A 115,343-nucleotide genomic window follows, 5' to 3' on the forward strand; every position below is an offset into this window, starting at 1 on the left:
GATGATTTAAATTTACACTTATCGACGTTTTATAATTTGGTAAATTTTGACTTAAAGAAACACTATACATCTCTTTACTACGCCCATAACGGGTTAATGTTGCACCGTTATATGCTAGAAAGTCACTCATACTCACAAAGTCACGTTCAGAAAAGCGATAGCCAGCAAACTGAATTTGACTATTCATTTCTTCAAATCGTTTTGCATAGTTAAGACGATATGAACGGCCTTGCAAGTTTTTTTGCTGCTCAAACTTTGCAAAGGATTGTGTGATATCAAATGAAACTGCCCCGAATGACAACAAGTCACGCCCAACACCAACAGACAAAGCATTATAGTCTTTACTATTTAAACTACCGCCGATCAGTGACCAACCATTTGTTACACCCCAAGAAAACTCACCTGTGAAAAACAAATCTCCTTCAACTTCATGATTATATGTTGTTGGTCGTCCCACCGTTGCTTTATATCGTATAGCGCCAGGACGTGTTAAAAATGGAATGGATGCTGTTTCAACATTAAATTCACGTACTGTTCCATCCTCTTCTTCCACACGTACATTTAAAGTACCACTCACAGAATCATTTAAATCTTGAATTCTAAAAGGACCCGCAGGTACTTGAGTTTGATAAAGTACACGACCTAATTGGCTAACTATAACCTTTGCATTGGTTTGCGCAACGCCCGTTACTTCTGGTGCATATCCCCGTAATCTCGGCGGTAACATGTTAATATCGGATCTTAAACTTGCCCCTGTAAAGCGAAAACTATCAAATAAATCAGAATTTAAATAGTTTTCACCAATCATTAATTGTGATTTTAATGAGGGTAAAGCACGATAGGCATAAAATCGATTCCATAAAAAATCGTGTTTATCTTTTTGACCTTGAATGCCAACATGCTGATAATTTGCTTGCCAATCTGCTCGAACACGCCATGCGCTTAAATTTAGACCTGTAACACCATTGGCACTGATAAACGTACTATTCGGTTGATTCGATTGATGCCCAAAACTTGTATTGGCAGCTAAATTATAATCAAAAATTGCCCCATTAATTCCTTCATCCCATAAAGAAGAAGGATCCCAGTTTTCACTTCGATATTCTAAATAGGCTTGTGGAATGTGAATATGAGCAGTCGCCTTTGGTAGATCACCTTTCACAGTCATGCCCGGAATACTATCTAAAACCAAACAATCAGTTTCATTATCCCATTGTAATCTTTTTTGAATTTCTTTAATTAAACCAAATTTTTCAACAAAATCTTCTGATAAACATGCTTCTGTTTTATTTTCATGGTATTTAGAAGGTAAAAATTTAATTTTCCTATCTGTTAAATATTGATTATTTAAATTAACTTTAAAAGCATAATCTCCAGGCATGATATAACCTGGTTTAGAAAATAAACCGAGTTCAATATTTTTTTTATCTGTAACATCTAATAAGTCAGTATTAAATTGAAAATCATCAGCATAAACAGATGCAGAGTAAGCTGACATACTCGATAATATCATTAAGCATAATTTACTTATTGGATGATTTACGTACATAACCTATCTCAACTACAGCATTAATGCTGTTATTTATAGCTAATATTAAAATGAACAATTGCGTGGAACGAACCTGGTTTTAAAGGTTGTCCATCTGCTAATAATTTAAAACGGTATTTTGCTAAAGCTTCTCTTGAAAAATCATGTTCAAAAGCAATTGTTTTACCAGGAAGAATTTTGTTCCCAGTACTCGATATCAGTTCTAAATAAATACCTTGCGCTTCGCCATCTAATAAAAAGTAATTATTTTCAGAAAGACCAGTAAAACTAATATCAATGCTTTGTAAGTTATTCTGTGTTTCTGTTCCCCAACGGCAATCTATAAGCTTAATCTCGAATTCTTTAGTATTATTTTCATTATTATTACGAATGGAACTCGCTGGAATATTTCCCATATCAATGGTCTGATCTAAGGAATTAACATCTATTGTGCAAGCACTTTCTAAAATCTCACCCTGCATATTTACTCGCCCCTTTTGAATATCAGACTGAGCATATAAAAAAGGCACATATAAAATTAACAATAGACCAAAAACAGTTTTTTGAGTTTTTTTCATTGATACCCCTCCATCAAGAACAATGAGAAGGGAATAAAATAATGTCAAAATGACATTATTTTATTCTAGAGATCATACACACTAAATATGTAAGCTCCTCCTCAACGGCTTTATAACTAACTTAGTTATATGCGATAGAGAAGTTAGCAAGACCATTAAAGTTACCTAATGGGATATCTTCAGCAGTTGCATCATCAGCACCACGTACATGTGCAGAGAATTGAAGCGCGTTATCACCTGTCACTAAACCATCATGAGTAATCGCTGTACCAAAAATAACTTTTTCACTTGCAGAATCAAGAATTTCAATTGCTACATTTTCAGATTTAGCAACATCATCACCAAAGCCTGTCACTGCTAAAAGATCATCAATTGCAGCATTCGTATTACCTGTAAATGTAATATTTGCAGTACGACCATCTTCAGCTGCAAAGTTACACTCAGATAAAGTAATGTTAAAGTTATGTGATGGTGATGTTCCGCCAGCAATAAGTGCAGTATTTGAAATTTGACCTAAGCTTACTGTTTGGTCCATGTTGTCTGACGTAATTGAACATGGTGCAGCAATAATTTCACCAGTAAAGTTAATACGACCAGAACCTTGGTTAGCCATAGCAGTTGCTGAAATACCACTTACTAATGCCATTGCAATAATTGACTTATACATAATTTTCTCTCTTATAAAAAATAAACAAAATATAAAAAAACAACATGAAACTATGTTCTGGAACATGCTTCGTATTTGGTAGGCGCAGAATATCAAATAAAAAACATTAATCAAGTCACATTTTTATTGTTAAAATAGTAAAATATCAATATTTATTAGTTTTAATTAATAATAAACACACTAAATTCACTAATTGAATTATTAATAACGTTTTTTTATAATATTATGAAAAATAACAGCATTGATATTTAAATTTTTTATGTCATCAGTCGAATAATTTTATTTATCGCTTAGAAAATTAATTAAATTCTTAATATCATCCATATATTAAATAACATTAAATTATTTTTATTTATTCTAAAAATCTACTTATAACTCTATATTTTATATTGATATATCGTTTATCTTTAAAGTTCAATTATTAAATTTTATCTACTCATGCTTGAAAGCATAAAGTTAATAACATCTAAATTAAAAGTTATTCTATAATTTCAACAGCCATAAAATGATTTCTAAACTAGATTGAAATAATTGAATTTTCCCAATTTTAATTGCAATTAAAACCTAACTATCAAAAGTTTAAAAATTTTATTACCAACACATAACTTATTTAAAGTCACACTTAATTAACTTAATGTAAAATTAATCACACTAATATGGTAAATTAAAAAATAATGCTATTATTTAATTATTATTGATAAATAATCCAATGTAAAGTTTTGTAATTTTATACTTTAACGTATAAAAAATATACCAACTCTATTTAAGTATAATTTTCATATTATATTTATATATAATTTTCATATTATGTTTAAATGAAATAGTTTAATAAACAACCAAAAAATAATAATCAAACTTTATTCCAATTAATTATTATTTCATGTTCGCTATCGCATTCTATAAATTTGTCATAAATAGAAAAGTTCAATACATAAATATTCAGTTCATGCAACTTCTTGCATTATTGATTATTCATAAACCTATGATATACTTTGATTTAGTTTATTTAATAAACATCTGTATTAAGTACAAAAAAATTATAAAACGAGGCCAAAATTTATTTCATAAGTGATCTTTTAATAAAATATTAAATCTAAGTTATTAATTATAAAAATAATTGAAGTTTTATAGAAATATATATTTCCAAAGTTCAATATAAAAAACCCACTTATCGTGGGTTTTCAAACTTTCAAAAAATTATGAATTTTTATGTCGCATATGTGGAAACAAAATTACATCACGAATACTTGGTGCATTGGCAAACAACATCACTAAACGATCAATACCAATTCCCTCACCTGCCGTAGGAGGCAGTCCATATTCCAAAGCTTCAACAAAGTCTGCATCAAAATGCATTGCTTCATCATCACCCGCATCTTTTTCTGCAACTTGTGCTTGGAAACGTTCAGCTTGATCAATTGGATCGTTCAACTCTGAGAAACCATTCGCGAGTTCTCGCCCACCAATAAAGAATTCGAATCGATCTGTGATATGTGGATTATCATCATTACGACGTGCAAGCGGGGAAGTTTCTGCTGGATATTCTGTAATAAAGGTAGGTTGACGTAGTTTAGTTTCTACAGTTTCTTCAAACACGATAGTCTGTAACTTTCCTAAACCAAACCCTGGTTTAACTTGCTCTTTTAAGTCTTCACGAATAAATTTCGCCAGAAAATCACGATCTGCTACATTTTCAGCAGTGAGCTGTGGATTGTGTTCAAGAATAGCATTAAACATTGAAATTTTCTTATATGGACCTTTGAAGCTATAAACTTCATCGCTATAAGGAACATTGGTAGAACCTAAAATATCAATTGCAAGTTTCTCAAGCATACTTTCTGTTAATGCCATAAGATCTTTATAATCAGCATAAGCTTGATAAAATTCAATCATGGTAAATTCTGGATTATGTCGTGTTGAAACCCCTTCATTACGGAAGTTACGGTTAATTTCAAAAACACGTTCGAATCCACCAACCACCAATCTTTTCAAATAAAGTTCTGGTGCAATACGTAAAAATAATGGCATATCTAATGCATTATGATGTGTTTCAAATGGTCGCGCAGATGCGCCACCAGGAATCACGTGCATCATTGGTGTTTCAACTTCCATGAAACGCTCATTACTTAAATAATTACGAATACCTGACACCACTTTTGCACGAATTTCAAAAGTTTTACGTGTTTCTTCATTAACAATTAAATCTAAATAACGTTTACGATATTTTACTTCAGTATCCGTAAGACCATGAAACTTATCTGGAAGCGGACGAAGCGATTTCGTTAAAAGCTCAAATTTTTCAATATGAACATAGAGATCACCTTTGCCTGAACGACCAATATAGCCTTCAACAGCAATAATATCGCCCAAATCTAAGCTTTTGATGGTTTCTAAAACTTCAGGACTCAATTCTTTACGTGCAACATATAACTGAATACGACCAGTCATATCTTGAATCACCATAAATGATCCACGGTTTAACATGACACGGCCAGCAACTTTTACATAAACATGTTCAGCTGCTTCTATGTCTTCTTTTGACTGATTTAAAAATTGTTCTTGTAAATCTTGTGCATAATGTTCACGTTTAAACGTGTTTGGCCATGGGCTCGTACCCGCAGCTTTAGCGTGATCTTCTATCTGTTTTAACTTGGCATGACGCTGTGCAATTAAATCGTTTTCGGAAATATGCTGTTCAGAAGTCGATTGAGCGTTATGTTGCGTCATCTCTGCCTCGATAGTAATAAACGGAAGTTGCATAGCATATCAGATTTAAAAGATAATGCGCAGGGAAAAGCATAAAACCTTCCCTGAAAATATTAAAAATTAAGTGGATTAATTTATAAATTGTACAAAAAGTACGACTAAAGTCTTTAATTCTTACATTTATTAGACCAATAGCTAACTTTTTCCATCAGCTTTACTCACTACAATACTCATTAATGTTCATAAATAAATCATGTCATTTAAAAGTTAGATACAATGAACTCTCAATTAAAGAAAATCTTATTTTTTCATGGTCTAGACTCTTCACGTGAATCTATAAAATTTCATGTCATAGACTCAAAAAATAAATTCTGCATCAATGTTGATTATCGGAATCTGTCCTTTCAAAGTGTGCAAGATTTTTATACCAATATTATTGAAAAATTTATGCCTGACATTCTAGTTGGACATTGTGTTGGAGGATATTGGGCATTAAAAATGTCGCATGCACATCATCTCCCTTGTGTGATTGCAAACCCTAATTTATCTCCGAGCTTCAGATTAGATTACCCGGCTATTACAGATGAAGATTTAAATCACGACATTCCACAATTTGCTTATTTAGAGCTAGGTGACGAGATTTTAAATATACACGAAATTAAAGAATATTTAGAAAACTATATGCCCATCACTATAATGAATGCAGGTCATCATCAACTTGAGCAACCTGAAAATATGAATCAATTGATTCAACAGATTGAACAAACATATTTTTAAAGTTTAAAAGCCATCAAAGACATGACGGCTTTTAATTCATCATCAAGCGACTTTTAATTTAGGTCGCGACTTTTCATCTAGAATAGACCAAATATTCGTATTTAAATTTGAATGATCACTAGATAGATTAAGTAAAATACTTGCACCAAGTACATGATGTTGAGCTTTCTCGGCAAGTTGTTTTACTGCATTTAATGTGTTGCCTGTTGCCAAAATGTCATCAATAATCATCACATTTTGCGCTTTAATCTGAGCAGATATTTCCAGTCGATCTTTACCATAATCAAGGCTAGAGCCAATGCCGATGACAGGTGGTGGCAACTTTCCTGCTTTACGGACAAGAATGAGACCTTTATCTAATCGTTGAGCAAGTAAGCTTGCAATCGCAAAACCACGCGTTTCGACTGCCATGAAACAATCTACGGCAGCTAATTGCTCTGCTGGAATACGTTCAATAAATGCATCAGTTAAAAATGAAATATTACTTGAAAACAATGGCGTTAAATCAAAAAAACATTGACCTGATTTTGGAAAATCTTGAACAACACGGATGTGAGACCACAATCTCGTAGACAGATTATGCATAGGAGAGTTTTAAATAAAGAGGAGAATCATAATTTTACTGCTAATTTTAAATATTAACCAGCAATACTGTCTTTATTCAAAAACCAGATTTTAGTCTAGTACATTAATTTTTAACAATTATTCATTTAATAAATAATAACTATAGATTCATATCACACCCAAAATAAGTCGATCAGCGGATTTTAAGTTTTTTAATTTACTCATCATTAATACGATCTTATGTTTACGATCACTCCTTGATACTCTCAACAGAACACTCCATATATTTGTATGTTTGCTCACTTTTAAGACATATAATGTATATTTAGCTCATTTTTCCAATTTCACCTTGACCTTAAGCACTTTAGCACATAGAATCCATTTCAAGATTCTCCCATAGCTCAGTCGGTAGAGCGACGGACTGTTAATCCGCAGGTCCCTGGTTCGAGCCCAGGTGGGAGAGCCAAATATTTAAAAATCCACTTTTATATAGTGGATTTTTTTATGCCTTGAATATTTAATTCAATCACAATCATTTATCTATAGATTAATTTAAATTTCTGATTTAGATATGCTCAATATAAAAACTCCTCATTAAAGAGGAGTAGATATCAATTCATTTAAATTATTTTTTTACTGGAATACCACTATGAAACCGATATACATCATCTGGTGCCGTAATTAATTCTTTTTCAACCTGACGTATATGTTCAATTCGCCCTTGAATATCTTCTTCAGGATTTTTTAGTTTCGCAGTTTTAGCAGCATCTAAAGCCAATGCTAAATAATCTTCGTAGTGACGTGACTCAGACTTCAGTAAATATCGATAATACCTCCCCAGTTCTTCATCAACCAAAGGAGCAAGCGCATAAAACCGTTCACATGATCGCGCTTCTACAAAAGCTCCAATCACTAAAACATCAATTAATGCTTCAGGTTCATAAGTACGAATTTCTTTACGCAATCCACCAGCATAACGCCCTGCGCTAAGTCCTTTCCATTCTTGCCCGCGCTTCTTCATCAGCTCTAACACTTGCTCATAATGCAACATTTCTTCACGGACAAGTTGTGCCAACTTCACTTGTAAGTCGGTAAAAAAGCTATATCGAAACATTAAATTCATTGCTGTTCCAGCAGCTTTTTTTTCACAATTGGCATGATCTTGCATTAAAATATCAAGATGGTTTAAAGCCTCATCAAGCCAAGCTTTTGGTGTTTCACAACCCAAGAAACCAATGACTGGTTTCATGAGTTCATCATAATCAATTGTGGACATAAATAAACTTTATATAAAATATTAAACGATTATCGTGCAATTTTAATTGCTTGCTTCATTTGCTTTACTGCTTCAGCAAGTCCAACAAACACAGCATCTGCAATTATAGAATGACCAATATTTAATTCATGAATTTGTGGAATTGCAGCAATTGCGGCAACATTTTCTAAATTCAGACCATGGCCAGCATTCACAACAAGCCCTTTTGATGATGCATATGCAGCACCTTTTATAATACGGTCTAATTCATCTTGCATTTCTTGTTCAGTTTCAGCATCTGCATATGCACCAGTATGTAGTTCAATGGTTGGTGCACCACATGCAAGTGCTGCATCAATTTGAGCAATATCTGCATCAATAAACAATGAAACATCACATCCAATAATGGAAAGTTCTTGGGTTGCTCGCTTAACATCATCAAAATGCCCAACGACATCCAAACCACCTTCAGTTGTCACTTCTTGTCGTTTCTCAGGTACAAGACAAATATGTTGTGGGCGGATTTCTTTTGCAAACTCAATCATTTCATTCGTAACCGCCATTTCTAAATTCATATGAGTTTTTAATAATGGACGCATACGTCGAACATCATCATCTTGAATATGACGACGGTCTTCTCTTAAGTGTAAAGTAATGCCCTCTGCACCTGCTTCCTCACATATTAATGCTGCTGTTACTGGATCTGGATATATCGTTCCACGAGCTTGGCGCAATGTTGCGACATGATCAATATTTACACCGAGTAAAGCAGCCATAATAATTCCTTCATGATGATTTAGAATGTGTATTTTGAATCCATAATTGACGACTTTTAAGAGGTCGATCTCCCAAAAGCGATGTAATCATTTGCCTATACAATTTAGACAATAATTGTAACTGTTCCGAAGTAAATTCCCTACCTTTTTCGTAGTCGCACATCGTTAAAATTTGCGAACCGAGTAAGGCAGACTTCGAGGCATGAATGATAGGTAAAAATCCATCATTTAACTGAAATTGATAATATTTATGTGATTCTATACATTCTTGATTTGAATCTAATGAAAAATCGAGTGGATAACCCAATTCTTCCAACAAGGCATGCTCAAATTCACGCAAAGTTTGCTTCAAAAATAAATTTTGATCTTGTTGTTGGGCAAGTTGTTGTAAATCTATCAATGTTTTTGCATATTGTTGAAATGTTTGGGGCATTTCAACCTCAAGCGGACATAATCGCAGTAAGATTTCATTGAGGTAAAATCCAGAAAAAAATGCATCACCAAAAAAGAAAATCGGTTGATTTACAATTTCTAGTTTACTCAAGTTTTTAAGTTCCGATTTTCCAGTCGCTTGAAGTGTAAGAGGTTGATATTGCGGCGGAGGCGTTTGTCTTAAAATTCCATCGACACGACCATATTCTTGTGTAAATAAATGCACAATATGGCTACGATCTCTATATTTTCGATGATGGATTAAATAGCCATGCAGTACTTCATTACGCATGATTTAAAGGTTTAATCCTTATGCTTTTTCTTAGATTTTTTTTCATTTTCCTCGTCATCATCATCTGGAAGAACAGCGCCAACAACTGCTGCAGTTCCTTTTACAGCACCTTTTGTAACATCATAAGCAATACCAACAGGAACCGTAACGAGCTTAGTAATACAACCTTGTAATAACAACATTGTCATGACTACAACTAAAACTTTATTCATTACCATCCCTATTGTTTAAAACTGCAATAATGATTTAGATATCACTATAACCTAAGCTTTTTAATGCGCGCTCATCATCAGACCAGCCACCCTTCACTTTGACCCAAAGTGTTAGCATGATTTTTTGTTCGAACATTTTTTCCATGTCGATACGTGCATCTATTCCAATTTTTTTCAGTTTTGCACCTTTTTCACCAATCACAATGGCTTTTTGTCCAGAACGATCTACGAAAATAGTTGCATCAATATACGTACATGCTGGCTTCATTCGTCCTGTTTTTTCATTCAATGCCGCATCTTCTGTTTTAAAAGACTCGATTTGAACGGTTAAATCGTACGGAAGCTCTTCACCCAATTGGCGCATAATCTTTTCACGGATAATTTCTGAAGCAAGAAAACGCTCTGAACGATCTGTTACTTGATCAAGAGAGTATAAAGGTGGCTGAAATGGTAAATATTTTTCAATGGTATTGCGCAAATGTTCTAAGTTTGCTCCACGCAATGCCGATACTGGAACAATTTCTGCAAAATTCATTAACTTTGCGCGCTCTCTAATTAATGGCAATGCTTCATTCTTATTTTCAAACGTATCTAACTTATTGATCACAAGAATTACAGGCATTTGTGCATCACGTAATTTCTCTAAAACCAACTCATCATTTTGCGTCCACTTCTGTGCATCAACCACAAATAGAACCAAATTGACATCACGCAATGCAGAATGAGCAGCGCGGTTCATCATCTTATTAATTGCACGCACTTCTTTTTTATGCATCCCAGGTGTATCGACATACACTGCTTGGGATTTTTCACGTGAATCAATACCAATAATTTTGTGTCGAGTCGTTTGTGGTTTACGCGACGTAATTGAAAGTTTTTGCCCAAGTAAATGATTCATTAATGTAGATTTACCTACGTTTGGACGTCCAACAATCGCTACAAAACCACTACGGTAATCGGATGGAATTTCAGTACCTTGCGCACTAAAAAATTGACTAATTAAGTCATTGCTGTCGCTTTGCGACTCGTGATCAGCATCAATGTGATCGGAATGAGTAGTCATATCGACTTTTTCTCCAATAATTTCAAAATATCTGCCGCTACTGCTTGTTCAGCAAAACGACGACTTAAACCCTCACCTTTCATTACAGACATCCCTTCAACTTTACATTCTACGGTAAAATGCTGGTTAGGTGCATCCCCTTGAATGTCAATAACATCGTAAACTGGAAGAGGTTTTTTACGTGCCTGAAGGTATTCTTGTAATCGAGATTTAGGGTCTTTTAACTGATCAGTTGGTTCTATATGACTAAAATAAGGTTCATACCATTTTAAGACCACTGAACTTAACTGATTTAAATCATGGCAATCGAGGTAAATTGCACCAATAATTGCTTCAACAGTATCTGCAAGTATAGACTCACGATGATGACCGCCAGATTTCAACTCACCTGTACTTAAAATTAAGTTTTGACTCAATTTTAAGTCATTGGCAATTTTTCCTAATGCTTCTTGACGAACCAAAGTTGCGCGCATGCGAGTAAGGCGACCTTCATTTTCATTTGGATATGCATGATAAAGGTAATTCGCAATAATCATACCCAATAATGAATCACCAAGAAATTCTAAACGTTCATAATTGTGTTTATGACTTACTGACCTATGTGTCAGTGCAAGTTGTAATAATTCGGGTTGCTTAAACAAATAACCAATACGACTTGCTAAACGTATTTCGTTTAGTTTTGAATGAACTTTAGTCAAAATACTTCTCAAAATTAAATACTAAATAAATAGAATAAGAAATCCACTTATTCTATATTCTGTATTTACTCTTATATAAGACAATGTCGAAGAAACGATACATTTCATTTCTTCGCATTTATTCAAATATTATGCATAAACAAATCAAAATTCGTTTATGCATAATATTTCAAATTATTGCTATATCTAAAATCTGTCAGCGATCAACCGATATTCTAAATAACAACTTATATTTTCATAAGAATAAATAAATCAGTGCTGTAATTTTACAACACTGATATTTTACATCATCATCAATTTATTTGTTGACTATATTTCAGATAAACAGTTAATCAATACTGCCATTACGGCTAAAAGATGGGATATTAAATCCTGGTTCTTTATGCATCCAAATATAGAAGGCTTTACCTGTTAAGTTTTCTTCAGGAACAAATCCCCAAAAACGACTATCGGCACTTTGATCACGGTTATCACCCATTGCAAAATATTGTCCTTTTGGAACCTTAACTTCCCAATATTGACCATTTTGATTTGCGTATTTACCACCTTCTACATAATTAAGAAAAGGGGCTTGACTGGCGATATTTACATTTTCCAATTCACGCATTGTAAATGTATGAGATCCTAGAGTTTCTTTAAAATATAAAGAATTTGGAGTATCTAGAATATCTTTTTCACGGCTAAATTTCACTGGTACTTTAGGTACTTTTTTGCCGTTAATAATCAATTGCCCATGATCATAAATAATATGATCCCCAGGTACACCAATCACACGTTTTATATAACTAATTGTCGGTTGTGGTGGATAACGAAATACAATGACATCTCCACGCTCTGGCTCACCTACATTAATAATTTTTTTATTAATGACAGGTAAGCGCACACCATAATCAAATTTATTGACCAAAATAAAATCGCCTGTTTCTAAAGTTGGCACCATAGAATCCGAAGGAATATTAAATGGTTCATAAAGAAAAGAGCGTAAAACCAGAACAACCGCTAAGATTGGCCAGAAATCATATGCCCATTTGACAATGACATTCTCATTTCCACGTCCTCTAAGTTTTCGTTGTTTGAGCACTAACTTATCTAAAAGCCACACTGCAAATAAAACCAACGTAACTGGAACGAGAATTAAATTAAAATCAAAATCCATGAGCTAAATAACCTCTTTTCTTATCTTTCTACTTTCAGGACAGCAAGGAACGCTTCTTGTGGAATTTCAACACTTCCCACTTGCTTCATTCGTTTCTTACCTTCTTTTTGTTTGGATAGGAGTTTCTTCTTACGTGAAACGTCACCACCATAACATTTAGCCAAAACGTTTTTACGCATTGCTTTCACAGTTGATCGAGCAATAATTTGCGCCCCAATTGCAGCTTGAATAGCAACATCAAACATTTGACGTGGAATAAGATCTTTCATCTTTTCAACCAGTGCAATTCCACGATGTCGTGCATCTTGACGATGACAAATCATGGCTAAAGCATCGACTTTATCCCCATTGATTAAGACATCAACTTTTACTAATGATGAACTTTCAAAACGAACAAAGTTATAATCTAAAGATGCAAAACCACGTGAACATGACTTCAACTTATCAAAGAAATCCATCACGACTTCAGCCATCGGAATTTCAAAGCTAATTGAAACTTGATTTCCTAAAAACTTCATATCCTTTTGAACACCACGACGCTCAATACATAATGTCATCACATTACCTAAGAACTCTTGTGGCACTAAAATATGGCATTCTGCAATCGGTTCACGCAAATCTTCAACAGTAGAACCCTCTGGCATTTTCGATGGACTATCGATATATTTTGTTTCACCACTTTTCATTACCGCTTCATAAATTACTGTCGGTGCTGATGAAATTAAATCTAAATCGTACTCACGTTCTAAACGCTCTTGTACAATTTCCATGTGTAGCATACCCAAAAAGCCACAACGGAAACCAAAACCAAGTGCATCCGAACTCTCTGGTTCAAAAAATAATGCAGAGTCATTAATTTGTAATTTATGTAATGCTTCACGAAACGGTTCAAAATCACTTGCATCAATTGGGAATAAACCCGCATATACTTGCGGTTTAACCTTTTTAAAACCAGGTAATGACTTCACTTCTGGCGTTGTCGATAAGGTAATGGTATCACCCACTGGCGCACCAAAAATATCTTTTATACCTGCAATAATAAAACCTACTTCGCCCGCTTCTAAAATGCCAGTTTCGGTATGCTTTGGATTAAAAATACCCACAGAGGTAATAATGTGCGTTTGACCTGTTGATTTCATCAACATTTTATCGCCTTTACGCACACGACCTTCTTTAATACGAACTAATGAGACAACACCTAAATAGTTATCAAACCAAGAATCAATAATTAATGCTTGTAAGGGTGCATCACGATCACCTTTCGGTGCAGGAATAACCTCAACTAATGTTTCTAAAACACTATCAACACCTAGACCTGTTTTAGCTGAACATGTTGGTGCATTGGTTGCTTCGATTCCAATAATTTCTTCAATTTCATGAATAACACGTTCAGGTTCTGCTTGAGGTAAATCAATTTTATTGAGAACAGGTAAAACCTCTAAATCTTGTTCAATTGCTGTATAACAATTTGCAACAGATTGCGCTTCTACACCTTGTGCCGCATCTACAACCAATAGCGCACCTTCACATGCTGCTAATGAACGAGAAACTTCATAAGAAAAATCTACGTGTCCTGGTGTATCAATAAAATTAAGTTGATATTCCTGCCCGTTTGGATGCGTATAATACAATGTGACAGAAGTCGCTTTAATTGTGATTCCACGCTCACGCTCTAATTCCATAGAGTCAAGAACTTGTGCTTGCATTTCACGGTCTTGCAAACCACCACACATTTGAATAAAGCGATCTGCTAGCGTTGATTTACCATGATCGATGTGCGCAATGATTGAAAAATTACGTATATTATTGATATCTACAGACTTTTTAGCTGTTGCCATGTGTAACCTTAAAAATATGTACACAATCATGTACTTGTTTGTGGAAGTACGTATGACGTGTAAAAAGAATGTTTCGAAACTTGGCATAGTATAAGCAGAAGATTTCTAAAAATATACAGTCCATTTATTAAATGCCTTAAACTTATTGATGTAATTTACCGACCTCAATCTATGTATCAACCTACTTTGGTTGATACAGCTTCAAATTAGCCTTAAATCTTGATTGAAAGATTAAGGTCTATTGACGTTTCATAATGGTAGCCAAATAAAAATACAAGCTATCTGTAATAAAAATCTCAACTCATCCTCTCAGCATGCAGTTGTCCCAATCCACCTACCCACTCTTAATGTGTCTGTTTCACTGTAAGACAAGCGATAAGAGAAAAAGTATTAAATATATAGGTACTTTCAGCAGATATGGGAATTTTCTAATACTGTATTCCACTGCAAAACATCACATTTGCCCAAGCGACAAATCAAATGCTGAAAAGTTCAATGCATAAGTATTACCGCATTATTCAAAATCGAACATAAATATGTGTTTATGCATGGGCTATGATTCAAAAAAGGTAATAAAGCAATTTACCAATATAAATGGTTGATATATAATTTAAAAACCTTACTTTAAAGTATAATTATTTGTAATAAAAACAGTATTTTTCTATAAGTTATTGAATTGATGAAAAATAAATATATGACAATTTTACACAGTAACAAATTACTTTGATATTACTTATCAGAATACATATAAAATATTGTTTTTAAATAGTTAATTTTAAAATATTACTTTATTGTCTCTAAAATCTACTACCCACAAAATTTTCAAACTTTGCTATGTTTTTGTATTTTGATTATTTTTTACACTTATTAAGACATTTTGATGGGAATAAAATGGGAGTTTTTAGGCCTGAAGCAGGTTATAATATACACTTGTTAAAAAATAAGTTATTAATAAATAACAATTATTTTTCATAAAGTGGTGCGCTCAGCGGGACTCGAACCCACGCCACAGGCTTCGGAGACCTGTACTCTATCCAGTTGAGCTATGAGCGCGCGTTGCACATCATAACAAAAAAAACTAGAAGGTAAAGCATCTATCCACATAAGTATTGAACTATTGCTTATGCTTTAAGCAATATTCTATATATGCAACGCAGATTCTCTTCTAAATGACTTGGTTTAATGAGAAAGATCACTCACAATAGCCTCTCAATATTTTAAGTGAGAATTTCATGACTGATGCATTATCGTTAAGAGATTTGTCTAAAACCTATCGAAATGGTTTCCAAGCTTTAAAAGGTATTAATCTTACTGTTCCCGAAGGTGAGTTTTATGCACTTCTAGGCCCAAATGGCGCAGGAAAATCGACAACGATTAGCATCATCAGCTCATTAACAAAAAAAACCTCAGGTACTGTCGAAATTTTTGGACATAATCTTGAGACTCACCCATCGCAAGCAAAACAATGTTTAGGCGTCGTACCGCAAGAGTTTAATTTTGGTCACTTTGAAAAAACCTTTGATATTTTAGTGACACAAGCAGGCTATTACGGCATTCCTCAAAAAGAAGCAGAAAAACGAGCAGAGGAATATTTAGAAAAATTAGGTTTATGGGAAAAACGTGGCGTACAAGCTCGTATGCTTTCTGGTGGAATGAAACGTCGACTCATGATCGCACGTGCCATGATGCATAAACCTCAACTCTTAATTCTCGATGAACCGACCGCAGGTGTAGATATTGAGCTACGTCGTTCTATGTGGGATTTTCTCATTGAAATGAATAATAATGGAACTTCAATAATTCTAACAACACACTATTTAGAAGAAGCAGAAATGCTCTGTCGCCGTATTGCAATTATTGACCGTGGCGTAATTAAAGAAGACACCTCTATGAAGTCTTTTTTAAATCAGCTCAACGAAGAATCTTTTATCTTTGATCTTGCTGAACCTATTCAGCCCATCAATATTGAAATTCTCGGTGTACGATTTAATTTAATTGATGCCGTAACACTTGAAGTAACCATGGATAAAGCGCATACACTGAATGATCTATTTCAACTTCTAGAAGCTCAAGGTATTCGAGTTAAAAGTATGCGTAATAAATCAAATCGACTTGAAGAACTATTTGTGAAAATGGTTGAAAAAAATCTTGAAGGAGAAGCGCAATGAATTCCAATCAGCTTTATATTGCGCTCTCAACAATCGTACGTAAAGAAATTCGTCGTTTCATGCGAATTTGGCCGCAAACCTTATTACCCCCAGCAATTACGATGAGTCTCTACTTTGTCATTTTTGGAAACCTAGTGGGTTCTAGAATTGGACAAATGGGTGGATTTAGCTATATGCAATTTATTGTACCTGGCTTAATTATGATGGCTGTGATCACCAATAGCTATTCCAATGTATCTTCAAGCTTTTTTAGTGCAAAGTTTCAAAAGAGTATTGAAGAACTGGTTATGAGCCCAGTTCCGTTGCATGCAATTTTATGGGGTTATGTTTTAGGGGGCGTTTGCCGTGGTGCACTGGTTGGTGTCATTGTTACTGCAATGAGCTTATTCTTTACCGATTTATATATCACCAATTGGTTTGTCACTATTTATACCGTTTTGATCACCTCATTTCTATTTGCTTTAGGCGGTCTGATTAATGCCGTATATGCAAAATCATTTGATGATATTTCTATCATTCCAACCTTTGTATTAACCCCACTTACCTATTTAGGCGGAGTGTTTTATGCTATTTCAGCACTAAGCCCATTCTGGCAAAATTTATCCCTAATTAACCCTATTGTTTATATGGTAAATGCATTTCGTTACGGTATTCTCGGTCATAGCGATGTTAATGTTACTATTTCTTTAATTGTGATTACTTTTTGCTGTGCTGTTTTTTATGGTATAGCTTACTACTTACTTTCCCGTGGCTCAGGAATGCGTGAATAATGAGTGTAGAACATTCTCTTTTAGGTAAAGATACTAACTATCCGACAGAATATCAGCCTGATATTCTGTTTCCGATATCTCGCGAACAATCTCGTGAAAAATATTCTCATGTAGAAGGAATACGTCTTGGAAAAGATTGGTGGCATGTCTTTGAAATTTCATGGCTAAATGCATATGGTATTCCTCAGGTTGCTATAGGTCGAATGACTTTACCTGCAACATCAGAAAACCTGATCGAATCCAAATCTTTAAAACTATATTTTAATAGTATGAACTTCACTCAATTCGAGTCTAAAGAAGCATTTATTAAAACAGTTGAACAAGACCTATCAACAGCAGCAAAAGCAGATGTTACTTTAACCTTATTCCAAGTAAATGATTTAGCAATATCCCAACCACAAGGTTTCTGTATCGATCATTTACATCCTGAACGTTTAGAAAATTATCCTAATGCAGGCTTACTTAAATTAGATGAAAATGCATTAAGTGTGGATATTGAAGATGAATCAGAAATTCAACTTTTTTCACACTTACTTCGCAGTAATTGTCCTGTAACAGGACAACCTGATTGGGGCACAGTCTTTATACGTTATCAAGGAAAAAAACCTTGTTACCAAAGTATTTTGGCTTATATTATTTCTTATCGGCAGCATAATGGTTTTCACGAACAATGTGTAGAACAAATCTATGCCGATATTTGGCAAATTCTTCAACCTAAAAAATTAATGGTTTATGCAACCTATACACGTCGTGGCGGATTAGATATTAACCCATGTCGTGTATCTCATCTTGAATGGATGCCAAACCCAATTCGATTGGCACGTCAATAAATAACATTGGGGTTATAAAATGTCATTTTTTGGATTTATTCCATCTGAAGAATTGTTATTAACAATTCAAACTGCTGCTAAAAAAGAGCATTCTAGTGAACCGCTTTATCCTTTTCGAGATAAAACAGCACTTCTCATTAATGATGAAATTATTGATGCAATTTTAACCGAACTCGTTCATCGCTTTCCACCAAGTGAAAAACGTGAAACAGCAGAAAAACTTGCAGGTTATATTAAATCTACAGTTGCCGTATTATTAAAACAGTTATTAAGTAAAGCACCCAATGAGGTTGTTAAACAATCAATCGAATTTTCTCGTAAAAGTTTATTTGAAGACCATACAGGACTACTTCGTGTTGGAGAGTCTTTAGATCCAAGTCTTGTCACAAATTTAAAGCTCTACTATGCTGAGATTAAATTTGGTAATGATATTAATAAAGCTGTCTTTTGCGAACTCTACAAACAATTTGCGGAAGCAACAGTCCGTCATTTTATGAATGATTTTAATCGTACTCTAGATTTAGGGATGATCAAACGCAAAGCGGCAGATTTAGGCTCATCAGCAGTTATCAAAGCAACCCATATTGCTATTGATCGTCTCATTCCACATTTAAGTAAACAAGAATTAGTCGTCTTAGCAGAGTATCACGATACTTTATTTCATGAATAAGTGTCGGCTCATTTTCAATTAGCATGCAAAAATCCTAAGTTACTTAGGATTTTTGTATTAATATTTTTTTATTTATCTATCCACATGATAGCATAGTGATTATTTGATTTTTTACATCTAAAATATTATGTCAACAGACATCCAAAGCAAATTTTTGCGCTACTCCCCAAGAGATGGTTTAAAAATCTCGAATGAATTCAGATTTTTTCAGCGCTTTCATATAGATCCCTGGCTTTTGCTCTATATTTCTGCTACTTCACTTTTAGGCTTTATTACCTTATATAGTGCATCTGGACAAGATTTACTCATGGTTTCAAAACAAATCATGAGTTTTGGCATTGGGCTCATTATTATGTTTATTTTGGCTCAAATTCCACCTAAATTTTACCAATCATTATCTCCTTCCTTTTACATTTTTGGGTTATTTTGTTTAGTCATTGTGTTCATCTTTGGTGAAACACGTTTAGGCGCTCAGCGTTGGATTAGCATTCCGGGTATTGGCAGTGTGCAACCCAGTGAATTTATGAAAATTGCCATGCCAATGATGGCTGCTTGGTATTTATCACTTTATTCACTACCACCAACATTATTTCGCATTATTAACACGCTCATATTAACAATTATTCCTTTTTTAATGATCGCCAAACAACCCGATTTAGGCACTTCAGCCTTAGTTCTGGCTAGTGGTGTATTTGTACTATTTCTCAGTGGTCTTCCTTGGTGGATTATTGGTGGTGCACTCTCTAGTGTGGCCATTGCTATTCCACTATTATGGGAATTTTTACTAAAAGATTATCAAAAACAACGCGTGCTTACCTTATTTGATCCGCAAGCAGATGCTTTAGGAGCTGGCTGGAATATCATTCAATCAAAAATTGCAATTGGTTCAGGTGGTACTTCAGGCAAAGGTTTTCTTTCAGGCACACAATCACATCTACACTTTTTACCTGAAGGTCATACCGACTTTATTATTGCGGCCTACTCCGAAGAGTTCGGCTTTATGGGTGTTGCAATATTAATGATTTTATACTTTGCCATTATTATCAGAACCTTGCAAATTAGCATGCAATGCTTTCATAATTATGGAAAATTACTTGCTGGTGGCGTTGGTTTAGCCTTTTTCGTTTATGTTTTTGTCAATGCGGGTATGGTAAGTGGCATCTTGCCAGTCACCGGTATTCCACTACCATTTATGAGTTATGGTGGAACTGCAATTATTACCCTAATGGCTTCTTTTGGTATCGTGATGTCCATTCACACCCACAAATAAATGCGTTTGGAAATTTATATTTATGTCTATTCAAAACCTCTATAACAAAGTTAAGCGTTTACCATTCATTTTAGCCACAATTTCATTGACTAGTTTTTGCCAAGCAAATGATTTTAAAGATCACCCTTCGTATAACCAATTTAAACAAAAAGCAATGCAAAGTTATGGTTTAACTGAATCGCAGATTGATTGGGCGATGGATGGTTCTAAAAATCTACCGAATATTATTAATATCATGAACCGCCCAGGCGAAAGTAAACCTTGGTTTCAATATAAAACTAATTTTTTAGCCAGCAGTACAATCCAACGAGGCATGCGTTTTCGTGACCAATATGCAGACACCCTAAATCGAGCAGAACAACAGTTTGGTGTCCCTCAATCCGTCATACTCGGCATATTAGGTGTAGAAACTGGATATGGCGCAAATAAAGGCTCTTTTGTGACGCGTGATGCTTTGGCAACACTTGGCTTTGGTTATGAACGTCGTGCTGAATATTTTCAGGACGAATTGGCTGCTTTAATTGCTTGGTCATATAAAGATGGTGTTCCAACAAATTCTATCGTTGGCTCTTACGCAGGCGCAATTGGATATCCTCAATTCATGCCCAGCAACATACCTAAATACGGGGTTGATTATGATGGTAATGGACACGTTGATTTAAGAAACTCTGCTGTAGATGCGATTGGATCAATTGCCAATTATCTTGCTCAGCATGGTTGGCAACGTGATCAGCCAATTGCATTTGCAGCTCGGTACACTGGAAACAATCCAGACGCCATTATTTCTCAAGATTTAACTCAACCCACTCCTTATGGTGTTTTAAAATCTCAAGGAATCAGCCCACTTAATCCACTGGTCAAAATTGATGATCTAGATATGGTAAATGTCATTCAACTTCAAGAAAGTACAGGACCTATTTATTATATTACTTATCCAAACTTTCAAGTGATTACAACCTATAATAGAAGTCGTATGTATGCAACAGCACTTTGGCTTTTAGGGACAGAAGTGACTGGAAATTAAAACAGCTCTCTTATAAAGATAAAAAATCAAGGTTTTTTTAGCTTAAAAAGATGAATAAGTAATCATATTGCAATATTTGTTACAAATTTGATTATTTTTTAATCAATCAAACCTTGGTTTTTATCTTTTTTGTGTTTATTTTAATATTAATACTAGACACCTTTATAGCTAGATGAATATTATCCTGACAGTTGTAAGATTTTAAATTTCGTTGCAAATGTGAACATATATAGGAACTTTCACTTAAATATCAATAATTTATTTTTGATATTTTGAAAAGCCTAGGAGTTAAATCAAGAATGCACCCCTCAATCAAAGCACTGCTGTCTGTCTCGACGTTACTGCTTACCTTAAGCCAGTCGCAAGCAGAAATGGTTCAGTCTTCAGCATTAACCAATGATGCTGATAGCTCAAGCCTAGCTGCACGTGTTTTAAATAAAGAAGCTCAGAACTTCAACTCCCACCTATCAAATTTAAATAGCCTTTCAATCACTGAACGTTCTGGCGATCAAATTCGTCGTCAAACCATTGCAGCTAAAATTGAGCTTCCAGTGGAAGAGCCTTCTGTGATTGAAAAGTTAAATACTGTTGCATCTAACACAGTACGTAAATTTAGCCAAACTGGTGTTGCTTCTTGGTATGGTCGACAGTTTCATGGTCGCCCAACTGCAAGCGGTGAAGCTTATGACATGAATGCTTTAACGGCTGCGCATCGTACGTTGCCTCTGAATTGTTATATTCGCGTGACGAATGATACAACAGGTAAAAGTGTTGTTGTTAAAGTTAACGACCGTGGACCTTTCCATGGTAATCGTGTAGTAGACCTATCATACGGTGCAGCAAAACAACTTGGCATTACCAATCAAGGCACCGCTAAAGTGAGTATTGAACGTGTTTCAGGTCCAAACTCATAAATCATTTTTCAACTGAATTTAATTACAACACGAAGAAGCCACATCAAAGTGGCTTTTTTAATGCGTATATTTTGCGTTTAAAGATAGTTTTAACCAAAAAACACCCTAACCTACATTAATTATTTTATAAGCCCATATACTCGAAATGAGTGCAAAATATGCAATATTCTTGGTCTTAATTTTTTAATGCTTATTTTGCATCTAGTTTAGTTTAAAAAATACATTAAGCCATAAAATGAGAATAGGCTAAGTACAATACTCAATAACAATTTTTGGGTGAGCTGCGCCACAACGATGGTTATTATCGCACTATATAAATAGACATTATGAATTAACTCTCTAAATTCATGATTTTGATAAAAAATAATAGGGACACATAATGAAACCATTAAACATGGTGCTGCATATTTCAACATTTTTTGAATAAAAATAGGTAATTGAAACTGAAACTTAGGTTCTAAAAATATATATCTATTGATAAATACAATCAGGCTTAGTCCAATAATTAACATCCAGGACATTATTCTTCCTCTTTATCTAAGATAGCAGCAACAGCCATACCAATAAGGCTTGCGAAAATTAAACCTGATTGAATTTCGAACCATGTAAAAATAAATGCAAATATCACTGATATGCAGACTGCAATAATGCCTTGCATGTTTTTGATCAGAAAGACCGCCATGACTAAAAAAATAGCCACAATGGAATAATCTAAATGTATAGATGAAAGGTCGCTAATTAAAAAGGTAAAAAAAATACCTAAAATACTAAAAATCACCCAAATCATATAAAAGCTAAAACCCGCACCAATTAAATAGCTATAGGATCGATGTGGATAAAGTTCAGAAATTGCATACAATTCATCTGTCAGTAAAAAACCTAAAGAAACTCTTTGTAAACCTGAATATTTTTGAAGATCATTTCGTAAACTTAAGCTATAAATATAATGTTGAGTGGTCATGAAAAAAATGGTAATTAAAATACTCATGCTTGATGCATCTGCCATTAGCATACTCAAACTCATAATTTGAGCTGCCCCTGCAAAAACAAGTGCAGACATTGCGATTGATTGTCCAATACTTAAGCCTGCTGTCATTGCAAGTGAGCCTGCCATAATTGCCCATGGAATCACTGCAAGTGATAATGGCAACATATCTCGCACACCAGATTTAAAACTTACCCATTTTGAATATGATTGTTTGAAAGAAGCATCATTCATTTGTTATGAACTGTATAAAATAAAAAATAATAGCTTTTTCAATAATTAAATGATTGAATAAAATTGCTTACTTCAATACATACGACTCATGAGATACTGTGATGGCGTACATCCTATTGTACGTTTAAAATGTCGATTAAAATGACTTTGATCTGAAAACCCACAAAGTTGTGCAGTCATAGAAATATCGACACCTTGCTTTAATAAGCATATCGCTTTTCTTAATCTCACTTGAATTAGCCATGCATGTGGCGGTAAGCCTGTTTGCTTTTTAAACTGTCTCAACAAGTGCCATGGGCTTAAATTTACTTCATTCGCCAAATCTTGTAATTGATGATCTTTCTCTGGCTCAAATGCCAATATTTCTTTAATGCGTAAAATTTTTTCATTTGCTTGAGATAAATGTCTCAATTCCTTGCGACCTTTTCCATGGCGTTGTAATAATAATGCCAAAGTTGATAAGAATAAGCTTTGCTTTAATAAATGATTATTTTGTACTGCGAATAAATCAAAAAGAATCAATAATTGAGCAGCTAATCCCTCATCATGAATCACCGCTTGAGGAAACCATGGCGTCACGCCTTTTTCACTAAAAAAATCAGCACTCACCTGTTGCAACATTTCTGGTGTTGGATACATTGCTCTGTAACGCCAACCTGTCTCAACCGCAGATTCGCCAGTATGTACCTCATCTGCATTCACCAGAATAATATCTCCTTTTGGGGCTATAAATTGACCACTTGTTCGTAGAAAAGATTGAGCACCTTCTTCTATTACACCAATACAATAACCTTCATGTGTATGTTTTGAAAATTGAGTACTTTGAAAAGAAGCACTTAAGAACTCGAGCCCTTGTAATTCTTCTAAATGACGATATTCAACGGACTCACTCACATACACCTCATCGTCTGATCATGGTTTAACAAAACTACTAGCTTAATTTGTATATTTAAAGAAGATAGAACAAAATTGCTATTTATATTGCTCTCCTTGATGCATTAACCACCCTTCGATATGTCGCCCACGTGGGTCGTGATGTGTCCAATGAATAACACCTCCCTTACTGGAATATTCATATACACCATAAAACTCAACCATATCTCCCTTTTGTAGAGACTTAATGCTTGGTGCCAAATCAATATTATGAGCGATCAGAATAGTTTGACCATTTGCCAATTCTAAAACAAATTTTTGATGACGACTTCCTTCATTGTCATCAGGTAAAACGGCAACTACACGACCCGTAGAATGAACCTGAATATTACTTAATTTATTTTTATATGCATGTGCAATAAGTTCTAAACCATGCTGCTGTTGTGTAGAATAATTTGAGTGCTGCTGGTCACCAATTAAATGATCTTGCCTTGGTAAATCATTACTTTTTTCAATTTCCCCTAATGTAAAATAAATTGCAATTAAAATAATCACTAAAATAGCTATTCCATAATTTATTTTATTAAACACCCCTGTCCCTCCTTTTTATCTTTTTTATTCTATAAAAAAAAGCCTCTAAGTTAGAGGCTTTTTTAGCAAAATAATAAACTAAATTATTTTGCAGCAGCTTGAGCAGCAGCTACTTCTTCAGCAAAAGAAAGCTCTGCTTTCTTCTCAATCCCTTCACCTACTTCAAAGCGAACAAATTGAGCAACTGTTGTACCTGTCGCTTTTAATACATCTGCAACTTTCTTATCATTGTCAATGACGTATTGTTGACGCTCAAGAACAACTTCATTCAAGTATTTTTCAACTGAACCAGTTACCATTTTTTCAACGATGTTTGCTGGTTTGCCAGATTCAATTGCTTTTGCTTCAGCAATTTCTTTCTCTTTTGCAATTAAATCTGCAGGAACGTGTTCAGCAGAAACAGCAACTGGGTTGAATGCAGCAATATGCATTGCCAAACCTTTACCTGTATCAGCATCACCTGTATAAGATACAACAACACCAATTTTCAAACCGTGTTTGTAAACTGCAAGGTTATCACCTTCAATAATTACAGCACGACGAACTTGGATGTTTTCACCAATTTTTTGAACAAGTGCAATACGTGCTTCTTCAACAGTTTGACCATCTTCAAGTTTTAATTCAGCAATTTGTGCAGCATCAGTTGCGCCAGCAGCAAGCGCAGCAGCAGCAACTTTAGCAGAGAAACCTGCAAAGTTTTCATCTTTAGCAACGAAGTCAGTTTGGCAATTTACTTCAACTAAAATTGCTTTGTTACCTTCTTGAGCAATTGTAATTGCACCATCAGCTGCAATGTTACCTGCTTTTTTAGCAGCTTTTGCTTGACCAGATTTACGAAGGTTATCAATCGCTAATTCGATATCACCGCCCGCTTCTGTCAATGCTTTTTTACATTCCATCATTGCAAGACCAGTACGGTCACGTAATTCTTTAACCATGCTTGCAGTAATAGCAGTCATGTGTATCTCCTAAATTCGGTAGAAAATGAATTCTTTTTAGAACAGAAACGGCCCAGAGGATACTCATGGGCCGCCTGCATACTTAACGCTTACTTTGCCACCATCACATGTCGCAAAAATGACAAGCTAGCGTCTAACGCATTAAGCCTCAGAAGCTGGAGCTTCTTCACCTTTCGCTTGTGCATTTGCTTGAGTTTGAGCATATTCTTTACCAGCAAGAATCGCATCAGCCATAGCAGAAGCATAAAGTGTAACTGCACGGATCGCATCATCGTTACCAGGAATAATGTAATCTACGTTATCTGGATTAGAGTTTGTATCAACGATACCAATTACAGGAATACCAAGGTTCTTAGCTTCTTTAATTGCAATCGCTTCGTGATCTACGTCAATTACAAATAAAGCGTCTGGTAAACCACCCATGTTTTTAACGCCACCAAGACCACGCTCAAGTTTTTCCATTTCACGAGTACGTTCTAAAGCTTCACGTTTAGTTAACTTAGCAAAAGTACCATCTTGAGATTGATTTTGAAGGTCTTTTAGACGGTTGATTGACTGGCGAAGTGTTTTCCAGTTTGTCAACATACCACCTAACCAACGGTGATCTACATATGGTTGACCAGCGCGTTGAGCTTGTTCACGGATGATGTTAGAAGCAGCACGTTTAGTACCAACAAACAAAACTTTGTTCTTCTTGCTTGCTAATTGGTTAGCAAAGTTCAAAGCATCATTTAACGCAGGAACAGTGTGCTCAAGGTTGATGATGTGAATTTTGTTGCGCGCACCAAAGATGTATTCGCGCATTTTTGGATTCCAAAAACGTGTTTGGTGACCGAAGTGTGCGCCTGCTTGAAGAAGGTCGCGCATGCTTACGTTGTAATCTGCCATTTTCTTTACCTTAAAGTTTGGGTTAGGCCTCCATATATCCGCATTCTCCACCCTATTGGGCACCCAGAGAAATGTGTCGATATATGTGCGGATTTTATTGCCCCATCGCACAAAGCACGTGAAAGTAAGATTCACGAAAAAGCATTTGATAAAATGGGCGGCTATTTATACCATAGTCACATACAAATTTCCAAAAGTTTTTAAAGATCATGAACAATACTTATGAAGCGCCACGTCGATTAATCAAATCTGCTGAAGATATCGAGAAAATGCGTATTGCAGGGCGACTTGCAGCTGAAGTCTTGGATATGATCAAACCGCATATTAAGCCAGGTGTTACAACACTTGAGCTTGATACGATTTGTCATGACTACATCGTCAATCAACAAGATGCCATTCCAGCATGCTTAGGTTACGGTGCAGCACCAGGGCGTCCAGCATTTCAGCACGTTATTTGCACATCTGTTAATCATGTCGTTTGTCATGGTGTTCCATCTGATGCCAAAAAGTTGAAAAAAGGCGATATCTTAAATATTGACGTCACCGTGATTAAAGATGGGTTCCACGGCGATACCAACATGATGTATATCGTAGGTGAAGACACCTCTATTCTTGCAAATCGATTATGTAAAGTTGCTCAAGAAGCAATGTATCGTGGAATGGAAGCTGTAAAACCTGGTGCAACCATTGGCGATATTGGTAATGCTATTCAGCAATATGTTGAGGCTGAACGCTTTGGTGTTGTCCGTGAGTACTGCGGACACGGAATTGGTACCGTTTTCCATGATGAACCACAAGTTTTACACTATGGTCAACCAAACAGCGGTATGATTTTAGAAGAAGGCATGACTTTTACGATTGAACCAATGGTTAATGCAGGTGATTGGAAAACGAAAACCTTGGGCGATAAATGGACGGTCGTTACAAAAGATCATAGTTTATCTGCACAATATGAACATACCATTTTAGTCACGAAGAATGGTTTGGAGGTTTTAACTGCACGCCCTGAAGAAGATTTAAGTCGTTTTCAAAAATAATATAATCTTGTTCTAATTCTAAAAAGGCTATGTCTGCATAGCCTTTTTTAATTTCATTTGAATTCTTGATCTCATTTAAAGTTTTAAAATTCACATAAGTAACTTTTGACATTCTCTAATATCGATAAGCCTAAATCAGGATGGACTGAACGAGCCAAAGTTAAGGCGCCTGAAAGTAAACTCAATTGAATCATCGCTTCTTTAGAAATTCGCTGATCATTATTGTTCACATCTAATTTTGATAATATTTCTAATAATGCCTCAACGCCTTGATGAAAAGACTCCTTCACAGGTTTATCTTGGCTTTCTCTTGCAACATCAATCGTCAAACAGGATAAAGGGCAACTTTTTCCAGGATTTTCTAAATTTTGTGCAGACAAATAACGATTAATAATGCCATCAAATGCAGCCTTATTATCTTCAGCCTCCTGAACAATACCTTCCCATTTCTCAATTGATCTTTGAAAGGTATTTTTGCATGCAATATCAATTAACTCATCTTTATTTTTAAAATGTTTATAAAATCCGCCATGTGTTAATCCAGCAGTCTTCATCAAATCTGCAACACTCACAGCAAAACCTTTGTCTCGGATCATCTGAGAGGTAATGCTTTCTATATTTTTTCTATTTTGAGCTGCTACTTGCTTTGACACACGAGGCATAATTTAAATTTCCTATTTTCATCATCTGAAAAATATCTAACAATAGATCATCATAAAAGTTATTTTTTAAAATAAAAATATTTTTTTTAATTTAGATTATGATTATAATCTATTTTGTATTTTTGATGTAGTCACCTACATAGAAAATATTCAACACAAAGATATAGCATATTTTCAAGTTCCACAAAAATGCGATTGATTATTGATGGATTATTTTCTCAATTGCAAAAGGATTAGGCATGCAAATAGATCAACAGCAGCATAAGTTTTCAAAAACATTAATTATTATGCTGATTGGTAGTGCGTTTATTTTGGCACTTTCATTAGGTATTCGTCATGGTTTTGGCTTGTACTTAGTTCCAATGAGTCATGAGTTTAACTGGAATCATCAAGTTTTTAGTTTAGCCATTGCTTTTCAAAATCTGCTGTGGGGGGCGGTTCAACCCTTCACTGGAATTTTGGCAGATAAATATGGTAGCAAGAAAGTTGTAGCTGTCGGCGGCGTGCTCTATGCCATTGGTCTAGCATTAATGGCAATCAGTTCGACCTCTGCATTATTAAACGTCAGTTTGGGTTTAATTATTGGACTCGCACTTTCTGCAACTTCTTTTTCAGTTCTACTTTCTGCTGTAGGTCGCGCTGCCCATCCTAGTCGTCGAAGCATGGCGATGGGGATTGCAAGTGCTGCTGGTTCTTTTGGTCAGTTTATTATGCTGCCAACCACTTTACTCTTATTACAACATATTGGTTGGTCTGCTGCACTCATCGTGAGCGCGATATTAGTTGCACTTATTGTTCCGCTTGCGTGGACATTAAAAGCACCTATGTATGTAGACCCGAATGCAACCACAACAACAAAACAACCCTTACTTTCCTTCAAAACCGTTTTTAAAATTGCACTAAAACATAAACCCTTTCTATGGCTTGCATTAGGCTTTTTAGTGTGTGGTTTTCAAGTGGTATTTTTAGGAATTCACTTGCCTGGATATTTGATTGATCATGGTTTTGATGCCTCAACGGGTACCATCTTTCTTGCCTTAGTTGGTTTATTTAATATTTTCGGAACTTATCTAGCTGGCTGGCTTGGTGATAAATATTCAAAACCTCACCTACTCATGGGTTTATATGGTCTAAGAGGAATCACCATTATCATCTTCCTATTACTCCCCTTAAGTGTTTGGACAATCTATGCCTTTGGGGTCATTATGGGAATTTTATGGCTATCTACTGTTCCGCTAACCAATGGAATTGTAGCCAATATGTTTGGTGTCAAATACCTCACAATGCTCAGCGGTCTAGTATTCTTCACACATCAAATTGGTTCTTTTTTTGGTGGATGGCTTGGCGGTTTAAATCATGATATAACTGGTAACTATAACATCATCTGGGGACTTTCAATTTTCCTCAGTTTGGTTGGGGTTTTAGTTCACTTCTTTGTTAATGAGAAGGCAGTCATTCATGATTAATACCATTTCTTTATTCAAAATTGGGCTTTCAATTGGGATCTTCAGCTTATTTGCAATTGCATTTATTTTATGGTTTCAAACACCTAATTTATTTGAATATTTCAATCAAGCGTTCTGCGCACATTAAATTCAGTAATATTTTAACTCAGATTTAATTTGCTTTATCACACAAAAAACCGAGTAAAACGACTCGGTTTTAATCAATATTGCTTATATATTTTTCATTAAATCTAAGCTTTTTAGAATATTTTTACTATTGGGTGCCGTGAAATACCCTAAATTTACAGTAGGATTTTTAGTCGAAAAATGAATATTTAAGTAAGGTGAATCTAATTTTTGAAAGATGTAATCGTGTTCTATAATTTCACCTAAATATCTCCCTTTTAAATCAATAAAAATATTCAATGCAGGTTCGAAATAACCGATACTCTCTCCTGTTGGAGAATATAATTGTTGATTAAAAAAATTGGCAACATGTTTGCCATAACTATTATATAAAGAAATCATAATTTCACCTTTATTTAGAATTTATTCATAGTGAGTTGAACATTATTACACAAAATACAGTTTTTTCATAAATTATTATTCGCCTAACCTTATCCGTATCAATAAATTTCCAAGAATAAATTCAGCAGAAAATCTGACATGCCTTACATGTACCTGCATTTATAAAATCAATATTTATAAAATGTGAAAATAAATAATCACTTATTGTTTAAATAATTTATTGATCTAAGAGGTTGCGATTTTCTATTGCTTTGCAATTTCTATATCGAAGCTTTTTTACAGTTATTAGCCACGTCCCTCTCATTAGAAAGCCATCATCCTCCGAGTAATCTTGCAAAATAAGCTAAAAAAATTGTTTAAATAAACAACATGTAAAAATATCGCGCTTCATTTAATTTAGAAACTAAAATCATTTAAGTCAGTTTATGTCGCGCTGTCATAGCACTGTCACATTTTTTTTGGCATGATAAGCTAACACAATGATTGAATAATGATAAATGAAGCAAATGAGATGGTTAGAACTTCTTTCAACAGTTCGTTTAGGAAGTAAAAAAAATAATACTGAACAAGCACGTAGCCCTTTTCATAAAGATTATGATCGAATTATTTTTTCCCAGAGTTTTAGACAGCTCAACCGAAAAACTCAAGTTCATCCCTTAACTCAACATGATGGAATTCATACACGACTCACACACTCTTTAGAAGTCTCCTGCATTGGCCGATCTTTAGGAATGCTTGCGGCTGAAAAAATCAAAGATGAACTTCCTGTCTGGATTTCACCTGCCGATGTAGGTGCCATTATTCAGGCAGCATGTTTAGCACACGATATTGGTAATCCACCATTTGGACATTCAGGTGAATATGCCATTCGTGAATGGTTTGATGATATTTCTCATACTGATTTTTTACGACACTTAAGTTTAGAACAACAAGCAGATCTACGCCAATTTGAAGGCAATGCGCAGGGTTTAAGATTATTAACCAAAATTGATTATCATCCACATGATGGTGGAATGCGTTTAACCTATGCAACTTTAGGTGCTTATTTAAAATATCCTTGGTTATCAAAAACCATTGAATCTCAAGGAAATACACCTGCGAGCCACCGTGCTAAGTTTGGTTGTTATCAGGCAGAAAAAGATATTTTACAACAAATTGCCGAGCAACTGGGTCTCATTCAACTGGGAGACTATCATTATTGCAGACATCCCTTGACTTACTTATTAGAAGCTGCAGATGATATGTGTTATGCCTTAATTGATTTAGAAGATGGCATTACACTGAACATGTTAAACTATGCAGAAGTTGAACCGATTTTCTTGGCACTCATCCAGGATTATGGTATTCCCGCAGAGCTTAATATGCCCAATACCACATGGCATCAAAAAATTGCGGCCTTGCGTGGTCGTGTTATGAAACGTTTAGTGGATGAAGTGACAACTGCATTTGCAAAACAGCATTGGCAAATTCTTTCTGGGCAATTACAAGGCAGCCTTTTAGACTACTGTTCACCAGATATTGCAATCGGCATTCATCGTGCTAAAGAACTTGCCCGTGAAAAAATTTTTGAACATCCACAAAAAGCAGGGTTAGAAATTATTGGTCATCAAAGTTTACAAACCATTTTAGATGCATTTATTCCCTTAACAACGCCACACAAAACCTTAAGCTTTAAAGAACAGCGCTTATTGGCTATTTTGAATCGCTCAGGGGTTTATTTTGAACAAGATCATTATGAAAATATTATGCAAGTACTTGATATTATTTCTAAGTTTTCAGATCATCAAGCCTATCAACTTTCTCAAGAATTAAGAGGAAATAAAATAGGCGCCATCTAGAATTTTAATACTAAACTCTAAAATGATGTTTTATTTAACGAAGTGGATGAAGTTTATTCTAAACTTTCAATATTTAGTTCGTACCATTTTGCGTTTAAAGCAAATGGTCTCTAATATTCTCCCATTAACATAGAAGTGAATAATATAAATGATTGGATGTTTAATTGGTGAAGTTCTTGCTTTGGAAGCACCGACTGTCGTGTTAAACGTAAATGGTCTTGGTTATGAAATTGACACCCCGCTTTCAACTTTTTGCCAATTACAAAAAGGGCAAAAAGTAACGCTTTGGACACACTTAACTGTTCGTGAAGATGCGCAACTTCTTTATGGCTTCTTAGATGCACGTGAAAAATCTATTTTTCGTACCCTATTAAAAGTAAATGGTGTTGGCCCTAAAATGGCTTTGGCGATTTTATCGACATTAAGTACAGAAATGCTCATTCATACCGTAGAAAATGAAGATATAAATACACTGATTAAAGTTCCAGGTGTAGGGAAAAAAACTGCTGAACGTTTAATGATCGAACTTCGTGATCGTTTTAAAGCAATGGCAACAACATCGCAGCCCCATAATTCAACTATTGACCAAATTCAATTTACTGGAAATTCTGCTATTGCTGAGGCTGAAGCTGCTTTACAATCTTTAGGTTATAAACCTTTAGAAGCACAAAAACTCGTGAATGCAGTCAAAGGTGATTTGACAGAAGCAGGTGAAATTATTCGTGCTGCTTTAAAATCTATGAATCGGTAATTTAGAATAATAATCTATTCGTATCTTATATAAACGTTACAGTGACAGAGACTAATCACATCATTATGCAAGACCGTTTAATTAGTGGTTCAGAAAAACCCGAAGATCATTTTGATCGTGCAATTCGTCCAACCTCGCTCGATGATTATATTGGGCAACCTGTTGTACGTGAACAAATGGAAATCTTCATTGGTGCTGCACGTGGACGTGGTGAAGCATTAGACCATACTTTAATTTTTGGGCCTCCAGGTTTAGGAAAAACAACACTTGCCAATATTATTGCACGAGAGATGGGGGGAAATTTAAAATCAACCTCTGGTCCAGTGTTAGAGCGTGCTGGTGATTTGGCTGCAATGCTCACCAATTTAGAAGAAGGTGATGTTTTATTTATTGATGAAATTCACCGTCTTTCTCCAGTCATTGAAGAAATTCTTTATCCAGCCATGGAAGATTATCAACTTGATATTATGATTGGAGAAGGTCCAGCAGCACGCTCGATCAAATTAGATTTACCGCCTTTCACCTTAGTTGCAGCAACCACTCGTGCAGGCTTACTCACCTCTCCACTACGTGACCGTTTTGGTATTGTGCAACGTTTAGAGTTTTATTCGGTTGATGATCTGACTCACATTGTGACACGTTCTGCCAATTTAATGAATGTACCAATTACTGAAGCAGGTTCACGTGAAGTTGCACGCCGTTCACGTGGCACTCCACGTATTGCAAATCGTCTATTAAGACGTGTTCGTGATTACGCACAAGTCAAAGGAACAGGTGATGTTACTCAGGATATGGCACAACGTGCCTTAGATATGCTCAATGTAGATAAAGATGGTTTGGACACTTTAGACCGTCGTTATTTATCGATGCTCCTTGAGCGTTTTGATGGAGGACCAGGCGGTGTTGAAGCTTTAGCAGCAGCGATGGCGGAAGACTCAGGTACCCTAGAAGATGTTATTGAGCCTTACCTAATTCAACAAGGCTATGTGATGCGTACTGCACGTGGACGCATTGCAACCAATATGGCCTATTTACAATTTGGTCTAACACCGCCAGAACCAAAAGAAAAATAATCTCACCTTGGGGCTTAACATTATTCTACAATTCAAATAATGCTAAGCTCCATCTCAATCAAAATTATTACTGAGTTTCCGTAAACTCTTTAAAATCAGCTTTTCGAATCATTGAATGAATCCCTTTAGTTTTATCAACGACTTGAGAGACCTGAAAGTCCGTTGCAGCGCTTAAATATGCATAAGCAATTTCTTCAGAAATTCCATATTCATTCACTAAAAAGCGAATAGCTTCTCGGGTTGATTTTTTCATTGCTTCATTTAAATCTTCATCTAATCCAGGTGTAATCCAAAATTCTGCATTTTCTGCTAATGGTTGAGTCAATGTTCCCCCAGGAATTTTGTCTTTCCCAGACTTTAAAACGGTAATTTTAAATGTTGCACGTGCAGAGCCTTCTAAAGCAGTTAAGGCCACTTCACCATCACCTTGAACAAAATGACTATCCCCTGTATAAAATAATGCACCAGGAACTTGCACTGGATAGTATGCCGTTGCACCAGCACTTAACTCATTGATATCTATATTCCCACCATAAAAAGATGGTGGTACAGAATGAATCGCATCACCAGTATTTGGAGCAACCCCCATTGTTCCCATAAATGGATTTAATGGGAAACGAATGGATTTACCACTTTCAGTTTTTAAAACACCTTCCCATTCACCACGCTTATTTTTTTCAATTGGGGTAAAAATTGAAACATTGCCATACTTTTCAGGCTCGGCAGCAGATGCATCTGGATATTTTGGTCGTTTTGGAAACTCTCCGACTAATGTCCCTTTACCATGTCGATTTGAAATCACCCCATACGGTACGCGTGGCTCTACCTTTAAGATTTCCACCTTTAAAATATCGCCAGGCATTGCATCTTCAATATAGATAGGCCCTGTAATAATATGTGGGCCATCATGATCAAAGTCATGTTTTAAGTGCGATGTGGTAATGATTTTGGCTTCATCTAGAATATGCTCAGATTTAACACCTTTCGAAGTAAAATATTTTTCGGCATTTCGTCCCTGATCTTCCAATAAACCTTCATGCGATACGGTATCAAATGTAATTGTACTACCCGACGGAATTGTTAGTACTGGCTTTGCATCTTTGTTTGGAAGATATCCCCAAGTGATCGTATTTAGTGTACTTGGCACATAATAGTTCCCTTTATAAGGACCACTTTTGAGCAAAGTTGGCTGATTTTCCAATTGCTTTAAAATGATAAAATCTGTTGCAAATGCCTGATCTGTCAAGATTGGAAAACTGGTTGCAATAGCAAAAGAGAATGCGAATGGCTTAAACATATTTTCATATCCCAAAAGTAATCTAATGTACTTTTGCTATGCAACTTAAATGCCAAACTACTAATTATCATATCTATTTTATTTTTTTGAGCATTATACATTCAAAATATTTGAAACCTTGTGCCATTGGACGAAAAAATCAAAATGATAAACTGCGAAGCACTTGTAGTAAGTGCTTTACACTCAAATTTAATTTTTAAAAATGAAGATGTACGCGTAAAGCCTTTAACTTTAAAATAGATAACGGAAAAACAACATGGCGAATAAATTTGAATTCAACATTCGTATCTACATGGAAGATACAGATGCGGGTGGTATTGTTTACCATGCCAACCATATTCGTTTCATGGAGCGCACACGTACGGAATGGCTTCGTGCATCAGGTATAGATCATTATTGGCATCAAAAAGATTATCATTTTGTTGTACATAAAATTAGTCTAAAATATATGCGTCCAATTTTAATGGATGATTTAATCACGGTTACCGCTAGCGTAGTTTCTTGTAAAGCATCGTCTTTTGTGTTGCAACAAAATATTTATCGTGGTGAAATCATGCTAGCATCTGGTGAGGTAGAATTGGCTTGTATTAGCAATGAAATGAAACCTCTCAGATTACCTACAGAAATTCACGGCTTAATTCTAAAAGAATTAGGACAAGATTAAAGAAATTAATCGGCTCAATGTAACTATGGCAACTCAATTAGAATCAACACTGCACGTATCTGACCTTATTCTTCAAGCAAGTCCTGTTGTCCAACTGGTAATGCTTTTGCTACTTTTAGCTTCTTTATACAGTTGGTTTTTAATTGCCAAGTTACATATGAGTTATAAAAAAGCACAAGCCAATGATCACCACTTTCAAAAAATATTTTGGTCTGGTGCAGAACTCAGCACACTTTATAATAATGCACAGCTCAACTCTAAGCGTGTTGGTTTAGAAGATATTTTTTATCAAGGATTAAGTGAATTTTTTAAGCTTAAAAAGCGCCATGCTTCATCCCCGCAAACCATTGATGGCACGGAACGTATTTTACGTGTTGGACTCAGCCGTGACCAAGGCGATTTGGAACAAGGCTTAGGTGCACTTGCAAGTATTGGCTCTGTTGCACCTTATGTGGGTCTGTTTGGAACGGTATGGGGGATTATGAATGCTTTTATTGGATTGGCTGATGTAGATCAAGTCACTTTAGCTACCGTTGCACCTGGTATTGCAGAGGCACTCATTGCGACAGCAATTGGCCTATTTGCTGCAATTCCTGCTGTATTGGCATTTAACCACTATACGGCAAAAGGTGAGTCAATTTATTCTGATCGTGCACTATTTGCAGAAGAGATGATTGCACTTTTACAGCGTCAATCTTTAGGATCAACTCAGGATCAAGAATAATGGCGATACAACGTTCTGGACGCTTTGAGCGTATCAAAAAACCCTTAAAAAGTGATATGAACGTCGTACCTTATATTGACGTTATGCTAGTACTTTTAGTGATTTTTATGGTGACAGCCCCCATGATCACTACAGGAATCAAAGTTGACTTACCCGAGGCGAATAGTTCTCCAATTGAATCAAAAGATGCCCCTGCTATTATTAGCTTAGATAAAGATGGACAGTATTATTTAAAATATAAAGACTTAGGTTCAAATCAAGCTTTAAGCATTGAGCAATTAACGTCTATTTTAAGCGATGCACAAATGACCGCTAAAACTGAAAATAAAGAATTAAATGTCATTATTGAAGGTGAAAAGTCTCGTTCATATGGAGAGGTGATGTCTTTAATGAACAGCCTTCAACAAGCTGGATTAACTCAAGTAGGTCTATTGACTGAGCCGTTAAAATAAATGAAAGACTTTCGCAATCCTCCTTTTAAACAAAATGCAATTGCGCTTGGATTTACAGTAAGTATCCATATTGTGGCAATTGTAGGCTTGCTTTATTTAGGTATGAGCCGACCACCAGAACCACCTAAACCGCTCAAAACAGTTTTAATCACACCTGAAGACTTACAACACATTACTCGTGAAACTACAGCGTTTGAAGAAACAACACATACCAACGTTGCTGAAAATATTACTCAGACTGCTGAACCTATAGAATCTGCACCTATTATACCGACAGCCGCCCCAACTCCAGCAATACAAAACAATGAACAAAAGATGATAGATGATTCTATCAAAGCAAAAGCTGATGCAGCAAACAAAGCAAAAGCCGATGCAGATGCCAAAGCGAAAGCTGATGCAGCAAACAAAGCAAAAGCCGATGCAGACGCCAAAGCGAAAGCTGACGCAGCAGCGAAAGCGAAAGCCGATGCAGACGCCAAAGCGAAAGCTGACGCAGCAGCGAAAGCGAAAGCCGATGCAGCAAACAAAGCAAAAGCCGATGCAGACGCCAAAGCGAAAGCCAATGCTGCGGCTAAAGCAAAAGCCGACGCAGATGCCAAAGCGAAAGCTGATGCAGCAAACAAAGCAAAAGCCGATGCTGCGGCTAAAGCAAAAGCCGATGCTGCGGCTAAAGCGAAAGCCGACGCAGATGCCAAAGCGAAAGCTGATGCAGCAAACAAAGCAAAAGCCGATGCTGCGGCTAAAGCAAAAGCCGACGCAGATGCAAAAGCGAAAGCTGATGCAGCAAACAAAGCAAAAGCCGATGCTGCGGCTAAAGCAAAAGCCGACGCAGATGCCAAAGCAAAAACTGACGCAGCAAACAAAGCAAAAGCCGACGCAGATGCCAAAGCAAAAACTGACGCAGCAAACAAAGCAAAAGCCGACGCAGATGCCAAAGCGGATGCAGATGCCAAAGCTTCCGCGGCTGTACAAGCAAAAGAAGAAGCTGCCACTAAAAAAGCTGAAGCTAAACGTATCGCTTCTTCTGCTAAAAAAGATTTTGAAAATAAAATTTATAGAGCTTGGGAAACACCTGCGGGTTCTTCTGGTAAAAGAGCCACAGCCCGTATTACATTAAGTGATAGCGGTAGCGTGCAATCAGTTATTGTAAATTCTACTGACCCAGATATGAAAGCCAGTATTGAGGCCGCTGTGCGTGCAGCAGCACCTTACCCGATGCCTTCAGATCCAGAGGCTAGACGTGAAGCAAGATCGATTTCATCAACCTTTACATCAAAATAACGAAGCAAACCTCTCCTCTTTTAAATGATTTATGATTGAATAAGAGGAGAGGTTTACGATTAACTAAAAAAGATAAAATATTACAAAGTATATTGTTTATGTTATAAATTAACGAATCATAAAAATGATCTTAACGAATTTATTTCATATTTTTTTTACAGAACTATATAATGATCTACTTTAAATAAAATAAAATCATGCCATTATGTATGGCAATCACAATTCACAAAAATTTTTTAGATTTGAGTATAGAACGAATGATACACAATACGCGTAAACATTTACTCTCCCTTGCTATCTTTACGGCCCTAGGTGCCAGTTTATCTTTTCATGTTCAAGCTCAGCTTCAATTAGAGATTGAAAAAGCTCCTGAAGCAGCACCTAAAATTGCTATTGTCCCTTTTACAAATGACACCAATATTTACCCAATTATTGAACAAGACTTAAATCGTTCAGGTAAATTTACCAGCTCTTCTAAAAACTTACCCGCAACTGCAAGTTTAGATAATCCAAATGCTGCAGCATGGCAAACGGCTGGTGTTCCTTATGTTGTCAATGGAACAATCAAACAAAATGCGAATGGTGGATATGATATTCAATATCAACTTTATGATGTTGAAAAAAAGCAATATTTATTAAGTGAAATCCTAACAGTCCCTGCCAATCGTGTACGTGCAGCAGCACATTTAATTAGCGACACCATTTATGAAACATTAACGGGTATAAAAGGTGATTTCAGTGGTCGTATTGCCTATGTATTACGAAACCCTGCTACACCAGACGAACGTTACACGTTACAAATTGCAGATACAGATGGTGAACAGCCTCGAACGATTTTAACCTCTCGTGATCCAATTTTATCACCCGCATGGACACCTGATGCTAAAAAAATTGCGTATGTTTCTTTTGAAACAAAACGCCCTGCAATTTATATTCAAGACTTAGCTACGGGACAACGTGAAAAATTTGCAAGTTTCCGTGGCTTAAATGGTGCACCTAGTTTTTCCCCAGATGGAAAAAGTATGTTATTTACCGCATCAATGCATGGAAATCCTGAAATCTATCAAATGAATTTACAGTCTCGTGAAATCAAACGTTTAACAAATGATAGTGCCATTGATACTGAAGCACGTTACGCACCAGATGGAAAATCATTTATTTTCACCTCTGATCGTGGTGGTTCTGCACAAATTTATCGTTATGATTTAGATACGGGTGCAACCAAACGTTTGACATTTAGAGGCGCATTTAACGCACGTGGATCTTTAAGTGCAGATGGCAAAAAATTGGCTCTTGTACACCGCCCAAGTGGAAGTAACTATAAAGTTGCTGTACAAGATCTGAATTCAGGTGTCACTAATATTTTAACCCAAACAAGCCTAGATGAATCTCCAAGCTTCTCACCCAATGGACAAATGGTCGTGTATGCGACACGTGAAGGTTCACGAGGTTTACTGTCTATTATGTCACTTGATGGGCGCTTTAAAATGAATTTACCCAGCGAACAAGGTGAAGTAAGAGAACCTGCTTGGGCACCAAAGTAATTGTTTTAGTTTTAAACTTTTTATACATTAAATTTCATGGAGAAGAAAATGAAAGCACTTAAACTCTTCGTTTTACCACTACTAGCAACATCACTTGTAATGACAGGATGTGCGAGTCGTAAACCAGCAGCAACAATAGATTCAACGCAAGGTCTTTCTGGTACAAATAGTGGTGTCACTGTCAGTACACAAGGTCTCAGTGACGACGCTGCCCTCAACGCGCAAAATTTAGCTGGCGCGTCTGCTAAAGGTGTTACCGAAGCCAATAAACCGTATTTAGCAAAACGTGTCGTTTATTTTGATTATGATAGTAGCGACTTATCAAATGAAGATTATTTAACACTGCAAGCCCATGCTCAATTCTTAATGGCAAATGCAAACTCTCGTGTTGCTTTAACTGGACACACAGATGAACGTGGCACACGTGAATACAACTTAGCATTAGGTGAACGACGTGCAAAAGCGGTTGAAAGCTTTCTAGTTTCAAATGGTGTAAATTCAAACCAACTTGAACCAGTGAGCTATGGCAAAGAAATGCCTATTAATCCTGGACACAATGAAAGTGCATGGAAAGAAAACCGCCGAGTAGAAATCAATTACGAGGCGGTACCACCACTTCTAAAATAAGTAAATTAAAATAAAAAAGAGCACTCCAATGAGTGCTTTTTTTATTTTTCAACATCTGTTGTCGAAGTGTCCGTTTGTAAAGCTTCAATCATATCGTGTTTATTCACTTTTTTATATTCAGGTCTCACCTCATATTCTTTCCAAGCTTCTTGCACTTTTTCAGGCGAAATATCATCTAAACTAATCGCTTCATTCGGTGTTGGCGTTTTATCAAACTTCAATGTTGTCATGTTTACGCTCCTCTACTATTTCCTTTTATTTATATCAACATAGCATCTTTCTACAGACTTTCAAGGGTAAATGAATCTAAATAATATGGTTTTAATTTTTCTTTTTCAGCAATCTCATCTAAAATACAGCGCTATATGTCGGTAGCTGCATGATTTACAGCTATCCCCCATTTTTTGGAGCTTCACCCTCATGTCAAACCTTACCCTTTCACAATTCCTAAAAAAGCAAGATGGCAACTTAACACCCGAACTTACTCAAGTCATTGAAACTATTGCTGACACATGTAAGACAATTGATCAAGCGCTACAAAAAGGAGCTTTAGCAGGAATTTTAGGTAGTGCTGAACATGAGAATGTACAGGGTGAAACTCAAAAAAAATTAGATATTATTTCAAATGATTATTTAATCGATGCGTTAAAAGTGCATCCACATGTGGGTGGATTAGCCTCTGAAGAACTTGATGAATTTACACCAGCTCAAGAAAATGGCAAATATTTAGTTTTATTTGATCCACTTGATGGTTCAAGTAATATTGATATCAATATGTGTGTAGGAACTATTTTTTCAATTCTGCCTGCTAAAAATGCGATAACTCAAACAGAAGATTTTATGCAAGCTGGGTTACAACAAGTATCCGCTGGTTATGTATTATATGGTCCATCTACTATGTTAGTTTTGACCGTGGGTGCTGGTGTTGTATCATTTACACTAGATCCAGAATCACAAGAATTTTTACTTACTGCTGAAAATATTACGGTTGCTGCTGATACTCAAGAATATGCGATCAATGCATCAAATCAACGTCATTGGGAAACACCTGTTCAACGTTATATTGATGAATTATTGGCAGGTAAAATAGGACCGCGAGAAAAAGATTTCAATATGCGCTGGGTTGCATGTATGGTGGGTGATATTCATCGTATTTTATGCCGTGCAGGTATTTTCATGTATCCCTACGATACAAAAGATCCTAAAAAAGCAGGTCGTTTACGTTTAATGTACGAAGCAAATCCAATGAGTATGCTGATTGAACAAGCGGGTGGCGCATCTACAACAGGACGTACACGTATTTTAGAGATTCAACCAACTGAACTTCACCAACGCGTACCTGTCATTATTGGCTCTAAAAATGAAGTCAACTTAGTTACTCAATATCATCATTAATTATTTCTAAAGCATTGATTGGTTTTCACCAATCAATGCGGATTATTGCACTTATGTCCACTATTTTTCTTGAATCAAAAGACAATCCTAAAATTAAACACTTACGTGGCTTAATTGAACAAAATGCCTATCGAAAAAAACAAGGACAAACAGTTCTTGAAGGTACACATTTATGTCTGGCATGGTTAGAAGAAAACCGTAAAATCAACTCGATTTTCACCACAGAAAAATCGTTAACTCATCCTGAAATCTGTGATGTTTTAGACCTTTATCAAGGTTCAGTCTTTATTATTTCAGAATCGTTATATAAAGACCTCAGTACATTAGGAACAACATTACCCTGTTTAGCCATTATTGACTTACCTAGTTCAAGCAAAAGTTTGGACTATAAAACGGATACTTTAATTTTAGAAAACATTCAAGATCCTGGTAATGTTGGTACATTATTACGTTCGGCTGCTGCTGCGGGAATTCAACAAATTGTTTGTACAAAAGGTTCAGCCTCATTATGGTCACCACGTGTGCTACGTGCAGGAATGGGTGCACATTTTAGCTTATATACCTATGAGAATATTCAACTTGAAGATATTCTAGAAAATTTTCAAATTCCTGTATATGCAACCGACTCTCACCAATCCTCAAGTTTATATGACAAAAATTTAACTCAACAATGTGTTTGGATTTTAGGTAATGAAGGACAAGGAGTTTCTGAATTTGCACTGAAACATGCAGAAGCAGTCACAATTCCTCAACCTGGTGGACAAGAATCGTTAAATGTTGCAGTTGCTGGCTCTATTTGTTTCTTTGAAATGGTTCGTCAACGTCAATAAATGTTTAATTTGTTATCAATCAGTCTCTTCTATAAACAAAATAGATTACACTAGAAAAAATAATAATGTGTGATGTCAACCTAACCATTATTTTTAACGTTATATAGATATGAACTTAAAAATAATGGTGGGTGGCGAGTATCCAATAATAGGATCTTCCATCTCTATGGATGAAATGCCAAAACAGACTCGAGCAGTCAATACGAGTACTCTTAAGAGTACGGCTGAGATGCGTCTGAAGAATTTCATGCATGAGGTTACTGGTCGTGCACTGGTGATGATGGAAAGTGCAACGCAACATCAACATGGTATTGCCATGGATTTAGTACAAGAAGCTTTTATTGCTTTGCATAAATCCTATTCAGAAAAATCGACTGAAGAATGGTATCCACTGTTTTACACCATTTTAAATAGTAAGTTACAAGATTGGCGCCGTAAAGAAGCTCGTCGAAATCAACCTTTTTCATTTTTTAAAAAGATTAATCTTGATGATGACGATATTGAACAGCAAAATATTGTTGATGACAATACACCGAACCCCTATGCTTTTTTAGATCAAGAAGCGACAGCTGAAGAAATTCAAGCAGCAATTGCCCAACTTCCTGTTCGGCAACAGCAAGCTTTTATGCTCAGAGCATGGGAAGGATTTGATGTTCAAACCACTGCGCAAATTATGAATTGTTCAGAAGGTAGTGTAAAAACTCATTACCACCGCGCCATTCAGGCATTACGTAGTACTTTGGCACATATGAATCCTTATTCAGGAGAATCATCACCATGAAAAAAGATGATTTCTTAAAACAAGTTACCTCTAAACTTAATGGTCTTGCTCAGCAACATCAAGATAAACCAATGATCATGAATAATGTTTTAGAACATATTCACGATAAAAAAACGAATCGTTTTGGTTTATGGAAAATGTCGGGCTTTGCGGTTGCAGCAGCGCTTGCAGGCTTCATTATTTTCCCGAACTCTTCAGATTTTACACCTAAAACTGAAAATCAAGTCGTTATTTCACCTAAACTTTCACCACAAATGGTCGAAGATTTAGAAATGTTAATGATTTTAGGTGAGGATAAAATTCCACATGGCAGCTAAGCGAGTTATTTTGGCTTTTTGTGCAATTAGTTTTTTGCAAACAAGTTTTGCAGGTTTTGAACGTTTTTGGATTTTTTCCAAAGATGCCGACACAGAAGTAACGGATGCTTGGGAGAATATGAGTGAGGAAGAACAACAAGCTCTCATTAAACGTTATCAGTCCTTAAAAGAAGTTCCAGATGAAACCAGCAACTCTCTACAGCAACGTATGGACTGGTTTGCACAACTACCTGAGGCTGAAAAACAAAAAATGCGTGAAGCTTGGCAAAAAATGAGTCTTCAAGAACGTAAAGAACTTGCGCAACGATTACAAAAAGCAAATCCTGAACAACGTACACAAATTCGTACCGAATATATTAATAAATATAAGAATACAATCAACAATTAAAAAAGACCTCACTTGAGGTCTTTTTTAATTTCTAATACTTTGCTTAATCTTGATATTCATCTATAAGTGCATAAATTTGCCGTAAATTCGAACCATTCAACTTAATTCGGTCACCTTTTAAGAGTTGAATAAGTTTTTCTAAAACTTGCAGTAACACTGAAGTTTGATGTGGTCCATGTAACAAGAGATGATCAACAAGCTGTTGATCTATATGTATACCACGTCGCTCTAACACCGAATTAACCAAAGCAATTCGATCTGCAAATAAGCTTCCATTAGGCACTTTTACACTGACAGCTTGCGTTAATCTAGATTGTAAATCTGGAAGTTCCAACTTTAATTCAATGGGTGCAAATCGTGAGGAAAAAACCAACTGCCCTCCAACCTCATTACTATAATTAATTAAATGAAAAACAGCACGTTGCCAATGTGGAACTCCACTAATTGCTTCTATATCATCTAATGCAACTAAATCGTATTGATCAAGGCAGGTAATCGCTTCTGTTGGAGCATCTAATAATTCGAGTAAAGAAACTTTTATTGCAGTTTTTCCAACCTCTAAATATGAATCACAAATTGCAGAAAGCAAATGACTTTTCCCACTTCCTGCTGCACCATATACATAAAATCGATTCACCAATCCAGCATGAAGTTGGCGTACTGCATCTATAACATGCCCCCAACCTGGGCCCGAAAAGTCACCTATTCGAGCATCTAGTTGAGGTTCTATGTCGAGTTGCAATTGACGCATATAAAATGGTTTTCCCTATGATGAATCTTTGTTCTCGGATTCTGTTATTTTAACCGATTTCTCATTTGCTTGCTGAGAATTTCCTTGCTGATTATGTAGTTCAATGGATACATCAATATTAGCAGTTTCAATATTAATTGTACCTGCTGAGGTTTCATGAATAAGTACCTTATCTTTACCATACATTGGGCTATTTTCATAAAAATCACGCAAATGGCGTAAAAGTACAACAATGACTGCAGCAACTGGTAAAGCAATTAACATTCCTAAGAAACCAGCCAATTGTGCACCTGCAAGAACTGCAAAAACAACCGCAACTGGAGAAAGACCAATTTTATCCCCTAATAAGAAGGGCTGTAGAATATAACCCTCTACTGCCTGTCCAATTAAGAAAACTACTCCAACCATTGCAAAATGAAACCAATCGAGTCCAAATTGAAAAAAGGTTGCAATTCCAGCAGCAATAATACCAACAGCAAAACCTAAATAGGGAATAATGCTGGCTAAACCAGCAACCATCCCAATAATTAAACCAACTTCAAGACCAACTATTTGCAATCCCACAGCATAAATGACCCCCAATAGAACCATTACTAAAAATTGACCTTTAACAAATGCACCTAAAACACTGTGACACTCTTTTGCAATTTGTAGTGTCGTCGCTTCATAAGGACGAGGAATTAATCGACGAAAACTCGCTAACATTCGATTCCAATCTAAAAGAAAATAGAACGTAATAATAGGAATAAGCACAATTGTGCCCCCTACTTGAATGAAGTTTAAGCCTGACTGAGCAAGTCTTAATATTAGTGTTTGAATACTGTCTACATTATAATTGGTTTGAACATATTCCATAATGGCTTTAGACATTTGATCAGTATCAATTTCCAAAGGAACTAAGTGAAAAAACTTAGAAAACCAAGGGAGAAAATCAAAATTTATCCAGTGTACACCTTTAGGTATGCTTGCTTTGGCATACATTAACTGTTCCCAAACCAATGGAACTAAATACCATACTGCCCAAGTAATCACTAAACCAATGCCAACAAAAACTAAACTAATCGAAAGCCAACGTGGTAAACCAATCTTATGTAAAACATCAACCAACGGGCTAAAAAAATAAGCGATAAAAAATGCACCAACAAAAGGAATTACAACGGGTTTAAGTAAGTAAATTACCCAAAGCACCAGTGCAATTCCACATAAGATAAAAATACGACGCAAGGTACGATCTATCATTAAAATTGGCCTTTTATAAGATTATTCATTCTATAAGGAAAAATATTTAAATTAAGATAACATTTTAGCGCAGAAATAACATAAGAGTCTTTGATATTCGGGTATAATCGCCACGCCAATGCGGAGACTTCATTATGAGCAACTCAACTTCTACCCCAAACACTGGTTTAAGCTACAAAGATGCAGGTGTCGACATCGAAGCGGGCGACGCATTAGTCGATCGAATCAAATCTGTTGCTAAACGCACCACACGCCCTGAAGTCATGGGCGGTCTAGGTGGCTTTGGAGCACTTTGTAAAATTCCTAAAGGTTATGAAGAACCTGTTCTCGTATCTGGCACAGATGGTGTAGGTACAAAATTACGTTTAGCATTAAACTTAAACCGTCATGACACGATTGGTCAAGACTTAGTTGCAATGTGTGTAAACGATCTATTAGTCTGCGGTGCAGAACCTCTTTTCTTTTTAGACTATTACGCTACAGGTCACTTAAATGTTGATGTTGCAGCAGATGTTGTAACAGGTATCGGTAAAGGCTGTGAGCTTGCAGGTTGTGCCTTGGTTGGCGGTGAAACTGCTGAAATGCCAGGCATGTATGAAGGTGAAGACTACGATTTAGCAGGATTTTCTGTAGGTGTTGTCGAAGCAAGTAAAATCATTGATGGTTCTAAAGTTAAATCAGGAGATGTTCTGATTGGCTTAGCATCTTCTGGCGCACACTCAAATGGTTATTCACTTCTTCGTAAAATTTTAGATGTTAAAAATGTAGATTTAACACAAATTGTAGATGGTCGTTCACTTGCAGATACCGCAATGGAGCCAACTCGTATTTATGTAAAACCAGTTTTAGAATTATGTAAGCAAGTTGATGTTCATGCGATGGCGCATATTACTGGAGGCGGCTTACCTGGAAATTTACCACGTGTACTGCCGAATGGTGCACAAGCAGTCATTCATGAAGCATCTTGGGAATGGCCTGAATTGTTTAAACTTCTTCAAAAAGAAGGTGGTGTTGAACAATTTGAGATGTACCGTACATTCAACTGTGGCGTAGGTATGGTCATTGCAGTTGATGCTACTGATGCCGAAAAAACCATTGATGTATTGACTGCTCAAGGTGAAAAAGCATGGAAAATTGGTCATATCCAAGAGCATGCCGATTCTGTTGAGGGTGCCAACGAAAAAATTCGTGTAATTTTTGCGTAACCTCCCATGATAAAAATTGCTGTACTTGTTTCAGGCAGTGGAAGTAACTTACAAGCACTGATTAATGCTAAGTTATCTGGCAAAATTGTAGGTGTAATTTCCAATAAGCCTGAAGCTTATGCTTTAGAACGAGCAAAGCAAGCGAATATTCAAACTATGGTTATTGCACATCAGCAATATCCCCATCGTGAAGCTTTTGATGACGCGATGCATCAGCAATTGCTAGATTGGGACGTAGATTTAGTCGTTCTTGCAGGATTTATGCGTATTCTCAGTGCTAAATTTGTCCAAGCTTGGGAAGGAAAAATGATTAATATTCATCCTTCACTCTTGCCAAATTATAAAGGTATGCATACTCATCAACGTGTACTCAACACAGGTGATGTATATCATGGTTGCACCATTCATTATGTCACTGCAGAGCTTGACGCAGGTCAAGCTTTAGCGCAAGGCGTGCTTCAAGTTGCACAACATGATCATGCGACAAGCCTTGCACAGCGTGTTCACACACTTGAGCACATGATCTATCCTCAAGTGGTTGAATGGATCTGTACAGGCACAATTCAACATACAGCACTTGGTGTGTTATACCGTGATCAAATCATGCAAAAACCGATTCAGTTTTGTAAGTTGTAAATCGTAATGTATAAATAAAAAAACGCATCTCAAGATGCGTTTTTTTATAGCTTAATATTTAAAATCTTAAAGTTTAAGCCTCTTGTTGTCGAATAATCTGCTGAATGAGTTGAACGGCTTCAACAGGATGTTCCAAAGGAAACATATGCCCTCCTGGCGTAATACTAAAAGGAATACCAAATTTCTTTTGTACTTTTTGAGGAAATTTACGCGGTAAAAAAGGACTGTTTTCAGCCACAATTAAGTGTACAGGAACCAACGGCTTTGCCTGAGGTAACCACCATAAAGACGGGTTCGTTCTAAAAATATTAACTTCATCCATTTTTGGAATTGTAAGCTGTACTCCACCACGAACAGGATCATCTGTTAAAGCATAATCAAGATAAGCTTGAAAACAATCCGCATCAAAATCTTGATAAAAACCTTTCGGTCTTAATAGTTCTGCGGCTTGCTCACGAGAATCCCAATGATCACGCCTACGCTTAGATAATCCTGCTGGAGACATTTTATCCAAAGCTTTTAAATGAAACATTTTAGCAATTTGTAATGCAAAGCCTTCTTTACCCATAATCATAGGTGGATCTAACATGATCACTTGTTCAAATAATTCAGGTCTTTTTAATGCCGCTTGAAATGTCAGAACGGACCCCAGTGAATGCCCTAGACCTATGACTTTACGACCACGGGCTTGTTGAACAATACTGTCTATTACCTGTTCAGTCAAACTTACCCAATGATTATCAATTGGATAGCGTTTATCTGGTCCAAGTAACGGAACATAGATAATGTCATAATCATCTTTCAGTAAATCAAAGAGTTTTTGATAAACTAAAGATGGCACGCCATTCGCGTGCGCAAAGTGAATTAATGGTTTCATTGTAATTGAAGGCTACTTTGTTCGCTTTGAACTTGTTTAGATAAAGATGTTGCAAAACCATCACCAATCACAGCACCCATACGACCAAGTATTGATTCTAATGGGCTATATTCGATGGTGTAATTTACAGCACGATCTATTTTTAAATCACGTTTTAACGTCTGTAAACTACCAATTTTATCTGCAACACCAAGTTTGACAGCTTGATCTCCGGTCCAAAATAAACCTGAAAAAATAGCGGGATCATTTGATTTAAGTTTATTACCACGACCCTCTTTCACTGCATTAATAAAATGTAAGTGCACATCATTTAAAACACTTTGTACATGCGCTTTTTGTGCAGGATCAATTGGACGGGCCATAGAGAGAATGTCTTTATTATTACCAGCCGTCATTGTACGATCTTCAACTCCAAGCTTTTGCATTAAGCCTGTTACACCATAATTTGGCATAATTACGCCTATAGAACCGACGAGACTAGAAGCATTGACAATAATTTCATCCGCTGCAGAAGCAATATAATAAGCCCCAGAAGCTCCTGTATCACCAATCACCGCATATATTTTTTTAGTCGGATTCATTTTTTTCAAATACTGTATCTCTTGCCAAATTTCATCAGATTGAACAGGAGATCCACCAGGTGAATTAATATTTAAAACCACGGCTTTACTATTGGTATTTTCAAAAGCTTTCTTTAGAGATTTAATCGTATTCGTACTATTAACACCCTGTTTATCTGCAGAAATAGTGCCTACAATATCAACGACAGCCAAATGATCACTCGTCACTGGTGAATCAGAGCTTGTTGTAGTACAACCTTTCCACATGATCGCAATAAAAATAAATAAATATAAAAATGTTAACGCTTTAAAGAAAATACTCCATCTACGAGATCTTCTTTGTTCTTCGACTGAAACTAAAACCACTTTTTCAAGCAGTTTCCATTCTTGCCCTGTCGGCTGTTGTTGCTGTGTCTGTTGTGTATTTTCTAAATCATTCTGTGGTTTTGGTGGCCAATCAGACATAAAATATCCAAATAAAAAAATTAACCTATTTGTATTATATACACTAACGAATTGTAAACTGTTTAAATTAAATATTTTGCCCTATAATAATTATGCTTTTATGACTTAATTATCGAGAATGTCTAACTACAGCTCAAAATCAACTATTGCAAGACTCTTGTATTTTTTTAGTAGACGTTCTTTAACTTTTGCTCGTCTTTTTGCACATTTTTTAGCATCATTAATTAATATTTTACATCTGACAAAAACCTCTAAAACCATTCGACTGAATTTACAAATTGCTTTACCAGAATTGACAAAAAAACAAAGAGAAAAAATTACCCGTACCGCAATTAAAAATGAAATCATGTCTTATATGGAGTTTTTCCATATATGGGGTTCAACAACAACTGAAAATATTGAAAGTATTCATAAAGTTTATGGTGAAGCATTATTACACCGTGCACTAGCAGAAAAAAAAGGAGTAGTGCTCATTGTCCCACATTTTGGTACATGGGAAATTATGAATGCATGGGTTGCTCAATATACACAAATGACCATCATGTATAAACCAATCAAACATCCCATTGCAGATCAATTTGTGCGAGATTCAAGAAGTCGTGAGAAAGCACATCTCGTTCCTACCGATGAAACGGGAATCAGACAAATATTTAAAGCACTTAAACAAGGCGGAACAACTGTCATTTTACCCGATCACACCCCAGACCATCCCACCGAAATGGTTTCTTATTTTGATATTCCATTATATTCTAGCAACTTAAGCTCAAAACTCATACAAAAAACCAAAGCTAAAGCTCTATTTCTTTATGCATTACGTAATGAGGCTCAAGGTTTTGACATTCATTTTGAAGAAATTGATCCTTTAATTTATCAGCTTGATCCTGACCAAGGAACTGAAATTATTTATCAATCTTTAGAAACCTTAATTCATAAATATCCAGAACATTACCACTGGAGTTATAAACGATTCAGTGCCAATCCTGCATTAAAACGAATATATGATATTCCTTCCACTGAAGCATTAGAGAAAATTCAAGGTATTCGTCGACGTTATAAAAATAATAAATAATCCTACATTTATTGAGAAAGCCATTTTTTCTGTTGACGATAAGTCTTAATGGTTACTTGACCTTGCTGATCTGTCACCAGATGAATAGTTCCAGCTTGAACAGTCGATAAATATGGAATTTTCAGTTGCTCTAATCTTTTAATGGTTTGCCCACTCGGATGTCCATAACGATTATCAAAACCTGCTGAAATCAAAGCAAGTTTTGGATTGAGTGTTTTCAAAAAATCATATGCTGAACTATGCCGACTTCCATGATGTCCTAGAACTAAAACATCCACGTTTAAATTTGGAAATTCTTGTAAAATGTTAAATTCAGTTGCCCAACCTGCATCCCCCATTAACAAGTAATCTTGATATGGATATCCTCTTTGAACATGAATATGTACCACACAAGACATATCATTTCGCTCTAATTTTGCACGTGATAAATCTTCAAATTTAGGGGATAAAACTCGAATATCCACCCCCTCACCCAATTCAAGTTTTTGTCCTTTTTGACATAATTCAGTCGTTTGAGCACCATCTATTAATTCATTTGCATATAATTTTTCAATCTTAAGTTTATCTCGTATTTTAAAATATGCACCACTATGATCTTGATCTAAATGACTAAGCATCAAAATATCCAGTTGCTTTGCATTTTGCCCTGCTAAAAATGGCAATATAATTTGTTGCCCAATACTATACTCATCTTCATTATAACTTCCTCCTGTATCAAGCATCATTGTTTTATTGGCATTTCTAATAAAAACTGACTGACCTTGCCCAACATCTAAAAGCAAAACTTCAAATTGATTTGGCGCCTTCCCTCCAACAAATATCGGAACTAAACAAAATATGGACCAGCTTTTTGGAACAACACCTTTAGGCATAAATACAGTGATTAATGCCATAAATAACCCACAGAGAACCCATACATTTAAATAAATCGGATATAACTGTGGTGAAAAAATTGTGTCTAAAAAATCTAGACATCCCAATAAAAGAGAAAGCATCCAATCATTCAACTGAAATATGATACGACTTAAAGGCTCTGCAAAAAAATAGGTCATCCCTGCTATAATATCTAGGGGAACAATCACAATACCGATCCAGGGAATACTAAATAAATTACTTAAAGGTGTAATCCATGAAATTTGATTAAAAAAGATCACCATAAGTGGAAATAGTGCAATAAATATTTTCCATTGTGATTCAATTAATGCCCATGAATATCGTTGTATTTTTTCTATTACAGATGCATCCTCTAATTGTTCATGCTGAAGTGTTTGATAAATTCTAAGTAAAATAAAACAGGCACCATAAGACAACCAAAATGCTGCAGATAACACACTAAAAGGGTCAAAAATTAAAAGCACACAAGCACTAGATAATAATAAGGCCAAAGGTCTTAATTGTTGTTTTAATAAAATAAAAAAACTACCAATCACACAAACTAACAAAGTTCTTAATGCTGGAATTTCAAAACCGACATACGCACAATAGACCACAACACACAAAAGAAAAGGAAAAATTAACAAATATTGTTTGGGTATTTTTAAATAAATTGATGGCTTTAAATGTGCAATTATTTTTTGTATGAGCCAACTGATCATGAGTGCAAAAACCAATACATGTGGTCCAGAAATTGCCAATAAGTGGCTCATACCAAATCTCTGAAATTGCTGTTCTATTTCTTTATTTAATAAACTTTCATCTCCTGTTAACAACGCTAAGCTTAAACCTTTATTTCGAATGGGCTGCTTTTGTATAAAATTCCGTATTTCTAAACGTTGCTTTTCGATCCATAAAAAACCTTGTCTAATCCATGAATTTTCTCGCTTTACATATGCGATATAACCTTGTCGTTTTACTTCTTCTTGGGAAATTTCTTGAATGCTAGAAACTCTAAAATTTCCCATAATATTTTGTTGGATATACCATTTTTCTAAATCAAAACTTCCTGCTGTGGCATAACCATGTGCAGGTTTAATTTTACCAGCTAACCGATAATACTTTCCTAACTCTAATACGCCAATTTCAGATCGGATATTAACAAACCATTGTACAATTTCAGATTTACGATTTAATACTTCTACTTTCTGTTGAGTCCCTTTTTCTTTTAATTGAGGAAGATGTTTTACATACACGATGACAGTTGCATCATCTATAGCTGTTTCACGTAATTTCAAACGATGCTCTAATTGTGAATTTGCATAATTTAAACCCAAAATCATACTCATAAAGAAAGCTGTTAAAAAACAAATAAATTGAACAGATAGTGACTTAACTTTTTGATTGGTCAAATATAATGAGAATAACAAGAACAAAACAATAAAATTACCAACGATATTTAGATGCGGAATAAAGGTAAATACCTGTCCCATACATGCAATACCAATAATCCAACCCATCATGATGAAATAGAACATTCTTATTAACTATTTTTATTATTTTTAAATATCATAAAGCTCACCTAAGTGAGCTTCAATGTTTTTAATCTAATTTTTTAAGTATTTAATCGGCCCAAAGACCATCTTGCATATGCATCACTGTATCTGCCGACTGCGCGAGAAGTTCATCATGAGTCACAATTAACATCGCCATATTCAATTCTGCACGTAAATCTTGTAATAATTCAAAAATTTTTACAGCATTTTTACGATCTAAATTTCCTGTCGGTTCATCTGCAAGCATGAGTTTAGGCTGTGTCACCAATGCACGTGCTAAAGCAACACGTTGTCGCTCACCACCTGACAACTCTCCTGGCTTATGCGTCAAACGATGTGAAAGCCCCACTTTGTTTAATAAAAACTCAGCTTGCTCCTTCACTTTTTTAAACGTGGTTCCCTCTCGAAGCATCAACGGCATGGCTACATTTTCTAATGCAGTGAACTCTGGTAAAAGATGATGAAATTGGTAAACAAAGCCCAAATGTTGATTACGTAAATAACCACGTTCAGCTTCCCCCAAATTATCAAATCGTTGCCCGTTTAGAAATACCATACCTTCTGTTGGCCGATCCAACCCGCCCAATACATGTAATAACGTGCTTTTTCCAGACCCACTAGACCCAACAATAGAAATAAATTCGCCTTCTTTAATTTTTAAATCTAGACCACGAATGACTTCAACCGTTGTTTTTCCATCTGTAAAAGATTTAAAAACATTCTTTGCTTCCAAAACGGTATTATTCATATCGCAATGCCTCTGCAGGTTGAATCTTCGCAGCACGTCGAGCTGGATAAATTGTTGCTAAGAAGCTTAATAACAATGATAAACCCACAATAATACAAACGTCTTGCCATCTTAAATATGAAGGTAAATAGTTAATAAAATAAGCATCGAATAAATGTAGACCAAACACACTAGATAACCATGTCACTATACTGCTGACACTCAGTGCAAATATCACACCTAGTATTGCACCTGCAACTGTTCCAATGACGCCAATAATCGTTCCTTGTACAATGAAAATTCGTGTAATCGTCGCGGGTGATGCACCGAGGGTTCTTAAAATCGCAATGTCTGCTTTTTTATCTGTAACCACCATCACCAAAGAAGAAACAATATTGAATGCCGCAACAAGTACAATTAAGAACAACAGCAAACTTACCATTGCCTTTTCCATTTGAATTGCACTAAACAAATTTCCATGCGTAAATGTCCAATCTGAAGCATAAAAATTGGCAGGTAATTCACGAACAATTTCATTTGAAACTTGTGGTGCTAAAAAGATGTTATCCAACTTCATACGAACACCTTGCGCACCATCAGGCAAACGTAATAATGTTGATGCATCATATAAGTCGATATATGCCATCATCGAATCCACTTCTGCACCAATACTAAAAATTCCCACAATTTTAAAGCGTTTAAATCTTGGGACAACACCTGCAGGTGATGGCGTCGCTTCTGGCAATACTAAAGTAATATAATCATTTAATGCTAAACCAAAAGAGTCGGTCATTTGTTTGCCTAAAACAATTCCAAAATCACCTTTTTTAAGATTATCAATGCTTCCTTCAACCATATGATTTTGAATAATTGATACATTTTTTTCGTATTTAGGGTCTATACCTGTAATCAATGCACCAGATACTTGACCATGTGCTGTCAACATACCCTGTAATTGAGTAAAGGGGGCTGCACCCGTCACATGCTTATTATTTTCTACTTTTTTAGCAAGTTCAGGCCAATCCGTTAAAATTTGTGTCGATGAAATGGTTGCTTGAGGAACCATGCCCAAAACACGTGTTTTTAATTCTCGATCAAAACCATTCATCACAGAAAGTACTGTAATTAATACAGCAACGCCTAAAGTGAGGCCAATCATAGAGACTAAAGCAATAAAAGAAATAAAATGATTACTACGCCGTGCGCGAGTATATCTCAACCCTATATACAGCGAGATTGGTTTAAACATACCATCTAAGTCCGAGGTAATAAAATAAAAATCAGCATCAATATCTTAATTAAATATTGCGACTGTCTAAAAGTTCAAATCATTAGGCTGTTTCAACAGATTATTCATCTTTGATCTAGCAGTTTAACAATAACTATATTTACCATTTTCTACTACAGGAAAAAAAAGATTTATTCGTTACAACATAAAACTGCATATTCAAATGATGAATCTATAACTCTCAAAAAAACTATAAGAATATTATATTTAATCCAACAAAAACTAAACTGCTTTACACATGATTTTTACAGATCTATTGTATAAAGCTTGTCATTAATAGAAGTAAATATGAAGAAATCTAGCGCTATTTAATTCGTTATTTCTGATCTAGGCGAACACTATTTTCATTGTTAAAACAAGCAATGACATCATTATCTTTACGATTTAGATAATTTATCTTTTTTAGACATTTGGGCAGCAATGTCTCTATAAAAATAAATAAATAAACCAAAAATTAATATCGAGGCTCCGATCAAAATCATCATTGATAATTTTTCATGGTTTAATCCTGCACCAATTAATATTGCAAACATTGGTGTAATTACAGTCGCCAAAGAGAGTGTCGTCGCTGAAATAGATTGAACCAATTTAAAATAACAAAACATCGCTACCAATGATGACATAATCACAGAATATATAATCGCGAATAAAGATTTTCCTATAGGAATATGCGTTGGAAAGTGCTGCCAAATAAATGGAATTAATAAAAATGTAAATAATACGGAAAATAAAATAGAACCCGTTGCTTGAACCATTGGCTGTACTTGCGCATTTACATATTTTACCCAATACATCGATAAAACATAAATTGAAACGCTACACAGCATAAAGAAAATTCCAAGTGGCTGAACATGATTCCCTGAACCTGAAAAACAGATAATCACCAAACCAAGAATGGCAACTAACATTCCAATCCATTGAGAAAATTTTAAATTTTGTTTAAAAATAGCAAATCCAATAATTCCAGCAATAATTGGAGCCAAGCCAAACATTAATGAAATCATGCCTGAACTTAAATAATTTGTTGCGACATATGTAAAAGTTTGCGATCCAATAAACCCCATAGCACCAGCAAAATAACTATGCATTGCTTTGGAATGAAGTGGCAGTTTTTGTTTAATCACCAATAATAAAATAATTGCAATCGGTAATGCCAACCAAAATCGGAGTACCAATGCCCAAATATAATAAATATCTGACACACTCCAAACAATGGCCAAGGGTGTTGTTGCCCATATTAAAATTAATAAGACGTAATTCACCGTAATATTAAGCTGAGATGGCTGCATTATTCCTACTTTTAAACTGATGTTTTACGTTTTTGCTTTTGAATCATTTGATCTAAGGAACTTGAAAATTCTCGCTTATCTCGTTCTGAAATTGGAGGTGGCCCACCTGTTTGTACACCAGCACCACGCAAGGTATCCATAAAATCACGTAAATGTAATCGTGCTTTCACATTGGCTGAAGTATATATTTCACCACGAGGATGAATTGCAATTCCACCTTTTTCAATCACTTGTGCAGCTAAGGGAATATCTTGCGTGATCACAATATCATGTGCTTTCATTCGATCAACAATTTCTTGATCAGCCGAATCTGCACCACTTAGAACTTGGATAGAGTTAATCCGTATTGAGGGGGTAATTCCAACATTTTGATTCGCAACGAATGTTATTTCTATTTGATAACGATCTGATGCACGAATAATGACATCTCTTAATATTCTTGGCAGCGCATCTGCATCCACCCATACTTTAAATGGCAACACAAATTTTTCCCGATCTGAGTATGTTTCTATTGAATCAATAGTGAAATATAGATCTTACTCTTTAAACCACGATATACAAGATAAAACGCACGACAAAATGATTTTTATCGAGATAAAAATCATCATTTGTAAATCAAAAGCTTCTTTTCACATCATTTAAGATTATATTTTGCAATGTCCCTTGAAAAATGCAAAATATGCACGATCTAGTACTATAAATACAACACAAAATTATTTGAGCGTATGAACAATCAAAACTGCCCTGAAATCATTAAAATTCATGATGATAGTTTCGGAAGCCATGTTGAGCATTGGAGCTTACTCACGGATGAACCTACAACAGAAGTTCCAAAATGGTTAGGACAAGCCTTAGATGCTCCAGTAATGCCAATGGGATTATGTCACAGTGAAACAGACATGGATGAGAGTTCTTGGTTGATTCAAGGACCTAAAGGCTCTCCTATCTTACTTTCACAAGTCATTGCTGTTGAGGACAATAAACCCAAGTCAGTGAAAACAGCATTTCCATGCTTTAATAGCCCTTTTAAAACAGAAGCAAAAATTGATCGAATTATTAGCTGTGAATCAAATACACAAGCAGTGCTATGTTTAAATTTAGGGAATAACACAACTGTTTATGCCTTTGATTCACTCTATAGTGTCAATCATGCACATTATAAAAAAGATCACACATATTCTGTTCGACTTTATGGTTGGGCATATCACTTAGAACGGGTTTCTGATCATGAACAACTGGTTGTTGATGATCCTGCATCGATTAAACATCACCGTGCATTAAATGCAATTTTAGCTGAAAACAATGGGATCGCACCTACAAATTTACAAGAACAAATCGATGCTTGGGAACCACAGTGTGATGATGATAAAGCGCCAGTCACCGTCGATTTTTCAAAAATGGTTGCATATTTATATGGTGAAAAAATTGGTCAAGAAGATGAAGCATGGTGTCAAAGCAAAATTGTAGGTAAATCTACTTTTGAATTTAAAGATCATACCTATACCTTCTACGATATCACTTTATTCGCAGAGGAAGATCAACCTGCTATACTCGCTCGGATTGCCACAAAAGAAGATCAATTCAAAGACTTCCAAATTGGTCAATATATTCGTGGGAATATTTGGCTGCAAACGAATATTTTTTAATACTTCACTTCTATTATATATGCATAAGTCTAGAGGCTATATGTAATAGAAGTTCCTCACTCTCTGAACTTGAATCTTCGCGACATATAATATTTTAAAAAACCAATTCATTTAAAGTGAATTTTCACGATTACTATTCAAAGTCCTATCTCTCTGTTTTTTATTTTGACTATAGATCAAATATATGCCAAATCGGATTGAATATAATCTGCTCCAGATACAATCCAAATAATAATAAGATTAAATGAAATTAAATCTTTATTTAATCAAGTTTTTATGGTAGAAATGCATATAAGACATATATTAACGATAAATAGATCCGTGGAAAAATAATATCTATGAAAATCGTGCAAGAAGAAAATATACCTACAGTCCAACCGCGTGTATGGACAAAACCTAGACTTGATATTATCTCATGCCTTTTTTTTGTGTTAGGTATGTTTATTTGTGCTTATTTTTTGCATCATTTTATTTTGTAATATTATTATCTAAATACCGTATTTATAAATAAAAAGCCCATTTTAAATGGGCTTTTTATATTCAAAACTTATTAACCATGACGCTTCGCAAATTCATCCATAAAGTTAACCAAAGCTTGAACACCTTCAAGTGGAACTGCATTATAAATACTTGCACGCATCCCTCCCACTGAACGATGACCGGCTAAATTCAATAAATGATTTTGTTCTGCTTCTTGCAAGAATAATTTATCTAAAGCTTCATCGGCTAAAGTAAATGGAACATTCATAATTGAACGATTTGGTTTTGCAATTGGGTTTGCATAAAAATCACTTGAATCGATATAACCATAAAGTAAATTTGCTTTTTCAAGATTTACTTGATGCATTGCATCTACTCCACCATTTTCAAGTAGCCATTCAAATACTAAACCAGATAAATACCAAGCATATGTAGATGGAGTATTAACCATAGAACCATTTTTAGCTTGTGCAGAATATTTTAAAATACTTGGTGTTTCAGCTTTTGCTTGATCAAGTAAATCATCACGAATAATGACTAAAGTTAAACCCGCAGGTCCAATATTTTTTTGAGCACCTGCATAAATTAAGCCAAACTTACTGACATCTAATGGTGCAGACAAAATGCTTGATGAAAAATCAGAAACTAATGGCTTATCAGTTTCTGGAATTTCTGCGAACTGAATTCCACCAATTGTTTCATTATCTGCATAATGTACATATGCAGCATCATTTGAGAGCTTCCAAGTATTCTGCTGTGAAATTGCAAGCTTACCTTCAATTTGGATACCTGCTTCAACGACATTAATATCACCATAACGACGTGCTTCTTCTAGCGCTTTCTCAGACCAGATTCCAGTATGGATATAATCTGCTTTATTATTTTTACCCATTAAATTCAGAGGAATAGCTGAAAATTGTAATGATGCTCCACCTTGTAAGAACAATACTTTATAGTTCTCAGGAATATTCATAAGCTTACGTAGATCAGTTTCAGCTTTCTCTGCAACTACAACATAATCTTTACTACGATGACTCATTTCCATAATCGAAAGGCCTTTGCCCTGCCAATTAAGTAACTCAGATTGAGCTTTTTCTAATACAGCAGTAGGTAAAGCAGCAGGACCAGCACAGAAGTTATACGCGCGCATGATTTTTCCTTTCAAAGTGAAACACAATAAAATATGGGCATTTAACCATAAATTGGCATAATCTGCAGTAATTAATCCTGAAATTATTTCAATCGCATTTAACTCAAGAAATTATATTTTGAGTTTTTATTTAATATTCTTTTAGATCATTTCAAATAATATAAGTATAAAAAAGCATATAATTTAAAAGAATTTTAATTTTATTTAATGATTTTCATATTTAGTCTTTTGTTAAAATAAAAAAACATATCAACTGCCTTTAAATTTGATACATAGATGAATAAATACTTTATACTCCAATAAAAATTGCCTTTGCAACGAGTTGAGTCGATGGGTTACGAATCAGTTCACTTACTATCCACTTTAGGTTTAAAAATGATGAGTAATTCATTTAAAACAACATTAAAAATTGGATTTATTTCACTTTTATATTCTCATTATTCTGTACTTCATGCGGAAACTTTAAGTTATTATCAAGCGGAACAAAAAATAATTTCAGAGTCTTTTACAACGCAGGCAAGTCAAGCACTAGAACAAGCCTCTCAACTTCAAGCTGAAGCAATTAAAGGACTAGGACTACCCGTAATTAATTTCAATGTCCGCGCTATTTCATATCATGCAAAAGTTGACGTTCCACTCGGTTCGGTTAAAAATAATTTGGATCATTCGTTGGTTGATAAAGTGAATGGTCAAATTGACCAATGGCAAAGTAATAATGGCGGTATTCTTTCACCACAAGATGCCGATATTCTTAAACAAGGTGCAGCTCAAGGGATTAAAGATGGAATTGGTTTAATTCCTAACTCATATGACTTAACACTGAAAGATGAATCTATTCGACCTTCAGTTTCATTTGTTATGCCACTTTACACTGGTGGATTAACAACAAGTGCAAAAGAATTGGCAAAACTCCAAGCACAAAAAAGTAAAATCAGCTCAAAACAGCAACAAGACTTACAAAAACTAGAGATTATTCAAGCTTATTTTTCAGCACAATTACAAAAACAACTTTATGCATCGAGCCAATTCAACTCACAAGCAATGCAAAAACATTATAACAATGCCTTAAAACTTGAAAAACAAGGTTTTATTAGCAAAGGGCAACGTATGCAATTTGAAGTTGCTCGAAATGATGCGCTACGAATTCTGCAAACAACTGAAACGGTGTATAAAACGAGCTTATTTCGATTAAATAATCTTTTACAAAGTAACCAAATTCATGAATTAACAACGCCTTTATTTATTAATTCATCTCAAAATCAAGATTTAAATACACTGCTCACGACTTTCGAAGGAAACTCTAATTTAATCCGTCAATTGCAAACAGACACTCAGCTTGCCAACGTCAATATCAAAGCACAATATGCAGCAAAAAAACCCACTGTATTTGCCTTTGGTGAATACAGTTTAGAAAATAAAGAAAATTGGATTGTTGGTGTTGGTGCGACCTATAATTTATTTTCAGGCATAGATAAAAATAAAAATATTCAAGCAGCTGAATTACAAAAACGTGCCAGTGAGTTGCTCACTGCACGTACAAAACAGGAAATTGAAACCATTATTTATGCTTCATTTAATGAAGTTTCAAGTTCTTTAAAAAGTCATCAACTGCTTGAAGGTAATATCAAAGCTGCACAAGAAAATCTTCGTATTCAAGAATTATCTTTTAAAGAAGATATGGCTTCTGCAACACAAGTTATTGATGCACAAAATGCGTTAACTATAATTCATAGTGAAATGGCACTGAATGCTTATAAATATATAATATCACTTGCAACCCTTTTACAGAACTCTGGTTCTATTGATCAATTCCAGACGTATATCAATCAACCTAATACACACTATATCAAATAATTGGTGAGGAACTTATGACTGATCAACCTTCTAATGAGCAGACTCCAGAGCATCACTCACCCGAAAAAACAAAGAGTGAAAAAGATGCTCCATTATCTAAAAAAAATGCAGCACTGCTTAAAATTGCTTTAGTAATTTTTCTTATTCTAGTCATCAGTTTAATCAGCTTTGGCTTATGGAAAAGTTATCAACCTGATGAACTTGAACTTCAAGGTCGTGTTGAAGCAGAAACGATCTATGTCAGCACCAAAGTGCCTAGTCGTATAGAAGAGTTATATGTGGACGGTGGCGAACTGGTCAAAAAAGGACAACCTCTTGTTCGCTTACATAGCCCTGCTGTGGAGAATCAGAAAAAACAAGCACTTGCTGCATTACAGACCGCTTTAGCATTAAAATCTACCGCAGATCGTGGTCCACAAATAGAAAATATAGAAACCTTATATGCAAATTGGCAAGCCTTAAAAGCTCAAGCAGCACTTGCTCAAAATACCTTTCAGCGTGGTGCTAGACTTTATCAAGAAGGCGTTATTGCAAAACAACGTCATGATGAAATGCAAGCGGCTGCAACATCTTCAACCCAATTAGCTGAAGCTGGATATCAACAATATTTACGAGCTAAGCGCGGTAGTACACCACAGCAACTCTCTACGGCTGATGCACAGGTTGCAATTGCTCAAGCAGCAGTAGATGAAGTAAATTCATTGATTGCGGAAACGTTTCTACACTCCCCGATTGATGGAATTATTTCAAAAACCTATGGTAATGTTTCAGAGTTAGTTGCTATGGGTGTTCCGATTGTCAGTATTATTGATGAAAAAAGAACATGGGTCAGTCTAAACGTTCGTGAAGATCATTATGCTGATATCTACAAACGGAAAGAGTTAAACGGCTTTATTCCTGCACTCAATAAATCTGCAAAATTTAAAATTAAAGAAATTGAACCTCAGGGAGATTTTGCCACCATTAAAACCACTCGCCAAACAGGTGGATATGATATTCGGAGTTTCAAATTCCATTTAGTTCCTGTTGATGATATGCCTAATTTGAAAGTAGGTATGAGTGTGCTCTTTACGGTAAAAGAGGCAACAAAATAATGTGGATCGGCATACAGCGTGAATTAAAGTATTTAATCACCAATAAATGGGACCTGACTCTGGTGACGATTGTTCCTTTATTTTTAATTATTGTATTTAGCTGTATGTTCGCCCAAGGTGTACCTAAACATCTTCCGATTGCAATTATTGATCAAGATAATAGTAATTTAAGTCATAAAATTGAACACTATATTTCACTCAATGAAAAACTTAAAATTACAACAATTTCTCCTAGCCAAGTTCAAGTTGAACGCTTGCTCAATGAAAATACAATTTGGGGATATATCCATATCCCTGAAGGCGCTGAACAGCGCTTAGTTCAAGGGAAAGATGCTGAAATCAATATGGCATACAACCAAAGCTATTATAGTATTGGTGATATGATTTCTTCTGCCATGTTATCGAGTACATTACAAGCAACAGCAAATTTTATGGGAACTGAATATCTTGGTAATGATATTCCATATTTAAATATTCCCACGCCCAACGTTAAATTTTCATTATTGTTTAATCCAAATTTCAATTATGAATTTTATCTAGAACCTTATGTCATTCCTGCAATTTTTCATCTTTTATTGTCTTGCTGTGTCGCCTTTTCTATCGGACAGGAACTGAAAAATCGTACGACCAGTCAATGGTTAGAAGGCCAGACACTTTTTCAAGCCATTTTAACTAAAAACTTAGTCTATGTGATCATTTTTTCAGTATGGACTTGGGTGTGGATGGCTTGGCTCATTGGTGTTCGCGGTTGGTTTGTTGCAGGACATTTATGGTTAATTATCGTTGCTCAAATCTTATTCTATGCAGCTTATGGACTATTTAGTAGCTTAATTGTATTTGCAACCAAAAGATCACTCGAAACTTTCGGTGTTTTAGCAGTTTATGGTGGATCATCTTTAAGTTTTGCTGGTGTTACTCTTCCACTAACAAATGCACCATTATTTACTAAATTTTGGTCAGATTTTATTCCATATACCCATTATGCAAAATTACAAACACAACAATGGGTTATCGGCAGTCCTGTTGTGACTTCACTGACGCCATTTCTTGTTTTGGTTATTTTTTGCATAATCTGTTTCGCACTATCTATGGTGTTTTTCAAAATATATCTTAAAGGACTTAAAGCATGAGAGAGTTTTTTAAATATTATGGTGAAACATTCAAAAACATTGTAAAAAGTGAACCGATTGTATCGACACTAATCCTTTCAATTTTTTTCTATAGCTTCTTTTATCCAACTGCATATGAGGCACAACAACCTAAAAATTTACCTATTGTGATTGTTGATGAAGAAAATAGCGTGACCACATCAAAGATTATTGATGCTGTTTATCTTTCTCCCAATATTCATGTTAAAGCAATTACTGGCAACTTTGCTGAGGCAAAAAAATTAGTACAAGAAGAAAAAGCGGATGGTATTTTGTTATTACCTGATAACTTATCAAATAGCCTTCGTCGAGGAGAAATTGGCGGTGTTGGATTTTATTTGAGTGCTGCCAATTTACTCGCTTCTAAAACAATTGGTGCAGGTTTAGCAACCTCAGTAGAAGCAGCTTTAAAAGAACAAATTTCGCAATTAGGCCATATTACTCAATTTTCTTTTGTGATGCCTATTCATAAAATTCCTCTCTATAACACACTATCAGGTTACGGTAGTTATGTATTTCCAGCAATTTCTTCCTTGATTATTCATCAAACTATTATTCTTGGTTTAGGTATGCTAATTGCAGGTTATCGTGAGAAAAAATGGATTCCTAAAGTCAGTGAGTTTTGGGCAATTTTCTTTGCAATATTTACTGTTGGCTGTTTAGGTTGTTTATACTTTTTTGGATTTACCTTTTGGTATTATGATTATCCACATGGTGGAAATTTTTGGGGAATGCTTCTTGCTGTCCCTATTTTTGTCGGTTGTATTGTCGCACTTGCGATGTTGATCTCAACATTCATGGATTCTGCTGAACGTGTAGGTCATGTCATTGTTTCTACTTCTGTACCTTTATTTCTTCTTTCGGGTATTGCATGGCCTTTTGAAGCAATGCCGAGTTGGATTTATTGGATGGGCTCGATATTTCCATCCACAAGTGGCATACACATGTTCATTCAACTGAATCAAATGGGCGCACCTACAAGCCTTGTTGTTCCGAAGTTAATTTATTTAGCTACTTTTGGTCTGATCTGTCTTATTTTAGCATTTTATAGATTAAGAAATACGACAAACTATAGTTAATTAATGTCTAACAACATACATTCATCAATAAAAATGCAATCATTAATTGATATTTTATATAAAACTGTATCAAAATTATGCAAACAGGTATTCATTTTACAAAAATATTACGTCATTTACATCTTTAAGTAGCAGAATAAAGATTAACTCTACCCTATAAATTATTTCATGTGATATTTATTACATAAATACATCTGAAATAGTGCGGGTTTATTTCTTCTTAATCTTCTATTTGCAGAGCTGAGTATGAAAAAAAATAAAATTAGCCTTGCATGGCAAATTGTGATCGCTCTAATTTTAGGTGTCCTTGTTGGCTCTTTCCTGCATTATTCTCCTGAATACCGCGATACACTTGTGATCAATTTTTTGACACCGCTGGGGTCAATTTTTATCACGCTCATTAAAATGATTGTTATTCCACTTGTCGTATCTATGCTTATTTATGGTATTGCAAATACAACACATGGAAGCAATATAGGCAAACTCGGTTTCAAGACAATTCTATATTTCGAAATCGTAACGACCATTGCTATTTTAGTGGGTCTATTTGCAGCAAATATCTTCCAACCTGGTGCAGGCATTGATATGTCTGCCCTGACGCAAGTAGATATTTCTTCTTATCAAGAAACCACACACAAAGTGAGTGAGGGATCTCATAGTATTGTTCAGACGATTCTTTCTTTAATTCCTGCTAACTTTTTTACTGCACTGACCAGTGGGCAAATGTTACCGATCATTTTCTTTTCGGTGATGTTTGGTCTAGGTTTAGGTGCTTTAGAACATGAAGTTAAGCAACCGCTTTTAAAAGTACTTAATGCGGTATCAGAAGCAATGTTTAAAGTAACCCATATGATTATGCTATTTGCTCCTTTAGGTGTATTTGGCTTAATTTCAGCAACAGTTGCGAACTTTGGTTTTAGTTCACTCTTACCATTGGTTAAACTGGCTGTATTGGTTTACGCTGCGATGTTATTTTTTATCTTTGTTGTTTTAGGGCTGGTTGCAAAATTTTGCAATTTAAGTATTTGGGCAATTATTAAAATCTTAAAAGATGAGTTGATTCTTGCATATTCAACAGCAAGCTCTGAAACAGTATTACCTCGTATTATGGAAAAAATGGAAGCTTATGGTGCTCCAAAACCAATTATTAGTTTTGTCCTACCTATTGGCTACTCATTTAATCTCGATGGATCTACTCTTTACCAGAGTATAGCCGCAATCTTTATTGCACAGCTTTACGGTATTGATCTGACAGTTACTCAGCAAGTTATTTTAGTACTTACCCTGATGATTACCTCTAAAGGAATTGCAGGCGTCCCTGGCGTTTCATTTGTGGTACTTCTTGCAACTTTGGGAAGTGTTGGTATTCCACTCGAAGGGCTCGCATTTATTGCAGGGATTGATCGTATCTTAGATATGGCACGTACTGTGGTAAACGTTGTAGGAAATGCACTGGCTGTTCTTGTCATTAGTAAATGGGAAGGACAATTCGATGAAGAAAAGCAAATGAATTACAGTATTGCTAAAAATAATGAACTCTAAGTTTATTAATTAAAAGGGTGCATCTGCACCCTTTTAAATTTTTTAGAAATAAAGCACCAAAATAAATTCAAAATTTGAATCTAATTTACTTAACCTTTAAAACGACTCGGGCGATAACTATCTGGAATTTTGTGATTTAAACCATCTATGATTTCTTCAGATACTAACTTTCCAATCGTTGCAGCACAGGTTACCGCAGGGTGCATTACTGCAATATAAATGTCTTCCTGATCATCCAGAAACCCAAGAATCGGAACACCATCTTCTGGTATAGGTCTTTGTCCAACAGATGAATGTTTAAGAGAAATCGATACTGTTCCTTTCAATCTTTTTTGAATAGAAATTTGAGCCTCATTGGCAATTTCCTGTACGTTTTTTGTTGTTAAATAATCTTCCGCTGCGAATAAATCTCCATTTCGTGTATGGCGCACCTCAAGATCATCACCCGAAACAATGGTATTCACCACTGGACTGGGTACTGAAAATTTTAACAATATTGCTGGAGAAGCAAGTACGGGAATCTGAATATTCATCTTCTCCGTTAATGATGGAATCGCAACACCACAGGTTAAGATAATACAATCCGCATCTAAAGTTTCATGAGAAGTACACACACCTAATTTGCCGCCCTCTCTTTTTAGCAGATGAGTGACCGTTGTTTGTGTTTTTAATCTAGCTCCAAGCTCACATGCTTTATCTAACAAAGTTAGTGTCGCTTCTTTGGCATCAATCGCGCCATCCATTTGCGTATAATAACCAATGAGTGGTGGTGTACTCATCGCAGGAACGAGTTGAGATATTTCGGTTTGAGCCAGAATAATCTCATCGGGTAATTTTTGTGAAAGAGGTTTAGCGTATTTTAAAGAACCCTTCCACTGAATTGCTAATTCAGGAATGTGCTGTTCTAAATTCATCCAATCTGTTACAGCTGCTCTACGCAGCATTACATCCGGCGCATCATCCGCTACAGCACTTGTTATCCAACCAAAAGCACTTCCAGTTGCACCACTTGCTGGTTGATCTTTTTCAACAATTGTTACACCGACTCCTTGTTTTGCAAGATGATAAGCAACAGATGCTCCTAATATACCTGCGCCAATAATCACTACTTTTTTTCTTGGGTTAAGCATGCTTACCATCTCTACGCAATAATATTAAACACAAATAAATAAAAATGGACTTTTCCTTTTGACCTATCATCGCTTCAACGCAAGTCATTACGATTTAAAATCATTTTAATCTTGATCTTACTACATTCATTTAATTGAAGATCAAAAATATATTTAACCCACAGTCATATTGTCATTAAAATCGCAACCGATTCGTTCTTTTTCAATCAAAATAACCTTATCAATCCAATATATTTCCACCCATTGCCGCAATGAGTTGAGCCGTATTATCAAATTGCATCTTGATCAGTGTTAGTTCATTCTGTTCAGCTTGTAATCTAATATTTTGAGCACTCGTGACTTCAAGATAACTAACTAAACCTGAATGATAACGGCGATTTACCACTCGCTCATTTTCTAATGCCAATTGTAAAAGTTGTTTTTGCTCATTTTTTTGTTGATTAAAGCTCGCTGCTTGTAAAAGCGCATCTTCAACCTCTTTCCATCCATTTAAAATGGCTTGCTTATAAGCTAGTGTTTTCTCATCATAATCGGCTTGTGCTGCTGCAATCTCAGCTTTACGCTTCCCACCATCAATAAAAATAGCACTTGCTTTTCCACCTGCTGACCATAAATATTGTGGTGCTTGTAAAAGTTGGCTAAATGTCTGACCATTGATTGCCGTATTTAGTCCAATACTTAAATCGGGTAACCATGCTGTTTGTGCTAAACCCAATTGTGCATGACTTGCAGCCAATTCACGCTCTGCATATAAAACATCTGGTCGTTGCAGTAACAATCTACTTGGAATTTGTGTTGGAATTATAGGCGCTTGCATACGCTGATGTTGCTTATTCAACTGAAATTCAGCAACAGATTTTCCTTGCAATACGGCCAGAATATTTTCTTGTAATTGACGTTCACGCTGTTTTTCAATATGTTGAATATGTACTTGCTTGAGTTGAGTCTCGGCTTGAATCACATCGGCTCTGGCGACCATTCCAGATGCATATTGATTTTTTAAAATCTGTAAGGAACGTGTATAACTTAGCTCAGTTTGTTGAAAAATGTCTAGCTGTGCATCAATTGTACGAATCTGCCAATATGCTTGCATCGCCAAAAGTTGCTGATTTAACCTCACCGCCTGTAAATCAATTTTTGCTGCATCTACATGTGCTTGTTGACCTTCTATTGCTTTGGCAATTCGCCCCCACACATCGGGCATCCAACTCACTTGCAGATCACTATCAAATCGTCCACCTGATGAAATACTTTTGCCTCCTTCTCTCTTCATAGAAGCACTTCCAACAATCATCGGCTGTTTAACGGCGCGTTGCTGCTCTAGCAAAGCATGCGCATAGCGAAATCGTGCTTCTGCTTGCTTTAAATTTAAGTTTTCCTGATTAAGTTGAAGAATTAACTGATTAAGTTGAGGATCTTCATAGATATGCCACCAATTTTCACGAGAAACGTTGATGGACTGTGTTTCTTGCCAATTTAAGCCCGCATAGCGATATTGTTCATGTGCTTGAATTTCAGGTTTTTGATATTCTGATAGGCGTATTTTTGCTGTAGAAGCACAAGCTGTTAAAATAACTAAGCCACTAAGACATAACATATTTTTATAGAATAAAGTGTGCATACACATGTTCCTATTTGTCTAAATCTAAGATCGTTTTACGATTTGAACGCTGAAATAAATGTGTAAACTTATCTAGCAATACATACATTACAGGTGTGGTGTACAACGTGAGAAGTTGCGCCAAAGCAAGCCCACCAACAATCACAACACCAAGTGGCTGCCTTAGCTCAGCACCTTCTCCCCAGCTAAATGCCAAAGGAATTGCACCCAATAAAGCTGCCGTATTGGTCATTAGAATTGGACGAAAACGTAAAGACGCGGCTGATAACACAGCAGTCAATGCAGACGCCCCTTTGCGCCGTTCTTGTAAGGTAAAGTCGATGAGTAGAATGGCATTTTTGACCACAATACCCACTAATAAAAACATTCCTAACAAGGCAATGAGTGTAAATTTAAAATTAAATAACCAGAGCGTAAATAATGCACCCAAAGCAACCGCTGGCACAGTAGATAAGATCGTTAAAGGATGTATGACACTTTCATAGGTAATGCCTAAAAGGATATAAATCAAACAAATAACAGTGAGCATTAATAAAGGTGTACTCAATCCAGATTGTAAACTAGAGGATTGAACATCTTCTGCTGAAGTCACAAAGATCTCATTGGGTAGCATCACTTCTGGTAAAATACTTCGAATTGCTGCGTCCGCCTGTTCATAGCTATATTCCTTCTTCACGACATAGCCAATACCCATTGCAGCATACTGATTACGGCGTGACACACGATCATTGGCCAGACCATAAGACCATGTCGAAAAATTGCTCAGCGGTACATATTCTCCATCTTGATTTGGGACGCTTACATTTTCAAGTGACTCTGGATGCTCCGTAAAACGTCGATCGACTTCCATCACCACATGAAATTGATTACTTTGATCATAAATTGTCGAAATTTGACGCTGTGAAAAAGAATTATTTAAAACACTCGAAATACTTTCAATATTGACCCCTAATCGCTGGGCAGCTTCACGATCAATATCTAAAATAACCTGCTGAGCACCCTCATCACCTATGGTTTCAACCTCTTCAAGTTCTGGTAGCTTTTCCATTGCTAAAGCGACTTTAGGCGCCCATTCACGTAATAGTCCTACATTATCTGACTGTAAGAGTAAAGTATAATCTTGCCCACTCCCACTTGAAAATGGATCATCTAATGCCAACTCTTGTTCGACACGTGCTGAAAAAATAGCTCCCGCTTGCCATGGCGCATTTCGCTTAATTCGTTCTACTATTTCATAGGTTGAAGCACCATCTCGCTGATCTTTCGGTTTTAAACTAATCATGAAAAATGAATTGGTGATTCCACCCGAACCGCCTGATATCCCCACAACATCCTTAACCGCTGCATCTTTTAAAATACTTTGACTAAAATCAGCAATTTTTGGCTGCATCACCTGAAAAGAAAATCCATCATCGCCACGAATAAAAGCAGTAACTCGTCCTGTATCTTGTTCTGGTAATACACGTTTGGGCAATGTTTGATATAAATAAACCGATGCAGCAATTGCACCACCCCACAGTAAAATGACGATATAACTATGTCCAATTAACCACTTTAAAGAATGTAAATAGCCATGATTGAGTTTTTGCATACAAGAATGACTAAGTTTAAATAACACATTATTTTTATAATGCTTTAAAGGTTTGAGACAACGTGCAGATAAACTTGGCGTTAATACCAGTGAAATAATCGTTGATAAAATGACAATAAAAATAAGTGTCAGTGAAAATTCCTTGAAAAGTCGCTCAATCACCCCACCCATAAATAATACAGATATAAAAATAACAACCAAAGTTGCATTCATTGCAATTAGTGTTATGCCAACTTCTTGAATCCCTTTTACAGCAGCTTGTAATGGTGTTTCACCTTGCTCTATATGTCGCTCAATATTTTCTAAAACAACAATGGCATCATCTACAACTAAACCAATAGCAACAATTACCGCCATAATTGAAAGATTATTTAATGAAAAACCAGCAAGATAAATTAAACTACATGCTCCAATTAATGCTACAAGCATTGCAATGCTTGGCACCAATGCACTTTGTAAACGTCCTAGCATCAGAACGACCACAAGAATCACCAATAACATCGAAAAGACTAACGTCTTACCTGCTTCATTTAAGCCAGCGCGGATATTCTCAGCACCATCAATTACCGATGTCAACTCAGCATCTGCTGGTATAAGTGAACTGAGTTGCGGGAGTTTTTGTTTGATTTCTTCAATGACACTTACGGTATTCGCATTAGGTTGGCGATTAATTTTAATAATGACCGCAGGCTTTCCATTATGAAAACCACTAACATAACGGTTTTCAACATCATCCTGAACATCAGCCACATCTTTTAAACGAACAATATTCTGTGCATTTTTATGCACCACCAGATTCGCAAAATCTGCTGCATTCATTAAATGAGATGAAAGAGCAACTTGCCAGCGCAATTCAGCGGTCTCTACAATACCCAGTGCTTGTATAGTATTGCTTTGTGCAATTGCAGCTCTTACTTGCTCTAACGACACGCCTTGTGAAATTAATGCATTCGGATTTAAAGTAATTCGTACTGCTGGCATAGATGCACCATCAATACTGACATCACCGACACCATTAATTTGCGCTAAATTGGGTTGTAATCTACTGCTGGCAATTTCATATAACTTCCCCGCTGATAAATGTGGCGAACTCAAAGCTAAATAAAAAATTGGGCTTTGACTTGGATTAATTTTAAAATATTCAGGCGGACTCGGCATCCCTGAAGGAAGCTGTGGAATAGCAACGTTAATTGCAGCCTGCACTTCTCTTGCGGCTTCATTAATATCTGTATTCAAATCAAAATGTAATACAACTTGAGTGGCACTTTGATTACTGGACGAGTTAATCGCTTTAACTCCAGATACACCCATCATTGCCCGTTCTAAAGGTGTTGCGACCGTTGCAGACATACTCTCTGGACTTGCACCTGGTAAACTCGCACGAACAACAATCGTTGGAATATCTGCTTGTGGTAATGCTGCAACAGGTAACCGAAAATATGCCAATATTCCAAGCAATACGATGGCAATCGCAATTAATGTACTTGCTACAGGACGATGAATAAAAATAGAAAGCAAACTCAAAGTATGCCCCCTGTTTCACTCGATTTTTCTAAATGTATATCTCGGTTAGACCGTTGAAAGCGATCAAAAAACAAGTAAACAACAGGTGTCGTAAATAAGGTTAATAGTTGACTGACTATCAAGCCACCAACCATCACAATGCCTAATGGCTGGCGTAATTCTGCCCCAGAACCGGATGCGAGCATTAAAGGAATTGCACCCACTAATGCTGCTAGTGTTGTCATTAAAATGGGACGAAACCGCATTAATGCTGCTTGATAAATTGCTTTTTCTGGTGATAATCCTTCATTGCGCTGTGCTGCCAAAGCAAAATCAACCATCATAATGCCATTTTTCTTCACCAAACCAATTAGTAGAATAATGCCAATCAATGCAATCATATCTAAAGGTCGGTTGACCATTAATAATGCCAATAATCCACCAATTGCTGCGGATGGAAGTGTTGAAAGAATCGTAATGGGGTGAATAAAACTTTCGTATAAAATCCCCAGTACAATATACATTGTCACAATAGCAGCAACGATAAGCCAAAATGTATGATCAAGAGAACTTTCAAATGCCGCAGCTGCACCTTGTAATTTCATACTAATTTCTGGAGGAAATTTCATGTTATTTTCTACACGCTGAATAGCTTTTATTCCTTCACCTAAAGAAATGCCTTCTGCTAAATTAAATGAAATACTATGTGCTGGAAATTGTGCTTGTTGCTGTAAAATAGTGGCTGTTCTTTTCTGTGTAATGGAGGCAACCGAACTTAATAATATCGACTCACCTTCTGCATTTTGAATGTATATTTGATTAAGGGCATCCAAGCCATTAGATAAATTCGATGCTAATTCCAATACAATACGATATTGATTCGACTGTGTATAAAGCGTAGCAATTTGTCTTTGCGCAAATAAATTTTGTAAAGCCAAACTAATATCTTCAACACTTAAACCTAAACGAGCAGCAACATCTCGATGAATATCAATAAATGCCTGTAACCCTTGTCCGCCCTCTTCACTAGTCACATCTGAAAATTCAGGTTGTTGACGTAATGCATTAACGAGCATTGGTGTAAATTCTTCTAAATCTGCATTTTTTGCAGCTGATACACTCAGTTGATATTGTGTTCGACTAATTTTATCTTCAATACTGAGTTCCTGTACAGGTTGCATCCACCCCTGTATTCCCTGTATATCTTGGAATTGCACTTTCAAGCGTGCCATGACCTGACTCGCCTGATCTCGTTCTGCATGAGGTTTTAAATTAATTAAAATACGACCATTACTAAGTTTTGGATTGTTTGCATCAATGCCGATAAATGAAGATAAGCTTTCAACTGCTGGATCTTTTAAAATCTGAGCTGCTAATGTTTGCTGACGATCACTCATCGCTTGAAATGAAATATCATCTGGTGCTTCTGTCACGACCTGTATGACACCACTATCTTGTATTGGAAAAAATCCTTTCGGAATCAACCAATATAATCCACCAGCTAAAATGACAGTACTGAACATCACAGCCAAAGTGATTTTTTGATGACGAAGTACCCACTGTAGCGCCTTAGCATATTGCTGAATAACAGGCTCTAACCCCCATTTTTCTTGATGTTTTCTCGGCTTAGGATTTTTTAATAAATAAGCACACATCATTGGCGTTAAGGTTAATGAAACCACCAATGACAATGCTATGGCAACAGCAAGTGTTACTGCAAACTCATGGAATAGTCGCCCGACAATATCACCCATAAATAGTAATGGAATCAGCACTGCAATAAGTGAAACTGTTAAAGAAATGAGTGTAAATCCAATTTCCTTTGAGCCCTTAAGTGCTGCTTGTAATAAACTTTCACCCGCTTCCCGATGGCGAGTAATGTTTTCTAACATGACAATAGCATCATCTACAACAAAACCTGTGGCAATGGTTAAAGCCATTAACGTGAGGTTATTAATAGAAAAGCCTAAAAAATACATGAGTACAAATGTACCAATAATCGAAAGTGGCACTGCAATACTGGGAATAATGGTCGCCGAAAAATTTCTTAAAAATAAAAAAGTCACCATAACCACAAGACAAACAGCAAAAACTAATTCTTTTTGTACATCTTTAATCGAACTGCGAATACTTTCGGTTCGGTCAGTCAAAACTCGTATTTCTACATTATCTGGTAAGTTTTTTTGAAGTTCTGGTAATATTTGTTTAATCTGATCTGCCACTTGAATTACATTGGCATTCGGTTGGCGCTGGATATTGACTAAAATAGCAGACTCACTACCTGCCCATGCTGCCATATAGCGATCTTCACTACCCTCTATAATCTGTGCAACATCTTTTAAACGAATTGGTGCGCCATTATTCCATCTTAAAATTAAATTCTCATAATCTGCAATCGAACGAATTTGATCATTTGCATCAAGCATTGTTGTCCGAAAAGGACCATCAAAACTGCCTTTAGGCTGATTAGAATTTGCGGCATTAATGGCAGAACTCACATCTTCTGCACTCATTTTAAATGATGCTAATGCTGTCGGATTCATTTGCACACGAATTGCAGGACGCTGTCCACCTGCAAGACTCACCATTCCAACACCTGAAAGTTGAGAAAGTTTTTGTGCAACACGTGTATCGACCATGTCATAAACAGTCGGTAAAGCTAATGTTTTTGAGCTTACTGCTAAGGTAATCACAGGAACATCCGCTGGATTTACTTTCCGATAGACAGGTGGCGCAGCTAAGTCACGCGGTAATTTACTACTGGCAGTACTTAATGCAGATTGAACTTCTTGTTCAACAACCCCTAGGTCTGCTGTCAATTCAAACTGTAATGTAATTACTGAAGCCCCCACAGAGCTGGTTGAAGAAACTTGCTTCAAACCCGCAATTTTCCCCATTTCTCTTTCTAGAGGAACTGTAATTGTCCGTTGTACCGTATCTGGATTCGCACCAGATTGAAACGTATAGATTTGAATTATTGGATAGTCGACTTGCGGTAAAGCAGAAACAGGTAAAAAACGCCAAACAAGCAATCCACTAAACAATAAAGCTAACATCAAAAGTACAGTTGCTACAGGACGCAATATAAAAAAACGCGATATATTCATATCTTACTGAGCATCCTGCGATGTTGAGATTGCTTGTTTATTTTCTGGAACAATTTGGGCTTCACGACCTTCAGATAAACGATCAATTCCCTCTAAAACAACCTGTTCATTCCCCGTAAGCCCAGATAAAATCTCGATTTTCCCCTGAGATGTCACTCCTGTTTTTAACATTCGTACTTCAGCTTTATTTTCTTTATTAATCACATAGACATAAGTGCCTTTTGCACCATGTTGAATCGCATCATTTGGAATCATTAGTGCATTTGGAAGGGTATGAACACTTAAGACAATATTGACAAATTGGTTTGGAAATAATGCATCATTATGATTATCAAAAACGGCTTTTAACTTTAATGTTCCGGTCTTAATATCAATCTGGTTATCTAAAGATTTGACAACGCCTACAGCCAATTGTTTTTGCTCGGTCTTATCCCAAGCACTGACTTGTAATTTTTCACCTTTTCGCATGGCTGAACGAATAGGATCTAAATAGTTTTCTGCAATGGAAAATTGTGCATAAATTGGATTAATTTGTGTGATTGTTACTAGACCATTGTCTTCATTGGCTTGTATCAAATTCCCAACATCTTTTTGTTTAAACCCTATTCTTCCAGTAATCGGTGAATATATTTTCGTATATGACAACTGAAGTTTAGCAGCATTCACTTGTGCTTGATTCGCCTGAGTTTGCCCTTTTAACTGGTTAACCAGTGCTTGCTGTTGTTCAACCTGTTGTTTTGCAATAGAGTCTTGACTAAATAATAATTGATAACGCGCAAGCTCTACTTCAGCATTACGCAATTGTGCTAAATTTTGTTGTTGTATACCTTGCGCTTGTGCCAACGCAACTTGAAATGGTGCAGCATCAATTTGCGCCAATAATTGACCTTTGTTTACAACGTCTCCTTCATTAAAATAAACCTGTTGTAATACACCTGAAACCTGACTCTGTACATTCACTGTATGTGCAGGAACAATCGTTCCAATTGCTTTTAATTCAACATTTAAATCACGACGTTCAACTGGAACAACGCGAACAGGAACAGGCTTACTCCATTGACTAAATTGTGCTTCTGTAGGTTTTGACGATGCTGTAAACCAATACCAACTTCCTCCGCCTAAAACTAGAAGAATAATGAGTCCTATTAAATATTTAGACTTCGTGGCAAGAGAATAATTTTGGCGATTTAAATTTTCTGGCTGACTACTCATCAAAATACTTACCTATAGAATCAAATAAAACATGGCAATTCATTCATTCGCGGTCACCATCAATAAAGTCAAAAATAACTTTAGATGAATTGAATACATCTTTTTAGACTGCTACTTAACCACTGAATAATATGAGCCAAATGCATTAATTAAAAAATCAATGATGGGAAATTACAGTCACACTTTTCTAAGAGCTCTCTGTAGCATCAAAGAAATACGCGAATATAAAACTGCAGAGAGAGTTATATTTTAAAAATCATTTTTTTGCAAATAATAATTATTATCATTAGCATTTATTTATTGTTTTTCTTCAATCTTCTATCTTTTACAAACCATACATCATTATTTTGACTCGATCTCACGTGATCAACAGTGCTAAACTCTTTTTGTATTGCATTTATATGATCCATTAAAAAGCCTTAAGATCATTAAGACTTTAAATCCGCATAAAAATTTAATTACTTAATCAAGCGATTTTTATTTTTGATTAGTCGCACCTCAACTGGTTATAAAATGGCATAAATATGCTGACTAAAATGCTTTTAATAATCTAAAATTGAGTCGATATTGCTCTTTAAAACCATTTTTTACGTTCAGATCTTGACCTACATTCATCAAAAGTTGCGTACTTGTTGTTGGTTTATATCCAACACCGAGCCATATTTTAGTTTGTTGATTGCTTTGGGTTGTTATACCGTTGGTTTTGACATCACCAAAATCGTTATAGGATAACCCTGCTCTTAAATCGGTCATTTCATTTAAATGAAGTCGTACATTGGTTTGTACTTGATATCCCATATTTTGTTTCAGTTTCCCCCCTGCTGCAATTTTATCGTTATGACCATAAAATGTAATATCCGCAATATTATCCCATGATATTTGATCACTCAGTTGACTGGTAATGGCGCCCTGTACAATCAGTTTTAATCGATTCTCACTGAGGCTAAATTTATCTTTATCATATTTTCCTGTCGGTAAAACCAAATAAGGAGTTAAACCAATGGTTTTTATTGCGCTATTTTGTAGCGTATAAATAAAAGCACTTGCAAGCGTAATATCGCCTAAGCCACTGGCATTATTTCCTAATAACGCTTTACTGTCATGCTCTGGCTGAACCTCACCTAATGGAATTAAAATTTGTGGTGCAAATAATATTTTCCCTTTCTCGATATATTTTACATATCGTGCTATTCCAATATTAGACGTTAAGCCATATTTTCCATTCACGCTATGACCATCTGAATAAAGCTTATTGGCAGAAGCATGTTGATAATAAAGAATAGCAAGATTGACACCATTTGGAACAGCATCATAATCTCCAGCATCAACATCGATTGCCCAAAGTTGACTATTCACACTGCATAACAATGTAAATGTCACCAACGATTGCATTATTTTATTCATTTAAAGTTTTCCTGACCCATTGATTTAACTTTTGATTCCATTCATTGAGATCAAGCGACATCAGCCAATGTTCTTAAGCTCATTAATCAATTTTAAATGAATATTTTTCAGTCACTACTGTAATACGGCAAGAATTACTCAAAATAGGCAAATAATGAAAAACTGTATAATTTCAATTTATTAATAAAAAAACCATCTAATCAATTAGATGGTTTTTTATGTCACAAACGCAATATTATGGATAAACAATAACTGATTTTTTATAGGTAAATGCTTGATAACCATGGAGACCATGATAGCTTCCTATGCCAGATAAACCACTCCCACCAAAAGGCAAATAAGGTGAAAATGCTTGCAACATTACGCCATTCACAATGACATCCCCTGCTGGAATTTTTGCCAAAATTTGACGTGCCTGTGTAATGTTTTTACTAAATACATAAGCGGCAAGCGGTTTAGGATGATGTGTATTAATTTCATCAATAAGATGATCAACGTTATTAAAACTCATCACAGGTAAAATTGGACCAAAGAGTTCATGCTGCATTAATGCATCATCCCAACTCACATGGTCGACAACTGTTGCCTGAAAATGACGATTTTCTTGATCATAATTCCCACCAAAAACTACTGTTCCTTGTGTTTGAGCCAACATATTGGCAAGTTTTTTCACTTGATGACTGCTAATAATTTTTCCATTTGCACTTACTTCAGCATAAGTCATTTTCACTTTTGCGATAAATTTCTCTAGCAGCAGTTGTTTCACTTGTTCATGCACCAACAAATAATCTGGTGCTACACAAGTTTGTCCACTATTGGCAAATTTTCCAAATAAAAGTTGATCAACAGTATGGTCTAAATCTGCATCTGGCATAACAATGAGTGGACTTTTTCCTCCTAGTTCCAAAATACATGGTGTCAAATTTTTTGCAGCAGCTTCCATGACAATTTTTCCAACCATGGTGCTACCCGTAAAGAAAATAAAGTCAAAATTTAAACTCAATAAAAACTCATTCTCCTCTTTGGCACCATGAACCACGGCAACATGTTTTTCATCAAAAGTAGCTTTTACGATTTTTTCAATGACCAATGCAGTTGCTGGCGTATTTTCAGAAGTTTTGATAATAGCAGTATTACCTGCAGCAAATGCAGCAACCAATGGGGCAAATGCCAAATTTACTGGGTAATTAAATGGACAAACAATATACGCCACACCATATGCTTCATTTTCAATAAAACATTCCGCTGGCTCTAATAAAGCATAGGTCGGCACTTTTTCAGCTTTTACCCATTCATCAATATGTTGTAAGGCAAAATCAACCTCTGTAATCACTTCGCCAATTTCAGCAAGATCAACAAAATCTCGGCTTTTACCTAAATCTTGTTCTAATGCGACATAAATATCTTCTTTAAACGTCAAAACTGCTGTTTTTAGTTTTTGCAAATTCTCTTTTTTAAAGTTTAAATCTTTGGTTGCACCCGTTTTAAAAAATTGCTTTTGCTGATCAAAAATAGTTTTAATGGTGTGCTGATCTGTCATTTGCATGGGAATTTCCTTATCTCGTTTCTCATTTTCAATTTATTTTTGAATAATTATCATATTAAACTGAGTAATTAGGGTCTAAAATCAATACAGGTTTAATCGTTTTACCACTTAAGGAGTCTGCTGAAGCCTGATTAATTTCCTCAAATGGATAAAATTGAATCAACTTATCAAATGGAAAATCTCCATTCTTATAAAACTCAATCATTTTCGGAATTGTCAACTGAGGTATTGTGGCCCCCATGAGTACACCAATCATTTTTTTACTTGAAATCACTAAATCATTCAGTGTATTGAGCACTAAATCATGATTTGTAACCGCAATGGGTGCAGCAACGCCACGTATAGCCAATACATCTAGAGATAATTTCATGACATCACTAATGCCAGTGGTATCAATGGAATAATTCACCCCCACTTGATTCGTAATTTCACGTACACGCTCAAGTACATCGGTATTTTTACTATTAATTGTATGTGTTGCACCTAACTCTTTAGATAACGCTAAACGTGAATCGTGAATGTCTACTGCAATAATCGTAGAGCAACCTGCAATTTTAGCTGCCATCATTGCAGCTAAACCGACTGCACCAGTTCCTAAAATGACAATACTGGAACCAGGTTTTGCTTGTAAGCCATTAACAATTGTTCCCACTCCTGTCATCAAACCACAGCCCAGTGGTCCAAGTATTCTTAAATCCAGATCTTTTTCTACTTTAATGACATTACTGACTTTGACATTGGTATATGTTGAAAAAGAAGATTGATGAAAGAAGTTACTGACCGCTGTTCCATCATCTTTAGTAAAAAATGCCGAACCATCTTTACGAAGTGAGCCCCAATTTAAAGATAGCCAATCTGTGCATGCTGCAGGAATTCCTTCAAGGCAATGGTTACAATGACTACAGTACGCATAGGCCAAAACCACATGATCACCTTTGGCAATATGATTCACACTTGAACCGACTTGCTCAACAATTCCAGCGCCTTCATGCCCCAATACGGCAGGAAAACCAAAGCCGGCATGACCCAGCCTTAATGCATCATCTGAATGACAGATTCCTGTTGCCACGATACGTACACGTACTTCATCGTGCTGTAATTCAGCTAAATTCAACGACTCAAAGCTATAGTTCGTATTAACGCCATTAACCACTGCTGCTTTCACTTTCATTTGCATACTCCATTTGCATTTATATTTGCCCACATATCATCAATATGATGTTGTGCTTTTTAATAATGAGAAACTCATTGATGCAAATGATTTAAACAAATCAAAATAAGCTTTTGCTACCAAAATAAGGAAGCAATTGTCATATTTCGGCAAATATTACAGTTATTTTCTTTTTATCGTTTGAGATGGTAATTCACCATATTTTTGTTTATATTGCCGTGCAAAATCACCTAAATTAATATAACCACAAGCATGAGCAATATCCATGACGTTTGCATGAATATCCGCTTTAATCAACAATTGTCGGGTTTTTTCAAGCCTTAATTGACGAACTTGTTGACCAATCGTCATGTGTTTATATTTTTTAAAACTTGATGATAAAGTTCGAATACTCACCCCTACAGTTTGTGCAATTTCAGCAATGGTTGGACTATACTGTAAAGAACTACGAATAAACTCTTCCGCGCGATCAACATAAGATGGTGCAATATCATGTGGCTGATTTAAATTTATTTTTTCTCGATTTGCCCATTCATTAATTACATGTAAACCAATAATTTGTTGTAAATGTTCCCCTGCTTTTTTTTGTAATTCTTGATTTGGAATTTCTTTAAGGCACTGATACACATAATTTAACAATGCCATCCAACAGATATTTTTATCACCAAAACTGGTTCTCGCTTTCCATAAACTTGGCGGTGCCTCATACCCGAAATTTACCAAAATTAATTCCTTTAGAAAACTTTTAGGAATCGTTAAATTTAATTGAATGTTATCTTCACTGGCAAAAAAACCATAATCATCTGGGTAACTTGAATCCATAATATAAGATTGGTTTACGCCAGTCATAATACTTCTTTGAGCATCAATGGCATGACGAGCATGCCCATGTATGGTTGTCAATAATAAAACATTGGAAGCATTTTCAGAAAAGTTATAAATATTAACCGGTATGCCATAAGTAAACCGTGTTAAAAGTAATTTCCCAATATTAATTCGCGCCATATATGCCGTAGGGTCATGTATTTGACCAATAGGTCTGACCTTAAACGGTAAATAAACTTGATCAGACCATCTTTTTATAGAATCCCAGTCTTGAGAATACTCACTATTGCTTTGAAATGTAGTATGTTCCGTTCCACGCTCTAAGTATTCTTTAATCAACATTTTAACAACTCCCTGTTAAAAATATTATTAAAATTATTTGATTAATGACCATTAAAGATCAAAATTCTCTCTATATAAAATGTTTTAATCATGAAATGCAAGACTGATATTTCACTAAAATTAAGATGAATCTTCATATAATCATTCATGCATTACACGAATGACCATTTGAATTAAAAAAATAATTGTGGCTTTTTAAAATTATCAGTAGCTATTATTCGATCTAAAATTTAGTTTTCAACCTCACGAATAATCAATATTAACCTTATTTCAACATATCAACTTCAAATAAAAAACCCTAATACAATCAGGGTTCTGCTTTAACTCAATGAAAAAATTAATTCGGTATACATATAAACTTTTTAAAAGTCATTTTAGACTTAAGTACAAAATTTTGTAAAATTTTCAATAGGCTCTCTTGGCGTATGTAATTGATTAATTACGCTCGACTGATCTGCATAACCTAAAGACATTCCACAAATGAATATTTCATCTTGTTCTGCACCTAAAATCGGCATAATAATTTCATGGTAATCATTCCACGATGCTTGCGGGCATGTATCTAAACCTTGGGCTTTTGCCAAAAGCATAATATTTTGCATCAACATAGCAATTGCCATTTTAGCACCCGCTTCTAATGCACGATGAGTTGTAAAAAACAGTCCAACTGGCGCATCAAAAAATTGAAAATTTCGAAGCTGTTGCTGATGCATTGCCCATCGATCTCCCTTTGAAATGCCTAATATGCCATACATGCTCCAGCCATTTTCACGGCGACGTTGCAAATAAGGCTCAAACCACTGATCTGAATAATATGCATATGGTGGCGTAAAGTTCGATTTGGGTTGAATACCTTCATATACTGAATTTACAGATGCAACCACTTGTTCCGTAATCTGTTGTTTTGTCTGGTCTTTCACCACATAAACTTTCCACGGTTGCGTATTGGTTCCTGAAGGTGCACGTGCAGCTTTATTCAGCATGTCTTGAAGACACTCATCACTTACATCTTGAGAAGTAAATGCACGTACAGAATGTCGTTCTAAAATTACACGTTCAACATCATTATTCGATTGCAATTCCATAAATTCAGTCCATTAAACTTTAAAAGTTATAACCAATATTGATATTCCATCTAAACTTCCAATCATTACTATAATCAGAATTTGTTGATGTATAACCTGTTGAATTTTTAGCACCGCCCAGTGCATTCACATTTTTTCCAACACTTCCATCAATCCAAATCATAAATGGCATTGCATTGAATAACACCCCAAAAGTATCCATTTGTGAATTTGACCAATCAGATCGATCTTTCCATAAAATACTATAATCATTATAAAATTTGACAGATTTCAGATTAGGAAAATACTTGGTAGACACAGGCTGAGTATAACCAATATTGAATATTCCAATCGTACCTTCTGATGCAATAAAATAAGCAGGAGTCAGTCCATTTGATTGCATTAATACACGATCACTATCTACCCCTACAGGATTTTTAGCATCGTATTTATAATGAATCACTGAGGTTTGCAAATCCCACTTCTGATAGTGATTAATAGTATGTAGCCCAAGTGCATAATAACTTCCATCTTTATCTGTAGCTTTATTATGTAATTGGGAATACGCACCGCTAATACCAAATTCTTGCTTACCTATCGCTAAATCCAGCTTTTTGGCAAGCCTCACATTGACTTGATTACGTTTTTCATTCAAATATTGCATTTGACTTGGCAGTACATTTTTTAAATCATCTGCTGCACCAACTTCAGGTGAGTAACGAATACTACTCCCACTCATGATGGGCATATAGGCTAAATTAAAATCATAATCTTGCTGTGAGTTTTTCCAACCTATCCCTGGTGCTACACTATCTGCAAATCCTAAAAAGAAAGGTATTTGGAAACTCCATGCATGTTGTGGAAAGGGATAAATACCAAAGGGTTTATAAATGATACCCGCTTGAAAATCCTGATGATCATTTGGTTTATAACCAACCCATGCATGTTCAATTGAGCGTTTATGATCATCTTGAAATGCATAACTAGTATCTAAATAAAACTGATCATATTTTCCTTTAATATTCAAACGCGCATTATCAAATAAAAACTTTCCGTTGTTCTTGCTTTCCCAATGTTCATCGCGATAATTCGTTCGAACAAATCCACCTATTTGTATTGATTTTGCACCATCTTCTGTTGACCAAGCAAATGTAGCCCCTTGATTTGCATAGATATTGCAAGATAAAACACTCATCGCTAATACACATAAATGATATTTTTTAAGCATAATTTTCCCCTAAGCAAATAACTTATCCACATTATTTGCCGTTTAAATCCATTTAAAATTACTTATTGACCAGTTTTTTAGGCAGAGATAAAACAATTAAGCAGCTTATGAGTAGGCAGACAGCAAATACTAATAATGCACCATCTGGTTTGCCTGTAATTTGTATTGCATAGCCCACCAATGTATTACTCACTAAACCTGCAAGATTTGCTAATGAGCAAGCGAGGGCAAATCCAGTTGCGGCAGCAGTACCTGATAGGAAAGTGGCTGGTAAGCTGAAAAAGACGGGGATTGTTCCTGTAGTTGCAATCGCTGCAATCGAGAATAGAATGACTGTCATTACAAGATTAGCACTAAACATTGAGGTGAAAAATAAAGCAATAGAACCGACAATAAAAGGAATAACTAAATGCCAACGACGTTCTCTATATTTGTCGGAACTCTTACCAATTAATAACATCGCAATTAAGCCAATCACACTTGGAATAGCAACCAATAAACCTATATGTAATACATTGCTCATTCCTGTATTTTTAATAAAGGTTGGCAACCAAAACCCCATAGAATAGGTACATAGCAACATTGAGAAATTAATTGCGCCAAGTTTTAAAATGTTTAGATTAAAGAATCCATCTTTAAAACTACTTTTTTCTTTTGCTGCACTATTTGTAGATAAATCTTTTTTCAGGTTTTCTTCAATAATTGCTTTTTCATCTGAGCTTAACCATTTTGCTTTTGAGAAATGATTTGGCAAAACTTTTAGCGTTAAAATACCTAAAAGTACACTTGGTATTGCTTCTAAGAAAAATAACCATTGCCAACCAGTGAACCCAAGTATTTGGTCAAAAGTTCCCATAATCCAACCAGACAATGGGCTACCAATAATAACGGCTAGTGGTAATCCAATCATAAATAACGCAATAATTTTTCCGCGATAATACGTTGGGAACCATGTTGTTAAGTAATATAAAACGCCTGGTAAGAATCCTGCTTCAGCAGCACCAAGTAAAAAACGCAGAACGTAAAATTGCATGGGTGTAGTCACAAACATCGTTAAACCAGATAGAATTCCCCATGTAATCATAATTCGGGCAATCCAAATTTTGGCACCCACCTTTTCCATGATTAAATTACTTGGAACTTCAAAAATGATATAACCCACAAAGAATAAACCTGCACCCAATCCAAATGCAGCTTCACTTAAATGCACATCGCTTAACATGTGCAATTTTGCTAGACCAACATTAATTCTGTCTAAATATGCAGCAATATAACAAAAACATAAAAATGGAATGATTTTCCAAATTACTTTTTTATAAACCAGAACATCCCGTTCTGTATGACCTTCTGTTGTCTCTGACTTCGATGTTAAAACATTGGTAACCATATCTAACTCCATTAGATAGCAAACCAAGTTTATAGTGCTTTTCCGTACATATTATGTACATATAAGCCGAAAAATTCTTAGCCCCAATGCATTGAATGAATCGTCCCTGACTTGCACTACAAATACTTCCCTGATTTGCATTATCTTGATATTTCCATAATCTATTTTTGTGTATCTAATCAATTGCCACGATAATCAGACAAATAATTTATCGCTTCTTGTTTTGATACAACATCTCCATATTTACTATCAATATCAAACAAATTTGCCTCATGAGGTGCTTGGTGCCGGTCACCAACACACTCACGAATTACAATTGTTTTAAATCCATACTGCACCGCATCAACGGCTGTAGCACGTACACACCCACTGGTCGAACAGCCAACAATAATGACTGTATCTATTTGATTAGCATTCAAAATTGATGCCAAACTTGTTCCAAAAAAGGCACTTGCATAGTTTTTAGTAACGACCAGCTCTGTGTTCAGCGGTGTAACTTCAGCACAAAATTCGGTGGCTGGATTTGTTGCTACCATTGCTGCCATAACAGGAGATTTTTTGACCCACATCCCCCCATCAATTTGATCTTTTGCGTGATATAAAATATTGGTGTGAATCACTAAAACATCTTTTTCTCGTGCAAGTTCTAGAACTTGTGCTGTTTCAGCCACAGCTTTAATCACATCGGAGGCATATAAAGGTTCTGAAGGTGTGACATAGGACTTCATGAAATCCACAAGAAGTAGAACTGGTTTTTGTCCAAAACCAATTCTATTGCCCCAGACTCCTTGATAATTCTCAGCTACATTTTGTTGTGACATATGCACTCTCCTATTTATGCATAAGCACCAGACAATAAAGCGCCAGCCCCTGGAACAATAGGCTCTAAATCTAATGCTTTTAACATTTGATAAGTTGTTGCAATCGCTGCTGAAATTACAGGTTTGCCTGTAAGTGCTTCAACTTTTGACACCGCAGGCAAAGATTGCATTTGTACACAAGCAGAAAGTACAATCACATCGGCATCTTTATAGTTTAATTTTTGAACAATTTCAGGTAGATTATTTGGATCATGCTGAGCAACGGCAATATTATCTGCGATTTCTAATGCTACATAATCTAAAACTTCAAAACCTTCAGCACGAATATAATCCACAACCAATTCAGTCAATGGCTTCATATATGGTGTAACCACCACAATTTTTTTAGCATTCATCACTTTTAGACCTTGCACCAATGCACCTGCACTGGTCACAATTGGTGCTGCGGCATCATTATCCACAGTGACTTGATGCAGACGTTTTTCAGATTCACGATGATAGCCTAGACCCATTGACATAATCGCCACAAGACAGGCATAACCTAAAACTTCAACCTTCGCATCCGACAACTCCAATGCACAACGATCAGACTGTGCATCCATAGCAGCCAATTCTTCTTTTTTAACGTGCTTCATCCGCATACGACTTGAGTGAAAGGTAAACTTTTCAGGTCGAATAAGTTGTCTTGCACCAAGCATCGCTGGAATTTCAGTTTCCATCGTAGTATTTGAACTAGGTACAATTTGACCAATTTTATAAATTTTTTGCATGTGTTTATCCTTAAACAATTTTTTGCCCTAAAAAGTTGCCAAACCCTTGATAAAACCCAGTTAAATCATCCCAAGGAATCATATGCCCAGCATCTGTCACATGACTTACGACAACCTTTGAATTAAGTGCTTGTATCTCTAGAATATCTTCAGCCTGAATAACACCACCTTTACCTGCGACCATTAATAAGGCTGGTACTTCAACATCTGGAAGATATTGGTGAATATCAACTTCATGGAAATCGTTAAATGCTTTAATAATGGCAGGTAAATAACAGGTATGTAGCCATTCTGCACGCAGCTGTCTTTGCTCCAATGTCCATGTTGGGCAAAATTGTTTCATCTGCTCTGCATTCATACCAACAATCGATTGCTGAATTGAATCGACATACCAAGGTAATTGGCTTGGATATGCACGTCGATGTGGACCAGAAACAGGTGGATCAATTAATACAATTTTTTGTAAGTCCTTAGGCTTATACGCTGCACAACGAATTGCAAAGCGTGCCCCCATAGAATGACCAACTAAAATATAATTGCTCAGTTCTAGTTTTTGAACAAATTCAAGAATATCGATTGCACATGTGTCCGTATCATATTCAAGATGATCACCTGAAGAAGATAATCCTCGACCACGAACATCTAAAACATAAACATCAAAATATTCAGCCAACTTTTCAGCCACAAAACCCCATGTAATGGCTGGACTGGTAATACCAGGAATAAGTACTAAACTTTGTCCCCGACCACCATAGCGAAGATAATGTAGTCGAATATTATTCACCGCTACATTACTTCCATATAGGAACTGACTCATACAGCTTCCTCTTCATGAAGTGGCTGTGCATAAGCATCAAAGCCATAAACCCACGAAGGATCTTCTTGAGATTTCAAGAATGTATTTGCATTTGAAACTTTTTGAACTTGGCTTGCACGATCTTTACGATTTTGTTCATAAAGCTTGAATGCATGTTGATAATTATCAAGTCCTTCATCCAATAAGCAACGAGTCAATATTGCGGCATCTTCAATTGCCATACCTGCACCTTGCGCCATATGAGGCTTCATTGGATGACAGGCATCGCCTAACAGTACTAAACGCCCATGACTCCAAATCGGTAAAGGATTTCGATTATTGAGTGGCCATTTGGTAACATTTTCACTCGCTTCAATCATGGCAAGGATAGAGGGATGGAAATCTTTGAATGTCTCAAATAATTCAGCTTTGTCGCATGGTACATAACTTTTTCCTTGAAAATCCCACGCTGGGTGCGGTACGCCTGTTACAAAGTAATATTCATCACGTTCTTTTGTCGTACAATACGCCATGATATGACGGTCTTCATACCACCATTTCACACAATCATCTAAGTCAAATTCTGCTTTAAGTTTTGCTAATTTTTCACCTGTAATTAATGCGCGATGTGCAACCCAACCACTATAAAGTGGTGCCTCTGGTCCTAAAATCGTTTCACGAATTTTAGAATTAATTCCATCTGCACCAATCACAATACTTGCTTCAGCCGTTGTACCATCATCAAAACTTAATAAAACATGATCTTCTTTTTGCGCTACTGCATTTAAGCGTTTACCAAAATGAAGTTTATCTTGCTGTAATGCATCTATTTGACGTGCATGCATATCACCACGATGAATTGTAATATATGCCGCGCCATAACCTGTTAACGGTGCTTGAGCAAGAACTTCTGCTGAATTTCCATCACGACTAATCCAATAATCTGGATGACAACCCATCTCTTCCAAATCTTTTTCTAAGCCCATTTCACGAAAAATTTTCATGATATTTGGACCAATGTGAATCCCTGCACCTAATCTTGAAAACTCAGAAGCTTGCTCATATACATCAACATCAAAACCAGCTTTTTGTAACAGTAATCCCATTGATGCCCCACCGAGACCTGCACCAATTACAGCAATTTTTTTGGACTTACTCATCGTCTACTCCTTTAAACAAATATTTCCTACTAATTAGATATACATTAAGATTTTTTTAAAGTCTATACACTTTAAAAAATATTTTTAATCTTTTTTATAATTTTTAATATTAGTGATAAATATCATATATTTATATATTTTATAAAAACAAATAAATGTTTTGTTTTTTTGTTATTAAAGTGTATGCTCTTTATTACGATAAAAAATGATCAGCAAAGGAGTGCCGTTATGCCTGTAAATACCTCTGAATTAACGCAAATGTTTGAACACGTTCTACAACTCTCTAAAGTCGATGAAACCCAGAGTGTTGCTATTCTTAAAAGCCATTATTCTCATCCGCAAACAATTCAAGCTGCGATGGATGCTGCCCTTCGTTTAAAAGCGAAAGTATTTATTCTAGAATTACCTTCTTTTAACCACCCCAAAGCCATAGGCAATGACATGACAGCTTATTGTGGGGATACCGCCTTAACAGGAAACTTAGCTGCTCAGCGCGCATTAGAGGCAGCAGATTTAATTATTGACACCATGATGTTGCTGCACTCTCCTGAACAAGAGCAAATACTTAAAACAGGCACGCGAATTTTACTAGCTGTCGAACCACCAGAGGTTTTAGCGCGTATTCTTCCAACACTTGAAGATAAGCAACGAGTTTTAACCGCTGAAAAATATTTAAAAAATGCAAAAAGCATGCATGTAACATCCAAGGCTGGTAGTGATTTTTATGCACCTCTTGGACAATATCCATCAGTCACCGAATACGGTTTTGCCGATGAACCAGGCAGATGGGATCATTGGCCAAGCGGTTTTTTATTTACTTGGCCAAATGAAAATACAGCAGAAGGAACATTAGTTTTGGATATCGGAGATATTTTACTTCCCTTTAAAACCTATGTTCGTGAAAAAGTAACATTAGAAATAGAAAAAGGATTAATCACCAAAATTTATGGCGGGTTTGAAGCAGAATATTTACGTGATTATATGAAATATTTTAACGATCCTGAAGTTTATGGTATTTCCCATATTGGTTGGGGGCTACAACCTCGTGCACAATGGACAGCAATGGGTCTACATGACAAAAATGATGGTATGTGCATGGATGCAAGAGCATTTAATGGTAATTTTCTATTTTCTACAGGCCCAAATACTGAAGTTGGTGGAAGTCGAAAAACCCCATGTCACATGGATATTCCACTTAGAAACTGCACCGTAAAACTCGATGATATTATTGTTGTACAAAATGGCATACCCGTTGACCTAGCCTAAAGTTAATAACGCAAAATAATAATCTGATACACCGATTATTATTTTGCGTTATACTTGATTCACATTTATTTTTAGCCTTTAAATCATTATTTTAAAATAGGTATTCAAATTACAATGAGTCAATCTGAACATAAATATGTCATTGAAGAACAAATCGGATATCTATTACGTCGTGTCTATTATCACCACCTTTCAATATTCCAACAAAGTCTAGATGAAACCCGACTCACATCCGTGCAGTTTGCTGTCTTATACGCCATCAACAAACTACAAGAATGCTCACAAAAAGAGCTGATTGAAGATACAGGGATCGACCAAGCTACCATTCGCGGCATTATTCAACGATTAAAAGACAAACATCTTATTTCACAAGACGCCGACTTAAATGATAAACGTAAAGTCCTAATTCATATTACCACTCAAGGTAAAGCGGAACTAGATTTAGCCATTCCAATTGCCGAAACCATTACAGACACAACACTAAAAGCACTCAATCCCGCAGAGAAAGTCGCACTACAATTTTTATTAAAGAAAATACTCAGCGACAAATAAAATTTCGACTTACTTCACAAATACAGCATATGGATTAGCTTTTTTTAAAAAACTTTCAACATCCTATTCAATAAATTCAACAACACCAATTTATTTTAACTCATGCTTTGAGCAAAAAGCGCCAACACAAAACCCGCTAAATTTCTTACCACTAAAAATACAATATACTGAGTTAAATTAAACTTTACACCTCAGAAGAAATATAAATTTTAGATCAAAAAAAGGGATCAAATTAAAAATTTGATCCCTTTTAACATATTTGGCGGAAGCGGTGAGATTCGAACTCACGGAGGACTCGCGCCCTCGTCGGTTTTCAAGACCGGTGCATTAAACCGCTCTGCCACGCTTCCATGGGCGCTATAATATAAACAAAATACCGAATTGGCAAATACTTTTATTAAAAAAGTAACTGAGTGTCTAAAATAGAATCATATTTCTCAAATATCTAATTTTAAATCCGTCCAATATGTTTTATTTAGGATAGAACAATCCTAATTTTTTAGTTATCGTCTAAATTTCAAGTAATTTATACAAAGATTATAATATGAGTTCTATTTCTGGTTAACCTAAGTCATTTGCCAAAATAATATATATAAAATTCAATTCTTTAACTATAAAAATGAGAGTATCTAACTCTCATTTGAACTCATCAATGATTTATAAAGTCAGAACGCCATTATGAATGATTAATCTAGTTTATAGATAAAAAACATGAGAACATAAAATTACTCACTTGATATAACTTGGGATATCCGCAGTTAAACCATTTTTTAATGCGACGGTGGTTTCACCCACCAAAACTTCAAATGCATTACGTTCAAGACCATCAAACACATTTTCAGCAACAGTTTGCGCAGGAAGTTTAGGGATATCTAATGATCTGGTTAAATCCGTATCAATAAATCCAACATGCAAGCCCTGTACATTTACACCAGAATGAGCCAACAACTGACGAATTGAGTTTGTATATGACCATGCAGCTGCTTTAGTTGTAGCATAACTCGCTAATGACAAACTAGGCTCCCAAGAAACTGACGATAAAATATTCACAATCGCTGACTCAGCATTTTTTTTGCAATATTGGTGCAAATGCTTGTGTAGCTCGAATCAATCCAAATAAATTAATGTCTAATATTTTCTTTATATTTTCAATGACATTTGGATCTAATGGATCTGAATCAGGTTGTGCGATACCTGCATTATTGATCAAAATATTAACATCCGAACACAACATCGCTGCTTTTTGTACAGATTGCGTGTTACTAACATCAATTTCAATCGGAACGATTCCATTTTCACTAAAATTTTCTATACTTCGCATACCTGCATACACTTTTTTTGCACCTCGCTGAACAGCTTCTTTCGCTAATGCTAGGCCGAGACCACGATTTGCACCTGTTATAAAAACGATAGCTTCTGAAATATTCATTTTTCACCCAATTCTATTCTAAGTTTAATCATGATTTGCCATATAAAAATGCATACTCATTTTTATTCATCAACTGATCATTGATTTAAAACTTATGATACACTTTAGATACCTAGTATCAATTAGTTACCACTTAGTAACCACTATTAAATCAGTGGAAATTTCTATTTTTAAATCAATTTTTCAGTGTGCGAAAATGAATAAACCAATGAAATATAATATCTTTCACCCAGACTGTCCTGCTCGAGTTTTTTTTGAAAAATTTGCAGATAAGTGGATTTTGCTCATTATTTATAAACTCAGCCAAGAAGCTCAGCATTTTAATCAACTCAGAAAAAGTATCTTAGGAATCTCACCAAAGATATTGTCACAAAAACTTAAAATTTTAGAACGAGATGGATTTATTACACGCACGGTTCAAGAAGATAGCGTTATTCGTGTTGAATATGCTTTAACTGCCCTAGGTTATGATTTTGCCGATACTGCTTACCAGCTGAAAGATTGGATTGAGCTCAATCTTGAAAAAGTGATGACCTCTAGAACAAAATTTGATGCAATATCATAATCTAAAGATAAATGCATACTTTTGACTTACCATAGTTCTTTCTATTATGCAAATATAGGATGAGAGAATCTATACCTTATGCAAGATTATAAGCACATGCTAAACTTAATCATTAAATATGTGACTATTTTCCGTTTCAAAAACTCTGAAATTTCTATTCATATGTTTATAAAATCATGAATAGCTCAAACAGCACGCTAAAAAGATATCATTTCAAATAGCCCCTACATTAATTTTCACGCTATTGCAGTCATTATTTTTAGACCACTCAATCGAGCTAGAAAACATAGAAAGCTAAAGCGTTTATTTTAATTTTTACATAATTCTTAAGTAAACCTCTAAAATATAAATTTATTAACACTAAGTTTAGTTCAAGCTATAATTTTCAACTCATTTTTTTATTTCTTTTTCTATAAATAAAAACATCGCACTCTAAAAGTATGAAATAAACTAAATTTCTTAGCATTGTAGTTACAACACCAACCCCCCAATAATAGATGTAATAAAAAAATATGTAGATACAATATTTTAGAATTTTCTTATATAATACACAAGCATATAACATTTATAAGCATTTACTCCAACAAATACAAATGACTATTATTATTCAATAATAACAAGAATTATAAATTGGTTTCATTTAATAAACCCAGAAACAAACAGCTAAGATCAACTGAAAATATATAATCTCTCAACATTTAACTTTTATATATTAAGTTTACTTTGAAAAAAACATTAAGCCCCGAAATATCCATATTTTCTCAAATATCTCAAAGATTATTCATTTATAAAATTCGGTAAAACACATGAAGCATATATCTTCGCCTTTTAGAGAAAAGAAAGTTTATTCAATATCAAGCGCTCAATAAACATCATTTATTTTACCCATTTCTACACCTCTACATCAACATTCGAGCAAACTACACCTATCATCACCATCAAGCATATTGAAATATCTTGTTAGCGTGTTATGTGGACAAATAGAAGTGTTAGTAATAAAAGATACTTTCAATCCTATTATTTTCTATAGAACTCATTTACTTAATTTTAAGTTGAGATATCATCTCTTACACTAGGTCTTGGAGTTTAAATATTGAAGCGTAAATTATTAACAGTTGAGGGATATCAACGCCTACAAAATGAGTTAAATGATCTGGTTCGTAAAGAACGCCCTGAAATTACTAAAATTGTCTCTTGGGCAGCCAGTCTTGGCGATCGATCTGAAAATGCTGATTACCAGTATAATAAGAAAAAATTGAGAGAAATTGATCGTAGAATTAGATTTTTAACCAAACTTTTTGAAGTTGCTCAACCAGTTGAATATAACTCCGAACAAGATGGCAAAGCCTATTTTGGAGCATGGGTTGAACTAGAAAATGATGCGACTGAAACGATTACCTTCCGTATCGTTGGCGATGAAGAAATTTATGGTCACAAGGATTATGTTTCTCTTCAAGCACCACTTGCCAAAGCATGTTTAGGCAAATCAATAGATGATGAAGTACATGTACAAACTCCACATGGAAAAAAAATTTGGTATATTTCAAAAATAAGTTATCAATAATACTCAGCCCAGCTCTACCAATAACATCCATGTATATGAAGCAATGTTTTCAATTACACTAACTTAGCAAGAATATTATGAATTCATCATCTATATTATTTTTTCCGAATAACATCAGCTAAAATTTAATCAAAGAATCTTCTCATCAATAAGTCTAATAATATGAACAATCTTGTTGAAAATCGATCAAAATTATTTAAAAAAATAAAAGTAACTTTATATTTTATATAATAATATTTTTTTATTTATTTATTTGATTAGTAGAGTTGATTCATCTTCAGTTTCGTTTAGAATGAAAGTAAGAAGAAAGTGCAATGACAATATTCAAATATTTATTTCTATAAAATAAGGAGCAAGAACATGCCATTTGAAAATATTTTAGTTCCTATTGATGGCTCTGAAACTTCCTATGCTGCTGCTGCAAAAGCAATTGAGTTTGCTAAAGGTTTTGGTAGTAAAATTACAGTTGTTCAAGTGCTTACCCTAGACCCATATATTGCTGCTGAATACATTTCTGCTTCTCAAACCAACGAACTTATTGAGCGAGCAAAAGGATTCATATTAAAATCTTTAGAAGAAGCCAAAGCTAAATTTGCAGAACATGGTGTAGATGTCGAAACACGCCTGCTCGAAGGGCAACTTATACATCGTGAGATTACACGTGCAGCTGATGAAATTAATGCTGACTTAATTATTATTGGTTCACATGGTCGCACTGGTCTACAAAAATTCTTTTTAGGCAGTGTTGCTCAAAGCGTGCTAACCGAAGGTACAACACCAGTTCTGATTGTCCGCAAAGCTTAAGATCCAAGCATAAAAGTAAAACCCTTAATCTATAAATTGGGGGTTTTACTCATATGTATTCCACTGATATTGCTTTAAATTAATTTTACCATCCACAATAAAAACCCCCTCATTCTGTAGTTTTAATACCTGCAAATTCTCACCTCGCTCATTTTCTTTTTGTAAACTAATTTTTCCTTGTGAATTTACAACTCTATACCAAGGAAGATCACTATGATTATCTAGTTTTTTTAAAGCAAAACCAACATGCCTAGCGTGTTTAGGTAAACCTGAAAGTTTTGCAATTTGTCCATAGGTCGCAACTTTACCATAAGGAATTAAGCTAACCACTTGAAGAAACTCATTTGTTATTAACGGTTGTTCAGTATCATCCATCATAAAATATTTCTCTAAATCGCTATTTGACGTATTTATCATTATTCACGATAACACTATCAAAAAAAAGACCACCCAAATAGGTGGTCTTCTCTTTTCAGCAGAGCTGAAATCAACACTTAACCTAGTTTCTTAGAAACATAGTCAATTGCCGATTGAACAGTAGTGATTTCGTTAGAATCTTCATCTGGAATTGTAATGTCAAAATCATTTTCGAAAGACATAACCAATTCTACTAAATCAAGAGAGTCTGCACCCAAATCATCCATAAAAGATGCTTCGTTTTTAATCTCTTCTGCTTTAAGACCAAGTTGTTCTGCAACCGCTTGTTTCACGCGTTGTTCGATATCGCTCACAGGAATTCTCCTCATTGCTTGTGGCGTTTTTAATGCCGTTAGTTTAATTCAATCTTTACTTTTTTGAAAGTTTATACTGGAGCTATTTAGCTCATGTATAAACCACCATTCACATGTAATACAGTACCTGTGACATAACTTGCTTTATCTGATGCTAAAAAACTCACAGCATTCGCAATATCTTGTGGATCGCCTAAACGATTTAATGCCACTTGATCACTCATTTTTTTACGAATTTCTTCGCTTAACTGTTCTGTCATTTCTGTTGCAATAAAACCAGGTGCCACAGAGTTTACTGTTATTTGACGACTACCCATTTCTTTAGCAAGGCTGCGACTAAAAGCCTCAATTCCTGCTTTAGCAGCAGAATAGTTCGCTTGTCCTGGATTTGCAAAATGTGCAACTACAGAACTAATATTAATAATTCGACCAAAACGAGCTTTCGTCATGCCTTTGAGCACACGTTTAGACAAACGATATACCGCTTTTAAATGAATATTTAAAATATCGTCCCAGTCATCTTCAGACATGCGTAATAATAAATTATCTTTTGTAATACCTGCATTGTTCACTAAAACCAAAACTGAACCATAATTTTGTTCAATTTCTGTCACCAATGAATCGATTGCTGTACCATCACGCACATCCAATACTTTACCCACACCATTTTCAGCAAATGTTGCCGTCAGTTTTTCCGCACCCGCTTCAGAAGTTGCAGTACCTACAACAAAAAAACCATCTTGTATAAGTTGTTGCGCAATGGCCGCGCCAATTCCCCTACTTGCACCTGTTACCAATGCAACTTTGCGTTCCTGTGTCATGCAATTCTTCCTTCAGCCACTAAAATGGCATTTAGTGCATCATCCAAGCGACTTTTTGAGTCAAGCGGTAATGCTTTTTCAATTTTTGGTAAACGTTTTGCTAAATTCGCCAGTACATTACCTGGACCACATTCTACAATATATTCAATTCCTTCATTTTGAAGAAATTCCATGGTTTTTGTCCATTGAACAGATTGATACAACTGCTCTGTCAATGCAGTACGTAACTGAGTCACATCTGATGCAATTTCAGCATTTACATTTTGTATTACAGGAACACCTGGTAGCTCAATGGCAGTTTCTTCCAAAGCCATTGCAAACTGTTCTGCGGCAGGTTTCATTAATGCACAATGCGAAGGTACCGATACTGGTAAATTAATTGCTTTCCCACCCACTTCTTTTGCTGTATTCATGACTGCTTCAACAGATGCTTTATCACCCGCAATGACAACTTGACCATTGGCATTATAATTTGCAGCATCAACAGAACCCAAACCTTGCGTATTCACTTGTGCACAGAGTTCAAGTACTTTCACATCATCCAACCCAAGAATTGCAGCCATTGCACCTTGACCTTGAGGCACTGCATTTTGCATGAGTTTACCGCGTAAATTTACCAATTTAACCGCATCACCCAGTGTCAATGCTCCAGATGCAACCAAAGCACTATATTCCCCCAATGAATGTCCAGCTAGATATTTAGGGACTACACCACCAATTTCTAACCAAACACGCCACAAAGCAATACTTGCAGTTAATAAAACGGGCTGAGTAAATTCTGTTTGATTTAATTCTTCACCGTTTTGCGCAATTTGCCATAAGTCAAAACCCACTGCTTTTGACGCTTCTGCAAATGTTTCACGAATTCCAGAAAATTGTTCTGCAAGCTCAGCCAACATTCCAACTTTTTGAGAGCCTTGTCCAGGAAACACAAATGCTGTTTTTGTTGCCTTAGTCGTTTGCTCGAGTTGTTTCGCAGACATAAAAAAATCCTTTAATTAAGACCTGTCGATAAATGTCAAATTTGCCATAATATCCACAAACTCTCATGTAAGCTTATTTGTGCTGCGCAATTTAACATTTAATTTCGGCTTTAGTAATTGCCAAATACAACAAAAAAAGGGAGCTTTCGCTCCCATTTTTTCACTAAGCTTTAAGCCTAATGCTTCATCATAAATTATTCAGCATCAGCTGCTTTAGCGAATAATTGACGACCACGATAAATACCATCTTTAGATACATGGTGGCGACGATGAGTTTCACCAGTAGTTTGGTCTACTGTTAATGCATTCTCGGTTAAAGCGTCATGTGAACGGCGCATGTCACGGCGAGAGCGACTTTTACGGTTTTGCTGAACGGCCATGATGGCTCCTTACAAAGATCGAAAAAAATGGATCAGAACAAATTCAGTTGTCTTAACTCAATAGTATAACACTATTATACCGAATTTAGTTCAGTTTACCTTTCAAACTTGCCAAAACATCAAACGGATTATCCCGCTTTTCTTCGACAATATCTTGAATGGCAGGCTGATGCTTATGCTCACAAGCAATATGCTTAGGAGACAATGGCACTAGCAATAACAGTTCATCTTCCATAAGTGCAAGTAAATTGGCCAATGCAGGTGCATCATAGTCACCTTTTGTGGTTGCTTCACTTTCACCCAAGACAATGAAATCAGCATCCTCATCCAAGCGCTCTATCAGTGACTCGTCATCTACAAGAGCTAGATGAAAATCTGAAACAAGTTCAATATCAACAGCATTTAAACAACGCTGACATTCCATTGGAACTTTTGTTTCAACGTGACCATCTAACCATACAATGCGATGATAGGCATCCATTGATAGCTTACAGTCTATGGTGATCAATTGATTATCAATTGACCCAACAGCTTCACGGGCAATACGAGGAAAGCTCGACAATGGCAGTGTTCCTGACCATGAAAAACCTTGCTCTGCCCATTTAAACGGCTCAATCTGTGCCGGAAAGGTATTTGCTGACATAATTAAGGCGGCAATTCTACAAATTCATCAGTACTCTGTCAAAGATTAAGATACAATTTTGTACTAATTTTGACAGACCAATTAGGTAAATTCAGTCATGCATCTGTTGCAGCCGCAAACAGAAGTGAGTATTTCATCACTTGTTAGCACACTTTCATCTTCCATCTCCGATCATTTATTAACACAAGTGCAATATTTAGCTTGGTTAAAGTCTGAACCGGAAACTCAACAAGTTGATTGGCTTATCTTACACTTTAATCACTGGTTTTCCCACCAAAATGTCACATTAGTTCGTGGTGATTTTGAACCAGAGTATTTTCCTGCCGTTAATCAACATCCCGCTCGCATTCAATTTGCACATGGCTTTTTTAACAGCGCTTTACATGAAATCAGTCATTGGACAATTGCAGGTCACAAAAGACGTGCATTAGCTGACTTAGGCTATTGGTACGCACCTGACGGACGTACAGCAGAACAACAAGCACTGTTTGAACACGTCGAAATCAAACCACAAGCCATTGAATGGTTGTTTTCTCAAGCCTTTGGGCGAAAATTTCGGGTTTCTTTAGACAATCTAACAGGAAATGGTGGTGATGGTTCAACATTTAAAGACAATGTCTATAGCCAATTACAGCGCTATTTAACTGGTAAAGATCAACTTCCAAAAGATGCTCTTTACTTTATTTCATGTATCTGCATTTGTACGCGACATGGCAAAATGTTACATTCCGATGAGTTTACAAGAGAAATGCTCGATTAAATTGCAGATTAATTTTTTTTAAAGATTGCATCTTATTCATCTGCAGATTCATAATATGTTAGGCAATGTAAGATAAGGATATATAAGAAATGCTACATTTAAGAGTTCATCCTGAAAATCCACAAGCCCGTTTGATTAGCCAAGCCGTTGAAAGAATACGTGCTGGTGAAGTAATCGTATACCCAACGGATGCTGCCTATGCCATAGGTTGCCAAATTGGAAATAAAAATGCGATGGAACGAATTTCTCAAATACGAGGTTTAGGGCCAAAACATCAATATGCGATTATTTGTGCGGATTTATCTGATATTGCGACCTATGCAAAGGTTGACAATGCCATGTATCGATTACTTAAAAATAATACACCTGCCATTACCACATTTATTCTGCCAGCAACCAGTGAAGTCCCGCGTCGACTTATGCACCCTAAGAAAAAAACAATTGGTCTACGAATTCCAAGTAACCCGATTTGTCGCCAACTGCTCCAAGAACTAGGTGAACCACTTTTAACAAGCACACTTATTTTGCCAAATCAAAAAGAGCCTTTGGATGATCCGTACGATATTGAACTGCAAATTGGCAATCGTATTGATGTCTTGATTGATGGTGGTTTAGGTACTCTATCGACTACCAGTATTATCGATTTATCAGGTAATCATCCTGAAATAATTCGTCGTGGTGCTGGAGATGTTAGTCCATTTGAATAAAAAACGGTCATTCCACTCAAAATAGTAAGAATGAGTTTTGAACATTTAAAATATATAATGCTAACTCCTTTTTAAGTATTATTTTTGGATATCAATTAAATTTGTCTTTATCTAAATATGCTGCCCTATACTGTATATCTCTATTCTTTGACTCTACATTCATCTATTAAAAAGTTCGAAATTAAATGATTTAAATAAAGACAACTTATTTAGACCAATCTTTCAACGCAAATCACTCATAACCTGATTAAAACTTATTTAAGTAATCCATAAATGATGATGGCTAAAGTAGTTAATTTTTCATAATATGAGAAAATCAATCATTTTTAATTTTAATAAAATAACCATTTTTTCATGAAATAATAAATACGATACACAACCCAACTCTACAGCCCGATTTAATTACCTTTCATATCAACTCTGAAAAAGGAAAAAATCAGCCCTAACTGTCATTAAATTTATATTGCAACCGTAGAATAGGAAAAACATAAATAGGTTTAGTCTGCTAAACATGGGTCTATCAAAAATAGTTTCTTAATTTGAATTGTAAAATTTTAAATTATGTAAAATTCACCTAAAATACTTAGAATTACTCTATTTCTATGCATACTGACATAAAGAGATATGAAGAATAACATCTTTAATGTAAGTGCTATAACACAACAAATTTTATCTTATTTTACCATTTGATATATTTATAAAAAAATTAAAATCATTACAACCTTATATTACAAAATAGTGATATTTATATCTAAATGTATGATTAAGCATCACGCAACAATATAATTTGAATCATCACGTAAATAAATAACCTATATTTATTTCAGATTTTTTTATTCAATATTCTTACTATTTGATTTATTTAAGTCTAAATTTCCTTTAGACTTAAAACAGTATCGTCCCTTACTATTTCTCAAGTCTAGCTACCTAAGCTAAACCCAATAGTGATCATGCTTTTGAAAATTCGCGTGGCTTATAAATGTAATGAATCAAAGTACCCAAGATGCAATGGAAATTTTGCAAAACATTCGAGTTCTAGATGAATGGCAAAATACTCTACCAGAGGATCTATATATTCCTCCTGCAGCATTTGAAATTCTCTTAGAGCATTTCGAAGGACCACTCGATTTTTTAATTTACTTAATTCAAAAAAATGGGTTCGATTTACTTCAATTAGACATTGCACCTATTGCATCTCAATATTTGTCTTATATGGATGCAATGAAAACACTTAATTTTGAATTAACCGCAGACTATATGGTCATGGCAGCACTTTTAGCTGATTTAAAATCACGCTTATTGCTTCCTAAACCTCCTTTAAGTTCGGCTATAGAAAAAGATCCGAAACAAGAGCTCATTGATCGTTTAGAAACCTATTTAAGAATAAAACATGCAGCTGAACAACTCGATCAAATGCCTATCTTAGAACGTGATACATTTACAACAAATGTATCTTTAGGCCATCTTCATGTAAATAATGTTGGATATGACGTAGATTTACTCAGCACTGCGTTATTTTGTGTATTTAACCGACCTGAACCTGTAACACACCAAATATTACAAGAACCTGTTCTACTTGAAGAGCGTATCGCTTATATTGAAAGTCGGATTGAATCTGGTGAAGTACTACAGTTCACAGAGCTACTCAACACCAATCAAGGTCGAATGGGAATGGTTGTTACTTTTATGGCTATTCTAGAATTAACTCGTCAACAGAAAATTGAAATTATTACCACAGGAATAGAAGCCCCTCTTGCCATACAAGGAGTGCGCATATGACATCCGAAAGTTTTCAATCTATCAATCATGATCAAGAAAATTTGCATGAAACATTGATGCAACTCGAAGCCATTATATTTTCCAGTGAAGCACCAGTTTCATTAGCTCGGTTAAAAGATGCATTTAAAGATCGCTATACAAAGCAACAATTACAACAATTTTTACAGCAACTTTCTATGTTACAGCATGGAAGATCCGTTGAACTTATTGAAACAGCACAAGGTTTCCGTTTCCAAGTTCGCACTAAATATCGTAATATTATTACAGAAATATGGCCTGAGCGACCAACTCGTTTATCGCCATCCCTATTAGAGACCCTATCGGTGATTGCTTATCATCAACCCGTGACGAGATCTGATATAGAACAAATTCGTGGAGTTACAAACAATAGCCAAAATTTACGCACATTGTTTGAATGGAATTGGATTAAAGAGTCGGGATTCCGAGAACTCCCAGGAAGACCCGCGTTGTTAGTTACAACGCCTCAGTTTTTGAATGCATTTGGTTTAATATCAATCAACCAATTGCCTCCCCTACAGAATGCCAAGGAAGCTTTTATGAACCTCGATGTCAATGCACCGAAGTCATAAATAGGTGGACTGTTATGATATTTCTAAGGTTATACTGTCATGAGTGAAAAATTGCAAAAGGTACTTGCACGTGTTGGCTTGGGTTCTCGCCGTTATATGGAAGAAGTCATCGCTGCTGGTCGTGTAAGCGTCAATGGTCAAGTAGCCCAAGTTGGCGAACGTATCGAGCCAGGAGATGAGCTTCGCATCGACGGTCGTAAAGTACAATTTCAAGTTGAAGATGAAATTCGTCGTCGTGTCCTGATTTATTACAAACCAGAAGGTGAAATCTGCTCTCGCAACGACCCAGAAAATCGGCCTACAGTTTTTGATAATCTTCCACCTATTTCTAATGATCGTTGGGTCATGGTAGGACGCTTAGATATTAACTCGACTGGCTTACTTCTTTTTACAAATGATGGTGAACTAGCGAACCGCTTAATGCACCCATCAAATGAAATTCAACGTGAATATGCTGTTCGTGTTATGGGGGAAGTTACACATCAGCTAAAAAACAACATGTTAAAAGGTGTTGTTTTAGATGATGGTCCAGCAAAATTTGAATCTTTTACCGAAATTGGTGGTGAAGGGATTAATCGTTGGTATCAAGTTGTTGTCAAAGAAGGTCGTAACCGCGAAGTTCGTCGTATTTTTGAATCACAAGGCTTAAAAGTAAGCCGCTTATTACGTACTCGTTATGGCACTGTTATTTTACCACGCGAGTTACGCACAGGACGTTGGATGGAATTAGATAAACAAGATATCGACAATTTAGCAAAAAGTGTTGAACTTAAACCACGCCAAGGTACTGGTTTATTTGGTATGGCAAAGCGTCGTAATGAACGTATGCAAGAAAAACCAATGGCAGCACGTCGTGGTGGTTACTTACGTCAACAACGTCGTGACACTGAAGCAACTCAAACATCACAGCTAGATGATGATTTGGGTAATCGTGAACGACGCGATCAGCATGCTGGAAACCGTGACCGTCATGACAACCACTCAGGTCATCGTGAACGTCGTGATGACAATGCTGGAAATCGCGAACAACGAAATAGTAATGCGCCACGTAAACCATACGGTGTACATAAAGGTTTCAAGAAATTTTAAGTCCAATTAGTTCAATCTAAAAACCGCTCAAGTGAGCGGTTTTTTAATGAATGAATAATGTCAATATAATATAAAAATTCTAAAGACGAGGGATATCAATCCATTGAGTATGAGGAAAATGAATGGACAAATAGTGTTTTAAATAATTTGCAGTATCAAGTGAAATAACTTCATCTTTTGATTCATCATTTAAATTGTATGCTAATGCATAAAGTTCAATTTTTCTCGCTTTTAAAACTTCCAGACTTAACAAGGTATGATTAATACTTCCAAGCCGACCAGAACTCACCAAAATTAATGGAAACTTTTTTTGTGCCAAATAATCAATCGTCAGTATATGATCGGTGAGTGGTACCATAAGCCCTCCTGCACCCTCCAACAATACCATCTGATATTTTTCTTGTAATTTTTGTGTCGCTTTTTCAATTTTATTAAAATCAATTTCTCGCCCATCAATCTTGGTTGCTAAATGAGGAGATGCAGGATAACTAAAAATTTCAGGCATCGTAATTTTCTGATGATCTTCTTCTAAAAAATCAATTTGCATAATTTGTCGATGCTTTTCAATATCCTCAGAAATATCAATATTGCCTGTTTGAACTAATTTTTGTGTGATTGTACGATAACCTTGAGCATTCCACAGTTTAGCCAAATAACCCGTCGCATATGTTTTACCAATACCCGTATCAATTCCACTCACAAAAAATACTTGGGCCGTCATTTTATTCTCCGAGCAATACAATATATAGGATGATAGGTTAATGGATATATTTTTTGCCCATCACCCAGCTGAAATATCAATGCCTCATAAGCTTCATAAAACGTATGTAATGTTGATTTATTCCATCTAAATTTTTTTGCTGTTGCCGTCACACCTGTTGCTTTTAAATGTTGCAATATTTGTTTCGGGTGCTCAAATGGCATCATCTCTAAACTTTCAGAAAAATGTAAAATTTCAAAACCATTCTTCTCCAAGCTTAATTTAAGTTCCAACTCACTCAGATAATCCAATCCATGCCCAGTAAGTTGCCTTATTTCAGTTAAATTTTGTCTTCCAAATGTCGAAAAGCACAATAAATGATTCAATTTAAGCTGTCTTGATACTTTCGAAAAAACACCATCTATTTCTTTCACCCATTGCAATGCGGAGCTCGACACAACCAAATCTAAAGGCATATCCAAGCTGAGCTTTTCAATATCACCAATAAGAAAATTCACCTGTTTAAAATCTGAATAATGTACTTTAATTTCTGGATATAAATCATTTAAAAACCATTCATCCACCTGAATCTTTTCAGCAATAAGATGACTTAATTGACCTGAGCCACAGCCTATATCCAATACAGTACTCAAGGCTTGCTTTTCAAGATATTGATCCATCAATACGGATAAATTTTGACAAATTTTCTGCTGCACCCATGCATGACCATCATAACTTTGCTGTGCCTGAGCAAATCGTTTTGCGATTTGCGCCTTATTAATTAAATGATTTATGCTCATAAAAGATTAACCAAAGTACTTAATTCATCCACTTCAATTAAATCATTCAATGAAATTCTTAATCGCGAAGACTGTTGAGGTACCGTCGGTGGTCGTACTGGCATAACATAGTAACCAGCATTTTGTAGTCGAGTTGCTGTTGCAACCGTTTTTTCTGAATCGCCAATAATAATCGGAACAATATGTGAACTTGATGGGCACTGATATTTTTTGTTTTTTATTAAATGACGAAAAGTTTGACATTTCTCTACAAATATTTCTCGCTGTGCGCTTAAACCCTGCATATATTCAAAAATATATTGTGTCCATGCCATATTTATTGGCGGCTGTGCGGTACTAAAAATTAATGGACGCATCGTATTAATTAAATACTCACGAATGATTGAGTGACAAATTAAATATCCGCCAACCGAAGCCAATGCCTTACCAAAAGTCCCCACAAGAAAATCGATCTCTTGAATCACCCTATACTGTTCTGCACAGCCCAAGCCTTTTCCACCACGAACTCCGATTGCATGTGCTTCGTCCACATAGAGCATCACTTTATGAAACTGTTGTTTGATCTGTACCAATTGAGTTAAATCTGTTTCATCACCATCCATGCTAAAAATAGATTCCGTGACAACAATAATTTTATTAATCGCAGAATCATCATGATATTTATGAAGCAATGATAAAAGATGTGATAAGTCATTATGTCGATATCTTACATATTTGGCACTAGATAAACGGATGCCATCAATCATACTCGCATGTACTAATTTATCAGCTAAAATAAGGGTTTTACTGTCACTAATAGCAGGTAAAATACCAATATTCATATGGTAACCACTGTTAAATACCAATGCAGACCGACCTGAAAATGCAGTACTTAAAGATTGTTCCAAATGTTCGTATTGAGAAAAATTACCTGTTAATAATCTTGAAGATGAACTGCTCATGAGCTTTAAATAATTTGGTGTCAAATCAAAAAAATGTGCTCTTAGCTCTAAATTCGTTGCCAAACCCAAATAATCATTTGATGACAAATTCAACATTTTTTTCTGGGCAATTTGAATATATTTCCCATCTTGCTCATTTGATATGAATTGTCGAAGATTCCCTTGTTTCTTTAAAACATGCAATTGCTGTTCAAACTGTTCTAATAAACTCACGTTATATTTCCTTTAATTCATGAATTACATAGACCAATTCAGTTAAAAGTTGAGAGAGTTCATTTTCAGAAATAATATAAGGTGGCATAACATAAACCAGTTTTCCAAAAGGTCTTATCCAAACCCCACGCTGAACAAATTGTTCTTGTAAGTATTTCATATCCACATTAAAAGTTAACTCAACAACCCCTATAGCGCCTAAAACCCGAATATCATGGACATAGGCTAAAGATGAAAGAGGAGTTAAATAACAATTCAATTGTTTCTCAATCTGCTGAATACAACCTTTCCAATCTTGTTCAAGCAATAACTGAGTACTTTTTAAAGCAACAGCACATGCCAATGGATTCGCCATAAATGTTGGGCCATGCATAAAAACACCCGCCTCCCCACGACTAATCCCTTCTGCAACTTTATCTGTCGTTAGCGTGGCAGATAGCGTCATATACCCGCCTGTCAGTGCCTTCCCAATGCACATGATATCCGGCTCAACCTGTGCATGCTCACAAGCAAATAATTTTCCAGTTCGCCCAAAACCTGTTGCAATTTCATCAAAAATGCACAGAACTTCATATTTTTCACATAGCCTTTTCACTTGGCGCAAGTACTCTGGATGATAAAAACGCATTCCTCCAGCACCTTGTACAATTGGCTCAATGATAAAAGCAGCTATAGACTGATGATGCTGAGCGAGATTTCTTTCTAAATCTACAATATCAGTCATATCCCACGGTGCATCAAAACGTGTCCGTGGTGCATCAATAAAAATACGCTGCGGTAAGCTCTGTCCAAAAATCTGATGCATTCCTGTTACGGGATCGCATACCGACATCGCATTCCATGTATCACCATGATAACCAGATCGAGTCGTTATAAAATTTGTTTTTTCAGGTTGCCCCAAAGCACTCCAATATTGCACGGCCATTTTTAATGCAACTTCTACCGCAACCGAGCCTGAATCTGCATAGAAAATCTTGGTTAAACTTGGGGGTGTAATCTCTAAAAGTAAACGTCCTAGTTCGATTGCTGGCGAATGTGTAAAACCACCAAACATAATATGGGACATACTTTCTAATTGTTTTGTAACTGCTTGGTTTAACACAGGATGGTTATACCCATGTATTGCACACCACCAAGATGACATTCCATCAATAAGCTGACGCCCATCTTCTAATTCAATCATACTACCAAATGCACGTTTTACCTGAAATGTCGGTAAAGGGTCAGTCATTGAAGTATAAGGATGCCAAAGATGCTCCTGATCAAATGTCTGATCGGTTATTCTGGCCATCTCGTGCTCCAAGCATGTTGCGTTCAATATTATTCATGCATATTAAACCGACTAGGAATAAAAATAAATTGCGATAAAAACCACTTATACTTTACTTTGCGCAACTCCCTCTAGATATTGATATATTTTACAACTTATTTCTTTTGCATTAAAAACTGGAAAGCCATGCGATCCATTGATAAGCTCTGTTTGTAAATATTTTGCGGATAAATTTGCAATTATATGCTCAATTTTGTAACTAACTAAATAATCTTGTTTTGCAAATATATGATATTGATGGCCCATATAATTTTTCAAGATATTAACATTATCTAAACCAGCTAAAGCATTTAATCCATGACTTAATGTATCTAAATTTTGTGCTTGTATTAAACTTTGCAAGTATTTGAAATCTTCTTTTGCTGTAATAACACCTTGGCAGACCATAAAACCAAATTTTTTGAGGGTTGCTACAGCATCCATATGAAATGAATTCTTAAATTGCTCAAATGCAGTTGTACTCATCGCAAAGGGCCAATCCACATGCTCTACAAAACACGGATTAGAAGCTAAAGTAATTAATATTTTATTATACTGATATTGTTGCTGTATTTCCGATGCTAAAACTGTTGCCAATTGCCCACCTAATGACCACCCAACAATGACATCATATGCTTTGGCGTGTTCAATCTTGTGTTGCAACACTTCAGAATCATAAACATCAAAAATATTCATGAGTTCAACAATATAATTTTTTTGCTCTAAATGTTGTTTTAATGATTCAAGTAATAGCGTGCCACCACCCCAACCAGTGATTAGTAAAATTTTCACAGCATTCGTCCACATATAAAATTTTATTATTTTAATCTGATTTTAAGTTTTTTCTTTCTTTTTTATAACGACATTCCATTTTAGATATAGATATATATAAATAAAAAAAGACCACATTTAGGAATGTGGTCTATAAAAATGGTGGCTATGACGAGACTTGAACTTGTGACCCCCGCATTATGAGTGCGGTGCTCTAACCAACTGAGCTACATAGCCGTAAACTGTGTGCGCATTATCTAGATTTAACACATCATCGTCAAGCATTTAAAAAATCAAATGATCAGCATTTATACAAATGTTTTATTCTAAATATTAATCACATAAAATTTAGCTTATCTCAGCAGAAGTTTCTCTCACACAATTTGGAATTTTTATTATTTTTCAATAATAACGTGATTTATATCAAGTACTATTTTTAATAAAAAATTGACATCATTATTTGATAATTACTCAAAATATTGGATCTTTTTTTGAAACACGATCATTCAGAATAAGGAAAATTTTTAAAGTAAGTTACCCATTCATCAGAGGCATACTCTGTGAGTTATCTATTCATTCTGCACTAGAGTGATCTGGGAAGATTCGGGAAGAACTGGGATATTGTGGGATGAAACCTTTATATAGCAAGGATTTCATAGAAATGTTTAAGGCAATTAAGAGTGGACTCAATTTTCACTTTATTCTGCACTAAATTTAGTATTTTAAAGGGAACATCATTTTTTTAGTTCTCATTCTGCACTAAATATATAAACTGCTTTTTAAGAGAAACCTTTGCTAATTAAAGTTTTAACTATTTTAAAGTTCCAAAATAGTTTTGCATTTATTTAATAACAAATGCAAAAATTGGATTTTTTACTCCCCCTAAAGAAACCAACACATAACATTGATTAATATAGATAATATTTTTTGTTCCTCAAATTTATTAAGGAACAACTTTACATCTTTTTAAGAACTATAAACATTTTTTGCTTTTATTTTACGCTAGATAATGACTTTATTGCGGAAGATATAGAAAATTGAATTACGTCTATAACTTGCCGATTTAGTTCATTGGTGTTGTTTGATGAAATATTAATTTCAAATATTAAGTGATCTTGTACTTTAAATTTTACGCTTGTAGATAATTCATTTGGTTTAACAGATTCTATAAAATCTTTTACTAAATTACTTTTCAACTTTTCATGCATTAAGCTCTGTTCCTTCTATATTCGTCGAAATCACTTTTTATGTTTTGGGTTAAGTCAGCATCTACATGATACTTATCATATATATCTACAATCAATTCAGATTTGTTTTTAGGCGACATAGTTTGTCGTGAATAATATAGTGCGATTTCAATCGTAAATACAGCTAATATAAATAGTTCTGGATCAATCGTAGAGCTTACCCCATGCTCTTCTAAAAGTGCTGTATAAAATTTTAAAATAAATTCAGCTTTATCATCAGCTTGCATCATAAGAAATGTTGCTTTTAAAGCACCATCTGTCGACTCAAAGCACTGTTCTAGATACTCCTTATTAATTCCTCCATGAATTACAGATGTTATTAATAAGTTTGTAGAAGATTTACTAAAATTCACACTAGATAAAGAAGACGAGCTTTCACGATTAAATGGCTCACCAATACCTTTCTGCACCCATTCAATGTCTGCACCTGTTGCAGCTGCAATTTTTTTAGCAACTGACAAATGCATATTTTTATTATTTTTTTTGAATATTCCAAAAATTGTAGAGTTAGATAAGCCAATACGACCACACCATCCATATAAAGATTCATCATCACCTCTCACAAGAAGTCCATTTAGCATCAAATAATACATTCTCGCCTGAATAGGGGTTAATTCGTTTTCGCAATTAAATTCCTTGAATTGCGAAAAATTATCAGATTCACAACCCAAATTGCGAAGTAAAATATTTCCTTCAACATCAATCATTTAGAATATTCCTGTAAAAATACTTCGTAATTTTAATTACGAAGTGTTGACTACGAATCTTTTACGAAGTATCTTTCATTTAGACAAGGCGTTTACCTAGTCTAACGATTTAAAAAAATGCCTAAAAAGGCAAGGAGTTCAAATGGGCTTAGAGCAAAAACCCACAGAACAATGGGATAGATACAGTATTGAAGCTGAAATTAAACGACGTGGAAAGAGTTTAACTCAGCTTGCAAAAGACTACGGCATGTCTGATAGGACAGTTCGTAATGCACTGTATCACCCTAGTAAAAAAGGTGAACTTGTAATCTCTAAATTTCTGGGAAAACCCTTGTATGAGTTATTCCCTGAACGTTGGACTAGTGATAACAAGCGCATTTACCCACGTTATAGCAATAAGGACTGTGCTTAATGAAAACACATTACAGTATTGCTGATCTCTTGGCTTTAAATTTAGAAAATCATCCATCAACAAGAAGAGGATGGGAGTACCTAGTTAAAGCTAATGATTGGAAGTATAGAGAAGTTCCAAGCAGAGGAAAAGGTGGAATACGAAAGGAATACGAAATAAGCGAAGAATTACGCAACCTAATTGCCATAAAAGAACTTAAATCTGAAGTGGTTACAAGTCAATCAACTGAGCCTTATATAGTTGAGCAACAAAAAACAACTGACTTAATGAATTGGCAACGTGAAATAGCTGAAAACAAACTATTCGTTGTTCGCTATATACAGCAAAAGGTTAGACAAGGTATGAAAAAAACGCCTGTAATTGAACAGTTTATTACTGATGCAAATAATCAAGCTCTTCCTGAAGACATGCAAGTTGCTGTTCAAAAGGCAAATGCTAAAGCTGGAGACGAGCGTACTGTTTCACGTCGTAGCGTGTTTGATTGGATTAAAGCTGTAGAAGATGCAGAGAAGAAAGCCATGAATGTCATTAGTGTGCTTGCACCTAAAGCTAGACGTGTAGAAATACCTGCATGGGCTTCTGATCTACTTAAGCTATATGCTCAACCACAAAAACCAGCATTAGCAGCAGTTTTGGAATTACTTCCAAACTACTTAAAAGAGAATGTGCCTTGCCCTACTTACAACCAAGCTTACCGTTTTATTAAAGAAAAGCTAGGTAATGTTGAAGCACAGCGTGGTCGTATGGGTAGCCGTGAATTAAAAAATCTACAGCCTTTTATACGTCGTGATACTGGGCAATTATTACCAACTGATGTTTATACCGCAGATGGTCATTGTTTTGATGCTGAAGTTGCACACCCTATGCATGGAAAGCCTTTTCGTCCTGAAATTACAGCGATTATTGATGTTGCAACACGTCGTTTAGTGGGTTGGTCTATTGACCTTGCGGAAAGTGGTTGGGCTGTTCTAGATGCTGTACGTATGAGTGCAACAGAGTGTGGTATTCCAGCAATTTTCTATGTGGATAATGGCTCTGGTTATAAAAACCAAATGATGGGTGCAAAAGGTCGTGGTGTTATGGCTCGTTTAAATACGGAAATGTCTCACGCCTTGCCATACAACTCTCAAGCAAAAGGCTTAATTGAGCGTAGCCATCAAACATTATGGATTAAAGCGGCTAAACGTCTACCTTCTTATATTGGTAAGGATATGGATGCAGAAGCTAGCAATAAAATGTTCAAGCTAACACGCAGTGAAATTAAGAAAATTGGGACATCTCAATCACTCATTAGTTGGAATGATTTCTTAAACTTTGCAGCCGAAGTTGTAAATGAATACAACAACAAACCGCACAGTAGCTTAAAGAAAATTGTAGATCCTGAAACATCAAAAAACCGCCATCAAAGTCCGTTAGAAGCTTGGAATGAAGCGTTAGAACAAGGCACACCCATTGATCAAGTTGAGGATTGGGATGCTGAGGATCTATTTCGTCCATATGAAGAACGTAAGGTACGTCGTGGTGAAATTGAGCTATTTGGAAACCGCTATTTTAGCAAAGAACTTGCTGAATTTCATGGTGACTCAGTACTTGTAGGTTATGACATTCACAATGCTGACCAAATTACCGTTCGTGATGATGAAGGTCGTTTAATTTGTTATGCCCATTGGAATGCAAATAAACGTGCTTATTTCCCTCAAACCCAAGTTGAACAAGCACGTCAACGTCGTGCAGATGGTCGCTTACGTCGCTTGGCTGTGAAACAAGATGAGGTATTACAAGAAGCTAACCCTCAACGTGTAATTGAACATATTGAAAATCAGACCATCATTCCATTTAACAGCAATAGAAATGCTGAACTCATGGCTGAACTCAATGCCTTACCAGTCAAACAACACAAAGAAGTGGTTTATTTCAAAGATGTTATACCACAAGAATCTAAAACAAACATGGTTGCTGAAGATAACATCAAAATTCAGAAATGGATTCGCTTAGATAAAGCTATTTCAAACCACGAGGAGATAAATGAGGCGGATAAAACTTTCTGGGAGTTTTTTCAAACCTCTAAAAAGTTTACACAACTTTCAGAGGAAGACGCTGAACTAAATAATTATTTAGACCAGCGTCATGGGTAAGCAGTACCGCAAATACTGCTTTAAAACAACACTAACCTTATTCAATGGTGATTTAAATGAATACAAATGTCAATGATACAAATTTTTTAACAGGCGGTATTGCTCAAATTCGCAATATTTTACAGTGCTATACCGCAGTTAAACGTACGTTAGAGCGAAATCCATTATTACCTGGTATCTCTGCATTTTATGGCCCAAGCGGTTTTGGTAAATCTACAGCAGCTAATTATGTAGCCACTAAAACCAATGCTTTTTATGTTCAAGTTAAAAGTACATATACCAAGAAGGCTTTTTTACAAGCATTACTTCGAGAGATGAGCATTCCTTATCCTGCAACCTTATCCGAGATGATGGAGCTTGCAAGTAGTGAATTAGCTAAGTCTGGTCGTCCTTTGATTATTGATGAGTTTGATCATCTAGTTCAAGGGAATAAAGTTGAAATTGTTCGTGATTTATATGAAGCAAGCCAAGGTACTTTCTTAATCATTGGTGAGGAAATGCTTGCTCGTAAACTTGAAAAATGGGAACGATTTCATGGTCGGATATTGAACTGGGTTCCTGCTCTTCCTGCTGATTTAGATGACGTTAGACAGTTATGTTCTATTTACGCACCTAAGTTAGAAATTGATGATTCAGTCTTAGAAAAGCTTCTAAGCCAAGTCAAAGGTTCAACTCGACGTGTATCAACTAACTTAGAAATGCTGAATGAAAAGGCACTAGAAGATGGCGTTAAGCACATTAATTTAAATGTCTTAAAAGAACTATTAACAGATGGATTTGTAACAGGCGAAAGCCCTAAACCACGTAGTTTTTAAGGGTAATTAATTAATGCAGTTTAATCAGTCAGATTATCAAGGTAAAGGATCTATGAACAAGGCAATACCTACACTCAATCCACGTCAAAGAGTTTGGATTGCAATTCGTAAATTTAAAAATGATTTTACTTTAACTCAAGTATCTGAAGAAGGCTCAATGAAAGAAGGAAGTGCTCGAACTTACCTTATGGGCTTAAAAAAAGCAGGTTTTATTGAGGTAATTTATGAACAACAAGTTGAAGGCAAAGGTGTAAAGCGAAATCATTATAAGCTAATTCGTGATGTTGGTTACACAGCACCAACCATTGATCGAGATGGCGTTGAAACAAAACCTGCCCAAGTCAATAAAGCAATGTGGAATACATTAAGAATCCTAAAAAAAGCGATTAATGCAGAAGAGTTAGCGGCTTTATCTTCAAATGATGAAGTTTCTATATCGATTGCAACAGCAAATATTTATTTGCAACTTTTAAATTCTGCTGGGTACTTAACTGTAGTTGAAAAACATCAAAATATTGCTGGTAAAAAGACAAAGTACCGACTGATTGAACATATGAATACTGGGCCAATTCCACCCCAGATTCAACGTGCAAAACAAGTTTTTGATCCTAATACGAATCAAGTCATGTTTTCAGAACGCCCAGAACTTGAAGAAGAACTAAAGCACGGCACTCTGTTGCTAACTCAAGAGGAAATCGACGATGAATAATAAAGTAAAAGCAAACGCCTCTGCTCAAAATTTCGTAGCTAATGACCGTATCCGTTTATTTGTTGAATGCAACAAATTCAAACAATTAGCTAAAGATTCAGAAGTTGAATTAAGTAAAACACAAGCTCGTAGTAAGCAAGTGATTTCTACTTTACTCCTTCTTAATATCATTCTGATTGGGGGGCTTATATATGTCCTGCAACGTACATAAACCTGAATGGATCTCTCTAGTAGAAAGCCGTATTGAACAGCTTGGAAGTATTCAAAAAGTTGCAGATGAGCTTGGTTACGCTAGAACAAGTTTATCACTTGCACTTCGTGGCAAATACATCGGCAGTACAGAGCGTCTAGAAAGAACAGTTA

At 35.5% G+C, this 115,343-nt stretch carries 113 protein-coding genes and 4 tRNA genes (2 of these 117 running past the window's edge); 51 read left to right on the top strand and 66 right to left on the bottom strand.

The annotated features are described in order from the left end of the window. From B9T31_RS03475 to lysS, 4 genes are all read right to left on the bottom strand, one after another. Nucleotides 1-1,498, bottom strand: partial view of a fimbria/pilus outer membrane usher protein gene (locus tag B9T31_RS03475; RefSeq protein WP_171264681.1) — the 5' portion only. 938 nt of this gene lie to the left of the window's left edge; 1,498 of the gene's 2,436 nt are visible here — the first part of the coding sequence; the start codon lies at nucleotides 1,496-1,498; its stop codon lies off the left edge, out of view. Nucleotides 1,499-1,578: 80 nt separating this feature from the next. Continuing rightward, the gene (locus B9T31_RS03480; RefSeq protein WP_086180577.1) at nucleotides 1,579-2,106 is read right to left on the bottom strand and encodes a fimbrial protein; all 528 of its coding nucleotides are present in this window, start codon (nucleotides 2,104-2,106) and stop codon (nucleotides 1,579-1,581) included. 121 nt (nucleotides 2,107-2,227) lie between these two features. Further along, nucleotides 2,228-2,773: a fimbrial protein gene (locus tag B9T31_RS03485; protein ID WP_171264682.1), complete on the bottom strand. Its 546-nt coding sequence runs from the start codon at nucleotides 2,771-2,773 to the stop codon at nucleotides 2,228-2,230. Nucleotides 2,774-3,970: 1,197 nt separating this feature from the next. Further along, complete coding sequence (gene lysS, locus B9T31_RS03490; protein ID WP_086180787.1) at nucleotides 3,971-5,500, bottom strand: lysine--tRNA ligase; 1,530 nt, start codon at nucleotides 5,498-5,500, stop codon at nucleotides 3,971-3,973. A 255-nt stretch (nucleotides 5,501-5,755) separates the two neighbouring features. Between lysS and B9T31_RS03495 the strand changes: the two genes are divergently transcribed. After that, nucleotides 5,756-6,256, top strand: coding sequence for a YqiA/YcfP family alpha/beta fold hydrolase (locus B9T31_RS03495; protein ID WP_086180579.1), 501 nt, complete (start codon nucleotides 5,756-5,758; stop codon nucleotides 6,254-6,256). Between the two features lie 42 nt (nucleotides 6,257-6,298). On the opposite strand, the gene B9T31_RS03500 is transcribed toward B9T31_RS03495, so the two are convergent. Then, the gene (locus tag B9T31_RS03500; RefSeq protein WP_086180580.1) at nucleotides 6,299-6,841 is read right to left on the bottom strand and encodes an adenine phosphoribosyltransferase; all 543 of its coding nucleotides are present in this window, start codon (nucleotides 6,839-6,841) and stop codon (nucleotides 6,299-6,301) included. A gap of 369 nt (nucleotides 6,842-7,210) precedes the next feature. On the opposite strand from B9T31_RS03500, the gene B9T31_RS03505 reads away from it, so the two are divergent. Next, nucleotides 7,211-7,286: transfer RNA gene (locus B9T31_RS03505), tRNA-Asn, on the top strand. Between the two features lie 159 nt (nucleotides 7,287-7,445). Here B9T31_RS03505 and B9T31_RS03510 read toward each other — a convergent pair. The 9 genes from B9T31_RS03510 to B9T31_RS03550 form a co-directional block, all read right to left on the bottom strand. Further along, the gene (locus tag B9T31_RS03510) at nucleotides 7,446-8,096 is read right to left on the bottom strand and encodes a tRNA-(ms[2]io[6]A)-hydroxylase (protein ID WP_086180581.1); all 651 of its coding nucleotides are present in this window, start codon (nucleotides 8,094-8,096) and stop codon (nucleotides 7,446-7,448) included. Between the two features lie 29 nt (nucleotides 8,097-8,125). Continuing rightward, on the bottom strand, nucleotides 8,126-8,851 hold the full coding sequence (gene pdxJ, locus B9T31_RS03515; RefSeq protein ID WP_086180582.1) for a pyridoxine 5'-phosphate synthase: 726 nt from the start codon (nucleotides 8,849-8,851) through the stop codon (nucleotides 8,126-8,128). A gap of 10 nt (nucleotides 8,852-8,861) precedes the next feature. Beyond that, the gene (gene recO / locus B9T31_RS03520) at nucleotides 8,862-9,578 is read right to left on the bottom strand and encodes a DNA repair protein RecO (protein ID WP_171264688.1); all 717 of its coding nucleotides are present in this window, start codon (nucleotides 9,576-9,578) and stop codon (nucleotides 8,862-8,864) included. Between the two features lie 8 nt (nucleotides 9,579-9,586). Next, complete coding sequence (locus tag B9T31_RS03525) at nucleotides 9,587-9,787, bottom strand: NF038104 family lipoprotein (protein ID WP_086180584.1); 201 nt, start codon at nucleotides 9,785-9,787, stop codon at nucleotides 9,587-9,589. 34 nt (nucleotides 9,788-9,821) lie between these two features. Further along, nucleotides 9,822-10,850, bottom strand: coding sequence for a GTPase Era (era, locus tag B9T31_RS03530; RefSeq protein WP_086180585.1), 1,029 nt, complete (start codon nucleotides 10,848-10,850; stop codon nucleotides 9,822-9,824). Then, nucleotides 10,847-11,548: a ribonuclease III gene (rnc, locus tag B9T31_RS03535; RefSeq protein ID WP_086180586.1), complete on the bottom strand. Its 702-nt coding sequence runs from the start codon at nucleotides 11,546-11,548 to the stop codon at nucleotides 10,847-10,849. Before rnc ends, era begins: the two co-directional genes overlap by 4 nt. A 328-nt stretch (nucleotides 11,549-11,876) precedes the next feature. Next, entirely contained in the window at nucleotides 11,877-12,704 is an 828-nt protein-coding gene (lepB, locus tag B9T31_RS03540; protein WP_086180587.1) for a signal peptidase I, read from the bottom strand. A 20-nt stretch (nucleotides 12,705-12,724) separates the two neighbouring features. Beyond that, nucleotides 12,725-14,542, bottom strand: coding sequence for a translation elongation factor 4 (gene lepA, locus B9T31_RS03545; protein ID WP_086180588.1), 1,818 nt, complete (start codon nucleotides 14,540-14,542; stop codon nucleotides 12,725-12,727). 977 nt (nucleotides 14,543-15,519) lie between these two features. Then, nucleotides 15,520-15,595 (bottom strand) — tRNA-Arg (locus B9T31_RS03550). Between the two features lie 179 nt (nucleotides 15,596-15,774). Here B9T31_RS03550 and B9T31_RS03555 point away from each other — a divergent pair. The 7 genes from B9T31_RS03555 (at nucleotide 15,775) to B9T31_RS03585 (ending at nucleotide 22,188) form a co-directional block, all read left to right on the top strand. After that, entirely contained in the window at nucleotides 15,775-16,710 is a 936-nt protein-coding gene (locus tag B9T31_RS03555; protein WP_086180589.1) for an ABC transporter ATP-binding protein, read from the top strand. Further along, nucleotides 16,707-17,480, top strand: a complete 774-nt coding sequence (locus B9T31_RS03560) for an ABC transporter permease (RefSeq protein WP_086180590.1) — start codon at nucleotides 16,707-16,709, stop codon at nucleotides 17,478-17,480. Before B9T31_RS03555 ends, B9T31_RS03560 begins: the two co-directional genes overlap by 4 nt. Then, nucleotides 17,480-18,310, top strand: coding sequence for an NADPH-dependent 7-cyano-7-deazaguanine reductase QueF (queF, locus tag B9T31_RS03565; protein ID WP_086180591.1), 831 nt, complete (start codon nucleotides 17,480-17,482; stop codon nucleotides 18,308-18,310). Before B9T31_RS03560 ends, queF begins: the two co-directional genes overlap by 1 nt. Before the next feature lie 19 nt (nucleotides 18,311-18,329). Next, nucleotides 18,330-18,980: a hypothetical protein gene (locus B9T31_RS03570; RefSeq protein ID WP_086180592.1), complete on the top strand. Its 651-nt coding sequence runs from the start codon at nucleotides 18,330-18,332 to the stop codon at nucleotides 18,978-18,980. A 127-nt stretch (nucleotides 18,981-19,107) separates the two neighbouring features. After that, on the top strand, nucleotides 19,108-20,250 hold the full coding sequence (rodA, locus tag B9T31_RS03575) for a rod shape-determining protein RodA (protein WP_086180593.1): 1,143 nt from the start codon (nucleotides 19,108-19,110) through the stop codon (nucleotides 20,248-20,250). 22 nt (nucleotides 20,251-20,272) lie between these two features. Beyond that, a complete protein-coding gene (gene mltB / locus B9T31_RS03580; RefSeq protein WP_086180594.1) occupies nucleotides 20,273-21,274 on the top strand; it encodes a lytic murein transglycosylase B in 1,002 nt (333 codons plus the stop codon). A gap of 299 nt (nucleotides 21,275-21,573) precedes the next feature. Next, entirely contained in the window at nucleotides 21,574-22,188 is a 615-nt protein-coding gene (locus B9T31_RS03585; protein ID WP_086180595.1) for a septal ring lytic transglycosylase RlpA family protein, read from the top strand. Nucleotides 22,189-22,394: 206 nt separating this feature from the next. On the opposite strand, the gene B9T31_RS03590 is transcribed toward B9T31_RS03585, so the two are convergent. The 6 genes from B9T31_RS03590 to rpsB form a co-directional block, all read right to left on the bottom strand. Then, complete coding sequence (locus tag B9T31_RS03590; protein ID WP_086180596.1) at nucleotides 22,395-22,709, bottom strand: AzlD domain-containing protein; 315 nt, start codon at nucleotides 22,707-22,709, stop codon at nucleotides 22,395-22,397. Continuing rightward, nucleotides 22,709-23,407 carry an AzlC family ABC transporter permease gene (locus B9T31_RS03595; RefSeq protein WP_086180597.1) on the bottom strand — a complete coding sequence of 233 codons (699 nt, stop codon included), beginning with the start codon at nucleotides 23,405-23,407 and terminating at the stop codon, nucleotides 22,709-22,711. Before B9T31_RS03595 ends, B9T31_RS03590 begins: the two co-directional genes overlap by 1 nt. Before the next feature lie 72 nt (nucleotides 23,408-23,479). Next, a complete protein-coding gene (locus tag B9T31_RS03600) occupies nucleotides 23,480-24,301 on the bottom strand; it encodes an AraC family transcriptional regulator (protein WP_086180598.1) in 822 nt (273 codons plus the stop codon). A gap of 78 nt (nucleotides 24,302-24,379) precedes the next feature. Next, nucleotides 24,380-24,871, bottom strand: a complete 492-nt coding sequence (locus B9T31_RS03605; protein ID WP_086180599.1) for a DUF3465 domain-containing protein — start codon at nucleotides 24,869-24,871, stop codon at nucleotides 24,380-24,382. An 83-nt stretch (nucleotides 24,872-24,954) separates the two neighbouring features. Then, entirely contained in the window at nucleotides 24,955-25,830 is an 876-nt protein-coding gene (gene tsf, locus B9T31_RS03610; RefSeq protein ID WP_086180600.1) for a translation elongation factor Ts, read from the bottom strand. A gap of 141 nt (nucleotides 25,831-25,971) precedes the next feature. Further along, entirely contained in the window at nucleotides 25,972-26,718 is a 747-nt protein-coding gene (gene rpsB, locus B9T31_RS03615; protein ID WP_086180601.1) for a 30S ribosomal protein S2, read from the bottom strand. Between the two features lie 209 nt (nucleotides 26,719-26,927). Here rpsB and map point away from each other — a divergent pair, with 209 nt between their 5' ends. Then, nucleotides 26,928-27,755 carry a type I methionyl aminopeptidase gene (map, locus tag B9T31_RS03620; RefSeq protein ID WP_086180602.1) on the top strand — a complete coding sequence of 276 codons (828 nt, stop codon included), beginning with the start codon at nucleotides 26,928-26,930 and terminating at the stop codon, nucleotides 27,753-27,755. 83 nt (nucleotides 27,756-27,838) lie between these two features. Here the strand turns inward: map and B9T31_RS03625 are convergent, their stop codons facing one another. Beyond that, nucleotides 27,839-28,417, bottom strand: a complete 579-nt coding sequence (locus tag B9T31_RS03625; protein WP_086180603.1) for a TetR/AcrR family transcriptional regulator — start codon at nucleotides 28,415-28,417, stop codon at nucleotides 27,839-27,841. Nucleotides 28,418-28,656: 239 nt separating this feature from the next. On the opposite strand from B9T31_RS03625, the gene B9T31_RS03630 reads away from it, so the two are divergent. Both B9T31_RS03630 and B9T31_RS18110 read left to right on the top strand, forming a co-directional pair. After that, nucleotides 28,657-29,883 (top strand): MFS transporter, encoded by a 1,227-nt coding sequence (locus tag B9T31_RS03630; protein WP_086180604.1) that lies wholly within the window; start codon nucleotides 28,657-28,659, stop codon nucleotides 29,881-29,883. Then, entirely contained in the window at nucleotides 29,876-30,010 is a 135-nt protein-coding gene (locus B9T31_RS18110) for a hypothetical protein (RefSeq protein WP_265733376.1), read from the top strand. The genes B9T31_RS03630 and B9T31_RS18110 overlap by 8 nt, the downstream gene beginning before the upstream one ends. Nucleotides 30,011-30,093: 83 nt before the next feature. Here the strand turns inward: B9T31_RS18110 and B9T31_RS03635 are convergent, their stop codons facing one another. Further along, nucleotides 30,094-30,390: a hypothetical protein gene (locus B9T31_RS03635; protein ID WP_086180605.1), complete on the bottom strand. Its 297-nt coding sequence runs from the start codon at nucleotides 30,388-30,390 to the stop codon at nucleotides 30,094-30,096. Nucleotides 30,391-30,887: 497 nt separating this feature from the next. Here B9T31_RS03635 and B9T31_RS03640 point away from each other — a divergent pair, with 497 nt between their 5' ends. The 3 genes from B9T31_RS03640 to ruvB all read left to right on the top strand — a co-directional run bounded on the left by B9T31_RS03640 (nucleotide 30,888) and on the right by ruvB (nucleotide 34,052). Beyond that, entirely contained in the window at nucleotides 30,888-32,228 is a 1,341-nt protein-coding gene (locus B9T31_RS03640) for a deoxyguanosinetriphosphate triphosphohydrolase (RefSeq protein WP_086180606.1), read from the top strand. 148 nt (nucleotides 32,229-32,376) lie between these two features. Continuing rightward, nucleotides 32,377-32,979: a Holliday junction branch migration protein RuvA gene (gene ruvA, locus B9T31_RS03645; RefSeq protein WP_086180607.1), complete on the top strand. Its 603-nt coding sequence runs from the start codon at nucleotides 32,377-32,379 to the stop codon at nucleotides 32,977-32,979. A gap of 65 nt (nucleotides 32,980-33,044) precedes the next feature. Continuing rightward, the gene (gene ruvB, locus B9T31_RS03650) at nucleotides 33,045-34,052 is read left to right on the top strand and encodes a Holliday junction branch migration DNA helicase RuvB (RefSeq protein WP_086180608.1); all 1,008 of its coding nucleotides are present in this window, start codon (nucleotides 33,045-33,047) and stop codon (nucleotides 34,050-34,052) included. A 67-nt stretch (nucleotides 34,053-34,119) separates the two neighbouring features. On the opposite strand, the gene B9T31_RS03655 is transcribed toward ruvB, so the two are convergent. After that, complete coding sequence (locus tag B9T31_RS03655; protein WP_086180609.1) at nucleotides 34,120-35,349, bottom strand: acetamidase/formamidase family protein; 1,230 nt, start codon at nucleotides 35,347-35,349, stop codon at nucleotides 34,120-34,122. 256 nt (nucleotides 35,350-35,605) lie between these two features. Here B9T31_RS03655 and ybgC point away from each other — a divergent pair, with 256 nt between their 5' ends. From ybgC to pal, 6 genes are all read left to right on the top strand, one after another. Continuing rightward, nucleotides 35,606-36,013, top strand: a complete 408-nt coding sequence (gene ybgC / locus B9T31_RS03660) for a tol-pal system-associated acyl-CoA thioesterase (RefSeq protein ID WP_086180610.1) — start codon at nucleotides 35,606-35,608, stop codon at nucleotides 36,011-36,013. A gap of 25 nt (nucleotides 36,014-36,038) precedes the next feature. Then, the gene (gene tolQ, locus B9T31_RS03665; RefSeq protein ID WP_086180611.1) at nucleotides 36,039-36,737 is read left to right on the top strand and encodes a protein TolQ; all 699 of its coding nucleotides are present in this window, start codon (nucleotides 36,039-36,041) and stop codon (nucleotides 36,735-36,737) included. Continuing rightward, nucleotides 36,737-37,189, top strand: coding sequence for a protein TolR (tolR, locus tag B9T31_RS03670; protein ID WP_086180612.1), 453 nt, complete (start codon nucleotides 36,737-36,739; stop codon nucleotides 37,187-37,189). The genes tolQ and tolR overlap by 1 nt, the downstream gene beginning before the upstream one ends. Then, nucleotides 37,190-38,470, top strand: coding sequence for a cell envelope integrity protein TolA (gene tolA, locus B9T31_RS03675; RefSeq protein ID WP_086180613.1), 1,281 nt, complete (start codon nucleotides 37,190-37,192; stop codon nucleotides 38,468-38,470). A 260-nt stretch (nucleotides 38,471-38,730) separates the two neighbouring features. Then, nucleotides 38,731-40,014, top strand: coding sequence for a Tol-Pal system beta propeller repeat protein TolB (gene tolB / locus B9T31_RS03680; RefSeq protein ID WP_171264690.1), 1,284 nt, complete (start codon nucleotides 38,731-38,733; stop codon nucleotides 40,012-40,014). A 48-nt stretch (nucleotides 40,015-40,062) separates the two neighbouring features. After that, nucleotides 40,063-40,641, top strand: coding sequence for a peptidoglycan-associated lipoprotein Pal (gene pal / locus B9T31_RS03685; protein ID WP_086180614.1), 579 nt, complete (start codon nucleotides 40,063-40,065; stop codon nucleotides 40,639-40,641). Between the two features lie 41 nt (nucleotides 40,642-40,682). Here pal and B9T31_RS03690 read toward each other — a convergent pair whose 3' ends face one another. Continuing rightward, the gene (locus B9T31_RS03690) at nucleotides 40,683-40,871 is read right to left on the bottom strand and encodes an NF038105 family protein (RefSeq protein WP_086180615.1); all 189 of its coding nucleotides are present in this window, start codon (nucleotides 40,869-40,871) and stop codon (nucleotides 40,683-40,685) included. Between the two features lie 190 nt (nucleotides 40,872-41,061). Here B9T31_RS03690 and B9T31_RS03695 point away from each other — a divergent pair, with 190 nt between their 5' ends. The 5 genes from B9T31_RS03695 (at nucleotide 41,062) to B9T31_RS03715 (ending at nucleotide 44,352) form a co-directional block, all read left to right on the top strand. Then, a complete protein-coding gene (locus B9T31_RS03695; RefSeq protein ID WP_086180616.1) occupies nucleotides 41,062-42,036 on the top strand; it encodes a class 1 fructose-bisphosphatase in 975 nt (324 codons plus the stop codon). A 53-nt stretch (nucleotides 42,037-42,089) separates the two neighbouring features. Beyond that, nucleotides 42,090-42,866, top strand: coding sequence for a TrmH family RNA methyltransferase (locus B9T31_RS03700; RefSeq protein ID WP_086180789.1), 777 nt, complete (start codon nucleotides 42,090-42,092; stop codon nucleotides 42,864-42,866). 166 nt (nucleotides 42,867-43,032) lie between these two features. Continuing rightward, on the top strand, nucleotides 43,033-43,647 hold the full coding sequence (locus tag B9T31_RS03705) for an RNA polymerase sigma factor (RefSeq protein ID WP_086180617.1): 615 nt from the start codon (nucleotides 43,033-43,035) through the stop codon (nucleotides 43,645-43,647). Then, entirely contained in the window at nucleotides 43,644-43,964 is a 321-nt protein-coding gene (locus B9T31_RS03710) for a hypothetical protein (RefSeq protein WP_086180618.1), read from the top strand. Before B9T31_RS03705 ends, B9T31_RS03710 begins: the two co-directional genes overlap by 4 nt. Continuing rightward, nucleotides 43,954-44,352 (top strand): DUF3106 domain-containing protein, encoded by a 399-nt coding sequence (locus B9T31_RS03715; protein WP_086180619.1) that lies wholly within the window; start codon nucleotides 43,954-43,956, stop codon nucleotides 44,350-44,352. The genes B9T31_RS03710 and B9T31_RS03715 overlap by 11 nt, the downstream gene beginning before the upstream one ends. Nucleotides 44,353-44,395: 43 nt before the next feature. Here the strand turns inward: B9T31_RS03715 and B9T31_RS03720 are convergent, their stop codons facing one another. Both B9T31_RS03720 and cxpE read right to left on the bottom strand, forming a co-directional pair. Beyond that, nucleotides 44,396-45,103, bottom strand: a complete 708-nt coding sequence (locus B9T31_RS03720; RefSeq protein ID WP_086180620.1) for a DnaA ATPase domain-containing protein — start codon at nucleotides 45,101-45,103, stop codon at nucleotides 44,396-44,398. A 15-nt stretch (nucleotides 45,104-45,118) separates the two neighbouring features. Further along, nucleotides 45,119-46,342, bottom strand: a complete 1,224-nt coding sequence (gene cxpE / locus B9T31_RS03725; protein WP_086180621.1) for a chloramphenicol efflux transporter CxpE — start codon at nucleotides 46,340-46,342, stop codon at nucleotides 45,119-45,121. 134 nt (nucleotides 46,343-46,476) lie between these two features. Here cxpE and purM point away from each other — a divergent pair, with 134 nt between their 5' ends. Then, nucleotides 46,477-47,547 (top strand): phosphoribosylformylglycinamidine cyclo-ligase, encoded by a 1,071-nt coding sequence (gene purM / locus B9T31_RS03730; protein ID WP_086180622.1) that lies wholly within the window; start codon nucleotides 46,477-46,479, stop codon nucleotides 47,545-47,547. Nucleotides 47,548-47,553: 6 nt separating this feature from the next. Beyond that, on the top strand, nucleotides 47,554-48,183 hold the full coding sequence (gene purN / locus B9T31_RS03735) for a phosphoribosylglycinamide formyltransferase (RefSeq protein WP_086180623.1): 630 nt from the start codon (nucleotides 47,554-47,556) through the stop codon (nucleotides 48,181-48,183). 73 nt (nucleotides 48,184-48,256) lie between these two features. On the opposite strand, the gene B9T31_RS03740 is transcribed toward purN, so the two are convergent. Further along, on the bottom strand, nucleotides 48,257-49,060 hold the full coding sequence (locus tag B9T31_RS03740) for an alpha/beta fold hydrolase (RefSeq protein WP_086180624.1): 804 nt from the start codon (nucleotides 49,058-49,060) through the stop codon (nucleotides 48,257-48,259). Continuing rightward, entirely contained in the window at nucleotides 49,057-50,085 is a 1,029-nt protein-coding gene (sppA, locus tag B9T31_RS03745; RefSeq protein ID WP_086180625.1) for a signal peptide peptidase SppA, read from the bottom strand. The genes B9T31_RS03740 and sppA overlap by 4 nt, the downstream gene beginning before the upstream one ends. A gap of 118 nt (nucleotides 50,086-50,203) precedes the next feature. Between sppA and B9T31_RS03750 the strand changes: the two genes are divergently transcribed. Continuing rightward, nucleotides 50,204-51,154, top strand: a complete 951-nt coding sequence (locus tag B9T31_RS03750) for a lysophospholipid acyltransferase family protein (RefSeq protein WP_086180626.1) — start codon at nucleotides 50,204-50,206, stop codon at nucleotides 51,152-51,154. A gap of 8 nt (nucleotides 51,155-51,162) precedes the next feature. On the opposite strand, the gene B9T31_RS03755 is transcribed toward B9T31_RS03750, so the two are convergent. The 5 genes from B9T31_RS03755 to B9T31_RS03775 form a co-directional block, all read right to left on the bottom strand. Next, nucleotides 51,163-53,550, bottom strand: a complete 2,388-nt coding sequence (locus B9T31_RS03755; protein WP_322853495.1) for a DNA internalization-related competence protein ComEC/Rec2 — start codon at nucleotides 53,548-53,550, stop codon at nucleotides 51,163-51,165. A gap of 100 nt (nucleotides 53,551-53,650) precedes the next feature. Continuing rightward, a complete protein-coding gene (lolD, locus tag B9T31_RS03760) occupies nucleotides 53,651-54,331 on the bottom strand; it encodes a lipoprotein-releasing ABC transporter ATP-binding protein LolD (protein WP_086180628.1) in 681 nt (226 codons plus the stop codon). Next, nucleotides 54,324-55,559 (bottom strand): lipoprotein-releasing ABC transporter permease subunit, encoded by a 1,236-nt coding sequence (locus tag B9T31_RS03765; protein WP_086180629.1) that lies wholly within the window; start codon nucleotides 55,557-55,559, stop codon nucleotides 54,324-54,326. The genes lolD and B9T31_RS03765 overlap by 8 nt, the downstream gene beginning before the upstream one ends. Before the next feature lie 416 nt (nucleotides 55,560-55,975). Then, nucleotides 55,976-56,887: a DMT family transporter gene (locus B9T31_RS03770; protein ID WP_086180630.1), complete on the bottom strand. Its 912-nt coding sequence runs from the start codon at nucleotides 56,885-56,887 to the stop codon at nucleotides 55,976-55,978. 11 nt (nucleotides 56,888-56,898) lie between these two features. Beyond that, complete coding sequence (locus B9T31_RS03775) at nucleotides 56,899-57,399, bottom strand: YaiI/YqxD family protein (RefSeq protein ID WP_416202516.1); 501 nt, start codon at nucleotides 57,397-57,399, stop codon at nucleotides 56,899-56,901. 213 nt (nucleotides 57,400-57,612) lie between these two features. On the opposite strand from B9T31_RS03775, the gene B9T31_RS03780 reads away from it, so the two are divergent. Continuing rightward, on the top strand, nucleotides 57,613-58,533 hold the full coding sequence (locus B9T31_RS03780; RefSeq protein WP_086180632.1) for a hypothetical protein: 921 nt from the start codon (nucleotides 57,613-57,615) through the stop codon (nucleotides 58,531-58,533). Nucleotides 58,534-59,083: 550 nt separating this feature from the next. Here B9T31_RS03780 and serC read toward each other — a convergent pair. Continuing rightward, nucleotides 59,084-60,163 carry a 3-phosphoserine/phosphohydroxythreonine transaminase gene (gene serC, locus B9T31_RS03785; protein ID WP_086180633.1) on the bottom strand — a complete coding sequence of 360 codons (1,080 nt, stop codon included), beginning with the start codon at nucleotides 60,161-60,163 and terminating at the stop codon, nucleotides 59,084-59,086. A gap of 330 nt (nucleotides 60,164-60,493) precedes the next feature. On the opposite strand from serC, the gene B9T31_RS03790 reads away from it, so the two are divergent. The 5 genes from B9T31_RS03790 (at nucleotide 60,494) to gltP (ending at nucleotide 66,880) form a co-directional block, all read left to right on the top strand. Then, on the top strand, nucleotides 60,494-62,017 hold the full coding sequence (locus B9T31_RS03790; RefSeq protein WP_228145975.1) for a TolC family protein: 1,524 nt from the start codon (nucleotides 60,494-60,496) through the stop codon (nucleotides 62,015-62,017). 14 nt (nucleotides 62,018-62,031) lie between these two features. Beyond that, nucleotides 62,032-63,111, top strand: coding sequence for an HlyD family secretion protein (locus B9T31_RS03795; protein ID WP_086180634.1), 1,080 nt, complete (start codon nucleotides 62,032-62,034; stop codon nucleotides 63,109-63,111). Continuing rightward, nucleotides 63,111-64,241, top strand: coding sequence for an ABC transporter permease (locus tag B9T31_RS03800; RefSeq protein WP_086180635.1), 1,131 nt, complete (start codon nucleotides 63,111-63,113; stop codon nucleotides 64,239-64,241). The genes B9T31_RS03795 and B9T31_RS03800 overlap by 1 nt, the downstream gene beginning before the upstream one ends. Continuing rightward, nucleotides 64,238-65,338, top strand: coding sequence for an ABC transporter permease (locus B9T31_RS03805; protein WP_086180636.1), 1,101 nt, complete (start codon nucleotides 64,238-64,240; stop codon nucleotides 65,336-65,338). Before B9T31_RS03800 ends, B9T31_RS03805 begins: the two co-directional genes overlap by 4 nt. Before the next feature lie 246 nt (nucleotides 65,339-65,584). Next, nucleotides 65,585-66,880 carry a glutamate/aspartate:proton symporter GltP gene (gltP, locus tag B9T31_RS03810; protein ID WP_086180637.1) on the top strand — a complete coding sequence of 432 codons (1,296 nt, stop codon included), beginning with the start codon at nucleotides 65,585-65,587 and terminating at the stop codon, nucleotides 66,878-66,880. A gap of 89 nt (nucleotides 66,881-66,969) precedes the next feature. Here gltP and B9T31_RS03815 read toward each other — a convergent pair whose 3' ends face one another. The 16 genes from B9T31_RS03815 to B9T31_RS03890 all read right to left on the bottom strand — a co-directional run bounded on the left by B9T31_RS03815 (nucleotide 66,970) and on the right by B9T31_RS03890 (nucleotide 89,558). After that, a complete protein-coding gene (locus tag B9T31_RS03815) occupies nucleotides 66,970-68,010 on the bottom strand; it encodes an NAD(P)/FAD-dependent oxidoreductase (protein WP_086180791.1) in 1,041 nt (346 codons plus the stop codon). A 220-nt stretch (nucleotides 68,011-68,230) separates the two neighbouring features. Further along, nucleotides 68,231-69,631 carry an efflux transporter outer membrane subunit gene (locus B9T31_RS03820; protein WP_086180638.1) on the bottom strand — a complete coding sequence of 467 codons (1,401 nt, stop codon included), beginning with the start codon at nucleotides 69,629-69,631 and terminating at the stop codon, nucleotides 68,231-68,233. Nucleotides 69,632-69,641: 10 nt separating this feature from the next. After that, complete coding sequence (locus B9T31_RS03825) at nucleotides 69,642-72,746, bottom strand: efflux RND transporter permease subunit (RefSeq protein ID WP_086180639.1); 3,105 nt, start codon at nucleotides 72,744-72,746, stop codon at nucleotides 69,642-69,644. Further along, nucleotides 72,743-75,832 carry an efflux RND transporter permease subunit gene (locus B9T31_RS03830; RefSeq protein ID WP_086180640.1) on the bottom strand — a complete coding sequence of 1,030 codons (3,090 nt, stop codon included), beginning with the start codon at nucleotides 75,830-75,832 and terminating at the stop codon, nucleotides 72,743-72,745. Before B9T31_RS03830 ends, B9T31_RS03825 begins: the two co-directional genes overlap by 4 nt. 3 nt (nucleotides 75,833-75,835) lie before the next feature. Further along, a complete protein-coding gene (locus tag B9T31_RS03835) occupies nucleotides 75,836-77,044 on the bottom strand; it encodes an efflux RND transporter periplasmic adaptor subunit (protein WP_086180641.1) in 1,209 nt (402 codons plus the stop codon). 531 nt (nucleotides 77,045-77,575) lie between these two features. Further along, nucleotides 77,576-78,448, bottom strand: a complete 873-nt coding sequence (locus tag B9T31_RS03840; RefSeq protein WP_228145976.1) for a transporter — start codon at nucleotides 78,446-78,448, stop codon at nucleotides 77,576-77,578. Between the two features lie 235 nt (nucleotides 78,449-78,683). Further along, nucleotides 78,684-79,994: an NAD(P)-dependent benzaldehyde dehydrogenase MdlD gene (mdlD, locus tag B9T31_RS03845; protein ID WP_086180643.1), complete on the bottom strand. Its 1,311-nt coding sequence runs from the start codon at nucleotides 79,992-79,994 to the stop codon at nucleotides 78,684-78,686. 55 nt (nucleotides 79,995-80,049) lie between these two features. Next, nucleotides 80,050-81,165, bottom strand: a complete 1,116-nt coding sequence (locus B9T31_RS03850) for an NAD(P)-dependent alcohol dehydrogenase (RefSeq protein WP_086180644.1) — start codon at nucleotides 81,163-81,165, stop codon at nucleotides 80,050-80,052. Between the two features lie 162 nt (nucleotides 81,166-81,327). Next, on the bottom strand, nucleotides 81,328-82,332 hold the full coding sequence (locus B9T31_RS03855; protein ID WP_086180645.1) for an AraC family transcriptional regulator: 1,005 nt from the start codon (nucleotides 82,330-82,332) through the stop codon (nucleotides 81,328-81,330). A 380-nt stretch (nucleotides 82,333-82,712) separates the two neighbouring features. Next, entirely contained in the window at nucleotides 82,713-83,417 is a 705-nt protein-coding gene (locus B9T31_RS03860; RefSeq protein ID WP_086180646.1) for a nitroreductase, read from the bottom strand. A 19-nt stretch (nucleotides 83,418-83,436) separates the two neighbouring features. Next, a complete protein-coding gene (locus B9T31_RS03865) occupies nucleotides 83,437-84,624 on the bottom strand; it encodes a hypothetical protein (protein WP_086180647.1) in 1,188 nt (395 codons plus the stop codon). Nucleotides 84,625-84,682: 58 nt separating this feature from the next. After that, nucleotides 84,683-86,011, bottom strand: a complete 1,329-nt coding sequence (locus tag B9T31_RS03870; RefSeq protein ID WP_086180648.1) for an MFS transporter — start codon at nucleotides 86,009-86,011, stop codon at nucleotides 84,683-84,685. Between the two features lie 179 nt (nucleotides 86,012-86,190). Further along, on the bottom strand, nucleotides 86,191-86,832 hold the full coding sequence (locus B9T31_RS03875) for an isochorismatase family protein (protein WP_086180649.1): 642 nt from the start codon (nucleotides 86,830-86,832) through the stop codon (nucleotides 86,191-86,193). A gap of 14 nt (nucleotides 86,833-86,846) precedes the next feature. Continuing rightward, nucleotides 86,847-87,602 (bottom strand): Asp/Glu racemase, encoded by a 756-nt coding sequence (locus B9T31_RS03880; protein WP_086180650.1) that lies wholly within the window; start codon nucleotides 87,600-87,602, stop codon nucleotides 86,847-86,849. A gap of 10 nt (nucleotides 87,603-87,612) precedes the next feature. Continuing rightward, on the bottom strand, nucleotides 87,613-88,419 hold the full coding sequence (locus tag B9T31_RS03885; protein ID WP_086180651.1) for an alpha/beta fold hydrolase: 807 nt from the start codon (nucleotides 88,417-88,419) through the stop codon (nucleotides 87,613-87,615). Next, a complete protein-coding gene (locus B9T31_RS03890; RefSeq protein ID WP_086180652.1) occupies nucleotides 88,416-89,558 on the bottom strand; it encodes an FAD-dependent oxidoreductase in 1,143 nt (380 codons plus the stop codon). The genes B9T31_RS03885 and B9T31_RS03890 overlap by 4 nt, the downstream gene beginning before the upstream one ends. Before the next feature lie 228 nt (nucleotides 89,559-89,786). Here B9T31_RS03890 and B9T31_RS03895 point away from each other — a divergent pair, with 228 nt between their 5' ends. Continuing rightward, a complete protein-coding gene (locus tag B9T31_RS03895; RefSeq protein ID WP_086180653.1) occupies nucleotides 89,787-90,824 on the top strand; it encodes a 2,5-dihydroxypyridine 5,6-dioxygenase in 1,038 nt (345 codons plus the stop codon). A gap of 114 nt (nucleotides 90,825-90,938) precedes the next feature. After that, nucleotides 90,939-91,376 (top strand): MarR family winged helix-turn-helix transcriptional regulator, encoded by a 438-nt coding sequence (locus B9T31_RS03900; RefSeq protein WP_086180654.1) that lies wholly within the window; start codon nucleotides 90,939-90,941, stop codon nucleotides 91,374-91,376. 260 nt (nucleotides 91,377-91,636) lie between these two features. Here the strand turns inward: B9T31_RS03900 and B9T31_RS03905 are convergent. The 3 genes from B9T31_RS03905 to B9T31_RS18120 form a co-directional block, all read right to left on the bottom strand. After that, nucleotides 91,637-91,726, bottom strand: a tRNA-Ser gene (locus B9T31_RS03905). A 379-nt stretch (nucleotides 91,727-92,105) separates the two neighbouring features. Then, nucleotides 92,106-92,390: an SDR family NAD(P)-dependent oxidoreductase gene (locus B9T31_RS18115; protein WP_416202513.1), complete on the bottom strand. Its 285-nt coding sequence runs from the start codon at nucleotides 92,388-92,390 to the stop codon at nucleotides 92,106-92,108. Between the two features lie 46 nt (nucleotides 92,391-92,436). Then, nucleotides 92,437-92,805 (bottom strand): SDR family NAD(P)-dependent oxidoreductase, encoded by a 369-nt coding sequence (locus B9T31_RS18120; protein ID WP_265733378.1) that lies wholly within the window; start codon nucleotides 92,803-92,805, stop codon nucleotides 92,437-92,439. A 196-nt stretch (nucleotides 92,806-93,001) separates the two neighbouring features. Here B9T31_RS18120 and B9T31_RS03915 point away from each other — a divergent pair, with 196 nt between their 5' ends. From B9T31_RS03915 to B9T31_RS03925, 3 genes are all read left to right on the top strand, one after another. After that, entirely contained in the window at nucleotides 93,002-93,370 is a 369-nt protein-coding gene (locus tag B9T31_RS03915; protein ID WP_086180655.1) for a winged helix-turn-helix transcriptional regulator, read from the top strand. Nucleotides 93,371-94,463: 1,093 nt separating this feature from the next. Beyond that, nucleotides 94,464-94,934, top strand: coding sequence for a transcription elongation factor GreB (gene greB / locus B9T31_RS03920; RefSeq protein ID WP_086180656.1), 471 nt, complete (start codon nucleotides 94,464-94,466; stop codon nucleotides 94,932-94,934). 360 nt (nucleotides 94,935-95,294) lie between these two features. Beyond that, entirely contained in the window at nucleotides 95,295-95,738 is a 444-nt protein-coding gene (locus B9T31_RS03925; RefSeq protein WP_086180657.1) for a universal stress protein, read from the top strand. A 45-nt stretch (nucleotides 95,739-95,783) separates the two neighbouring features. Here B9T31_RS03925 and B9T31_RS03930 read toward each other — a convergent pair whose 3' ends face one another. The 6 genes from B9T31_RS03930 to B9T31_RS03955 form a co-directional block, all read right to left on the bottom strand. Further along, nucleotides 95,784-96,113, bottom strand: coding sequence for an MGMT family protein (locus B9T31_RS03930; protein WP_213033220.1), 330 nt, complete (start codon nucleotides 96,111-96,113; stop codon nucleotides 95,784-95,786). Between the two features lie 119 nt (nucleotides 96,114-96,232). Then, nucleotides 96,233-96,469, bottom strand: coding sequence for an acyl carrier protein (acpP, locus tag B9T31_RS03935; RefSeq protein ID WP_054581312.1), 237 nt, complete (start codon nucleotides 96,467-96,469; stop codon nucleotides 96,233-96,235). 86 nt (nucleotides 96,470-96,555) lie between these two features. Further along, nucleotides 96,556-97,290 carry a 3-oxoacyl-ACP reductase FabG gene (gene fabG / locus B9T31_RS03940; protein WP_086180659.1) on the bottom strand — a complete coding sequence of 245 codons (735 nt, stop codon included), beginning with the start codon at nucleotides 97,288-97,290 and terminating at the stop codon, nucleotides 96,556-96,558. Then, nucleotides 97,287-98,273, bottom strand: a complete 987-nt coding sequence (fabD, locus tag B9T31_RS03945) for an ACP S-malonyltransferase (protein WP_086180660.1) — start codon at nucleotides 98,271-98,273, stop codon at nucleotides 97,287-97,289. Before fabD ends, fabG begins: the two co-directional genes overlap by 4 nt. Nucleotides 98,274-98,467: 194 nt before the next feature. After that, nucleotides 98,468-98,653 (bottom strand): 50S ribosomal protein L32, encoded by a 186-nt coding sequence (gene rpmF, locus B9T31_RS03950; protein WP_054581309.1) that lies wholly within the window; start codon nucleotides 98,651-98,653, stop codon nucleotides 98,468-98,470. 85 nt (nucleotides 98,654-98,738) lie between these two features. Beyond that, nucleotides 98,739-99,296 (bottom strand): YceD family protein, encoded by a 558-nt coding sequence (locus B9T31_RS03955; protein WP_086180661.1) that lies wholly within the window; start codon nucleotides 99,294-99,296, stop codon nucleotides 98,739-98,741. Nucleotides 99,297-99,393: 97 nt separating this feature from the next. On the opposite strand from B9T31_RS03955, the gene B9T31_RS03960 reads away from it, so the two are divergent. From B9T31_RS03960 to rluB, 5 genes are all read left to right on the top strand, one after another. Next, nucleotides 99,394-100,056, top strand: a complete 663-nt coding sequence (locus tag B9T31_RS03960; RefSeq protein ID WP_086180662.1) for an elongation factor P hydroxylase — start codon at nucleotides 99,394-99,396, stop codon at nucleotides 100,054-100,056. Between the two features lie 89 nt (nucleotides 100,057-100,145). Then, nucleotides 100,146-100,763 (top strand): L-threonylcarbamoyladenylate synthase, encoded by a 618-nt coding sequence (locus B9T31_RS03965; protein ID WP_086180663.1) that lies wholly within the window; start codon nucleotides 100,146-100,148, stop codon nucleotides 100,761-100,763. 984 nt (nucleotides 100,764-101,747) lie between these two features. Then, nucleotides 101,748-102,542 carry a segregation and condensation protein A gene (locus B9T31_RS03970; RefSeq protein WP_086180664.1) on the top strand — a complete coding sequence of 265 codons (795 nt, stop codon included), beginning with the start codon at nucleotides 101,748-101,750 and terminating at the stop codon, nucleotides 102,540-102,542. Beyond that, complete coding sequence (gene scpB / locus B9T31_RS03975) at nucleotides 102,539-103,132, top strand: SMC-Scp complex subunit ScpB (protein WP_086180665.1); 594 nt, start codon at nucleotides 102,539-102,541, stop codon at nucleotides 103,130-103,132. Before B9T31_RS03970 ends, scpB begins: the two co-directional genes overlap by 4 nt. A 39-nt stretch (nucleotides 103,133-103,171) precedes the next feature. Next, nucleotides 103,172-104,221, top strand: a complete 1,050-nt coding sequence (gene rluB, locus B9T31_RS03980; RefSeq protein WP_086180666.1) for a 23S rRNA pseudouridine(2605) synthase RluB — start codon at nucleotides 103,172-103,174, stop codon at nucleotides 104,219-104,221. Nucleotides 104,222-104,300: 79 nt separating this feature from the next. Here the strand turns inward: rluB and bioD are convergent, their stop codons facing one another. The 7 genes from bioD to B9T31_RS04020 all read right to left on the bottom strand — a co-directional run bounded on the left by bioD (nucleotide 104,301) and on the right by B9T31_RS04020 (nucleotide 110,909). Further along, the gene (gene bioD, locus B9T31_RS03985; protein WP_086180667.1) at nucleotides 104,301-104,942 is read right to left on the bottom strand and encodes a dethiobiotin synthase; all 642 of its coding nucleotides are present in this window, start codon (nucleotides 104,940-104,942) and stop codon (nucleotides 104,301-104,303) included. Next, on the bottom strand, nucleotides 104,939-105,721 hold the full coding sequence (bioC, locus tag B9T31_RS03990; protein ID WP_086180668.1) for a malonyl-ACP O-methyltransferase BioC: 783 nt from the start codon (nucleotides 105,719-105,721) through the stop codon (nucleotides 104,939-104,941). The genes bioD and bioC overlap by 4 nt, the downstream gene beginning before the upstream one ends. Further along, nucleotides 105,718-106,875, bottom strand: coding sequence for an 8-amino-7-oxononanoate synthase (locus tag B9T31_RS03995; protein WP_086180669.1), 1,158 nt, complete (start codon nucleotides 106,873-106,875; stop codon nucleotides 105,718-105,720). The genes bioC and B9T31_RS03995 overlap by 4 nt, the downstream gene beginning before the upstream one ends. A gap of 1 nt (nucleotide 106,876) precedes the next feature. Then, nucleotides 106,877-108,157, bottom strand: a complete 1,281-nt coding sequence (gene bioA / locus B9T31_RS04000) for an adenosylmethionine--8-amino-7-oxononanoate transaminase (protein WP_086180792.1) — start codon at nucleotides 108,155-108,157, stop codon at nucleotides 106,877-106,879. 93 nt (nucleotides 108,158-108,250) lie between these two features. Next, on the bottom strand, nucleotides 108,251-108,991 hold the full coding sequence (locus B9T31_RS04005; protein WP_171264683.1) for a lipase family protein: 741 nt from the start codon (nucleotides 108,989-108,991) through the stop codon (nucleotides 108,251-108,253). A 124-nt stretch (nucleotides 108,992-109,115) separates the two neighbouring features. Then, nucleotides 109,116-109,192 (bottom strand) — tRNA-Met (locus B9T31_RS04010). Between the two features lie 970 nt (nucleotides 109,193-110,162). Beyond that, on the bottom strand, nucleotides 110,163-110,909 hold the full coding sequence (locus tag B9T31_RS04020) for a hypothetical protein (RefSeq protein WP_086180672.1): 747 nt from the start codon (nucleotides 110,907-110,909) through the stop codon (nucleotides 110,163-110,165). A 142-nt stretch (nucleotides 110,910-111,051) separates the two neighbouring features. Here B9T31_RS04020 and B9T31_RS04025 point away from each other — a divergent pair, with 142 nt between their 5' ends. The 6 genes in view from B9T31_RS04025 to B9T31_RS04050 are tightly spaced (at most 56 nt apart) and all read left to right on the top strand, a layout consistent with a single transcriptional unit that may run on beyond the window. Next, the gene (locus tag B9T31_RS04025) at nucleotides 111,052-111,321 is read left to right on the top strand and encodes a helix-turn-helix domain-containing protein (RefSeq protein WP_086180673.1); all 270 of its coding nucleotides are present in this window, start codon (nucleotides 111,052-111,054) and stop codon (nucleotides 111,319-111,321) included. Further along, on the top strand, nucleotides 111,321-113,456 hold the full coding sequence (locus tag B9T31_RS04030) for a Mu transposase C-terminal domain-containing protein (protein WP_086180674.1): 2,136 nt from the start codon (nucleotides 111,321-111,323) through the stop codon (nucleotides 113,454-113,456). Before B9T31_RS04025 ends, B9T31_RS04030 begins: the two co-directional genes overlap by 1 nt. A gap of 56 nt (nucleotides 113,457-113,512) precedes the next feature. Beyond that, nucleotides 113,513-114,271 carry an AAA family ATPase gene (locus tag B9T31_RS04035; protein ID WP_086180675.1) on the top strand — a complete coding sequence of 253 codons (759 nt, stop codon included), beginning with the start codon at nucleotides 113,513-113,515 and terminating at the stop codon, nucleotides 114,269-114,271. A gap of 13 nt (nucleotides 114,272-114,284) precedes the next feature. Then, nucleotides 114,285-114,980 carry a hypothetical protein gene (locus B9T31_RS04040; RefSeq protein WP_086180676.1) on the top strand — a complete coding sequence of 232 codons (696 nt, stop codon included), beginning with the start codon at nucleotides 114,285-114,287 and terminating at the stop codon, nucleotides 114,978-114,980. Further along, nucleotides 114,973-115,191: a hypothetical protein gene (locus B9T31_RS04045; protein ID WP_086180677.1), complete on the top strand. Its 219-nt coding sequence runs from the start codon at nucleotides 114,973-114,975 to the stop codon at nucleotides 115,189-115,191. Before B9T31_RS04040 ends, B9T31_RS04045 begins: the two co-directional genes overlap by 8 nt. After that, nucleotides 115,172-115,343, top strand: the 5' portion of a protein-coding gene (locus B9T31_RS04050) for a LysR family transcriptional regulator (protein WP_086180678.1). Its footprint extends 170 nt past the window's final position; 172 of the gene's 342 nt are visible here — the first part of the coding sequence; it begins with the start codon at nucleotides 115,172-115,174; its stop codon lies off the right edge, out of view. Before B9T31_RS04045 ends, B9T31_RS04050 begins: the two co-directional genes overlap by 20 nt.

The sequence above is a fragment of the Acinetobacter sp. ANC 4558 genome (genome assembly GCF_002135375.1).
Lineage (GTDB): Bacteria > Pseudomonadota > Gammaproteobacteria > Pseudomonadales > Moraxellaceae > Acinetobacter.

What these genes read in the sequence shown, in the direction of transcription:
- B9T31_RS03740 (WP_086180624.1), bottom strand. Translation starts at nt 49,060, where the DNA reads ATGAAACCATTAATTCACTTTGCGCACGCGAATGGCGTGCCATCTTTA.
- rluB (WP_086180666.1), top strand. Translation starts at nt 103,172, where the DNA reads ATGAGTGAAAAATTGCAAAAGGTACTTGCACGTGTTGGCTTGGGTTCT.
- B9T31_RS03955 (WP_086180661.1), bottom strand. Translation starts at nt 99,296, where the DNA reads ATGTCAGCAAATACCTTTCCGGCACAGATTGAGCCGTTTAAATGGGCA.
- B9T31_RS03965 (WP_086180663.1), top strand. Translation starts at nt 100,146, where the DNA reads ATGCTACATTTAAGAGTTCATCCTGAAAATCCACAAGCCCGTTTGATT.
- map (WP_086180602.1), top strand. Translation starts at nt 26,928, where the DNA reads ATGAACAATACTTATGAAGCGCCACGTCGATTAATCAAATCTGCTGAA.
- tsf (WP_086180600.1), bottom strand. Translation starts at nt 25,830, where the DNA reads ATGACTGCTATTACTGCAAGCATGGTTAAAGAATTACGTGACCGTACT.
- B9T31_RS03780 (WP_086180632.1), top strand. Translation starts at nt 57,613, where the DNA reads ATGAACAATCAAAACTGCCCTGAAATCATTAAAATTCATGATGATAGT.
- pdxJ (WP_086180582.1), bottom strand. Translation starts at nt 8,851, where the DNA reads ATGGCTGCTTTACTCGGTGTAAATATTGATCATGTCGCAACATTGCGC.
- tolA (WP_086180613.1), top strand. Translation starts at nt 37,190, where the DNA reads ATGAAAGACTTTCGCAATCCTCCTTTTAAACAAAATGCAATTGCGCTT.
- B9T31_RS03525 (WP_086180584.1), bottom strand. Translation starts at nt 9,787, where the DNA reads ATGAATAAAGTTTTAGTTGTAGTCATGACAATGTTGTTATTACAAGGT.
- tolR (WP_086180612.1), top strand. Translation starts at nt 36,737, where the DNA reads ATGGCGATACAACGTTCTGGACGCTTTGAGCGTATCAAAAAACCCTTA.
- cxpE (WP_086180621.1), bottom strand. Translation starts at nt 46,342, where the DNA reads ATGATAGATCGTACCTTGCGTCGTATTTTTATCTTATGTGGAATTGCA.
- B9T31_RS03865 (WP_086180647.1), bottom strand. Translation starts at nt 84,624, where the DNA reads ATGCTTAAAAAATATCATTTATGTGTATTAGCGATGAGTGTTTTATCT.
- rodA (WP_086180593.1), top strand. Translation starts at nt 19,108, where the DNA reads ATGTCAACAGACATCCAAAGCAAATTTTTGCGCTACTCCCCAAGAGAT.
- pal (WP_086180614.1), top strand. Translation starts at nt 40,063, where the DNA reads ATGAAAGCACTTAAACTCTTCGTTTTACCACTACTAGCAACATCACTT.
- B9T31_RS04005 (WP_171264683.1), bottom strand. Translation starts at nt 108,991, where the DNA reads ATGTGGACGAATGCTGTGAAAATTTTACTAATCACTGGTTGGGGTGGT.
- B9T31_RS18110 (WP_265733376.1), top strand. Translation starts at nt 29,876, where the DNA reads ATGATTAATACCATTTCTTTATTCAAAATTGGGCTTTCAATTGGGATC.
- B9T31_RS03480 (WP_086180577.1), bottom strand. Translation starts at nt 2,106, where the DNA reads ATGAAAAAAACTCAAAAAACTGTTTTTGGTCTATTGTTAATTTTATAT.
- B9T31_RS03715 (WP_086180619.1), top strand. Translation starts at nt 43,954, where the DNA reads ATGGCAGCTAAGCGAGTTATTTTGGCTTTTTGTGCAATTAGTTTTTTG.
- B9T31_RS03690 (WP_086180615.1), bottom strand. Translation starts at nt 40,871, where the DNA reads ATGACAACATTGAAGTTTGATAAAACGCCAACACCGAATGAAGCGATT.
- B9T31_RS03795 (WP_086180634.1), top strand. Translation starts at nt 62,032, where the DNA reads ATGACTGATCAACCTTCTAATGAGCAGACTCCAGAGCATCACTCACCC.
- B9T31_RS03915 (WP_086180655.1), top strand. Translation starts at nt 93,002, where the DNA reads ATGAATAAACCAATGAAATATAATATCTTTCACCCAGACTGTCCTGCT.
- B9T31_RS03710 (WP_086180618.1), top strand. Translation starts at nt 43,644, where the DNA reads ATGAAAAAAGATGATTTCTTAAAACAAGTTACCTCTAAACTTAATGGT.
- B9T31_RS03560 (WP_086180590.1), top strand. Translation starts at nt 16,707, where the DNA reads ATGAATTCCAATCAGCTTTATATTGCGCTCTCAACAATCGTACGTAAA.
- B9T31_RS03590 (WP_086180596.1), bottom strand. Translation starts at nt 22,709, where the DNA reads ATGTCCTGGATGTTAATTATTGGACTAAGCCTGATTGTATTTATCAAT.
- B9T31_RS03625 (WP_086180603.1), bottom strand. Translation starts at nt 28,417, where the DNA reads ATGCCTCGTGTGTCAAAGCAAGTAGCAGCTCAAAATAGAAAAAATATA.
- fabD (WP_086180660.1), bottom strand. Translation starts at nt 98,273, where the DNA reads ATGTCTGCGAAACAACTCGAGCAAACGACTAAGGCAACAAAAACAGCA.
- serC (WP_086180633.1), bottom strand. Translation starts at nt 60,163, where the DNA reads ATGCGCGCGTATAACTTCTGTGCTGGTCCTGCTGCTTTACCTACTGCT.
- purN (WP_086180623.1), top strand. Translation starts at nt 47,554, where the DNA reads ATGATAAAAATTGCTGTACTTGTTTCAGGCAGTGGAAGTAACTTACAA.
- scpB (WP_086180665.1), top strand. Translation starts at nt 102,539, where the DNA reads ATGACATCCGAAAGTTTTCAATCTATCAATCATGATCAAGAAAATTTG.
- B9T31_RS03860 (WP_086180646.1), bottom strand. Translation starts at nt 83,417, where the DNA reads ATGGAATTGCAATCGAATAATGATGTTGAACGTGTAATTTTAGAACGA.
- B9T31_RS03495 (WP_086180579.1), top strand. Translation starts at nt 5,756, where the DNA reads ATGAACTCTCAATTAAAGAAAATCTTATTTTTTCATGGTCTAGACTCT.
- sppA (WP_086180625.1), bottom strand. Translation starts at nt 50,085, where the DNA reads ATGTCTGATTGGCCACCAAAACCACAGAATGATTTAGAAAATACACAA.
- B9T31_RS03925 (WP_086180657.1), top strand. Translation starts at nt 95,295, where the DNA reads ATGCCATTTGAAAATATTTTAGTTCCTATTGATGGCTCTGAAACTTCC.
- B9T31_RS04035 (WP_086180675.1), top strand. Translation starts at nt 113,513, where the DNA reads ATGAATACAAATGTCAATGATACAAATTTTTTAACAGGCGGTATTGCT.
- B9T31_RS03830 (WP_086180640.1), bottom strand. Translation starts at nt 75,832, where the DNA reads ATGAATATATCGCGTTTTTTTATATTGCGTCCTGTAGCAACTGTACTT.
- B9T31_RS03635 (WP_086180605.1), bottom strand. Translation starts at nt 30,390, where the DNA reads ATGATTTCTTTATATAATAGTTATGGCAAACATGTTGCCAATTTTTTT.
- B9T31_RS03895 (WP_086180653.1), top strand. Translation starts at nt 89,787, where the DNA reads ATGCCTGTAAATACCTCTGAATTAACGCAAATGTTTGAACACGTTCTA.
- B9T31_RS03595 (WP_086180597.1), bottom strand. Translation starts at nt 23,407, where the DNA reads ATGAATGATGCTTCTTTCAAACAATCATATTCAAAATGGGTAAGTTTT.
- B9T31_RS03770 (WP_086180630.1), bottom strand. Translation starts at nt 56,887, where the DNA reads ATGCAGCCATCTCAGCTTAATATTACGGTGAATTACGTCTTATTAATT.
- B9T31_RS04025 (WP_086180673.1), top strand. Translation starts at nt 111,052, where the DNA reads ATGGGCTTAGAGCAAAAACCCACAGAACAATGGGATAGATACAGTATT.
- ybgC (WP_086180610.1), top strand. Translation starts at nt 35,606, where the DNA reads ATGGCGAATAAATTTGAATTCAACATTCGTATCTACATGGAAGATACA.
- lepA (WP_086180588.1), bottom strand. Translation starts at nt 14,542, where the DNA reads ATGGCAACAGCTAAAAAGTCTGTAGATATCAATAATATACGTAATTTT.
- mdlD (WP_086180643.1), bottom strand. Translation starts at nt 79,994, where the DNA reads ATGCAAATGACAGATCAGCACACCATTAAAACTATTTTTGATCAGCAA.
- B9T31_RS03570 (WP_086180592.1), top strand. Translation starts at nt 18,330, where the DNA reads ATGTCATTTTTTGGATTTATTCCATCTGAAGAATTGTTATTAACAATT.
- gltP (WP_086180637.1), top strand. Translation starts at nt 65,585, where the DNA reads ATGAAAAAAAATAAAATTAGCCTTGCATGGCAAATTGTGATCGCTCTA.
- B9T31_RS03720 (WP_086180620.1), bottom strand. Translation starts at nt 45,103, where the DNA reads ATGCGTCAATTGCAACTCGACATAGAACCTCAACTAGATGCTCGAATA.
- B9T31_RS03765 (WP_086180629.1), bottom strand. Translation starts at nt 55,559, where the DNA reads ATGTTTAAACCAATCTCGCTGTATATAGGGTTGAGATATACTCGCGCA.
- B9T31_RS03880 (WP_086180650.1), bottom strand. Translation starts at nt 87,602, where the DNA reads ATGCAAAAAATTTATAAAATTGGTCAAATTGTACCTAGTTCAAATACT.
- B9T31_RS03930 (WP_213033220.1), bottom strand. Translation starts at nt 96,113, where the DNA reads ATGGATGATACTGAACAACCGTTAATAACAAATGAGTTTCTTCAAGTG.
- purM (WP_086180622.1), top strand. Translation starts at nt 46,477, where the DNA reads ATGAGCAACTCAACTTCTACCCCAAACACTGGTTTAAGCTACAAAGAT.
- queF (WP_086180591.1), top strand. Translation starts at nt 17,480, where the DNA reads ATGAGTGTAGAACATTCTCTTTTAGGTAAAGATACTAACTATCCGACA.
- B9T31_RS18120 (WP_265733378.1), bottom strand. Translation starts at nt 92,805, where the DNA reads ATGAATATTTCAGAAGCTATCGTTTTTATAACAGGTGCAAATCGTGGT.
- mltB (WP_086180594.1), top strand. Translation starts at nt 20,273, where the DNA reads ATGTCTATTCAAAACCTCTATAACAAAGTTAAGCGTTTACCATTCATT.
- era (WP_086180585.1), bottom strand. Translation starts at nt 10,850, where the DNA reads ATGACTACTCATTCCGATCACATTGATGCTGATCACGAGTCGCAAAGC.
- B9T31_RS04020 (WP_086180672.1), bottom strand. Translation starts at nt 110,909, where the DNA reads ATGATTGATGTTGAAGGAAATATTTTACTTCGCAATTTGGGTTGTGAA.
- B9T31_RS03750 (WP_086180626.1), top strand. Translation starts at nt 50,204, where the DNA reads ATGTCTAACTACAGCTCAAAATCAACTATTGCAAGACTCTTGTATTTT.
- B9T31_RS03820 (WP_086180638.1), bottom strand. Translation starts at nt 69,631, where the DNA reads ATGCACACTTTATTCTATAAAAATATGTTATGTCTTAGTGGCTTAGTT.
- B9T31_RS03805 (WP_086180636.1), top strand. Translation starts at nt 64,238, where the DNA reads ATGAGAGAGTTTTTTAAATATTATGGTGAAACATTCAAAAACATTGTA.
- B9T31_RS03900 (WP_086180654.1), top strand. Translation starts at nt 90,939, where the DNA reads ATGAGTCAATCTGAACATAAATATGTCATTGAAGAACAAATCGGATAT.
- lysS (WP_086180787.1), bottom strand. Translation starts at nt 5,500, where the DNA reads ATGACGCAACATAACGCTCAATCGACTTCTGAACAGCATATTTCCGAA.
- B9T31_RS03890 (WP_086180652.1), bottom strand. Translation starts at nt 89,558, where the DNA reads ATGAGTAAGTCCAAAAAAATTGCTGTAATTGGTGCAGGTCTCGGTGGG.
- B9T31_RS03970 (WP_086180664.1), top strand. Translation starts at nt 101,748, where the DNA reads ATGAATCAAAGTACCCAAGATGCAATGGAAATTTTGCAAAACATTCGA.
- B9T31_RS03800 (WP_086180635.1), top strand. Translation starts at nt 63,111, where the DNA reads ATGTGGATCGGCATACAGCGTGAATTAAAGTATTTAATCACCAATAAA.
- B9T31_RS03705 (WP_086180617.1), top strand. Translation starts at nt 43,033, where the DNA reads ATGGATGAAATGCCAAAACAGACTCGAGCAGTCAATACGAGTACTCTT.
- bioD (WP_086180667.1), bottom strand. Translation starts at nt 104,942, where the DNA reads ATGACGGCCCAAGTATTTTTTGTGAGTGGAATTGATACGGGTATTGGT.
- B9T31_RS04040 (WP_086180676.1), top strand. Translation starts at nt 114,285, where the DNA reads ATGCAGTTTAATCAGTCAGATTATCAAGGTAAAGGATCTATGAACAAG.
- B9T31_RS03695 (WP_086180616.1), top strand. Translation starts at nt 41,062, where the DNA reads ATGTCAAACCTTACCCTTTCACAATTCCTAAAAAAGCAAGATGGCAAC.
- B9T31_RS03585 (WP_086180595.1), top strand. Translation starts at nt 21,574, where the DNA reads ATGCACCCCTCAATCAAAGCACTGCTGTCTGTCTCGACGTTACTGCTT.
- B9T31_RS03815 (WP_086180791.1), bottom strand. Translation starts at nt 68,010, where the DNA reads ATGCTTAACCCAAGAAAAAAAGTAGTGATTATTGGCGCAGGTATATTA.
- B9T31_RS03960 (WP_086180662.1), top strand. Translation starts at nt 99,394, where the DNA reads ATGCATCTGTTGCAGCCGCAAACAGAAGTGAGTATTTCATCACTTGTT.
- B9T31_RS03875 (WP_086180649.1), bottom strand. Translation starts at nt 86,832, where the DNA reads ATGTCACAACAAAATGTAGCTGAGAATTATCAAGGAGTCTGGGGCAAT.
- tolQ (WP_086180611.1), top strand. Translation starts at nt 36,039, where the DNA reads ATGGCAACTCAATTAGAATCAACACTGCACGTATCTGACCTTATTCTT.
- B9T31_RS03655 (WP_086180609.1), bottom strand. Translation starts at nt 35,349, where the DNA reads ATGTTTAAGCCATTCGCATTCTCTTTTGCTATTGCAACCAGTTTTCCA.
- B9T31_RS04045 (WP_086180677.1), top strand. Translation starts at nt 114,973, where the DNA reads ATGAATAATAAAGTAAAAGCAAACGCCTCTGCTCAAAATTTCGTAGCT.
- lepB (WP_086180587.1), bottom strand. Translation starts at nt 12,704, where the DNA reads ATGGATTTTGATTTTAATTTAATTCTCGTTCCAGTTACGTTGGTTTTA.
- B9T31_RS03840 (WP_228145976.1), bottom strand. Translation starts at nt 78,448, where the DNA reads ATGAATAAAATAATGCAATCGTTGGTGACATTTACATTGTTATGCAGT.
- B9T31_RS03835 (WP_086180641.1), bottom strand. Translation starts at nt 77,044, where the DNA reads ATGAGTAGTCAGCCAGAAAATTTAAATCGCCAAAATTATTCTCTTGCC.
- B9T31_RS03755 (WP_322853495.1), bottom strand. Translation starts at nt 53,550, where the DNA reads ATGATGGGTTGGATTATTGGTATTGCATGTATGGGACAGGTATTTACC.
- bioC (WP_086180668.1), bottom strand. Translation starts at nt 105,721, where the DNA reads ATGAGCATAAATCATTTAATTAATAAGGCGCAAATCGCAAAACGATTT.
- lolD (WP_086180628.1), bottom strand. Translation starts at nt 54,331, where the DNA reads ATGAATAATACCGTTTTGGAAGCAAAGAATGTTTTTAAATCTTTTACA.
- B9T31_RS03510 (WP_086180581.1), bottom strand. Translation starts at nt 8,096, where the DNA reads ATGTCCACAATTGATTATGATGAACTCATGAAACCAGTCATTGGTTTC.
- ruvB (WP_086180608.1), top strand. Translation starts at nt 33,045, where the DNA reads ATGCAAGACCGTTTAATTAGTGGTTCAGAAAAACCCGAAGATCATTTT.
- rpmF (WP_054581309.1), bottom strand. Translation starts at nt 98,653, where the DNA reads ATGGCCGTTCAGCAAAACCGTAAAAGTCGCTCTCGCCGTGACATGCGC.
- B9T31_RS03870 (WP_086180648.1), bottom strand. Translation starts at nt 86,011, where the DNA reads ATGGTTACCAATGTTTTAACATCGAAGTCAGAGACAACAGAAGGTCAT.
- fabG (WP_086180659.1), bottom strand. Translation starts at nt 97,290, where the DNA reads ATGACACAGGAACGCAAAGTTGCATTGGTAACAGGTGCAAGTAGGGGA.
- rpsB (WP_086180601.1), bottom strand. Translation starts at nt 26,718, where the DNA reads ATGGCAGATTACAACGTAAGCATGCGCGACCTTCTTCAAGCAGGCGCA.
- ruvA (WP_086180607.1), top strand. Translation starts at nt 32,377, where the DNA reads ATGATTGGATGTTTAATTGGTGAAGTTCTTGCTTTGGAAGCACCGACT.
- B9T31_RS03885 (WP_086180651.1), bottom strand. Translation starts at nt 88,419, where the DNA reads ATGAGTCAGTTCCTATATGGAAGTAATGTAGCGGTGAATAATATTCGA.
- B9T31_RS03485 (WP_171264682.1), bottom strand. Translation starts at nt 2,773, where the DNA reads ATGTATAAGTCAATTATTGCAATGGCATTAGTAAGTGGTATTTCAGCA.
- B9T31_RS03500 (WP_086180580.1), bottom strand. Translation starts at nt 6,841, where the DNA reads ATGCATAATCTGTCTACGAGATTGTGGTCTCACATCCGTGTTGTTCAA.
- B9T31_RS03850 (WP_086180644.1), bottom strand. Translation starts at nt 81,165, where the DNA reads ATGAAAGTGAAAGCAGCAGTGGTTAATGGCGTTAATACGAACTATAGC.
- B9T31_RS03555 (WP_086180589.1), top strand. Translation starts at nt 15,775, where the DNA reads ATGACTGATGCATTATCGTTAAGAGATTTGTCTAAAACCTATCGAAAT.
- B9T31_RS03640 (WP_086180606.1), top strand. Translation starts at nt 30,888, where the DNA reads ATGAAGCAAATGAGATGGTTAGAACTTCTTTCAACAGTTCGTTTAGGA.
- B9T31_RS03630 (WP_086180604.1), top strand. Translation starts at nt 28,657, where the DNA reads ATGCAAATAGATCAACAGCAGCATAAGTTTTCAAAAACATTAATTATT.
- B9T31_RS03700 (WP_086180789.1), top strand. Translation starts at nt 42,090, where the DNA reads ATGTCCACTATTTTTCTTGAATCAAAAGACAATCCTAAAATTAAACAC.
- B9T31_RS04030 (WP_086180674.1), top strand. Translation starts at nt 111,321, where the DNA reads ATGAAAACACATTACAGTATTGCTGATCTCTTGGCTTTAAATTTAGAA.
- B9T31_RS03855 (WP_086180645.1), bottom strand. Translation starts at nt 82,332, where the DNA reads ATGTTGATTAAAGAATACTTAGAGCGTGGAACGGAACATACTACATTT.
- B9T31_RS03790 (WP_228145975.1), top strand. Translation starts at nt 60,494, where the DNA reads ATGGGTTACGAATCAGTTCACTTACTATCCACTTTAGGTTTAAAAATG.